The 115,343-nt window shown below is 65.4% G+C and carries 98 protein-coding genes and 5 pseudogenes (1 of these 103 running past the window's edge); 46 read left to right on the top strand and 57 right to left on the bottom strand.

Annotated elements, in window-relative coordinates:
- The 6 genes and pseudogenes from typA to ACW2Q0_RS08455 form a co-directional block, all read left to right on the top strand.
- Positions 1-691: the final stretch of a translational GTPase TypA gene (gene typA / locus ACW2Q0_RS08480; protein WP_457187932.1), read on the top strand. Its footprint begins 1,208 nt before the window's first position; 691 of the gene's 1,899 nt are visible here — the last part of the coding sequence; the start codon falls outside the window, past its left edge; the stop codon is at positions 689-691.
- Positions 692-810: 119 nt separating this feature from the next.
- On the top strand, positions 811-2,556 hold the full coding sequence (locus tag ACW2Q0_RS08475; RefSeq protein ID WP_457188303.1) for an ABC transporter family substrate-binding protein: 1,746 nt from the start codon (positions 811-813) through the stop codon (positions 2,554-2,556).
- The gene (mshB, locus tag ACW2Q0_RS08470) at positions 2,553-3,425 is read left to right on the top strand and encodes an N-acetyl-1-D-myo-inositol-2-amino-2-deoxy-alpha-D-glucopyranoside deacetylase (protein WP_457188302.1); all 873 of its coding nucleotides are present in this window, start codon (positions 2,553-2,555) and stop codon (positions 3,423-3,425) included. Before ACW2Q0_RS08475 ends, mshB begins: the two co-directional genes overlap by 4 nt.
- A 98-nt stretch (positions 3,426-3,523) precedes the next feature.
- Positions 3,524-3,820: pseudogene (locus ACW2Q0_RS08465) on the top strand (amino acid permease); the annotation flags it as partial.
- Between the two features lie 269 nt (positions 3,821-4,089).
- Positions 4,090-4,248 (top strand): hypothetical protein, encoded by a 159-nt coding sequence (locus ACW2Q0_RS08460; protein ID WP_457187930.1) that lies wholly within the window; start codon positions 4,090-4,092, stop codon positions 4,246-4,248.
- 76 nt (positions 4,249-4,324) lie between these two features.
- Complete coding sequence (locus tag ACW2Q0_RS08455; protein WP_457187928.1) at positions 4,325-4,744, top strand: hypothetical protein; 420 nt, start codon at positions 4,325-4,327, stop codon at positions 4,742-4,744.
- Between the two features lie 119 nt (positions 4,745-4,863).
- Here ACW2Q0_RS08455 and ACW2Q0_RS08450 read toward each other — a convergent pair whose 3' ends face one another.
- Positions 4,864-6,702, bottom strand: a complete 1,839-nt coding sequence (locus ACW2Q0_RS08450) for an APC family permease (protein ID WP_457188300.1) — start codon at positions 6,700-6,702, stop codon at positions 4,864-4,866.
- Positions 6,703-6,828: 126 nt separating this feature from the next.
- Between ACW2Q0_RS08450 and ACW2Q0_RS08445 the strand changes: the two genes are divergently transcribed.
- Complete coding sequence (locus tag ACW2Q0_RS08445) at positions 6,829-7,092, top strand: hypothetical protein (protein ID WP_457187926.1); 264 nt, start codon at positions 6,829-6,831, stop codon at positions 7,090-7,092.
- Between the two features lie 60 nt (positions 7,093-7,152).
- Here ACW2Q0_RS08445 and ACW2Q0_RS08440 read toward each other — a convergent pair whose 3' ends face one another.
- Both ACW2Q0_RS08440 and ACW2Q0_RS08435 read right to left on the bottom strand, forming a co-directional pair.
- The gene (locus ACW2Q0_RS08440; protein ID WP_457188298.1) at positions 7,153-8,769 is read right to left on the bottom strand and encodes a PH domain-containing protein; all 1,617 of its coding nucleotides are present in this window, start codon (positions 8,767-8,769) and stop codon (positions 7,153-7,155) included.
- Positions 8,770-8,837: 68 nt separating this feature from the next.
- Complete coding sequence (locus ACW2Q0_RS08435) at positions 8,838-9,335, bottom strand: PH domain-containing protein (protein WP_457187924.1); 498 nt, start codon at positions 9,333-9,335, stop codon at positions 8,838-8,840.
- A 150-nt stretch (positions 9,336-9,485) separates the two neighbouring features.
- On the opposite strand from ACW2Q0_RS08435, the gene ACW2Q0_RS08430 reads away from it, so the two are divergent.
- From ACW2Q0_RS08430 to dapC, 3 genes are all read left to right on the top strand, one after another.
- Positions 9,486-12,089, top strand: coding sequence for a bifunctional FO biosynthesis protein CofGH (locus ACW2Q0_RS08430; RefSeq protein WP_457187922.1), 2,604 nt, complete (start codon positions 9,486-9,488; stop codon positions 12,087-12,089).
- 200 nt (positions 12,090-12,289) lie between these two features.
- Complete coding sequence (gene fdxA / locus ACW2Q0_RS08425) at positions 12,290-12,613, top strand: ferredoxin (RefSeq protein ID WP_040695137.1); 324 nt, start codon at positions 12,290-12,292, stop codon at positions 12,611-12,613.
- 14 nt (positions 12,614-12,627) lie between these two features.
- A complete protein-coding gene (dapC, locus tag ACW2Q0_RS08420; RefSeq protein WP_457187920.1) occupies positions 12,628-13,755 on the top strand; it encodes a succinyldiaminopimelate transaminase in 1,128 nt (375 codons plus the stop codon).
- Between the two features lie 208 nt (positions 13,756-13,963).
- Here the strand turns inward: dapC and ACW2Q0_RS08415 are convergent, their stop codons facing one another.
- Positions 13,964-14,371 (bottom strand): PIN domain-containing protein, encoded by a 408-nt coding sequence (locus ACW2Q0_RS08415; RefSeq protein ID WP_457187918.1) that lies wholly within the window; start codon positions 14,369-14,371, stop codon positions 13,964-13,966.
- Positions 14,368-14,670: a FitA-like ribbon-helix-helix domain-containing protein gene (locus ACW2Q0_RS08410; protein ID WP_457187916.1), complete on the bottom strand. Its 303-nt coding sequence runs from the start codon at positions 14,668-14,670 to the stop codon at positions 14,368-14,370. The genes ACW2Q0_RS08415 and ACW2Q0_RS08410 overlap by 4 nt, the downstream gene beginning before the upstream one ends.
- A gap of 292 nt (positions 14,671-14,962) precedes the next feature.
- Here ACW2Q0_RS08410 and ACW2Q0_RS08405 point away from each other — a divergent pair, with 292 nt between their 5' ends.
- The 4 genes from ACW2Q0_RS08405 to ACW2Q0_RS08390 are packed head-to-tail and all read left to right on the top strand — an operon-like array spanning position 14,963 to position 17,759.
- Positions 14,963-15,295 carry a type VII secretion target gene (locus ACW2Q0_RS08405; protein ID WP_457187914.1) on the top strand — a complete coding sequence of 111 codons (333 nt, stop codon included), beginning with the start codon at positions 14,963-14,965 and terminating at the stop codon, positions 15,293-15,295.
- Positions 15,292-15,588: a WXG100 family type VII secretion target gene (locus ACW2Q0_RS08400; protein WP_457187912.1), complete on the top strand. Its 297-nt coding sequence runs from the start codon at positions 15,292-15,294 to the stop codon at positions 15,586-15,588. The genes ACW2Q0_RS08405 and ACW2Q0_RS08400 overlap by 4 nt, the downstream gene beginning before the upstream one ends.
- A 3-nt stretch (positions 15,589-15,591) precedes the next feature.
- Positions 15,592-17,103 carry a hypothetical protein gene (locus ACW2Q0_RS08395; protein WP_457187910.1) on the top strand — a complete coding sequence of 504 codons (1,512 nt, stop codon included), beginning with the start codon at positions 15,592-15,594 and terminating at the stop codon, positions 17,101-17,103.
- Positions 17,100-17,759: a pentapeptide repeat-containing protein gene (locus ACW2Q0_RS08390; RefSeq protein ID WP_457187908.1), complete on the top strand. Its 660-nt coding sequence runs from the start codon at positions 17,100-17,102 to the stop codon at positions 17,757-17,759. Before ACW2Q0_RS08395 ends, ACW2Q0_RS08390 begins: the two co-directional genes overlap by 4 nt.
- A 244-nt stretch (positions 17,760-18,003) precedes the next feature.
- Here ACW2Q0_RS08390 and ACW2Q0_RS08385 read toward each other — a convergent pair whose 3' ends face one another.
- From ACW2Q0_RS08385 to ACW2Q0_RS08370, 4 genes are all read right to left on the bottom strand, one after another.
- Positions 18,004-21,363, bottom strand: coding sequence for a Swt1 family HEPN domain-containing protein (locus ACW2Q0_RS08385; RefSeq protein ID WP_457187906.1), 3,360 nt, complete (start codon positions 21,361-21,363; stop codon positions 18,004-18,006).
- A gap of 1 nt (position 21,364) precedes the next feature.
- The gene (locus ACW2Q0_RS08380; RefSeq protein ID WP_457187904.1) at positions 21,365-23,035 is read right to left on the bottom strand and encodes a DUF262 domain-containing protein; all 1,671 of its coding nucleotides are present in this window, start codon (positions 23,033-23,035) and stop codon (positions 21,365-21,367) included.
- A complete protein-coding gene (locus ACW2Q0_RS08375) occupies positions 23,035-25,818 on the bottom strand; it encodes a DUF1156 domain-containing protein (RefSeq protein ID WP_457187902.1) in 2,784 nt (927 codons plus the stop codon). Before ACW2Q0_RS08375 ends, ACW2Q0_RS08380 begins: the two co-directional genes overlap by 1 nt.
- Positions 25,819-25,925: 107 nt before the next feature.
- A complete protein-coding gene (locus tag ACW2Q0_RS08370) occupies positions 25,926-29,336 on the bottom strand; it encodes a helicase-related protein (RefSeq protein WP_457187900.1) in 3,411 nt (1,136 codons plus the stop codon).
- A 117-nt stretch (positions 29,337-29,453) separates the two neighbouring features.
- Between ACW2Q0_RS08370 and ACW2Q0_RS08365 the strand changes: the two are divergent.
- Positions 29,454-29,595: pseudogene (locus ACW2Q0_RS08365) on the top strand (succinyldiaminopimelate transaminase); the annotation flags it as partial.
- A gap of 48 nt (positions 29,596-29,643) precedes the next feature.
- Here the strand turns inward: ACW2Q0_RS08365 and ACW2Q0_RS08360 are convergent.
- From ACW2Q0_RS08360 to ACW2Q0_RS08330, 7 genes are all read right to left on the bottom strand, one after another.
- On the bottom strand, positions 29,644-30,492 hold the full coding sequence (locus ACW2Q0_RS08360; RefSeq protein WP_457187898.1) for an ESX secretion-associated protein EspG: 849 nt from the start codon (positions 30,490-30,492) through the stop codon (positions 29,644-29,646).
- 12 nt (positions 30,493-30,504) lie between these two features.
- The gene (locus tag ACW2Q0_RS08355) at positions 30,505-31,860 is read right to left on the bottom strand and encodes a hypothetical protein (protein ID WP_457187896.1); all 1,356 of its coding nucleotides are present in this window, start codon (positions 31,858-31,860) and stop codon (positions 30,505-30,507) included.
- Between the two features lie 17 nt (positions 31,861-31,877).
- Positions 31,878-32,252, bottom strand: coding sequence for a hypothetical protein (locus tag ACW2Q0_RS08350; protein WP_457187894.1), 375 nt, complete (start codon positions 32,250-32,252; stop codon positions 31,878-31,880).
- A gap of 18 nt (positions 32,253-32,270) precedes the next feature.
- Positions 32,271-32,798: a DUF3558 domain-containing protein gene (locus tag ACW2Q0_RS08345; protein WP_457188295.1), complete on the bottom strand. Its 528-nt coding sequence runs from the start codon at positions 32,796-32,798 to the stop codon at positions 32,271-32,273.
- Positions 32,799-33,146: 348 nt separating this feature from the next.
- Positions 33,147-34,367: an IS110 family RNA-guided transposase gene (locus ACW2Q0_RS08340; protein ID WP_457187892.1), complete on the bottom strand. Its 1,221-nt coding sequence runs from the start codon at positions 34,365-34,367 to the stop codon at positions 33,147-33,149.
- A 606-nt stretch (positions 34,368-34,973) separates the two neighbouring features.
- The gene (locus ACW2Q0_RS08335) at positions 34,974-35,177 is read right to left on the bottom strand and encodes a DUF397 domain-containing protein (RefSeq protein ID WP_457187890.1); all 204 of its coding nucleotides are present in this window, start codon (positions 35,175-35,177) and stop codon (positions 34,974-34,976) included.
- Positions 35,174-36,061: a helix-turn-helix domain-containing protein gene (locus tag ACW2Q0_RS08330; RefSeq protein WP_457187888.1), complete on the bottom strand. Its 888-nt coding sequence runs from the start codon at positions 36,059-36,061 to the stop codon at positions 35,174-35,176. The genes ACW2Q0_RS08335 and ACW2Q0_RS08330 overlap by 4 nt, the downstream gene beginning before the upstream one ends.
- A 337-nt stretch (positions 36,062-36,398) precedes the next feature.
- On the opposite strand from ACW2Q0_RS08330, the gene ACW2Q0_RS08325 reads away from it, so the two are divergent.
- The 3 genes from ACW2Q0_RS08325 to ACW2Q0_RS08315 all read left to right on the top strand — a co-directional run bounded on the left by ACW2Q0_RS08325 (position 36,399) and on the right by ACW2Q0_RS08315 (position 38,414).
- On the top strand, positions 36,399-36,776 hold the full coding sequence (locus ACW2Q0_RS08325) for a hypothetical protein (RefSeq protein WP_457187886.1): 378 nt from the start codon (positions 36,399-36,401) through the stop codon (positions 36,774-36,776).
- Positions 36,773-37,129 carry a hypothetical protein gene (locus ACW2Q0_RS08320; RefSeq protein ID WP_457187885.1) on the top strand — a complete coding sequence of 119 codons (357 nt, stop codon included), beginning with the start codon at positions 36,773-36,775 and terminating at the stop codon, positions 37,127-37,129. The genes ACW2Q0_RS08325 and ACW2Q0_RS08320 overlap by 4 nt, the downstream gene beginning before the upstream one ends.
- Positions 37,130-37,466: 337 nt before the next feature.
- Positions 37,467-38,414 carry an NAD-dependent epimerase/dehydratase family protein gene (locus ACW2Q0_RS08315; RefSeq protein ID WP_457187883.1) on the top strand — a complete coding sequence of 316 codons (948 nt, stop codon included), beginning with the start codon at positions 37,467-37,469 and terminating at the stop codon, positions 38,412-38,414.
- An 8-nt stretch (positions 38,415-38,422) separates the two neighbouring features.
- Here the strand turns inward: ACW2Q0_RS08315 and ACW2Q0_RS08310 are convergent.
- Positions 38,423-38,635: pseudogene (locus ACW2Q0_RS08310) on the bottom strand (acyl-CoA synthetase); the annotation flags it as partial.
- Positions 38,636-38,842: 207 nt separating this feature from the next.
- Between ACW2Q0_RS08310 and pruA the strand changes: the two are divergent.
- On the top strand, positions 38,843-40,480 hold the full coding sequence (gene pruA, locus ACW2Q0_RS08305; protein ID WP_457187881.1) for an L-glutamate gamma-semialdehyde dehydrogenase: 1,638 nt from the start codon (positions 38,843-38,845) through the stop codon (positions 40,478-40,480).
- The gene (locus ACW2Q0_RS08300) at positions 40,477-41,424 is read left to right on the top strand and encodes a proline dehydrogenase family protein (protein WP_457187879.1); all 948 of its coding nucleotides are present in this window, start codon (positions 40,477-40,479) and stop codon (positions 41,422-41,424) included. The genes pruA and ACW2Q0_RS08300 overlap by 4 nt, the downstream gene beginning before the upstream one ends.
- 90 nt (positions 41,425-41,514) lie before the next feature.
- Here ACW2Q0_RS08300 and ACW2Q0_RS08295 read toward each other — a convergent pair whose 3' ends face one another.
- A complete protein-coding gene (locus ACW2Q0_RS08295; RefSeq protein WP_457187877.1) occupies positions 41,515-42,366 on the bottom strand; it encodes an oxygenase MpaB family protein in 852 nt (283 codons plus the stop codon).
- 141 nt (positions 42,367-42,507) lie between these two features.
- On the opposite strand from ACW2Q0_RS08295, the gene ACW2Q0_RS08290 reads away from it, so the two are divergent.
- Positions 42,508-43,935, top strand: coding sequence for an acyl-CoA synthetase (locus ACW2Q0_RS08290; RefSeq protein ID WP_457187875.1), 1,428 nt, complete (start codon positions 42,508-42,510; stop codon positions 43,933-43,935).
- Between the two features lie 303 nt (positions 43,936-44,238).
- Here ACW2Q0_RS08290 and dapD read toward each other — a convergent pair whose 3' ends face one another.
- Positions 44,239-45,186: a 2,3,4,5-tetrahydropyridine-2,6-dicarboxylate N-succinyltransferase gene (gene dapD, locus ACW2Q0_RS08285; protein WP_457187874.1), complete on the bottom strand. Its 948-nt coding sequence runs from the start codon at positions 45,184-45,186 to the stop codon at positions 44,239-44,241.
- A gap of 79 nt (positions 45,187-45,265) precedes the next feature.
- On the opposite strand from dapD, the gene dapE reads away from it, so the two are divergent.
- The 6 genes and pseudogenes from dapE (at position 45,266) to ACW2Q0_RS08255 (ending at position 50,795) form a co-directional block, all read left to right on the top strand.
- A complete protein-coding gene (gene dapE / locus ACW2Q0_RS08280) occupies positions 45,266-46,357 on the top strand; it encodes a succinyl-diaminopimelate desuccinylase (RefSeq protein WP_457187872.1) in 1,092 nt (363 codons plus the stop codon).
- A gap of 10 nt (positions 46,358-46,367) precedes the next feature.
- A complete protein-coding gene (locus ACW2Q0_RS08275; protein WP_457187870.1) occupies positions 46,368-47,174 on the top strand; it encodes an LOG family protein in 807 nt (268 codons plus the stop codon).
- Entirely contained in the window at positions 47,168-47,770 is a 603-nt protein-coding gene (locus ACW2Q0_RS08270) for an LOG family protein (protein ID WP_457187868.1), read from the top strand. The genes ACW2Q0_RS08275 and ACW2Q0_RS08270 overlap by 7 nt, the downstream gene beginning before the upstream one ends.
- A gap of 64 nt (positions 47,771-47,834) precedes the next feature.
- Positions 47,835-48,871: pseudogene (locus ACW2Q0_RS08265) on the top strand (AMP-binding protein).
- Positions 48,872-48,972: 101 nt separating this feature from the next.
- Positions 48,973-49,857 (top strand): dihydropteroate synthase, encoded by an 885-nt coding sequence (folP, locus tag ACW2Q0_RS08260; RefSeq protein ID WP_457187866.1) that lies wholly within the window; start codon positions 48,973-48,975, stop codon positions 49,855-49,857.
- The gene (locus tag ACW2Q0_RS08255) at positions 49,854-50,795 is read left to right on the top strand and encodes a glucosyl-3-phosphoglycerate synthase (RefSeq protein WP_457187864.1); all 942 of its coding nucleotides are present in this window, start codon (positions 49,854-49,856) and stop codon (positions 50,793-50,795) included. The genes folP and ACW2Q0_RS08255 overlap by 4 nt, the downstream gene beginning before the upstream one ends.
- A 208-nt stretch (positions 50,796-51,003) precedes the next feature.
- On the opposite strand, the gene ACW2Q0_RS08250 is transcribed toward ACW2Q0_RS08255, so the two are convergent.
- The 5 genes from ACW2Q0_RS08250 to sigE form a co-directional block, all read right to left on the bottom strand.
- Positions 51,004-51,858: a hypothetical protein gene (locus tag ACW2Q0_RS08250; RefSeq protein ID WP_457187862.1), complete on the bottom strand. Its 855-nt coding sequence runs from the start codon at positions 51,856-51,858 to the stop codon at positions 51,004-51,006.
- A gap of 152 nt (positions 51,859-52,010) precedes the next feature.
- Positions 52,011-52,427 carry a Sec-independent protein translocase protein TatB gene (gene tatB, locus ACW2Q0_RS08245; RefSeq protein ID WP_457187861.1) on the bottom strand — a complete coding sequence of 139 codons (417 nt, stop codon included), beginning with the start codon at positions 52,425-52,427 and terminating at the stop codon, positions 52,011-52,013.
- Positions 52,428-52,482: 55 nt separating this feature from the next.
- Positions 52,483-54,036: a trypsin-like peptidase domain-containing protein gene (locus tag ACW2Q0_RS08240; RefSeq protein ID WP_457187859.1), complete on the bottom strand. Its 1,554-nt coding sequence runs from the start codon at positions 54,034-54,036 to the stop codon at positions 52,483-52,485.
- Positions 54,037-54,046: 10 nt separating this feature from the next.
- Positions 54,047-54,433, bottom strand: a complete 387-nt coding sequence (locus ACW2Q0_RS08235; RefSeq protein ID WP_457187857.1) for a hypothetical protein — start codon at positions 54,431-54,433, stop codon at positions 54,047-54,049.
- Between the two features lie 89 nt (positions 54,434-54,522).
- Complete coding sequence (sigE, locus tag ACW2Q0_RS08230) at positions 54,523-55,140, bottom strand: RNA polymerase sigma factor SigE (RefSeq protein WP_457187855.1); 618 nt, start codon at positions 55,138-55,140, stop codon at positions 54,523-54,525.
- A gap of 443 nt (positions 55,141-55,583) precedes the next feature.
- On the opposite strand from sigE, the gene ACW2Q0_RS08225 reads away from it, so the two are divergent.
- From ACW2Q0_RS08225 to ACW2Q0_RS08215, 3 genes are all read left to right on the top strand, one after another.
- On the top strand, positions 55,584-56,216 hold the full coding sequence (locus ACW2Q0_RS08225; protein WP_457187853.1) for an O-methyltransferase: 633 nt from the start codon (positions 55,584-55,586) through the stop codon (positions 56,214-56,216).
- Between the two features lie 113 nt (positions 56,217-56,329).
- A complete protein-coding gene (locus ACW2Q0_RS08220; RefSeq protein ID WP_457187851.1) occupies positions 56,330-56,587 on the top strand; it encodes a hypothetical protein in 258 nt (85 codons plus the stop codon).
- 55 nt (positions 56,588-56,642) lie between these two features.
- Positions 56,643-56,870: a hypothetical protein gene (locus ACW2Q0_RS08215; RefSeq protein ID WP_457187849.1), complete on the top strand. Its 228-nt coding sequence runs from the start codon at positions 56,643-56,645 to the stop codon at positions 56,868-56,870.
- 9 nt (positions 56,871-56,879) lie between these two features.
- Here ACW2Q0_RS08215 and glgC read toward each other — a convergent pair whose 3' ends face one another.
- Positions 56,880-58,094 (bottom strand): glucose-1-phosphate adenylyltransferase, encoded by a 1,215-nt coding sequence (gene glgC, locus ACW2Q0_RS08210; protein ID WP_457187847.1) that lies wholly within the window; start codon positions 58,092-58,094, stop codon positions 56,880-56,882.
- Positions 58,095-58,231: 137 nt separating this feature from the next.
- On the opposite strand from glgC, the gene glgA reads away from it, so the two are divergent.
- A complete protein-coding gene (glgA, locus tag ACW2Q0_RS08205) occupies positions 58,232-59,389 on the top strand; it encodes a glycogen synthase (protein WP_457188293.1) in 1,158 nt (385 codons plus the stop codon).
- A 17-nt stretch (positions 59,390-59,406) separates the two neighbouring features.
- Here glgA and ACW2Q0_RS08200 read toward each other — a convergent pair whose 3' ends face one another.
- The 9 genes and pseudogenes from ACW2Q0_RS08200 to ACW2Q0_RS08160 form a co-directional block, all read right to left on the bottom strand.
- Positions 59,407-60,246, bottom strand: coding sequence for a putative RNA methyltransferase (locus ACW2Q0_RS08200; RefSeq protein WP_457187845.1), 840 nt, complete (start codon positions 60,244-60,246; stop codon positions 59,407-59,409).
- Positions 60,233-60,400, bottom strand: a complete 168-nt coding sequence (locus ACW2Q0_RS08195; protein ID WP_011211259.1) for a DUF3117 domain-containing protein — start codon at positions 60,398-60,400, stop codon at positions 60,233-60,235. The genes ACW2Q0_RS08200 and ACW2Q0_RS08195 overlap by 14 nt, the downstream gene beginning before the upstream one ends.
- A 212-nt stretch (positions 60,401-60,612) precedes the next feature.
- Positions 60,613-61,197 carry a DNA-3-methyladenine glycosylase I gene (locus ACW2Q0_RS08190; RefSeq protein ID WP_457187843.1) on the bottom strand — a complete coding sequence of 195 codons (585 nt, stop codon included), beginning with the start codon at positions 61,195-61,197 and terminating at the stop codon, positions 60,613-60,615.
- A gap of 440 nt (positions 61,198-61,637) precedes the next feature.
- A pseudogene (locus tag ACW2Q0_RS08185) lies at positions 61,638-61,937 on the bottom strand (DivIVA domain-containing protein); the annotation flags it as partial.
- A gap of 179 nt (positions 61,938-62,116) precedes the next feature.
- Positions 62,117-63,253 carry an Mrp/NBP35 family ATP-binding protein gene (locus ACW2Q0_RS08180; protein WP_457187839.1) on the bottom strand — a complete coding sequence of 379 codons (1,137 nt, stop codon included), beginning with the start codon at positions 63,251-63,253 and terminating at the stop codon, positions 62,117-62,119.
- Between the two features lie 20 nt (positions 63,254-63,273).
- Positions 63,274-64,137: a lytic transglycosylase domain-containing protein gene (locus ACW2Q0_RS08175; RefSeq protein ID WP_457187837.1), complete on the bottom strand. Its 864-nt coding sequence runs from the start codon at positions 64,135-64,137 to the stop codon at positions 63,274-63,276.
- A 140-nt stretch (positions 64,138-64,277) separates the two neighbouring features.
- Positions 64,278-65,537: a lytic murein transglycosylase gene (locus ACW2Q0_RS08170; protein WP_457187835.1), complete on the bottom strand. Its 1,260-nt coding sequence runs from the start codon at positions 65,535-65,537 to the stop codon at positions 64,278-64,280.
- 358 nt (positions 65,538-65,895) lie between these two features.
- On the bottom strand, positions 65,896-66,489 hold the full coding sequence (locus ACW2Q0_RS08165) for a DUF1003 domain-containing protein (protein WP_457187833.1): 594 nt from the start codon (positions 66,487-66,489) through the stop codon (positions 65,896-65,898).
- Complete coding sequence (locus ACW2Q0_RS08160; protein WP_457187831.1) at positions 66,479-67,786, bottom strand: magnesium transporter MgtE N-terminal domain-containing protein; 1,308 nt, start codon at positions 67,784-67,786, stop codon at positions 66,479-66,481. Before ACW2Q0_RS08160 ends, ACW2Q0_RS08165 begins: the two co-directional genes overlap by 11 nt.
- 64 nt (positions 67,787-67,850) lie before the next feature.
- On the opposite strand from ACW2Q0_RS08160, the gene ACW2Q0_RS08155 reads away from it, so the two are divergent.
- Genes ACW2Q0_RS08155 through ACW2Q0_RS08145 form a run of 3 tightly spaced genes read left to right on the top strand, consistent with a single transcriptional unit; the run spans position 67,851 to position 69,897 of the window.
- Complete coding sequence (locus ACW2Q0_RS08155; RefSeq protein ID WP_457187829.1) at positions 67,851-68,807, top strand: HpcH/HpaI aldolase/citrate lyase family protein; 957 nt, start codon at positions 67,851-67,853, stop codon at positions 68,805-68,807.
- A gap of 12 nt (positions 68,808-68,819) precedes the next feature.
- Positions 68,820-69,311 carry a general stress protein gene (locus ACW2Q0_RS08150; RefSeq protein ID WP_062993263.1) on the top strand — a complete coding sequence of 164 codons (492 nt, stop codon included), beginning with the start codon at positions 68,820-68,822 and terminating at the stop codon, positions 69,309-69,311.
- 4 nt (positions 69,312-69,315) lie between these two features.
- A complete protein-coding gene (locus tag ACW2Q0_RS08145; protein WP_457187826.1) occupies positions 69,316-69,897 on the top strand; it encodes a suppressor of fused domain protein in 582 nt (193 codons plus the stop codon).
- Between the two features lie 2 nt (positions 69,898-69,899).
- Here the strand turns inward: ACW2Q0_RS08145 and ACW2Q0_RS08140 are convergent, their stop codons facing one another.
- The gene (locus ACW2Q0_RS08140; protein ID WP_457187824.1) at positions 69,900-70,976 is read right to left on the bottom strand and encodes a magnesium and cobalt transport protein CorA; all 1,077 of its coding nucleotides are present in this window, start codon (positions 70,974-70,976) and stop codon (positions 69,900-69,902) included.
- Positions 70,977-71,037: 61 nt separating this feature from the next.
- On the opposite strand from ACW2Q0_RS08140, the gene ACW2Q0_RS08135 reads away from it, so the two are divergent.
- The 4 genes from ACW2Q0_RS08135 (at position 71,038) to ACW2Q0_RS08120 (ending at position 75,425) form a co-directional block, all read left to right on the top strand.
- Positions 71,038-71,892 (top strand): PHP domain-containing protein, encoded by an 855-nt coding sequence (locus ACW2Q0_RS08135; RefSeq protein WP_457187822.1) that lies wholly within the window; start codon positions 71,038-71,040, stop codon positions 71,890-71,892.
- Positions 71,889-72,155, top strand: coding sequence for a hypothetical protein (locus ACW2Q0_RS08130; RefSeq protein ID WP_457187820.1), 267 nt, complete (start codon positions 71,889-71,891; stop codon positions 72,153-72,155). Before ACW2Q0_RS08135 ends, ACW2Q0_RS08130 begins: the two co-directional genes overlap by 4 nt.
- Before the next feature lie 51 nt (positions 72,156-72,206).
- The gene (locus tag ACW2Q0_RS08125) at positions 72,207-73,790 is read left to right on the top strand and encodes an FAD-dependent oxidoreductase (protein WP_457187818.1); all 1,584 of its coding nucleotides are present in this window, start codon (positions 72,207-72,209) and stop codon (positions 73,788-73,790) included.
- Positions 73,791-74,228: 438 nt separating this feature from the next.
- Positions 74,229-75,425, top strand: a complete 1,197-nt coding sequence (locus tag ACW2Q0_RS08120; RefSeq protein WP_457187816.1) for an NAD(P)-dependent malic enzyme — start codon at positions 74,229-74,231, stop codon at positions 75,423-75,425.
- 63 nt (positions 75,426-75,488) lie between these two features.
- Here ACW2Q0_RS08120 and ACW2Q0_RS08115 read toward each other — a convergent pair whose 3' ends face one another.
- The 5 genes from ACW2Q0_RS08115 to ACW2Q0_RS08095 form a co-directional block, all read right to left on the bottom strand.
- Positions 75,489-75,905: a CBS domain-containing protein gene (locus tag ACW2Q0_RS08115; protein ID WP_457187814.1), complete on the bottom strand. Its 417-nt coding sequence runs from the start codon at positions 75,903-75,905 to the stop codon at positions 75,489-75,491.
- 153 nt (positions 75,906-76,058) lie between these two features.
- Positions 76,059-76,775, bottom strand: coding sequence for an ABC transporter permease (locus ACW2Q0_RS08110; protein ID WP_457187812.1), 717 nt, complete (start codon positions 76,773-76,775; stop codon positions 76,059-76,061).
- Complete coding sequence (locus tag ACW2Q0_RS08105) at positions 76,772-77,434, bottom strand: ABC transporter permease (protein ID WP_457187810.1); 663 nt, start codon at positions 77,432-77,434, stop codon at positions 76,772-76,774. Before ACW2Q0_RS08105 ends, ACW2Q0_RS08110 begins: the two co-directional genes overlap by 4 nt.
- A complete protein-coding gene (locus ACW2Q0_RS08100) occupies positions 77,431-78,579 on the bottom strand; it encodes an ABC transporter ATP-binding protein (protein WP_457187808.1) in 1,149 nt (382 codons plus the stop codon). The genes ACW2Q0_RS08105 and ACW2Q0_RS08100 overlap by 4 nt, the downstream gene beginning before the upstream one ends.
- Before the next feature lie 8 nt (positions 78,580-78,587).
- On the bottom strand, positions 78,588-79,535 hold the full coding sequence (locus ACW2Q0_RS08095; RefSeq protein WP_457188291.1) for an ABC transporter substrate-binding protein: 948 nt from the start codon (positions 79,533-79,535) through the stop codon (positions 78,588-78,590).
- A gap of 75 nt (positions 79,536-79,610) precedes the next feature.
- Here ACW2Q0_RS08095 and ACW2Q0_RS08090 point away from each other — a divergent pair, with 75 nt between their 5' ends.
- From ACW2Q0_RS08090 to ACW2Q0_RS08080, 3 genes are all read left to right on the top strand, one after another.
- Positions 79,611-80,645: a glycine betaine ABC transporter substrate-binding protein gene (locus ACW2Q0_RS08090; RefSeq protein ID WP_457187806.1), complete on the top strand. Its 1,035-nt coding sequence runs from the start codon at positions 79,611-79,613 to the stop codon at positions 80,643-80,645.
- A 219-nt stretch (positions 80,646-80,864) separates the two neighbouring features.
- Positions 80,865-81,557, top strand: coding sequence for a PadR family transcriptional regulator (locus ACW2Q0_RS08085; protein ID WP_457187804.1), 693 nt, complete (start codon positions 80,865-80,867; stop codon positions 81,555-81,557).
- Positions 81,558-81,641: 84 nt separating this feature from the next.
- A complete protein-coding gene (locus ACW2Q0_RS08080) occupies positions 81,642-83,123 on the top strand; it encodes a DHA2 family efflux MFS transporter permease subunit (RefSeq protein WP_457187802.1) in 1,482 nt (493 codons plus the stop codon).
- Between the two features lie 91 nt (positions 83,124-83,214).
- On the opposite strand, the gene ACW2Q0_RS08075 is transcribed toward ACW2Q0_RS08080, so the two are convergent.
- From ACW2Q0_RS08075 to ACW2Q0_RS08025, 11 genes are all read right to left on the bottom strand, one after another.
- Entirely contained in the window at positions 83,215-85,065 is a 1,851-nt protein-coding gene (locus tag ACW2Q0_RS08075; RefSeq protein WP_457187800.1) for a molybdopterin-dependent oxidoreductase, read from the bottom strand.
- A 286-nt stretch (positions 85,066-85,351) separates the two neighbouring features.
- A complete protein-coding gene (locus ACW2Q0_RS08070; protein ID WP_457187798.1) occupies positions 85,352-87,142 on the bottom strand; it encodes an AMP-dependent synthetase/ligase in 1,791 nt (596 codons plus the stop codon).
- A 79-nt stretch (positions 87,143-87,221) separates the two neighbouring features.
- The gene (locus ACW2Q0_RS08065; RefSeq protein WP_457187796.1) at positions 87,222-88,148 is read right to left on the bottom strand and encodes an alpha/beta hydrolase; all 927 of its coding nucleotides are present in this window, start codon (positions 88,146-88,148) and stop codon (positions 87,222-87,224) included.
- Between the two features lie 30 nt (positions 88,149-88,178).
- Complete coding sequence (locus tag ACW2Q0_RS08060) at positions 88,179-89,033, bottom strand: SDR family NAD(P)-dependent oxidoreductase (RefSeq protein WP_457187793.1); 855 nt, start codon at positions 89,031-89,033, stop codon at positions 88,179-88,181.
- Positions 89,030-89,386: a hypothetical protein gene (locus ACW2Q0_RS08055; protein ID WP_457187791.1), complete on the bottom strand. Its 357-nt coding sequence runs from the start codon at positions 89,384-89,386 to the stop codon at positions 89,030-89,032. Before ACW2Q0_RS08055 ends, ACW2Q0_RS08060 begins: the two co-directional genes overlap by 4 nt.
- A 156-nt stretch (positions 89,387-89,542) precedes the next feature.
- On the bottom strand, positions 89,543-93,235 hold the full coding sequence (locus ACW2Q0_RS08050; RefSeq protein ID WP_457187789.1) for a multifunctional oxoglutarate decarboxylase/oxoglutarate dehydrogenase thiamine pyrophosphate-binding subunit/dihydrolipoyllysine-residue succinyltransferase subunit: 3,693 nt from the start codon (positions 93,233-93,235) through the stop codon (positions 89,543-89,545).
- A gap of 165 nt (positions 93,236-93,400) precedes the next feature.
- Positions 93,401-97,147 (bottom strand): ABC transporter ATP-binding protein, encoded by a 3,747-nt coding sequence (locus tag ACW2Q0_RS08045; RefSeq protein ID WP_457187787.1) that lies wholly within the window; start codon positions 97,145-97,147, stop codon positions 93,401-93,403.
- Positions 97,148-97,236: 89 nt separating this feature from the next.
- Entirely contained in the window at positions 97,237-98,019 is a 783-nt protein-coding gene (locus tag ACW2Q0_RS08040) for an ABC transporter permease (protein WP_457187785.1), read from the bottom strand.
- A complete protein-coding gene (locus tag ACW2Q0_RS08035) occupies positions 98,016-98,990 on the bottom strand; it encodes an ABC transporter ATP-binding protein (protein WP_457187783.1) in 975 nt (324 codons plus the stop codon). The genes ACW2Q0_RS08040 and ACW2Q0_RS08035 overlap by 4 nt, the downstream gene beginning before the upstream one ends.
- A complete protein-coding gene (locus ACW2Q0_RS08030) occupies positions 98,987-99,718 on the bottom strand; it encodes a hypothetical protein (protein ID WP_457187781.1) in 732 nt (243 codons plus the stop codon). Before ACW2Q0_RS08030 ends, ACW2Q0_RS08035 begins: the two co-directional genes overlap by 4 nt.
- A gap of 112 nt (positions 99,719-99,830) precedes the next feature.
- Positions 99,831-100,856, bottom strand: a complete 1,026-nt coding sequence (locus tag ACW2Q0_RS08025; RefSeq protein ID WP_457187779.1) for a glutathione S-transferase family protein — start codon at positions 100,854-100,856, stop codon at positions 99,831-99,833.
- A gap of 78 nt (positions 100,857-100,934) precedes the next feature.
- Between ACW2Q0_RS08025 and ACW2Q0_RS08020 the strand changes: the two genes are divergently transcribed.
- Both ACW2Q0_RS08020 and ACW2Q0_RS08015 read left to right on the top strand, forming a co-directional pair.
- On the top strand, positions 100,935-101,729 hold the full coding sequence (locus tag ACW2Q0_RS08020; protein WP_457187777.1) for an enoyl-CoA hydratase/isomerase family protein: 795 nt from the start codon (positions 100,935-100,937) through the stop codon (positions 101,727-101,729).
- 95 nt (positions 101,730-101,824) lie between these two features.
- Positions 101,825-103,084, top strand: a complete 1,260-nt coding sequence (locus tag ACW2Q0_RS08015; protein ID WP_457187775.1) for a class I adenylate-forming enzyme family protein — start codon at positions 101,825-101,827, stop codon at positions 103,082-103,084.
- Between the two features lies 1 nt (position 103,085).
- Here the strand turns inward: ACW2Q0_RS08015 and ACW2Q0_RS08010 are convergent, their stop codons facing one another.
- Positions 103,086-103,832: a tyrosine-protein phosphatase gene (locus tag ACW2Q0_RS08010; RefSeq protein ID WP_457187773.1), complete on the bottom strand. Its 747-nt coding sequence runs from the start codon at positions 103,830-103,832 to the stop codon at positions 103,086-103,088.
- Between the two features lie 432 nt (positions 103,833-104,264).
- Here ACW2Q0_RS08010 and ACW2Q0_RS08005 point away from each other — a divergent pair, with 432 nt between their 5' ends.
- Together ACW2Q0_RS08005 and ACW2Q0_RS08000 are read left to right on the top strand one after the other, a co-directional pair.
- Complete coding sequence (locus ACW2Q0_RS08005) at positions 104,265-104,744, top strand: TetR family transcriptional regulator (RefSeq protein WP_457187771.1); 480 nt, start codon at positions 104,265-104,267, stop codon at positions 104,742-104,744.
- A gap of 47 nt (positions 104,745-104,791) precedes the next feature.
- Complete coding sequence (locus ACW2Q0_RS08000; protein WP_457187769.1) at positions 104,792-105,970, top strand: amino acid deaminase/aldolase; 1,179 nt, start codon at positions 104,792-104,794, stop codon at positions 105,968-105,970.
- Between the two features lie 126 nt (positions 105,971-106,096).
- Here ACW2Q0_RS08000 and ACW2Q0_RS07995 read toward each other — a convergent pair whose 3' ends face one another.
- The 3 genes from ACW2Q0_RS07995 to ACW2Q0_RS07985 all read right to left on the bottom strand — a co-directional run bounded on the left by ACW2Q0_RS07995 (position 106,097) and on the right by ACW2Q0_RS07985 (position 111,161).
- Positions 106,097-109,489, bottom strand: coding sequence for an AAA domain-containing protein (locus ACW2Q0_RS07995; RefSeq protein ID WP_457188289.1), 3,393 nt, complete (start codon positions 109,487-109,489; stop codon positions 106,097-106,099).
- A gap of 182 nt (positions 109,490-109,671) precedes the next feature.
- Entirely contained in the window at positions 109,672-110,295 is a 624-nt protein-coding gene (locus tag ACW2Q0_RS07990; protein WP_457187767.1) for a phosphoribosyltransferase, read from the bottom strand.
- A gap of 11 nt (positions 110,296-110,306) precedes the next feature.
- On the bottom strand, positions 110,307-111,161 hold the full coding sequence (locus tag ACW2Q0_RS07985) for a carbon-nitrogen hydrolase family protein (RefSeq protein WP_457187765.1): 855 nt from the start codon (positions 111,159-111,161) through the stop codon (positions 110,307-110,309).
- A 62-nt stretch (positions 111,162-111,223) separates the two neighbouring features.
- Between ACW2Q0_RS07985 and ACW2Q0_RS07980 the strand changes: the two genes are divergently transcribed.
- The gene (locus ACW2Q0_RS07980; RefSeq protein WP_457187763.1) at positions 111,224-113,017 is read left to right on the top strand and encodes a DEAD/DEAH box helicase; all 1,794 of its coding nucleotides are present in this window, start codon (positions 111,224-111,226) and stop codon (positions 113,015-113,017) included.
- 142 nt (positions 113,018-113,159) lie between these two features.
- On the opposite strand, the gene ACW2Q0_RS07975 is transcribed toward ACW2Q0_RS07980, so the two are convergent.
- Positions 113,160-113,762: a cadmium resistance transporter gene (locus ACW2Q0_RS07975; RefSeq protein WP_457187761.1), complete on the bottom strand. Its 603-nt coding sequence runs from the start codon at positions 113,760-113,762 to the stop codon at positions 113,160-113,162.
- A 399-nt stretch (positions 113,763-114,161) separates the two neighbouring features.
- Positions 114,162-115,337 carry an NAD-dependent formate dehydrogenase gene (locus tag ACW2Q0_RS07970; RefSeq protein ID WP_457188287.1) on the bottom strand — a complete coding sequence of 392 codons (1,176 nt, stop codon included), beginning with the start codon at positions 115,335-115,337 and terminating at the stop codon, positions 114,162-114,164.
- Positions 115,338-115,343: the final 6 nt, after the last annotated feature.

Raw genomic sequence — 115,343 nt, 5'->3', positions numbered from 1 at the left:
CGGCAAGCCGCAGGTGGTCACCAAACAGGTCGACGGCAAGGTGCACGAGCCCTACGAAGAGCTGACCATCGACTGCCCCGACGAGTACCTCGGCGCGATCACTCAGCTACTGGCCGCCCGCAAGGGCAAGATGGTCCAGATGAACAACCATGCCGCGGGTTGGGTGCGGATGGAGTTCATTGTGCCCTCGCGCGGTCTGATCGGCTTCCGCACCGACTTCCTCACCGAAACCCGCGGCACCGGTATCGCCAACGCGGTCTCGCACGGCTACGCCCCCTGGGCCGGTGAGATCCGGGCCCGCCACACCGGTTCGCTGGTCTCCGACCGCGCGGGCTCGGTGACCCCGTTCGCCATGATCCAGCTGGCCGATCGCGGTCAGTTCTTCGTCGAGCCCGGTGCGGACACCTACGAGGGGCATGTCGTCGGCATCAACCCGCGCGCCGAGGATCTCGATATCAATGTCACCCGCGAGAAGAAGCTGACCAATATGCGCAGCTCGACCGCCGATGTGATGGAAACGCTCGCCAAGCCGCTGCAGCTCGACTTGGAGGCGGCGATGGAGTTCTGTGCCGCTGATGAATGCGTCGAGGTCACCCCGGAGATCGTGCGGGTGCGCAAGGTCGTCCTCGGTGCCACCGAACGCGGGCGCGAACTGTCGCGACGGAAGGCACGAGACCGGGCCGCGCTCTAAAAGGCATGGGCCTCTCCGGCAACCTTGTGCGAGTGAACCACGAGCCCAGCGTCACCGGCACTCTACTTGGCCGAGCCATAGCTCGGCCAAGTAGAGTGCGGCACGTGAGCACGGGGGCTATGCGACGCGCGATGCTGATCATGATGGCGGCCTCCACCACGGTGCTCGCCAGCTGCACCGCGAATCCGCCACCGCCGATCGAGAGCACCGACAGCCCGAAGACGACACCGGCCAAACCCGGTAAGAACACCGTCGTGGTGGCTATCGATGACATCGGCATCGGATTCAATCCGCATCTGCGTTCCGATCAGTCACCGGCCACCGCCGCGGTGAGTTCGATGGTGTTGCCGAGCCCGTTCCGGCCGGTGCCGAATCCGGCGGTGCCCGGCGCCACCGAATGGGTGCCGGATTCCGCGCTGATGGTCTCGGCCGAGGTGACCGCGCAGGAACCGTTCACCGTCACCTATACGCTGCGCAACCAGGCGAACTGGTCCGACGGTGCGCCGATCGCGGCGGAGGACTTCCGGTTCCTGTGGCAGCAGATGATCACTCAGCCGGGTGTCGTCGATCCGGCGGGCTATCGGCACATTGCCGATATCAGCTCCTCCGGTGGCGGTAAGACGGTCACCGTCACGATGACCGGGCCGTATCCGGCCTGGCGCGAGCTGTTCACGAATCTGCTGCCATCACATCTGATCAAGGATCAGCCCGGCGGTTTCGCTACCGGACTGGTCGAGGGCGTTCAGGTCTCGGGTGGCAACTTCCGCATCAAATCGACCGACCGCGGCCGCGACGAGATCCTGCTCGAGCGCAACGATCGGTACTGGGGCACTCCGTCCGCGCCGGATCAGATTCTGTTGCGCCGCGGCGGAACTCCCGCGCAGCTAGCCGATTCGCTGCGCACCGGCGACGCGCAGATGGCATTGGTGCACGGCGGGGTCGCGACCCAGGCGCAGCTGGCGGCGATCCCGTCGGTGCGCACCGCGATCATGCCGCAGTCGCGTGAGCTGCAATTCGTAATCAATGGGCGCGGTAGCGATCTCAGCGATCCGCGGGTGCGGCGCGGAGTGACCGCGTTGATCGATCCGACACTGCTGGCAACGGTCGCCGGGCAGACCGGTGGCTGGGTTGAGCCGGTGCGTGCGCAGATCCTGACACCGTCGGATCCCGGATATACACCGACCGCGCCGCCGCGGCCCTCCGCCGAGGACGCGTTCGCGCTGCTCGCCGAGGCGGGTTATGCCCGGTCGCCGGAGACGCCGCCGGTGCAGTCACCGACCTCACCCGCACCGCGCCCCCGCTCGGTCGCGAAAAACGGTAAGGCGCTGGCAATTCGAATCGGCGCGGTGGCCGGTGACGCCACCTCGCTGGCCGTCGCCAATACCGCGGCGGACCAATTGCGCAGTGCCGGAATCGATGCCAGTGTGCGTAGTCTCGCGGCGGACGCTCTCTACGGTAAGGAACTCACCGACGGCGGCATCGACGCCATTGTCGGCTGGGAGGTGGCCGGATCGGATCCGGCCACCGTGCTCGCATCACGTTACGGTTGCCCGCCGGTGGATACCGCTGCGAGCAACGGGGATTCGCAGACCGCCACCGAGGCGGCCAAGAAGGCGCCGAGCAATCTGTCCGGCATCTGTGATCCCGGACTGCAGCCCTCGATCGATGAGGCGTTGCGCGGTGTCGAGGTCGGCCGAGCGCTGGCCGATGCCGAGCCGCGGCTGTGGGCATTGGCGACGGTGCTGCCGATCGTGCAGGACAATGTGGTCGCCGCATCCGGTCCGCGCGTCGACGGTGCGTCGTTGAGCGGTGCCATTCAGGTCGGCATCTTCGGTGATGCGGCGATGTGGCGCAGGATCCCATGACGGGTGGACTGCTGCTGGTGCACGCGCATCCGGACGACGAGTCCATCACCACCGGGGGCACCATCGCGCACTACCGTCGCCGCGGCATACCTGTGACGGTGGTGACCTGCACTCTCGGTGAAGAGGGTGAGGTGATCGGCGACGAATGGGCGCTGCTGACCGCCGAGCACGCCGATCAGTTGGGTGGTTATCGGATCGCGGAGCTGACCAAGGCGCTGGCCGCGCTGAAGGCCGGACCGCCGCATTTCCTGGGCGGCGCGGGCCGCTGGCGTGACTCAGGTATGGCGGGCACCGCGGCGGCGGAGCATCCGCGAGCCTTCGTGCATTCCGGTGCCGCGGCGGTGGAGGCGCTGACCGCGATCGTGCTGGAACTGCGGCCCGAGGTGGTGATCGGTTACGATCCGCGCGGCGGTTATGGGCATCCGGACCATATTCGGGCGCACTGGGTCACCTCGGCGGCCGTGACAGCCGCGGCCGAGCAGGGGTGGGACACCCCGAAGTTCTATTGGACGGTCACCGACGAGGACATGTTGCGCCTGCACACCGAGGCACTGGCCCGGCGGACCGTGGCGGGGTTGCCCGGCGCATTGCCGCGCGGTTGGCGGTTACCCGCGGCAGGAGAACTCGCGAGCGTGCCGAGTCATACGGTGACGGCCACCATCGACGTATCCGATTCGCTGGCCGCCAAGCGCGCGGCGCTGCGTGCGCATGCCACGCAGGTAACGGTCGCGCCGTCGGGCCGCGAGTTCGTGCTGTCCAATAATGTTGCGCAGCCGGTGCTTCCGGAGGAGCACTTCGTCTTGGTTCGCGGTATGCGCGGTCCGGTCGGGGCGGACGGGCGCGAACACGATTTATTGGCGGGGCTGTAGGTTTTCCGACATTGCCTGAGGGTTGCTGTCGCGGCGATTTTCGGTGGCGAGTACCGTCTCTGTGATTTCTGACATCAATGTGGAGGGCATAGCGGTTTATGACAGCGGTTGGCGACATAGCTCACCTCAGCATCGAGGATCACGGGTACCACAAGAGTCTCAAACCGCGTCAGCTCCAGATGATCGCCATGGGCGGCGCGATCGGCACCGGTCTGTTCCTCGGTGCGGGTGGTCGACTCGCGAGCGCTGGACCCGGGTTGTTCCTGGTCTACGCGGTCTGTGGCGTCTTCGTATTCCTCATTCTGCGTGCGCTCGGTGAGCTGGTGCTGCACCGGCCGTCATCCGGTTCGTTCGTTTCCTATGCCCGCGAATTCTTCGGAGAGAAGGTCGCATTCAAGTTCCGTATGTGGGGTGCGCCGTGGACCGGCTTGATCACGCTGGTATTCCTGTTCTTCGTGGTGGTGCTCACCGGCGTCGACTATCCGGTCGGCACCTGGACCGTCGCCGCACTCGTGGTGCTCATCCCGGCGCTGATCATCGGTTGGTTCGCTGCCCGCAAACGAGTGCTCGCGATCGCCCGGATGCGCGAGGGCTACACCGGTGAGTTCCCCGTCGTCGCGAACATCCCCGTTGAAGGTGACTGATTTCGGAATAGACTCCGAGGATGTACAACTGGGATCTGCAGAACGCTATCGCTGCCTTCGTGGACAGCCTGCGCCCCGGCGCGCAGCAACAGCACGACCTCTACATGTCGGTGCTGTACGCGTTCGTCGATATGCAGAGCCATCTGCTCACTCTCGTCGGTTTCCCACCGGTCGCGTGAGTGAGCGTCAGCGAGTGAACCATCGGCACAGCGCGCCGTCGCGCACGGCGGAGCCGAGCGTCAGTGAGGCGAAGCCGTGAATGTCACCTTCGACAAGGCGGCGAAGCGCGCCTACGGCGCCCGCGAAACCCTGCCTCTCGGCCCGGTGATCATCAGCGTCCTGGTCCTGGATGCCCTGATCACTCTGGCGTTGGAGGTCCTCTACCTCCCCACCTACATCAACACCGTCGCTTTTCCGGTATCCGCGGTGCTGGCCGGAGTAGTGAATGTCCTGCTGGTCATGGGAGTGCGTTCCATAACCCACCGCGTCAGCGTCATGATCCTCCCCTTGGTCGCCTGGACCTTCGGCTTCCTGCTCTGCTCTGTCACCGGCCCCGGCGGCGACATCCTGCTGGGCAGCGACTGGCGGACTCTGCTCCTGCTGTTCTGCGGTTTGGTCCCACCTCTGCTCTACATCTATTTCCGAACAAACGCCGGTTTGTTCACCAACCACTGAGCCGGGGAAAGGTGCCGCTGGGTTAATGCCAGCGGGTTGTCCGGCCGGTATTCAGGTCTCCGGATTCGGTGCGCGGAGTCATGGCGTTTGTTGCGCCGGGTTGTCAGGAAGCAACGGTCTCAGTCGAGGCGGACGGCCAAGCTGGCGATTACGGCGTCGGTGCGGGCACGGAGGGTGGCGGCCAGGACAGGTCCGCGCGGGTTGTGGAGCGGGCGGTGATACCAGTGCGCCGCTTCTACCTGGGCCAGCAGCACGGCGACTTGGCGGCCGGTCCGGGTTCGGCCACGGATGTAGCCGACGAGGGTGGTGATGAGACTGCGATGTGGACTCGGCAGGACGGTGAGAGGGACGCCCGGATCCCACTGCTTCCACTGGGCGCTGAGTCGGCGGGTGGCGGCGGGGTCGATTTCGGCTGCGACGGCGACGATTTCGCCGCCGAAGGCTTGTGCGGTGCGCAGGGCACGCGCGGTCACCTCGCTGACCGCGACCACCGGAACCACTACGAGCATCGGTTCGTGATCCGGGGATTGCGATGGGCGGACAGGGATTCGGCCGAGGCCGAGTTGATCGGCGACTCGGCGGTAGTAGTTTTCGGTGCGGGCGAACAGCGTTATCAACGCGGGCACGATGATGAGCAGTAGCCACGCGCCTTCGTTGAACTTCTCGATGAGCAGAACTACGGCGGCCACGGCGGTGAGCAGTGCGCCGAAGCCGTTGAGGGCGGCGCGTGGAATCCATCCCGAGCCACGCTGTTCGCGCCAGTGCCGTACCAGCCCGGTTTGGCTGATGGTGAATCCGATGAACACGCCAACCGCATAAACCGGTAGCAGGCGGTGAGTTTCGGCATGCACGACCAACAGCACCGAGGCGGCCAGAATGGCAAGGGCCGCAACGCCATAGCGAAATACCGGACGCTCGGAGCGCAACGCGAACAAATGAGCCACCCGGTGGTCCTTCGCCAACAGTGACAGCAACACCGGCAGTCCGCCGAAACTGGTATTCGCGGCCAAGCACAGCGCCAGCGTGACGGCCAGACTCGTCACATAGAACGGCCACCCTGTCCCGAATGCCGCCGCGGTCAATTGCGCGAGCAGGGTCACATTGCCACGCGGCACCGCGTGATGGCGACAGATGAGCAGCGCCAAACCGAGCAGCATCGTGCACAGCAGCACGCCGAGCGCGACCTCGGTGTGCTGGGCCCGTCGCACTGCGGGCGCCCGGAACGACGGCACCGCATTGGCGATCGCCTCGACTCCGGTCAGCGCCGAACATCCGGCGGAAAATGCCTTGAGCAACAACAGGATTCCGACGGTATCGACCGGCACGATCGGCCCGAGATCGGTGCCGATCACCGCGGCCGGTGACGCGCGGAACAGTCCGACCATGATGACCGCGAGGATTGCGACGATGAACAGCAGTGTTGGCCCCATCAGCACTTTCGCCGATTCGGCCACCCCGATCAGATTGATCACGGTGAGCACCGCGAGTCCGCTCAGGGTCAGCAGCAGCAGATGATCGGCCAGCACCGGAAAAGCGCTGGCCAAACTGGCCGCACCGGCCGCCAGACTCACCGCGACGGTCAGCACATAGTCCACCACCAGACTCGCCGCCGCGAGCAAACTGGCACTGCGCCCGAGATCCTTCTTCGCCACCGCATATGATCCACCGCCATCCGGATGTACGGCGATAACCTGCCGATACGACAGCACCAGTACCAGCAACAGTGCCGCGATCGCCAGCGATACCGGCAGGGTCCACGACACCGCCGCCGCACCCGCCGCGACCAGAACCAGCACGATCGCCTCGGGCCCATACGCCACACTCGACAGCGCATCCAGCGATAACGCCGCCAAACCGCCGATGGCGGTCAGTCGATATTTGTCGCCCCGTTGCATCCGCCGCACTCGACGATCGGCAATGGGTAACTCCCGTGTCGGCGATGTCGGGGTCTCGACCACGTTGACCATTGAACTCGGCGCGGTGCTGGCAATCGGTCAGCGACACCATGCGATTCGGGGCGTGTGGCCGGATCCGGCCCAGTCGCGCTCTATTCTCGGAACCGACGGCACTCGGATCACCGCGCCATGTCCTGGCGCGCCACTCGCGCCGTCCTGGTGCGCCGCCCACAGGCCCTGGCCGCACGGCCGCTGGATGCGCAGATCGACGGCAGACACGACAACCTCTACGGTTGGCGCAAAAGCACCGGCCGATACACCGCCGCGGGCGCGCGCATCGAGCTGATCAGCACCGCGGGCCACTCACCCGATGTCGAAACCCCGGCCCAGGTGGCCGCCGCACCCCGCGACTTACTCGCCAACCCGGGCCGATCCCACTCGGCCGCAAGCTAATTCGTTCCACCGAGGTGGCGTTGGATGTGTGTGCGGCCCGGTGCGGCGGAGCCGCATCGGTCAGCGGGTGCCGAGACGGCCGGGGGTTGCCGATTCGATGAGGTCCCAGGCCTGTTCGAGTGTGATGTCGACGACGAGGTAACGCTTCTTACCGGCTGCGGTGGCGGCCACGACGGTGGCGATGCCGGAGCGTCGCTGCCAAAAGGATTGGCGGACCGTCCAACCGATGATGCCGGGTGCCTCCAAGCAGTCGCGGTCGCGGTCGAGCGAGCCGGAACGGGTGATGAGCCAGGGCGGACTGCCATCGCCGGCTGGTAGTACGGCGTGCCCGAGGCCGCGGTAGCGATCGGCGGCCAGCGCGGCGGCCAGCGGTGCGGTCAGTGCGGGAAGCAGCCACCACCATGGCGAAAAGTCAACTCCGGCAAGGGCGCTGGTCAACATTGCGGCGGCGAGGATCAGGATCGGGCTCAGCGCGCGGGTGTACCGGCGGCGGCGCGCGGCCGGGCCATGCGCGATCAGCGGTGCGGTGCTCACCAGTGCATCACCGGCATGGCGGGCGCCTCGGGTCGCGGTGCGCGCTGCTGTGTTACCGGTCTGGCGGGCGCCCTGGGATGGGGTGCCGGCCGATGCGTCGCCGGTCTGCCCGGTGCCCCGGGGTGGGATGTGCACCGTCGCATCACCGGCATGCCTGACACCCCGGGGTGCCAGCAATTCCGCGAGGGTGCGTTCGATCGCGGAACGCGGTGCCTGGGGCAGGATTTTCTGGCGCGGGCTCTGGCCGGTCATGATAGCTTCGAGTTCGGCGGCACCGGCCAGGCGCAGCAGCAGCGGCTCGTTGACGGTCGCGCCCCGGAAACGAGCCAGATCCAGGGTGATCTGTCTGGTCGTGAACAGTCCGTGGCGCAGGTGCAACGTGCGGTCGTCGTCGAGCACCCGCAGCCCGAAATACGTTGTCAGATAACGTGTGCAGGCCGCGAGACTGACGATCACCACGATGGCGACGACCAGCAGTGCGATGGCGACGGCGATCAGCACCACGCTACTGTCCTCGATACTGTGCACCGCGTCCGAACTGAACACGATCTCGCCGAACCCGTACTGAAATGCCACACCGACAATGGGCGCGATGATCGCGAAGCCGGTCAGCGACAGCGGCGCGTAACGCACCCAGCTCGCCTGCCAGTGACCGATCTCCCGGGACGTCGGCAGTGCTGTCCGATGCGGGTCCTCGAGTGGAATCTGTTGGCCAGCAGCGGATTCCGGTGCAGCGTCGAGCGCGGTGTGCGCGAGCAGCGCAGCCCGTAATCCCGGCACCGCATCCGCGTCCAATGCGTCGAGCTTGAATTTCTCACCCGAATTCGCATGCTGCCCCGTCCCGATCGCCAATACCGCGAGCCCGAGCACGCGATGCAACAGGTCGGCCTCGATATCGACCGACCGGATTCGTGACCGCGGTACCGATAGCTTCTTGCGCTGTATCAACCCGGTCCGCAACTCGACATGGGTCGGCCCGACTCGATAGGTGGTGGTGAACCAGCGCGTCAGCGCGAAGCCGACGATCGCGGCCAATGCGATGAGCCCCCACAGATGGTTACCGGTATTGGTGCCGAGGATCACCGACCCGATCAGCACCGGGATGAACTTCACGACCTCGTTGACGGGGTGTACCAACAACATTCGTTTATCCAGCCGCAACCACGGCCGTTCCGGCTCCGGTGCGACGGCGGTCTCCGGTAGATACCTGCTCACGTCGCATCCCCGCGGTGCAGTGCGGCGATTTCGGTCAACCGCGTGACGGTCTGTTCGGCGACCGGCAGATCGAGTGCGGAGATTCGTACCGCGCCGGCCGAGGACGCGGTCGTCACGGTCACCGTCGCCAACCCCAGGAATCGCTCCAGCGGCCCGCGCTCGGTATCGACGGTCTGCACCCGGGAGATGGGCGCCACCCGGCTCTCCACCGTCAACCAGCCGACCCGGGTGTACACCGCCTCATCGGTCACCTCCCACCGATGCACCGCGTACCGCCACAGCGGCACCACCCCGATACTCACCGCCGCGAGCGCGAGCCCCACCGCGGACACCATCAGTTGCGCACCGCGATGCCTGGAGTCCACGACAACCCAGACGATCAGTGCCACGATGGGAAGCGCCCACCCCAGCACGGCCTGAATCGTCCACAACAGCTTGGCCTTGGGGCTTGGACGCCAGGCCGGATCGGACATGATCGTGCGCGGCTGCGACATGCTAGCCATGGTTCCACGTCCTGGCTGCACCCCCAACCCACCGACCTGCACGAGAACGATTCCGCCCCGGCGTCCCGGAATACTGGGCGAAACCCGATAGTTATCACCGCTCACAAGCACTGAAGGGAGACAGCCCAGGATGTGTAGCGCATGATCGAGGGCGTGACCGAGCTAGCGACCCCGAGCATCCCGCCCGTACCGCCAACGCCGTCGGCAATGCGCCGCGCGCTGCGCCGGGCCCGCGACGGTGTGACACTGAATGTGGACGAGGCGGCCGTATTGCTGCACGCACGCGGTGACGATCTCGTCGACCTGTGTAGCAGCGCCGCCCGGGTGCGCGATGCCGGACTGGAATCGGCGGGTCGGCCCCAGACCATCAGTTATTCGCGCAATGTCTTCATCCCGCTGACCAAGCTCTGCCGCGACAAATGCCACTACTGCACCTTCGTCACGGTGCCGGGCAAGTTGCGCGCCGAGGGCAAGGGCATGTTCCTGGAGCCCGACGAGGTGCTGGAGATCGCGCGTCACGGTGCCGAGCTCGGCTGCAAGGAGGCCCTGTTCACTCTCGGTGACCGGCCCGAGGACCGGTGGCCGGAGGCCGCGCAGTGGCTCGACGAACGCGGCTACGACTCCACACTGGACTACTTGCGCGCCGTCTCGATCATGGTGCTCGAGGAGACCGGTCTCCTGCCGCATCTGAATCCGGGCGTCATGAGCTGGGCGGAGATCTCGCGGCTCAAGCCGGTTGCGCAGTCCATGGGCATGATGCTCGAGACCACCGCCACCCGGCTGTTCACCGAAAAGGGCAGCTGCCACTACGGAAGTCCGGATAAGGATCCGACGGTGCGGCTGCGCGCCATTACCGACGCCGGTCGGCTTTCGGTGCCCTACACCACCGGCATTCTGGTCGGCATCGGCGAAACGCTGACCGAGCGCGCCGAGTCGATCATGGCGATTCGTAAGCAGCACAAGGCATTCGGGCATATCCAGGAAGTGATCATCCAGAACTTCCGCGCCAAGCACGACACCGCCATGCGCGATGTTCCGGACGCGGGCATGGAGGAGTTCCGGGCCACCATCGCGGTCACTCGGCTGCTGCTCGGCCCCGACGTTCCGGTGCAGGCGCCGCCGAATCTGGTGTCGCACGAGCAATGCCAGGCCCTCATCGATGCGGGCATCGATGACTGGGGCGGTGTTTCGCCGGTCACCCCTGACCACGTTAATCCGGAGCGGCCCTGGCCGAACCTCGATACGTTGCGCGAAATCACCGAGGCCGCAGGCTACCAACTCGTCGAACGCACTTCGGCGCATCCGAAATATGTGCGCGCTGGCAACCCGTGGGTCGATCCGCGCATCGGCGCCCACGTCGCCGCGCTCACCGACCCGAAGACCGGTCTGGCGAATCCGGATGTGATTCCGGTCGGCCTGCCGTGGCAGGAACCCGACGAGTCGTGGGAATCCGAGGGCCGCATCGACCTCAACACCTCGATCGATACCGAGGGCCGAAACACCGAGAGCCGCAGCGATTCCGCGCTCGGCCAGGATGTCGTCGGAGCTTTCGGTGACTGGGACACTATTCGCGAACAGGCCCGTGACCTCGCCGTCGCGGCACCCGAGCGGCTCGATTCCGATGTGCTCGCCGCCCTGCGCGCCGCCGAAAACGATCCGGCTGGGCTCACCGACGCCGAATACCTCGCGCTGGCAACGGCGGAGGGCCCGGCAATGGATGCGGTGGCCGCACTCGCCGACCAACTGCGCCGCGATGTCAACGGCGACGATGTCACCTACGTGGTGAACCGGAATATCAACTTCACCAATATCTGCTACACCGGCTGCCGCTTCTGCGCATTCGCCCAGCGCAAGGGCGATGCCGACGCGTTCACCCTGAGCACGGACGAGGTCGCCGACCGCGCCTGGGAGGCGCATGTCGATGGCGCGACCGAAATCTGCATGCAGGGCGGCATCGATCCGGACCTCCCGGTCACCGGCTATGCCGATCTGATCCGCGCGATCAAACAGCGGGTGCCATCGATGCATGTGCACGCGTTCAGCCCGATGGAGATTGTGAACGGCGCCTCCCGTGGCGGGCAGAGCGTCCGCGACTGGCTGGTCGCACTGAAGGAAGCCGGGCTGGACACGATTCCCGGGACGGCCGCGGAGATCCTCGACGATGAGGTGCGCTGGGTACTCACCAAGGGCAAACTGCCGACCTCGGCATGGGTCGAGGTGATCACCACCGCACATCAGGTCGGCGTGCGTTCGAGTTCCACGATGATGTACGGCCACGTGGACAATCCGAAGCACTGGGTCGGACATCTGCGGGTGCTGCGCGGAATCCAGGACGAGACAGGCGGTTTCACCGAATTCGTGCTGTTGCCGTTCGTGCATCAGAGCGCACCGCTGTACCTGGCCGGTGCGGCGCGACCGGGCCCGACTATTCGGGACAACCGCGCGGCGCACGCGCTCGCGCGGATCATGTTGCACGGCCGCATCGATAACATTCAGACCAGCTGGGTGAAACTCGGCACGGCGGGCACCCGCACAATGCTCAACGGCGGTGCCAACGACCTCGGCGGTACCTTGATGGAGGAGACCATCTCCCGCATGGCCGGATCCCAACACGGCTCCGCCAAGACCGTCGCCGAACTCGCCGAAGTCGCCGAGGGCATCGGCCGACCGGTGCGCGAACGCACCACCACCTATGGGGTACCACCACGGAAGATCGCCGCGGCGCTGCCACTGACGGTGGGCTAGCGGCATCGGGTCGGGATCGGATTCCCGGTCGCCGCGCTCGGCGGATTCGTAAAGGCCCGGATGCCATGGGTGTTTCGAATCCAGCGAGCGGCACGCGGGACCAAGTTGGTTAGGGCAGGCTGACCCGGAGTAACCTGGGCTGTCGGGATAGTGTGACGCAGGGCGGACTATCCCCGTGAGGACAGACTAGGAGAGCGGCAGTGCCGTACATCATCGCTGAACCGTGCGTTGACGTGAAGGACAAGGCATGCATCGAAGAATGCCCCGTGGACTGCATCTACGAGGGCGGTCGCATGCTGTACATCCATCCCGACGAGTGCGTGGACTGTGGTGCATGTGAGCCGGTGTGCCCGGTGGAGGCGATCTTCTACGAAGACGACACCCCGGACCAGTGGAGCGGATACGTGAACGCCAATGTCGACTTCTTCGACGAGCTGGGTTCGCCCGGCGGTGCGACGAAGGTCGGCAAGGTGGACTACGACCCGCCATTCATCAAAGAGCTTCCGCCGATGGCGACCGAATGAGTAATGGGTACTGAGTGAGTTCTGTGTCATCGCGTCGCCGAGCCAGCGCTGTGCTGCCGGATTTCCCCTGGGACACCATCGCGGCGGTGAAGGCGAAGGCCGCGGCGCATCCGGACGGGATCGTCGACCTGTCGGTCGGCACTCCGGTCGATCCGGTGGACCCGCTGATCCGCGCGGCACTGAGTTCGGTCGCCGAGGTGCCCGGCTATCCGACCACGCACGGCACGCCCGAACTGCGGGTCGCGGCGGTCGACGCACTGAAGCGGCGCTACGGGATCATCGGCCTCGACCCGACCGCGGTGCTGCCGGTGATCGGCACCAAGGAACTGATCGCCGGGCTGCCGCGGCTGCTCGGCCTCGGCGCGGACGATCTGGTCGTTATCCCGGAGGTCGCGTATCCGACGTATGAGGTGGGTGCGCTGCTCGCCGGTGCCCAGGTGGTGCGGGCGGACGGCCTCACCCAGCTGGGTCCGCAGTCGCCTGCCCTTACCTATGTGAACTCCCCGTCGAACCCGACGGGGAAGGTGCTCGGTGTCGAGCATCTGCGCAAGGTGGTGCAGTTCGCGCGTGAGCGTGGGGCGATCGTGGCCTCCGATGAGTGCTACCTCGGCCTGGCCTGGGAAGTGTCGACTGGTCGGGCCGCCTCCATCCTCGACCCCGAGGTATGCGACGGCGACCACACCGGCCTGCTCGCGGTGCATTCACTGTCGAAGACCTCCAACCTGGCCAGCTACCGTGCCGGATTTGTGGCCGGCGATGCGGAACTCGTCGCCGAATTGCTGGAGGTGCGCAAACATTCCGGCATGATGGTGCCGTTCCCGATCCAGGCGGCCATGACCGCCGCACTCGGCGACGACGCCCACGAGGCACGGCAGCGTGAGCGCTACCGTGCCCGTCGCGAGGTGCTGCGAAAGGCCTTGCAGGATGCAGGTTTCCGCATCGATCACTCCGAGGCGGGCCTCTACCTGTGGTCCACCAGGGGCGAGCCGTGCCGCACCACTCTGGACTGGTTGGCCGAGCGCGGCATCCTCGCCGCACCGGGTGACTTCTACGGACCGGGCGCCGGGGAGTACGTGCGCATCGCGCTGACCGCCTCCGATGAACGCATCGAGGCGGCGTCGCGTCGCCTGACGGCGAACTGATCTGGGGCGAGATCGGCGGGATCTGCTGACCTGAAGTGTCCTCGGGGAGGCTCTGAGAAGGACCGCTGAAGCAGATCTCGCGGCCCTACAGATTCGCAGAACTCGATCGGCCCAGCGTTCATTTCATGCATTCGTGCGTCCAGCTGAACAAGAGGTCGCCTCTGGTAAGTGATTGGTCGCATTCGTTCGTATCGGGGCTGTAATACGTTCACTCCCAAGGATTTACGATCGTCAATCCAATGTCGGCGAAATCTTTCACGTTCCGCGTGGCGAGGTCGCAGCCGTTCGCGAGGCAGATTCCCGCGATCATGGCATCGGCTTGCCCGGTGGGGCGGCCAATGGCACGCCGGTCGGCAACGATCCGGCTGTACTCGACCGCAGCCCGATCGTCGTAGGGGAGGATCTCGCCCGCGTGGGCGTCGAACAGGCGCTGCGCCACTTCGGCGAACCCATTGCGCCGCCGCCCCTCCGGCATCACCTGGATACCGGCCCAGGTCTCACCAACTGTCACCGCGGTGATCGTGATGTCCTCACGCGCCGACATCCATGCGACGACGCGGCGGTCGGGGTTCGCCCGCATGATCTCCGACAAGACGTTGGTGTCGGCGACGATCACAGCTCGATCACCCGCGCGGGCTCCTGCTCGGGGATGTCGAGATCGGGGCCGTCGGGGAGTTCCCGCGTGGCGTCATAGATGTCGCGGAGAATGTTCGTCGGTCGTACGGAGTCGGACAGGATCGCGCGTGCTTCAGCCTCCATGCTGCGACCGTGTGCTGCGGCGCGGCGGCGCAGACGCTCCTTCACCGTATCGTCCAAGTCTCGAATCGTGATGCTTGCCATGCAATCAATGATATCATTGATATCGGCATCCGAGCTGTGGTAACCGATGACCATCGGTCGCGGTCGCAGATCCACTGCCGCAGTTCTGCGCGAGCATGGATTTGAGGGTGTTGAGACGGCAGACGGTCCATCGCGACATTGGGCTTGTCAGGATGGGGCCGGGACGATAGGGATCATGGCTGGACGAATGCGGTGCTCCGCGGAGGTGATCGCGCGCAAACCGCAGCACGCCGACGAGCCTGCCTCCGAGGGTTTTCTGAGCGGCGTGTTGCGCGGAGAGTCGATGTGCGACGGCGTCGAAGGTGTGCGCGAGCCGGTGGACCTTCGGGTTCGACACTGTCATACGAGGTCGGTAGCATTCGGCAGCGTGAGCGATGGGGGGACGTCAGCCTCGGGCCAGTGGCTCTCGGTGGTGCCCGAGCAGGTTCGTGAGGTCGGCACATACGTCTACGAGTTGGCCGAAACACTGCGCACGGCATTGGATTCCGCGGCCACGGACGTGGATGCGGTCGCCAACGGCAGTTGGACCGGTGGTTTGGCGTCGGAGTTCGCCGACGGCTGGAGTGATGTCCGCGACGGTGGCGGTCAGATCATTACCGCGCTCGCTGCGATGGCTGAGAAGCTCGGTGTCACCGCCGATACGTATCAAGCCAGCGATGAGAGCAACGCGTCCAGCACCTCGAGTTTGGATTTGCCATGAGCGAGTTCTCGGTCAATCTCGATGACCTCGATCGGATCGTGGCCCGGTTGTCCGGGCTTTCCGGTTTCATCAGCGATCATCTCGACGACATCGATGACAAGGTCGCGACACTGACCGGTACTGGTTGGGAAAGCGTTGCCGCCCAAGCGTATTCCGATGCGCATCAGCAATGGATGACCGGAGCGCGCGAGTTCACCGAGGGGGTCCGCGAGATCAGCGACGCTGCCCGCAGGGCGCATACGCGCTACAGCACGGCCGCCGATGTGAACAAGCAGATGTTGCAGGGCGGGTGAGCCGTGGGTGACACGTGGGTCATCGACTCCGGTATGTACTTCGATGCCGCGAAGAAATGCCAGTCGTTGGCCAGCGACATCTCGCTTGCGTTGGGGGCGCTGCAGCGTGCGCTGGTGCACGACTGCGCTGGTATGGCAGGGGATCACGAGAAGTCCGAGCAGTGGACGACCGCGTACGACCAGAATGCTCGCGACATCGTCACTTTCGCCGCGACCCTGTGCAATGCGTTGCAACGTTTCGGAGATGTGCTGGCCGCCAACGGCTACAACTGGTGGCAGTCCAACCGATCCACCAGCAGTGGCGCCGAGCCGCCCCGACCCACCCCGTCCGAACCGCTGTACGACTCCGGCATGGCACTGCCGACCACCGCCAAGGGCGCCAACGGTGCCGGAATCGACACCTCGATCACCGGATTGCTCGAACAAGTCGGAAAGATCCCCAACGGTGACGTCACCAAGCTCGGCATCGCGGCGGGTGCCTGGCGAACATTTGCCGACAACACCAACATCACCACAGCCGCGGACCGCATCAAGGGCATCGACGCGAAGTTCAGCGGCAGCAGTGACCCGAATATCCGCGACATCGAAGAGAAACTGACCACCCTGCAGCGGGCTGCGGAACTGCTGTGGCAGGCGGCGACCGCGTTGGCCGGACCGGTGAAAGACCATCACGATGCCCTGGACACGATGCGCAGTGATGTCCAATCCGCCGTCACCAGCGCCGCGAAGGAACTCGCAGGCGCCGTCGTCATCACTGTCGCCATCGTGGGAATCCTCGCGGTCGCCTCTGCGGGCACTGCTGCCGCCCCCGCTGCTGCGGGCGGTGTCGCTGTCACCGCCGAAATCGTCACCACCACAGCCGGAATCATCCGCAACACCGTCTCCATTAGCCGCATCCTGATCATCTTCGGCGCAGTCGTGGCCACCGGAACCGCAGCGGGCGTCTTCACCGCCATCCCCGACCTCACCCAGAACGGCATCAACGCGGCCCTGGCCTCCATCGCGGGCATGATGGTCAAAATCGCGACTGACGACGATGGCCAATCCGCCAGCCCATCGAACTCAGCGAATACCCCGGGGACTAGCGAGTACCAACGGCGAGTCGAGGAGTTGGCGAAGGATCCCGCGAAGAACGGGGCTACGAGCCCACAGTCCAAGCGCGAAGCTGAGGTTGGACTGCAGGCAGAACACGACGGTTCAATCCCCGGCCCAATCACCAGAGCGCAACCTGGACCAAACGGAGAGGATCAAGGCGAGTTTGTGGATTCCACCAATCAACGATGGGATGTCAAGAGTTCACCTGACTCCCAACCGAGTTACCGTCCGGAGGCAGGTAAACCGATCACTAACCCACAGTCGGACGAAGCATTTACTAGAATGATTGACAAAGATATCGCGACCGGCGAGAAAGTTCTCCTGGATTCCGACGGGATGTCGCCTGCTCGACGAGCGCATCTAGAGCAGTTGGTTGCCAACAACTCGAATTGGCAAGGAAAGGTGGTCTGGGGACGATGACCAAGGTATATGGCCGGTCTCGTGGAAGTGTAATTTCTTGGCCGCTGGAAGTAACAGCACGCGAGAGGCTTGAGCGATACCTGGACCGGCTTTCCGCGGAGCCTGCAACCGAACTTTCGGCAGATTCATTACTTGCAGCTGATGGGATGAATTTCTCTGGAGCGGACCTTTCCGGTTTAGAACTTCAAGAGGCGGCTTTCAATGAGGCCAATTTACGCAATATTCGTGCTGCTGACGCTGACATGTATCGAGCGTGGCTGATGGGGGCCAATATCAGCTCGGCTGACTTGACACGCTCTGATCTTCGGAAAGTAGAGGGCCGAGGATGCAATGCCGTCAATTCGGTGTTCCATGCGGCAGATATGCAAGGGGCCGTTTTCGAGGATGCGTCTTTTCAGGGAGCTGACTTCCACGAAGCTAATCTTCGCGATGCTAGCTTCGTTGGGGCCGACCTGCGGGACGCCGATCTCCGCGCATGTCAGTTCGGATGGACGGATTTCTCGGACTGCCGATTCGGTGGCAGCGTAGTGGCAGGCTCCAAGGGAATAGTTCTCGGACCGATAGATGTGGGTGTCGAAGCATCGTACATTCTCAACGGGACAGAACTTGAATCGTGGTTCGCGGCCAATGGCGCCCCCGAAGTCGAAGTGCGCTAGATCAGGAACTGCCGGGACCTGGTTCGATCAGGCCGGAGCCGACACGGCATGGCCGAAGATATGTCGCAGCTTGGTGACGCGCATCTGGATCGAGAGGCCAGACAGTGACCGGATACGTGTATATCGCCGGACTTTCATCACATCTCACCCCATTCCGCAATGCCCTTCGCTGGCCAGCACTACTGGCGAACCTCAGCACCAGCCGCAATCGGGATCGAGTACTCGATCTGCACCGGTCAGTCGCTCATACTTCTTCGAAGCCTGACTGATCGAACTTGAGGGTGTCGGCATTCTCGGAGACCGTACGGATTTTGCCTTCCTCGAAGCCGGTAGTGTCGGTGATGGCTTCGATCTCGATGCGGACGATGAGTTGGGTGGTGTCAGAGCGGAGATGGCCGATGACTTCTTCAGCGATGTTCTTGAAATCCATGGCGATCTTGTCGGTGTTGAGCGTTTTGACCCCGTAGAAGCGGGTCTTGGGGTTGGGGAGCGGACCATCGGATTTGGGCTCAGGGGACTTGGAGCTGGTGTTCGTCAGAGATCCCGCAGCGGGCTTGTCATTGGGTGGCGTTGCCGTTGTCGTCTCGGCGAAGCGTTGCTCCTCCGCACGGTCGGGGCGTACGAGTAAGAGGGAGTCAGTGGGAGCGGGCGCGGAGTTGGCGTCGCCAGGAATCCAGAGGCCGACGTAGCGGCCCGCTTTCTCGTCGTATTCGGTTGCGAGGGCAAATGCGTCGGTCTGCCAGATCAGTGGGATGTCTAGGATGCCAGCGTCCAGGATGCTCCGGTCTCGGAGACGGGGCATATACGGGTATTCGGTATACAAGCCCCATAGCGTTCCGAGGGTGACGTGGCCGTCCTTCCAGATGGCCGGCACCTTGTTTATGGCAAGTCGGATGGTTGTTGCTGCTTGTTGAGTGGAGAGGTCGCCGTCGTTGCCGAGTCGTCTGGAGACTCGTTCGGCTAAGGAGTCGGACTGGCCTTCTACCTTGGTTTCACGGATTGTGAAGGGCGCGTTCGGTTCGGGCTGGGTTGGCACGAGTGCCCAGGTGAATGTCTGCAACAGCCGCGAAGAGACCGTCTTATCGGCCTGCGCCTGGCGTTGGGCCGCCTGGATCCTCTGGTTGTTGGTCAGGTCAAGGTCGGCCTCGTTGTCGAGGACGTGCTTCCAGCCGAGGTAATCGCGGGTGGCGCTATCCAGTTCTTCCAGCCGGGCTTCATCGGCGGCCAAGTAGACGAGAGTATTTCGGTGGGTGCGGTTTGCGGTGCCACGTTGTTCAGTCGTCTTGTGCGCGAAGCTCTTTGCGAGAGAGCCGGTGGCGCGTTTGTGGCAGACCTTTGGATGCAGGATGACGAGCCGAGCTTCTTCGGTATCCGGTATATCGGCGGTGCTTTCGGGGCAGATGTGCACTCTGGAGAAGTCGCCGCGTGTTCTGGCTTGACCTTGCAGGCGCCGAACGATTTCTGCCCAGACTTCCTCCTTATGGAGACGCTCGGCCTGGTCCTTGGCGGTGCGGGTGATATTCGGCTGTACGTCGTACCAGTATTTCCCTGACCCGGAGTAGAAGTATGTGGCCCGATCGGCGAGCTGAGTGAGTGCGGCATGGAAGTTGCCGGGGACATCACCGGGGATAGCGGTGCCGAGGAAGACGCGCTGGGTGCCAATACCTTTGTGGATAGATCCGGGGGCAATGGTGGGCGCGGCGCCGAAGAACACGGTGCGGGCGAGGCGTTTGGTGAGATGTCGCTGGCCGAACAGCGGTTTCTCCTTGTCGATCCGGTGCGGTTCGGAGTTCGCGCCATCGACATCGGCGTCGATGATGGTCTTCCAGGAGTCTTGAAGGTATTGCGTCAGTTCGGCATTCACGTTCGCCGCGGCCAGAGGCAGCGATCCGGGCATGATGAGCGGAGCGGAGTCTTCTCCGATCCAGAGAGCATGAATAATGGTGCTCATCAGCCGGAGCACACCGCGGGTCCGCTGGAAGCGATCGAGTGAGGACCACTCTTCGTAGAGGGTGTCGAACATCTCCGGATGGATCGGATAGGTCTGTTTGATGCGGGTCTCGTACGCTGGGTCGCGGACCTCGCGGGGAAAGTCGTCGGTGTACTTGCGGTACATCTCGACGTAGGTGCGAGCGGTCTCGCCGATGGCTGCCAGCGCATCGGCATCGGGCTGGTTGAACAGCCGCTGCTTCACGATATGGTACGCCTCGTCGGACGACGCCGGCCGCCACTGATCGGCTATGCGCCGCACCGCGTTCTGCAAACGCTTCAACGCCTCGAGGCCGTGGGCGCCGCCTACTTCTTCGGCGCTTCCCGCGACTATCTCCGCCGGGTCGTCGCCGCGCTCCGATGCCGGAATGGAGATGGCGAGGAAAATACCGGGAGTGCCTTTCGTCGCTTCGGTGAGGGACTGGGCGAAGGTGAACTGGTCGTCGAATTTGCCCCCGGCCAGCTGGTCGTTGCCGACGAGGGCACGAGCGTAGGCCACCCATTCATCGATCAGAATCACCGCGGGTGAGTATGCGGCCAAGAGTTTATGTAGCGCATCGCCGGGAAGGGTCCGCTCGCGATCCGCTTCGGCAACCACTGCGTAGCCCTCGGCGCCGCCGAGCTGCCATGCCAGCTCACCCCAGATGGTGTTGACCCGGGTGTCGTCGTCCTTCACTTCACCCGCTGGGCTGAAGTGATTGCCCACGATCGCCACGCGATTGACTGCGGTGTCCTGGTACCCGTTGGCGTGCAGTAGTTCTTGCGTCTCCTGGGGAAATGCCGTGATCGGAAGTCCTGCGGCGATATGCCACAGGGACAGCATCGAGTGCGTCTTCCCGCCACCGAAGTTCGTTTGCAGATTGACGACAGGGGACGCGTTGTCATCGCCGGACAGTCGCCGCACCGCGCGTCCGATGAGATCACGCAGTCCCTCAGTCAGGTAAGTGCGCTTGAAGAATTCGACGGGGTCGGCATAGTCGGAATCTGTTTCTCCGCCGGTCGAGACCTTGTAGAGGTCCGCGGCGAATTCTGAAGCGTGGAAGTTACCGGTGGCGACATCATCATGCGGCCGCAGCACTTCGCGCCAGGGCTTCAACCCAGCCGCTTCCGGGTTATCGACCACACCCTTCAGCACCTTCTTGTCTGCCTTGTCCGCTGTGACACGTCGCAGTGCCAGCCGGATACCACGGACCTCATCGGCCTCAGCGTGGGCACCGATCAGTTTGAGGAGCCGTTCACCGGTGTCCAGCGCTCGATACGCATCGTCATCACTGAAAGCGCCGTTGTGCGCCCAGGTGTTCCGCACCTCGCGCAGCTCGTTCGCGTAGGTCGCTGCCGCGCGACCCAGTGCCTTACTGAATGGATACCACTTAGCCTTGTAACCGGTGGTGATGCTATTTTCGGTGAGCATCCGGAACTGTACTTGCGGATCTAAGGGATCATAGGCTTTGCCCGGAGGAGCGTCGTTCTTCCGGTCCTTGCTCTCGACCAGATCTGTCCAGCGGGCGCCCAGTTCCTTGTCTTCCTGTCCGATCACCTCGGAGATGTAATCGTCCAGTGCCGGCGCCATTATTTGGAACATCCGGTCGACCCGGTCGCGGTTGCTCAGTCCCATATCAATCCAGCTCCCATTCGCGGACCAGCAGATCCGTAAGTTCCTGCTGGCGCATTTTCACGACGGCAGGAGTCCATTCGTTATAGCCGAGTACCTGGGTCGTCAACGCGAAAACCGCCGACCCTGTGGAGGTGGTGAAGTACTTCGCCTTCTTTGCCGCGAAGTCGTAGTTTCTGGCCTGGCTGTTCTTCCGGCGGTTGAGCAGCAGCAGGTTCCCCAATCGGTGAGTCCAGTATTCACGCTGCTCCGGCGTGAAGTCTTTCACCCAGTGGCTGTCCTGCTTCGGGTTCTGGGGCAGGACATGTTCGATGCTGATGATGCTGTGCGAATAGGTCGCGCCGGGATCGTTGGCGAGGATTTCGTCGAGCCGCAGCAGGACGTAGCGAGCCCGGTCCGTCTTCCGGTAGATTTCGCCGTCCAGTGTCTCGCGCGCGATGCGCTTCTCCTCGTCGCCGAGTTGGAACGAGGGGGCATCGAGGCCAGCACCGCCGCGCAGTTCGCCGAGGAGCCGGAGATACCGGAGGACACGGGGAGTGGTGTACTCGCCGCGCAGCAGTGAGTCGGCTGCCAGCCGCTCCAGCTTGCGGAAGAACGCCGTGAGGAACGCTGCGTCGTCGCCATGGTCCTTGATCGCCCAGAGCGCCGGCGGACGCCAGTCCTTGTTGTCCAGCATGCTGAGCCGCTTCAGCCAGTTGTTGATAGGTTGCCATTCCGCGCCGGGGCCGAAGTCGCGGGCCAGGGTGCGTTCGAAGGCTTTGCTGTAGGGCAGCAGTAGCTCATCGACGAAAGCAGCGGCACGGCCGGATTGCAGATACGGACCGAGCACCTGATCGGGAAACTCTTTGAGCAGTTCCCGTTGCGCGCGCTTCCCGTTGACGATGGTCCGGATGTCCTGGAACAGCTCGGTGAAACCATCGCTGCCGAGGGATTCTTCGACATACTCCCATTGCTCGGCATAGCCAGAGTTTTCATCTAAGACACCGATGACATCGGATTTGAATATATCGGTGGGGGCGAGATCGAGGCCGCGTGCGTTCATCACGCTGAAGATTCGATGCGCGCTGCCCAGGTCGGGAGTGCTCACGATCACCAGGAAGGTGCGGTTGCTCATGAGTGTGGCGAGGGATTTGCGCCGCCTATCGCTCCATGACTCGAGACGGGCGTGCAGCGCGGCGGCATTATCCCGCATGGCCCGCTGGGGTTCGCTTTCGACCGTCTGATCCGAGAGCCTGATGAGTGTGGAGATGTTGTCCGGTTCCTGCACGTACTTTTCGAAGAATCGGCGATCCTGCCGGCGCATCGTGAGGCGCGGTTTGGAGGCGATTCCCCGAAGTTCGTTCCCTGGCTCCATAACCAGGTCGCTCAGATCCTCGGAGAAGCGTCCTGAGGACAGGTCCCGCAGTACCGCGAACAGGATGCTCAAGGTGGTTAGGCGCTGCTGGCCATCGATGACATCGAACTGGGCCTCCGACTGTTGCACCAGGACTACGGAGCCGAGGAAGTAGGGCTCATCGATGTCGCGTCTGAGGGCTTCCTCGAGATCGTCGAGGAGCTGCAAGGCCTGGTCTGTACCCCACCTGTAGGGACGCTGGTAGGAAGGGATAGTGAACTCGTAGTCGCTGGAGAACACCTTGCACAGCGGATGTTCATGGGCGGTGAGGGTTTTCGGCATCAGTCGACATCCCCGTCGAAATTGAAGGCCCCCTGGGGTTCTTCGGTACTCCGCTGCTTCGGCGTCCGCGCTACCTCCAGGATCTCCGGCCAGCTCGTGACCAGGGTGTTGAAGCTGAGCGCATCTTTGGTCCAGCCGTTGCCCTCGGCGATGCGGAACAGCAGGTGGGCCAGTTCCTTCACCAGGTCCGCGTCGATTTCGCTTCCGGGGCGGCTCAGGGCAGTGGAGAGGAAGTCTCCCGCGGAGGCGACGCCGTCGCGTTCGAGGACCTTGATCAGGTGGTGCAGGGCTTCCCAGTTGCTGGTGTGGGTGTCGGCGAGTACGTCATAGTGCCATGGGAAGTCGGTGGGTTTGATGAGCTGGACGTTGCCCGCGCGACTGGTCAGGATGCCGCTGCGGTCCATGACCTCGACGCTGGTATTGCGGGCTCGGGCGAGGTTGTCGGCGTCACCGAACTTACCGACGCCGTAGCCGCGCTGGCGGTACCAGGCGAGAGCAAATCGGCTGCCGGTGTCGAAGTCGCCTTCTTGCTCGTTCAGTACTTGATCGAGGCTCTCGTTGATCCGCGCCAAAGCCGACCGCACTGTCATCTTCTTGCCATCCGGCTCAAGGACCGCACTATATCGGCTGAACACCGCCATTCCCGGTCCAATTGCTGCCTGCGGCAAATCGACCGGTGCGATCTGGCCTTGCTGCAGTTTGCGCAAGGCCTCCGGCAGCTCGGTTTCAAGTGCGGCGATGAATCCTCGACGATCGGTTGCAGGTGAGTCTGTTGCACGCGGGCGAAGCGATAGGACGATAGCTGATGCCAGGGCGTTTGTTCCGCTGGCGATCATTCGATTGCCGAGCTCCGATCGGTTCGGCCATGTAGACGTGATCTCCCACCCGGCACGAATCATACCTTCAAGAAGGGTCTCCCACCCTGTCGAAGCTGCGCCCTCAGCATCACTTTCGCTCTGCTTGAAGGCGTACCAGATAGTTATGGGGAAGTCTGGCTGCGCTGATTCTCGGGCGCGTGCGAATACCGCCCGGAATCCATTTTCGAAAAACTCATGTGCGCCTTTCTTGCCGCCATGCCTGTATGAGTTGGCGACCAATTCTTCAGATTTTGGAACCAGAATCGTCGATAGTAGATTTGGATGGATTGAGCGTAGTGAACGGCGGAGCCATACGTAAAAGAAGTCGGATAGGTCTGAGTACCCAATGTTGTCGTAGTATGGAGGATCCGTCGCAATCAGTAGCCCGTCGTAACTTCGGCTGGCCGCGTCGCTCTGTATGACGTTTCCTGGTGCCCGTGGAGCCAGATGATCCAGTGCTTTGGCAATCCATGTCCACTGGTCCCGCATATTTCCCGACGACTGGGAAAACGGGTTTGCCTCGCAGAAGTCCCAGACCATTGGGATCGCCTGCCGAGCAAATAGATGGCCAATACCTTCGTTCTTGACATCCGACCTCCAAGAACAGAGAGCGTTATGATAGTCGGCGGCCTTCGATATGCCAAATCCAAGAAGGGTGGCTACAGCATCGGCATACTCATAAGAACTGCCATCCGAGATCATTCTGTTGTGAGCCTCTGAGATCAGGTCACTAAAAGTGGTAAGCGCAACCAGTTGGCGGTCAGTGAAAGCATCTGACCAGCGTGGCATTCCATACATTGGGAGTCTGTCGACATCATGATTCGGTGTTGGCACGAACTGATCCGGCACATCGTTCGGCCGTTCGATAGTCGCTGACTCTATATGGCGGGAATCGGGTGCAAGGTAGTGTCGCTGACGTACTCCTTCCGCCACGACAGCCATCAACTGTTGGCTGAGACCTGCACTCGTCGCCTGAGAACGGATGTACTGGTTGTCAGCTATTGAACTACAAGCTACACAGGTCGCGTTACCGCGGTTCATAGTTCCATCGCTGATTTTGGTCGGTGCGCCAGCTGGGCTATTTCTGATTTCGAAATTTACGCGCCGTCCGGATCGCTGGGTCGGATCGGCGGCGACACCAGGAACGACATAGGCTTCCTTCCCCTTTTTCTTTCCCAGCCACCACGAGCGGACCAGCGGCATTTCGATTCCACATGCGGGGTTCGGGCAAGTGACCGTGCGTGCCCAGATCCACGCGATGACGGTGGCCTTCGTTCCGTCGGAAAGAGTCGCTTCCGGGTACAAGTGCCCGATGCGCTCCGCTGCGCGGTCACGCATCCACTGCCCGTACGCGCGCACATCGGCAGCAAGCCCTTCCGCACCTTTCCAAGAAGTTCGGAGGCCACCGGACTCGATCAACCCCGGGAAAACCGGAGGCTGGTCGCGGAACTTTGGCGGAATCTCGATCAGAGCCTTGTTGATGAGCACCGCGACCGGGTTGAGGTCCGAGGCATGCGCCTCCAGCCCGAGCCTCTGCGCCTCGAGCGGGATGGTCCCGCCCCCAGCAAACGGATCGAGTATTGGCGGCGGGTTTCCATCGGTCGACTTGAGAATTTCGGCGTGCGCTTCGGCGAGCAGCTTCTCGTCGCGCACGTTCTCCCAGACAACGAGTCGTTCGATCAGCTTGTGTAGCCGCTCGCGTTCCTTCCGCTGAAGCTCCTCGGTCGGGAACTCCTCGGGGCGTGCGGACGGATCATCCACCAGTTGGGCGAAGAGCACAGCGCGGGCCGCAGCGAGCGGTCGGCGTGCCCACCACAGGTGCAGAGTCGACGGGTGACCGTGGCGGATCGACTTCTCCCGGGCCGATTCCCGGTTGATCGCCTCCAGTGGCAGAGCCACTTCGATCAGCTTCCGCTTCTGCACCAATTCCTCAATCCTCTGGTAGTCGTGCTGACGTTGTCCTGCGGCCGGTACATCGCATGGGAATGCCCGAGTGGTACAGCCTGCCTGCCGGGTATCCAGTGCAGCCGTAGTCAGAACGGTGGTCTTCCCTTCCCCCACATCTTGTCCCAGTCGCCGCGGAGACCGGTCGCTTCGAATCCCCCGAGATCGGTTGTGGCGAAGGGATTGTCGAGGTAGCGGACCTCGTCATGCTGCGGACCCCGCGGGTCAACCTTGACGAGGGCGAGCCGATAACGCGGGAAGGCGTTTTTCCCGGTCATCACCTCGTTGTGGGTGACGAAGAAATCCGTAGCCCCGGCGATCCTGGCTTTCACTTCGATCCGGTAGGTGTCGCCGTCCAGCGCGGTGGACAGGATATCGAAACCCTTGTTGTTGAATGCCTGCTCCACCGGATCACGGCCGAGCTCTCGCTCCAGGGCCAGCACCAGGTCCACACCACGACGCTCGACCTCCTTGGTTTCCTTCGCGTGAATCGGTGCGCGCGAAGGGATCTCGTCCTCCACCATGCTGATAGGCAGCACGATCGCGGCGGTCTTGATGCTGGGCGGTTTGGTGGACATTAGTGTCTGTTGCTCGAGCAGTGCCAGCCGGCGGCGCAACCGTTCGTCGAGCTCGACTGCCTTGCGGTACAGGCTTTCCGACGATTCCTTGGCCTTCTCGCCCTTGAGCTCGGCCTCCGCAGCTACGGCGGCGTCCAGGGTGAGGCGATCGCGTTCACCAGCCAGACGTTCGGTGATGAGCTCGCGGGTCTTGTGGAGTTCATCGGTTCGGCGCGGCTGAACTTCGGCGAGGTACTCGGGGAGCCTACTGGTGATGATCCAGCTCATGGCCTTGTCCTCGGCATCGGCCAGCCAATGTTCGGCGCGAGCCTGGACAACCGCGGGAACATCGGGTGCGGCGACGCAGTCCAGATAGGGCGCCGGTCCGGCCGGGGTGACGGTGCCGGTGCGATCGACATAGGCGTAGCCGAAGCGGCGGGCAACGGAAGCGCCCGTGGCGTCGGCGACTTCTTCGACTACTCCGACGAGGAGTTGCGGCTCCTCGATCGTTGCGGACACCAGGACGGTCCCGGCGTTGAGCGTGGCGCCGAACTGCCGGATCACTTCGTCCATCACCGCATCGTGGAGCGGGTGGCCTGGCGCAAGGAGATCGGCGCGGGCGAGATCGTCAGGCTGAACATAAGGCAAATCGAACGTCACCCGTCCGTAACGTGTCGCGATCGGGCCGTGCTTACTCGCCCGGACCTGTGCCGGAACGTTTGTGATTTCGTATCGGCCGCGTTCGCGGCGAGCGATTCGGCCGCCGAGCCTGGTGAATGCCTCTTTGAATGCCATTTCGATGTAATGCGGCTGGAGGCGGCGTGCGCGGGCATCATCCATCGCCGCGCGGAGTTCATCCAGTTGCGCTTTGCTGAGGTGTTCAGCGGCTAGAGCGCGCTCTTTGAGAAGTTCCTGCAACCCTTCCCCGACTGTCCGGTCGATGACCTCGTGCATCTTGGCCTTGACGTCGGGCCGTTCGCCGTACTGGATGGCATTCATCAGCAGCTCACGCAGCGGTGTCTCGGTGAATGCTTCGCCGAGAACATCGAACACCTTGCCGCCGTATGCTTTTCGCTGCTCATCGATCTTCTGGAGCAATCTGGCGAACACCTCGCCCTCGCGGGTGTTGACCGCGACGAGATTCCACAGGCGGCAGACCTCTTCCTGACCGATGCGGTGAATTCGGCCGAATCGCTGCTCGATGCGGTTCGGGTTCCACGGCAGGTCGTAGTTCACCATCAGGTGCGCGGCCTGCAGGTTCAGGCCCTCACCGGCGGCGTCGGTGGCGAGCAGGATCTGACAGCCGCGGTTTTTGGTGAACTCCTCGGTGATCTGACGGCGCTCACCGCGCCGCACGCCACCGTGGATCGCCTTCACCGAGTCCGGCCGCCCTATCAGCGAGCCGATCCGATTCCGCAGGTACTCGAGGGTGTCGCGGTGCTCGGTGAAAATGATGAATTTGCGCGGCTGGCCGTTGGAATCGGTGGTCAGGCCGTGATCCTGCAGAATGCTGGACAACTCGGTCCACTTGCGATCGGTACCTCGGTCACGGACCTGCTGTGCGAGCTGGATCAGCTTGGTGAGCTCGCGTAGCTCGGTTTCGAGCTCGGCCACGGTCTGGGCTGCGGTGGCCTCGTCGAGCAGCTCCTCTTCGATGTGCTCGAGTTCTTCCGCGTTGTAGACGTCGGAATCGATATCGTCGAGGTCATACGTCGGATCGTCGTCTCGGTATGTGCCGTTGAGGATTTCCTGCTTCTTGCGTTCCAACCGCTGTGAGCGGCGCACGAGGCTGCGGTAGATGGCCTCGGGGCTTGATGCGAGGCGGCGCTGCAGGACGGTGAGGGCGAAGCCGACGGTGTTCTTGCGTTTGCCGCCGACCCTGTCCGCTCGATTCATTCCCTCCCGGACGTAAGCCGTAACCTGCTCGTAGAGCACGTATTCCAATGCGGTCAGGTCGTAGGGGACGGATTCGGCGATCCGCTCGGGGAACAGCTTCTTCCCCTCGAAGGTGAGCAGATCCTCCTTGACCATCCGGCGCATGATGCCGCTGGTATCGGCGGTCACCTTGTTCTTACCCTCGAACCGGTCGCGGTCCAGCAAAGTGAGGAAAAGCTGGAAGTCCTCCTCCTTGCCCGAATGCGGGGTGGCGGTCATGAGCAGCAGGTGGCGGGTGAGGTTGCCGAGGGCTTCGCCGAGCTGGAAGCGCTTGGTCTTCTCGAGCTTCCCGCCGAAGTAATGGGCACCCATCCGGTGCGCCTCGTCGACGATCACCAAGTCCCATTCGGTCTCCCCGAGCAGAGCGCGCAGCGGATCGTTACGTGCGAGCTGATCCATACGGGCGATCAGAAGCTCATGCTTCTCGAAGACGTTCTGATTGACGTTCGCGTCGATCAGCTGGTTGGTGAGCAAGTCGAAGGTGAGTCCGAACTTGAAAGCCAGCTCGTCCTGCCACTGCTCCACCAGGCCGCCCGGGGCGACAATCAGGCACCGCTGCACATCTCCGCGCAGGATCAGTTCCTTGAGGTAGAGGCCAGCCATAATCGTCTTGCCAGCGCCCGGGTCGTCGGCAAGGAGGAAGCGCAGCGGGGTCCGGGGCAGGAGCTCACCGTAGACGGCGCGGATCTGATGAGGGAGCGGTTGCACATCGCTGGTGGCCACGGCGAGCATTGGGTCATACAAGCCTGCGAGCTTGATCCGTTGGGCTTCCGCGACGAGCTTGAAATCGCCGGCCCTGGCGTTGAAGGTGCGGCTGCCAGCGCTGGCGACAGACAGGCTGTCCTGATCCTTGCGGAACACAACCTGTTGGCCGAGCGCACCAGCGGTGGTCTTGTAGGTGAGCTCGAGAGTATCGGTCCCGTGCCACTGCGCGTAGATCACCGTTACCACCTCCGAGGGTATGACACCCTCGATGCGCAGTCCCGGTTTCAATTCCTCGAGCAGCACGTTCACCTCCAGATCGACAGCCTATTAAACGTAGTTGATAGCTCCGACAAACTCGTTTCGCCCAGGCGCGACGAGGGCAGGCCATCGTCGCAGCAACAACGACACGTATCGACGTGCGAGCCGTGCCGCAGCACCCTGGACTGGCTGGCCGAGCGTGGCATCCTCGCCGCACCCGGGCAGTGGCGAGCATGTCCGGATCGCATTGACGGCGACCGACGAGCGGATCGCCGCTGCTGCCCAGCGCGTGACGGCGAACTGATCTGGGTGAACTCGGCGGTCATCTGCTCACCTGAATGTCGGTGGCGGCTCAGGTGTATTCGTATGTGGGGTCATTGTCTTCGCGGTATTCGCGCAGGGTTCGGTCGAGCAGGTTTTGCAGGTGTGTGGATAGTTCGGCGTTGTCGGTTGGGGTTACGTGGATGGCCGCGGTGGCTTGTACTCGGTAGCGGCCGTCGGGGTAGTCCATGATGTGGAAGTCGCGTTTGGGTGTGGGGCGGTTGTCGAATGCGCCGCCGGGGTATACGGCGATGTGTGCGACTGTGGTGCGGTGGCGTTCGAAGAATCGTTGCGCCTCGGTGTGGCGGGAGATAGGCGCGTCGTCGGAGAATGCGGTGAATGGTCGATCGTCATCGCTGTCGAGGTCGGCGCGGTTGATCGCGAAGCTCGAGGCGGTGCCGCGCGGTGCGTCGGGTAGGGCGGCGATGATGCGGCGGGCCAGGGTGTGTGTCCCGACCAGGGTCATGCGCACGGCGCCGCCGCGGTCGGGATCGGATGTCGGTTGCTGCGTGAGGATTACCGCGCTGCGGGCGGAGACGGCGGCATGGATGCGTGCCAGTGCCGTCGGGGCCGCGTTCTCGCGTGGCAGCACACCCTTTGCCGCACCGGCGAATCCCGCGACCTCGATCCTGGCCTCTGGTTCGACGAGGACCCGTAGCGGGCCGTAGACGTCCTCGTCGAGAATCGCTCGTACCCCGGAGGCGGCGGTTTTGTAGGCGTGTTCGTAGGCCGCGGCGGTGTCCTCGGTCGGTCGGTACCGCAGTGGGTAGGGCAGCACGTCGCGGCCCATGGCGTGCCACAGTACGGTCAACTCGAGTGCCGACATCGACCACATCCGCTGTGTCGCGCGCCAGGCACCGCTATCCGTCTCGTATGTCATTGGCCCGGTACGCTATTCGCCCAGCACCGGTGGAACCGTTTTGGGGCGATGGTCTGGATCGAGGCCGGTCAATTCCTCGCCGCGCTCGCGGGTCACCATCGCCTCGGCCACCGCCGATTTGCCCTTCTCTTTGTCCTCGTCGCCCTTACCTCGGGCCGCGCCGGGCATCATAGAGCCGGTACCGGACATGCCGTTGCGGCCCACGCTACCGCCGCCGTTGCCGCCACCTGAGCCCACGCCGGTCACTGCGCCCGTGCCCGGAATCGAGCGACCCGGACCAGGAACCGCGCTCCCGGGACCCGGGGAAACCGTGGTTCCAGGGCCGCTGAGTCCGGTGCTGCCGAGGCCGGAGCCCGGGGTGGATCCAGGACCGAGGCCAGCAGGCGTGGTAGTGGTCGATGGTGTCGTACCGAGCCCGGTCGGGGTGGTCGACCCGGAGCTGAGGCTCGGCTGATCTGCCTGCGCCGCAAGCGAATCCACGCCCGCCGGGGCCGTGTCGCCAGATTCTCCGGTCCCGCCTGTCGGACCACCGCCTTCTGGCTTCGGGCGGTCAGACAGCTCCCCTCCGCCGGGACCGGGTTCCCGTTCTATTTGCGGCGGCATCGGCGCGACGGTGCCAGGATCATGAACAGGGTTGTAGGCCAACGGAATACGCGGCTGCGCGGTGTCTCCCTCCCGAATACCTGGCTGGTAGACCTTTTCGAGGACGGTATAGGTGGCCAACTCGGCGGCGTCGGTGCGGTTGCGGTCCATCTTCCAAGTCGGACCGGGTATCCAACCGGCGACGGTGCTGGCCCACCCGGTTTCCGGCTGCGGCTGCACATTCGCCTTGGTCACCTCGACCGCTGACTTCACGATCTCCACTTTGTCGGCGACGATCTTCGTGGCCGACACCATATTCCGCGCTTTCGCCACATAATCGACGATCCCGCTGGCAGCGGCCTGGCTGGCCGCCCCTGTCCACGACTCCGCTATCGCCGACAAGATTTCCGGGCCGAACTGGGTGAGGCCGGAGTCGAGTTTCTCGGCGCGGGACTTCCACATCTGTTGCAGCGTCGTCATGACGCCGACGTCGATCGTCTGCGCCTTCCGATACAGCTCGTTCAGATCCTCGCTCCGAACATTTCCGTACAGGGATTCCGGAATGCGCGAATTGTGGAATTTGCCCTCGAAATGGTGATCGGTCAGATCCTTGATGCGGTTGCGTGCGGCGATCGACTCCGGGCTTTGATCGCCCAGGGCGGTCGCCAATGCTGTCGCCGATTTATCAATGTCATTGGAACCGGAAATTATCGCGCCGAGCGGGCCACTATTTATTGCTTTGCCGATATTGATGACAATCGACTCGAAAGACGGAAGACCGAACACCGTGCACCCCCTTGGATTCAGATCCGGCCGAAGTCTTGCGCGTTGCTGGTATCCTGCTCTTGCAGGCGGTCCAGTGAGGCTTGGATGGTGTCACCCATGAGGCCGAGGACTCGGATGTGGTCTTTGAGTGAAGTGTCCAAGTCTCCGTCGCCTGTCGGGTCGATCGCTTTCAATCCAAGCAAGCGCCCTAATTCTTTGCCGCACTCGAACTCGCCTAGACCAGTCACACGGGCCATCCGCTCGACCTCGCGCCGGGCTTCGTCATACACCGCGATCTGGTTATCGATTGCCGTACGACACCGCTTCGCCACTGAATCGTCAAGGTACAATCTGCCAGCTTTTGCCTCGTCTGCGAGATACTGCCAGAGCGTAATGTTTTCTTGCATGCTCATCGACGTACCTTGAATCCTTCACTTCGGAAAATTCGGCACTAATGTATCCGCTGCGGCAGTTGCGATGACACACGGATTTCGTTTGTCCTTCGTCAGTGTTGTCTTGTAGATGGAGATTTCTATGGTATGGCCGTTTGACGGAAAGCTGAAATAGCAGACCTCATTGTCTGAGTCGTATGCTCGGCGAAACTGGACGCCTTCTCGACCGGCAATCGAGATAGCGGTGAAGTCGACGTTGTTGCCATCCTTCTTCGACTCATCAATCGTGTGGGTCGTGGACCACACCCCGAGGTTGTAGTTCGCCCGGCCAGGCTGGTCGTTCCACGAGCACAGTTTCCACCCCTCAACATTCTCGACCCCGGAGATCGTGTTGTTCCGTGTCGACGGGTCTACCCCAACCTGGCGCAGAATCGAGTCGCTGATCTGGGTGCATGGATCCCACAGTGCCGCAGTCGCTGCTGCCTTATCCGTGGTGGTGGCGGGTGTCGCCGTCCTCCCGTTCGTAGCCCCACACCCGGTGGCGGCGATCAACACCCCGGCCAGCATCGCCACCGCTGCTGTCGTCCGTCGTCTCACCACTACTCCCGTCCGGCCGCCATTACTCCGCTCACAGTGTAGGACGCGCTTGACACCCATTCGGTTCCACCGGTTTTCAACATGTACAACTCGGTCGGGGGAGGACTACTCCCTCGTACCTTTGGCCACGTCGCGCACGGAATCGCGGGGCGAGAACGCACTTGGCGCGCGAATCTGTGCGGCATCCCGAGGAAAGATGCGCTGACGGCAGTGCGCACTCGGTGAACTGTGCGCACTGCCGAAATGCCGGTGGGTAGTCGAGGACAGACCGTGGTGCCCGGGTGGAACGAGGGGTCAGACATCCCTGGAGCTTGGATGTCAAGCGGCGAGGTCGTGGTTGTGGTGTGACCAGGCGGTTGTTTGGTCGTAGGGGGTGTGGGTTTTGAGGCAGCCGTGGAGGATGCCGACGAGGCGGTTGCCGACCTGGCGGAGAGCGGCGTTGTGTCCGACGTCGCGGGCGCGTAGTTGGTCGTAGTAGGCGCGGACCTGTGGGTCGTGCAGGATCGCGCAGGAGGCCTGCATATGCAGGGCATCGACGAGCCGGTCGTTGTGGACGAACCGGGCGTGGACGGTCCGCATCTTGCCGGATTGGCGGGTGATCGGGCTGGTTCCTGCGTAGTTCTTGCGTGCTTTCGCGGTGGCGTAGCGGCCGGGGGCGTCCCCGAATTCGGCGAGCACCCGGGCGCCGAGGACGACGCCGATGCCGGGCTGGCTGAGGATGACCTCAGCGTCCGGGTGCCGGCCAAAATGGGCCTCGACCTCGCCTTCGAGGGTCTTGATCTCGGTATTCAACGTAGTGATGACCGCGGCCAGCGCCCGAACGGTCGAGGCGTAGGCGGCCGTGACCAAGTCCGCTTGACCGAGTTGCTCGGACCGAAGCACGTCCTTGATCGCCTGCGCTTTGGCCGCGATGTCGCGGCGGCCCTTGAGCGTGACGCCGATCTGGCTGGTCGTGAGCTTCGCGGCCGACGCGGGAGTGGGAGCCTTGGCCAGCAACTGGAGTACCGCATCAGAGGTGAGACCGAGGGGCTTGTATGCCTGCAGAGCGGCGGGGAAGTAATCCCGCAACGCCACCCGTAACCGGAGCATGTGGCGGGTTCGTTCCCAGATCAGCGTCTGATGCGCGCGGGTGACAACCTTGACCGCTTCGGCGATCTCGGAGTCGCCGGCGACCTCGAGGAGCTGGTGACGGCGGGTGCGGATCATGTCGGCGAGCGCGTGGGCGTCGCCCTTGTCGCTCTTGGCCCCCGAGCTGCCGAGGATCTCTCGATGCCGGGCGGCTTGCTTGGGGTCCACCCCGAACACTCGATAGCCCGCCGCCCGCAACGCCCGCACCCACGGTCCCCGGTCGGTCTCGATACACACCAGCACCTCACAGGGCTGCCCGTCCTCGGGCACGAACCGGCCGAGGAGTTCATGGAACCGGGACATCCCGGCCATCCCCTCGGGTAGCCGCACCCGTTTCAATGTTCGGCCGTGCTCGTCCTGGACCTCCACATCGTGGTGATCCTCAGCCCAGTCATCTCCAACGAAAAGCACCGAACCTCCTGATCGACAACAGTTTTCAGCAGCCCGCAGGAGTCGGTCGGCGACCTAATGGACAAGTGCTCACGCCAATACCCCAGGCGGGCACGACATCCCATCAGCGATCAAGACTCCTGACCACTGGTGAGGGCACGATCTGACCCTAGGACTCGGAGGTCCAGGCAGCGAGAGTGCTCACCCACCAGCGGCTACCAGGCACCAAGTCTGCCCGAACAGCTGACCCGGTAGCTCCCATTAGGCTGGGCGGCCGAACTCTCCGTCGCCCACGCCCGCGGCGGCCGGGTGTGAAAAACCAGTGCCGGGCCGGTTGAGTTCTTCGAGTCGCAAATACCGACGCCGCCCCCCGAGCTACGCCATCTCAACGCGCTTCCTGCTCGGCTGAGTCGCTGGTTCCGCTCGCAACCAAGATCAGGTGGAATCTGTGGCGGCATCGGTCGAGAAGCCCCCGCCCTCAGCGCCACCTGATCTTGATCCCTTCGGTCCCGGTGTGGCGCTGCGGCGCGGCTTCGAGGACACGGCCGACGGCGGCGATCACCCGGTCTGGCCGCTGCTGTGGTTGCTCTTGAACTAGTTCGCCTGGAGCAGGTCGGGTTTCATGATTCATGCTCCCTTGAATTCGCCCGCTCGCACGCCTGCGGCGAAGGCGTCCCACACCTCTGGTGCGAAGACCAACGCCGGGTCGGTCGGGTTCTTCGAGTCACGGACACCGACCGCACCGTCGAGCCAAGCTACCTCAACGCAGTCGGTCTGGCTGCCGCTGTGGCTGCTCTTGAACCAGTTCGCTCCGGATAGGTCGGTTCTCACGCTTCATACTCCCTTGCGACTCGCCTCAGCAGGTCTCGCGATTTCACTTCATCGTGCGATGTACTCCGAATGACCGAAGCAATCTCATCGTAGCGTCGTACACCATCGGTACTCTCCAGATACAGATCCGCCTTGCCCATGCCTTCGAAGTAGACCAGCGGCGGTTCCACCGGGTTGCCCTTGGTATCGAGGTCGAAGTTCAGAATCATGAAGGGGCCATGCAGCAGTCCCCATGTGCACCCGGCACTGAACGGATGAATCCGGATACTGACGTTCGGCAACTTACCGATCTCTGCCAAGTGCCGCAGCTGCGCCGCCATCACGCGGGGGCCGCCTATGACGCGGTGCAGCGCCGACTCGTGAAGAAGTAGCTCGAGCTGCACCGGGTCTGTCTTGCGGGTGATGATCATCTGGCGCTTCATACGCAGCTCCATTTTGCGATCGATATCTTCCTGACCTGGCAGGGCGCTGATCACTGCCCGCGCGTAATCGGGAGTTTGCACCAAACCGAGAACGATCTCCTGGTACGAGATCAGTTGGCGCGCAGCGGGCGTCAACTCGACGATCATGTTGAACGCCTCATCGCTGTGGAGACCGGCGAACGCCGAATACCACGAGGTGACCCTGGCTTGCTTGGCAAGCTCGACGGCCCGTGTGGTGTCCGCGCGTGAGACTTCATACAGATCACACAGTGCCTGTACATCTATCGCGCGGACCTTCTTCGTCTTGGCCGCCTCGATGCGCTGCAAAGCTGCCTGGCTCAGCTCCACCAGGGCGGCAGCCTTGGCGATGGTCAAGCCGGTCGCTTCTCGGCGCTCGCGCAGGAATCGGCCCAGCTGTCGCCTGGGCAAGGTCGAGGGCTCGGATACGTCGTCGCTGGTCATGGTCTATGCCTCCCCTACGGAAAAGTGAGTGGTTCGGTACTGTGAAATCGAATCAATCGTGATCCAGGAGCGAATCGCATTCTGGGCCTTCGTATCAGCTTATTTCGAAGATTCGATTCGTCTCGAATCAGACTAGTGCCCGTGATGTGCTGTGTCAGGCGTTCGGGTGACACAGCAGCCCCTTGAAACCCCAATCTGGCGGAACCGCAACAACATCAGCGACCGATTCACGGCTCGTGGGCACTCTCGCGAGCCGACCCGGCACCGCTGTTGCTGCTCGCTGATCCGGACGCCTGACGGATCTCCAATACCGACCAGGTTCCGGGGAGGGACCCACATGACCCACACGCAATCCACCGCACCGTCGCCGTACACCGGTAAGCCCAAGGCGATCGGGTTCGTTCGCGCGGATGTCTCCGGACCGCACGTGCCTCGGCATGTCAGCGAAATACACAGGCATGCAGGCACATTGGGATATCAGTATGTGTATACCGTCCGTCCACCGGGGGACGAGCCCGATCCGATCGGTTACCTGCTCGCCATGGCGGCCGGGCTCGATGTCGAGGTCGTCGTGGTTTTCGAGTTGGCGCATGTGAACGATCAACCCGCACTGGTCTGCGATCAGGGGTACGACCTGGAAACTGTTTGCCCGCAGAGCACTTGGACACGCACCGCCCAGCCCGTGCCCGGTATCGAAACGGGGGCGGCGAGTTGAGTGAGGAGACGATCGTCACGCCACTGGCGCTGTGCGGCAGCGCCGAAATCGAGCTGGCGCACCAGCAGATGCGGCGACATCGGGCGTGCCGGATACAGGTGTGCGCGTGGAAGTGGGTCGCGTACCACACCCTCGTCGCCTACGGTCGGATCGCGCCGCAGACGTTGAGTCCGCGCGAGCGCGCGCACCGGCGCGGCATCGAATTTCTCGCCGCCGCACCGCAATCGCCTGCTACCAGATCGCTTTCCGCTTGCGGCACAGCAGAATTCACGCTCTTGCATCGGGTGCTGAACGGCCTTGAAGAAGACATGCGCGCCCATCTGCGCGACGGCCGCGAGGGGGAGCGACGGTGAGTCCGTGGCATGTGTTGTCCAGTGTGGCGGCCGTACTCGGCGGGGGTATGGTCGCGGTGATCGCTCTCGGATGCGTATGGCCGGTCGACCGGCCATACCGCTCTGTCGCACATCGGCGCGCCCGCGCGCAGTGCCCTTTGCGTCCCATCGAGTGGCCGAAGGCGTGGACATGCGACCTGCCGTCCCCGCCGTTGACGCTCGCCGACGCCCATCGCGCGATGCAACTGCACCGTGAACACGACTGCGCCAGAAAGCGGGCCGCCTTCGCGACACTGGTCGCGGCAGGGCACGCCACACCTGATTCGGCACGTCGATACCGTTGGTGGGAGATGCCCTTGTGAACGATCGTCTATCCACGAAGGAAGAATCCCCGCGTACCGGTAACCACGTCGTCGTCACCGGCGGCGCTGGATTCCTCGGCTCGCATCTGTGTCGTGCACTGCTCGCGCGCGGAGACCGGGTCACCGCGATCGATAACCTCAGCACCGGCTGTCGGGCGGCCGTCGAAAACCTCACGGCGCACCCGCATTTCACCCTCCGCGTCGCGGATGTGACCACACCCGGCGCATTCGCCGACCTCGCCACGATCACCCATATCGCGCATCTCGCCTGCCCCGGCAGCCCGAAAGCCACTGTCCGGCGGCCGACCGACACTCTCCGAGCGGCCTCGACCGGCACCCTGGCCGCTCTCGACCTGGCCGCGAGTCGCGGCGCGCGCATCGTCGTCGCATCCGGTCCCGACAGCAACGGCGACCCGCGAAACGCCGGCCTGGCAGGCGATTGTCACGTGCAGGCGTTGTGCATCCTCCTCGCTGAGGTCATCGCCCGTCATTACGGTGGCGCGGACGTGGGCATCGTGCGGCCCTTCGAGGTTTATGGTCCACACCACTGGCCGGGCGACGGCCGCATCGCGGCCACGATCTGCGCTGCCGCACTACGTGATCAGACACTGCAGGTCATCGACGGTGATCTGCGATCATTCGTCTACATCACCGATACCGTCGACGCATTGGTCGCGATGCTCGACAGCACCACGACCGGCCCGGTCGACATCGGCGGCTCTGCCGCGGTGACGACCGCCGAATTCGCCTACACCGCCATAGCCCGCGCCGGTAGCGGCTGGGTGGAGATCGCCCCCGCCGATCTCATCGCGCCAACCGCGCACAGCCCGAACCTCGACCGCACCCACGCCTTGCTGGGCTGGCGACCGAGCACATCCCTGGACCATGGCTTGCGTCATACCCTCGACTGGATGCGTACCGTCCTGCCCGCGTATTCACCGTGAGGGCCGGAGCCAACCACCGCGACCTCGGCCACTTCCGGATGTCCGAGCAGTACGGTCTCGACGCCGCCCGTGCCGATGCGATTACCCACCGGACTTGATGAGGTCGACCGATTCCCGGCGACGATGCGGTGCCAACCATCGGCGTCGATCGCCGCGACGCCGCCGGTCTCGAGCCAGCCGTCCTCGGTCCAGCATGCGGCGGTCGCCTCGACCCGGCCGACACCGAAGTGGTGCGGGCCGGATGGCCTCACCCAGTTGGGTCCGCAATCGCCTGCCTTTACTCGCCGCGCCCGGCGACTTCTGCGGGCCGGGCACTGGGAGTACGTGTGTATCGCGCTGACGAATGCATCGAGGCCGCGGCGCAACGCCTGGCCTGACACGACCCGCACTCGTGCCCGATGACCCGGGAACGGCGATAGCCTTGGGGTATGGACGCTGTCACGGTAGTCCCTATCCCCAGCAACGAGCCGGTGCATTCCTACGCGCCGGGCAGCCCCGAGCGGGAGCTGCTGATCACCAAGCTGAATGAGATCGCCGCCGAATCCATCGATATTCCGCTGGTCATCGGTGGCAAACACCGGCCGGGCATCGGGGCACGGCACGATATCGTCGCCCCGCACCGATATCGGCAGGTGCTCGGCACCTACACCGACACCACACATTCGGAAGCTCACGGCGCCATCGAGGCCGCGATCGCGGCGGCACCCGGCTGGCGCACCACGACCTTCGACGACCGTGCCGCCATCTTCCTGCGCGCCGCGGATCTGCTGGCCGGGCCGTGGCGGGAGACGGTCGCCGCCGCCACCATGCTCGGTCAATCCAAGACGGTCCAGCAGGCCGAAATCGATGCGCCGTGCGAATTGGTCGACTTCTGGCGCTTCAATGTGGCGTTCGCGCGCCAGATTCTGCAACAACAGCCGCAGTCGAGCGCCGGGGTGTGGAACCAGATGGACTACCGTCCGCTGGAGGGGTTCGTCTACGCGATCACGCCGTTCAACTTCACCGCCATCGCGGGCAATCTGCCGACCGCACCGGCGTTGATGGGCAATACCGTGGTGTGGAAGCCCTCGCCGACGCAGACGCTCGCGGCTTTCTACACTATGCGGCTGCTGGAAGCGGCCGGACTGCCGCCGGGTGTCATCAACATGGTGACCGGCGACGGTGTCGAATTGTCGGCGGTCGCGCTCGTCGATCCGCGACTCGCGGGTATCCATTTCACCGGCTCCACCAAGACATTTCAGCACCTGTGGTCTCAGGTCGGCGCGAATATCGGCCGCTACCATTGCTATCCACGTTTGGTGGGGGAGACCGGCGGTAAGGACTTCATTGTCGCGCACCCGTCGGCCGATCCGGATGCCTTGCGTACCGCGCTGATTCGCGGTGCCTTCGAATATCAGGGCCAGAAATGCTCGGCGGCTTCCCGCGCCTATATCGCTCGTTCGGTGTGGCGCACGATCGGTGAAGACTTCCTGCAGCTGACCCGCGAACTCGCCTACGGCGATATCGCGAATCTGACGAATTTCGGTGGGGCACTGATCGATCGGCGCGCCTACGACAAGAATGTGGCTGCCATCGAACGCGCTAGGTCGGCGGGTATCGCCATTGCGGCGGGCGGTGAATACGACGACAGCGAGGGCTGGTTCGTCCGGCCGACCGTGTTGCTGGTGGACGATCCGCACGACGACGCCTTCGCCACCGAATATTTCGGTCCCATCCTCGCGGTGCACGTCTACGACGATGCCGAACCCGGCTCCTACGCGGGCGTATTGGCCGAGGTGGAGTCTGCGGCACCCTACGCATTGACCGGTGCGGTCTTCGCACAGGACCGCACAGCCATCGACCAGGCCTCGGCCGCATTGCGATTCGCCGCGGGCAACTTCTACATCAATGATAAGCCGACCGGCGCGGTCGTCGGTCAGCAGCCGTTCGGCGGCGCGCGTGCGTCGGGCACCGACGATAAGGCGGGTTCGCCACTGAACCTGCTGCGCTGGGTCGCGCCACGCACGATCAAGGAGACCTTCGTGCCGCCGGGTGATTACCGGTATCCGCACATGGGGTCGGAATGAACCCATTGCGGCCGGTCATACTCGCGGCCTCCGCTTCGCCGCGGATGAAGCGCATGCTGACCGGGACGCCGGTGACCGCGGAGATCGTCCGGCGGTTCGTGGCCGGTGAGGGCCGTGACGAATTGATTCCGGTGGTGTGTGAACTGCTCACGAGCGGTCGGCTGATCAGCGTCGACTTTCTCGGGGAGAACACCACCGACCGTGCGCAGGCCGCTGCCACGGTGGCCGAATACCTGTCGCTGATCAACGACTTGGCGGCATTGAACGGTTTCCGAGATGCCGCGGTGCGTACCGAGGTTTCGGTGAAACTCTCCGCGCTCGGGCAGGCACTGCCCGCGGACGGCCCGGCCATCGCCACCGAGAACCTGCGCATACTATGCACCAAGGCGGCTCAGGCCGAAGTGTGGGTCACCGTCGACGCCGAAGACCACACGAGCACCGAGGCCACACTTGCCGCGGTTCGTGAGCTGCGCACCGAATTCCCTTGGCTCGGTACGGTATTGCAGGCCTATCTGCATCGCACCGAGGCGGACTGTCGTGAGCTGTCCGGTACCGGATCGCGAATTCGCCTGTGCAAGGGCGCTTATCGGGAACCTCATACCGTCGCGTATCAGCGTGCCACCGAGGTGACCGATTCCTATCTGCGCTGCCTGGAGATCTTGATGAGCGGTGACGGCTACCCGATGGTGGCCACCCACGATGCGGCGCTCATCCTCGCCGCCCAACAGCTGGCGGCCGACACCGGCCGTGGTCCGGACGGGTTCGAGCACCAGATGCTTTACGGCATCCGCGATTCCGAACAGTTGCGGTTGGCCGCCGCGGGCAATGCCATGCGGGTGTATGTGCCCTATGGCAGTCAGTGGTACGGCTACCTGACCCGCCGCCTCGCCGAACGTCCGGCCAACCTCACATTCTTTCTGCGTGCGTTGGTCAGCAAGTCCTAGGGAGATGGGAGCCGGCGGGGTGGGTGAGCTCAGACGAGCGGCTTGCCGAGTCGGTGCCGCCTGCGCAGTGGTCGTCTCGTTCGGTTGTAGTCACACCAGGCGCAGGCCGAGCCTCCTGCGGATGCGCATGTCCCACAGGTAGGCGTTGATCGGAAACAGCCTGACTTGCTTCGGCATTCGGACACTGATCCAGCCGAGGGTGCGCAGGATGCCGGCGAGTTTCCGATCGTCGTCCGCGGCCCAGGTCATACCCATCCGGTCACGCAGATGTTCGGGCAGCAGGCCGGTGACCACGAAGCGGTGGAACCGGGCGAAAGGTAAGCGGGCGGGGCGCGGGAGCATCTTCAGATCGATCAGCTCGTTGAAGTAGTCACGGATCGGGGGATCGATGGTGGTCCTCGCGAGGTGTTCGGTCCAGTACTCGTCGAAGGCGGCGCGGTCGGCAGGCCACGATTCCGGACGCATTTGCAGCGTGGTGCCGAGTCGAGACCCATAGCGGTAGAAGGCTTCCGCATCGACGTTGTTCATCGGACCGTGCATGCGCTCGTAGAGATCGCGGGCACCCCAATAAAGGCACGCGGCTACCCATAGCTGCAGTGCGGGATCGAACGCGTTGTACTGCACCGGACTCGCGGCGGTCGATGTGACCGAGCGATGCGACAGATTCACGGCGTCGCGATAGGAGTCGCGTTCGTCGTCGGTGCCGAGCAGGGCGACCGAAAGATAGGTGAGGGTCGTGCGCAGCCGCTTGATCGGATGCAACATGACCTTGCCGCTGTCGACGGTGCTCTCCAGCACACCGTAGCCGACCGGTGGCGTGCTGAGCTGCATGATGACATTCGCCGTGCCGCCGAAGAATGCGGCGACACCGTCGAGATGTCGCTCGATATCGAAGGTGTCCCCGGCGGGTGTGGACGCGGGTTTACGAAACGGGCTGGGCATCGTCGACCCTGTTCTCATCCTTGAGAGGGAATTGTTCAAACATTCTCACCGTCTCATGGATGTGTCAACCGTCATCTGTTGTCGAGGCGGCTCGCCGGGGGAGCGTGATGGTGCGGTGCGGTGCCGAAGTAGCGTGAGCGAATGTCATTCGGTCCGTCGCTGCTCCTTCGTTCGCTCAATCCGCTTGCCGTCGCGGGGGGAGCGGATATACCGGACGCTGTCACCATCGACGGCGTGACGTTGTCGCGCAGCGATCTGCTGGGTGCGGCAACGTCGGTGGCCGAGCGCATCGCGCGAGCCGATCGGGTGGCGGTGCTGGCACGACCGACCGTGACGACGGTACTCGCGGTGGTCGGCTGTCTCATCGCCGGGGTGACGGTGGTACCGGTGCCGCCGGATTCGGGGACCGCCGAACTGGCGCATATGCTCACCGATTCCGGTGCCCAGGCGTGGTTGGGCGAGGCGCCGCAGGGGTCGGATCTGCCCGTCGTTCCGGTGCGGGTGCACGCACGCTCCTGGCATACCTATCCCGAACCCGACACCGCCACACCGGCATTCGTGCTGTACACCTCTGGCACCACCGGTCTGCCCAAGGGAGTCGTGCTGAGTCGCGGCGCCATTGCCGCCGGGCTCGACGCGCTCGCCGACGCGTGGGCTTGGACGCCGAACGACGTTCTGGTACACGGTCTTCCGCTGTTCCACGTGCACGGGTTGATCCTCGGGTTGCTCGGGCCGCTGCGGGTGGGTAGCCCGCTCATCCACACCGGTAAGCCGACACCGCAGGCCTATGCGGACGCGGGTGGCACGCTGTATTTCGGGGTGCCCACAGTGTGGTCACGCATTGTCGAAGATCCTGATGCGGCACGGAAATTGGCCGATGCGCGCCTGCTCGTCTCGGGTAGTGCGCCGCTGCCGGTGCCGGTATTCGAGCGGCTGCGCGAACTCACCGGGCACGCGCCGATCGAACGGTACGGGATGAGCGAAACCATGATCACGCTGTCTACTCGGTTCGATGGAGAACGGCGTCCCGGATGGGTCGGCACACCTGTCGCGGGTGTCCAGACCCGGTTGCGGGACGAGGCCGGTGCGGATGTCCCGCACGACGGTGAGAGCATCGGTGCCTTGCAGGTTCGCGGTCCGATGCTGTTCGATGGCTACTACAACCGAGCCGAGGCGACCGCTGAATGCTGGACCGCGGACGGCTGGTTCAAGACCGGTGATGTCGCGGCGATCGATGCCGACGGTTTCCACCGCATCGTCGGCCGGGAATCGGTCGACCTGATCAAGTCCGGTGGTTATCGTATCGGCGCGGGCGAAGTCGAGACAGTGCTGCTCGGACATCCGGAGGTGGCCGAGGTCGCGGTGGTAGGTGTTCCGGACGCCGATCTCGGGCAGCGGATCGTCGCGTATGTCGTACTGCGTTCTGCCGCACCGGATTCCATCGAGAAAGCCCTCGTCGAGTATGTGGCCGAACAGCTTTCGGCGCACAAACGCCCGCGTGAGGTACGCGTGGTGGATTCGCTGCCGCGCAATGCGATGGGAAAGGTGCAGAAGAAGCTGCTCGGCTGAAGAACTCGACCTATCCGAGAAATGATCCGCATCCACCCCACCCGCGTCATCGCCTTCGGCTTGCCGGCCGGCGTCACCCACGCACAGCGACCCGCCTCGCAGCAACATTCGGCGTCATCGTTGTCGCCGACGCAGTGAATCCGGATTCATCATCGAGGCAACTGATTTCGCACGCACATGGGCAACTCGTCGGGCACGGGCCAACTCGGCCGCCGCCCTACCGCCGCCCGTCAACGTCACTGTCGAGGCGCTCGAGTCCGGCGCCTGAAGATTCGGGGAGGCGGAGGAGCGAGGCGGACGAGCCTAGTCGTTGGCGTGCAGGTCGGCGTTGAGTTCGATGCCGGTGCCCTTGCGCGCAACGACCTCGACGGCGCCGGTGGTGGAGTTGCGGCGGAACAGCAGGTTGTTCTGGCCGCTGAGCTCGGCGGCCTTGACCACCGTGCCGTCGGGGGTGCTGACCTTGGTGCCCGCGGTGAGGTAGAGACCGGCCTCCAGGACGCAGTCGTCGCCGAACGGGATCCCGAGGCCGGAGTTGGCGCCGAGTAGGGAGCGCTCGCCGATGGAGATGATGGTGGTGCCGCCGCCGGACAGGGTGCCCATGGTGGAGGCGCCGCCGCCGATATCGGAGCCGTCGCCGACCACGACGCCCGCGGAAATGCGGCCCTCGACCATCGACGCGCCGAGGGTGCCCGCGTTGAAGTTCACGAAGCCCTCGTGCATGACTGTGGTGCCGGAGGCCAGATGCGCACCCAGGCGGACCCGGTCGGCGTCACCGATGCGCACCCCCGACGGCACGACGTAGTCGACCATCCGTGGGAACTTGTCGATGCTGTACACGGTGACCGGACCACGCGCCCGCAGCTTGGCGCGCGTCGCCTCGAAACCCTCTACTGCGGCCGGGCCGTGGTTGGTCCACACCACATTGCTGAGCAGCCCGAACTGCCCGTCCAGGCTCACCTCGTGCGGTTTGACCAGCCGGTGCGAGAGCAGATGCAGCCGCAGGTACACATCGTGCGCGTCCACCGGGGCGGCCGACAGGTCGGCGATCGTGGTCCGCACCGCGATCACGTCTACCCCGCGAGCCTCGTCGAAGCCGAGCAGGGCGGCGTATTCCGCGGGCGCCTGATCCAGACGCTTGGTCCCGGTGTCACCGAACGCGCCCAACTCCGGATTCGGGTACCACGTATCCAATACGGTCCCGTCCGCGGTCACATTGGCGATACCGACTGCTGCTGCTCCTTGAATGCTCACGTCATCAGAGGTTACCCACCCATGCGCAGGCGTGGTGAGCCACGTCGGCCGGTACGCACCACGTCGTAGGCTGGCAGCCGTGACCATCGACTTGCGCGCCGACCCCATCGCATTGACCGCGGCTCTCGTCGACATCCCCAGCGTCTCGCGGGACGAGGCTGCGATTGCCGACATCGTCGAGCGGGCGCTGCGCGAGCAGACTACGGGGTTCGAGGTGCTGCGGCACGGAAACGTGGTGCTCGCCCGCACCGACCTGGGGCGGCCGACCCGCGTCATCCTGGCCGGTCACTTGGATACCGTGCCGATCGCCGACAATGTGCCGAGCACCTTCGTGGACGAGGCGGGGCAGCGCCGGCTCTATGGCTGCGGCACCGTGGATATGAAGTCCGGTGACGCGGTCTTCTTGCATCTGGCCGCGACCGTCGCCGAACCGGTGCACGATCTGACGCTGATCTTCTACGACTGCGAGGAAATCGCCGCGAAGCACAACGGCCTCAACCATATCGAGCGGGACCTTCCGGATTGGCTCGTCGGCGATCTGGCCATCCTCGGCGAACCATCCGGCGGTGTCATCGAGGCGGGCTGCCAGGGCACTGTCCGCGTCCGGCTCACGACCAAGGGCGTGCGCGCCCACTCGGCGCGATCCTGGAAGGGCGACAACGCGATTCACCGCATGGCCGCGGTGCTCCAGCGCCTCGCCGACTACAAGGCCCGCGAGGTCGATATCGACGGCTGCGGCTATCGTGAGGGCCTGTCCGCGGTCCGCATCGGAGGTGGGGTGGCGGGCAATGTGATTCCGGACGAGGCGCAGGTCGATGTGAACTTCCGCTTCGCCCCCGACCGCACCGTCGCACAGGCCATCGAACATGTACGCGAGGTATTCGACGGACTCGAGCTCGATGTCGAGGTCGCCGACGCCGCCGCGGGCGCGCTGCCCGGTCTGTCCGCCCCCGCCGCCAAGGATCTGATCAGCGTAGTGGGCGCCGACAGCGTGCGCGCCAAATATGGCTGGACCGATGTCGCGCGCTTCGCCGCCCGCGGCATTCCGGCGGTGAACTTCGGTCCCGGCGACCCCAACCTCGCCCATAAGCGCGACGAGCACGTCCCGGTCGCCCAGATCAGCTCGGTCGCCGAGGTACTTCGCGGCTACCTCACCGGCGTGGCCGGGTAGCGTGGGCGCCATGTCCGCCGAAGCCGCCGATGACGAGATCGCAAGCCCACCGAAGTCGACACCCAAATTCCGCGGACCGATCATGTTCCGCCGCGATCGCAAACCGGGCGGCACCGCCGACCAGAACCTATTGGATCGGCACGGCCCCAGCGATTGGGTGCATACCGACCCGTGGCGCGTCCTGCGCATCCAGGCAGAATTCGTCGAGGGCTTCGGTGCGCTCGCCGAACTGCCGCGCGCGGTCACCGTTTTCGGTTCGGCCCGCACGCCGCCGGGGCATCCGGAGTATCACGCCGCCATGGCCATCGGTGGCGCGCTGGCGCGCGCCGGATTCGCGGTGATCACCGGCGGCGGCCCCGGCGTGATGGAGGCCGCGAACCGTGGTGCTTCGGAAGCGGGCGGATATTCGATCGGACTCGGCATCGAGTTGCCGTTCGAGCAAAGCCTCAACGAATGGGTGGACCTCGGCATCAACTTCCGCTACTTTTTCGCGCGCAAGACCATGTTCGTAAAGTACTCGCAGGCATTCATCTGCCTGCCAGGCGGATTCGGCACCCTGGACGAGCTGTTCGAGGCGCTCACCCTGGTGCAGACCCATAAGATCACCCGCTTCCCGATCATCCTGTTCGGCGGCAAATACTGGGCCGGACTCGTTGACTGGCTGCGCGATTCGCTCGCCGGCTCCGGCAAGATCTCACCCGGCGACCTCGGCCTGCTGCAGGTGACCGATAGCGTCGAGGAGGTCGTGCAGATCATCCTGGCCACCGCTGACGGGGCCACCGATACCGACGCCCTCGGGACGGAGGACCAATGGTGAGTACGGACGGTTACGCGGTCTGCGTCTACTGTTCGGCCAGCACCGCCGATCCGGCGATGCTCGCCCTCGCTGCCCGGGTCGGCACCGAGATCGCAAGGCGCGGTTGGCGATTGGTATCCGGCGGCGGTCACGTCTCGATGATGGGCGCGGTCGCCACCGGTGCCCGCGCGGGCGGCGCGCACACCGTCGGGGTGATCCCGAAACACCTGGTGCACCAGGAAGTGGCCGATGTCGATGCCGATGAGCTGATCGTCACCGACACCATGCGCCAGCGCAAACAGGTCATGGAGGATCGCGCCGATGCCTTCCTCGCCCTGCCCGGTGGCATCGGCACACTGGAGGAATTCTTCGAAACCTGGACCGGCGGATATCTGGGCCAACACGATAAGCCGGTGGTTGTGCTCGACCACAACGGTTTCTATCGAGGTCTGTTCGACTGGCTGGACCAACTCTACGATCGCAAGTTCGTGTCCCAGCGGGCCATGGCCAGGATCACCGTGGTCGAGGATCTGCCCGCGGCCTTCGCAGCGCTGAAACCGATACAGGTATCCGAGGTGACGCACGAGCCGGGCAGCACTGTCCACGGGGAGATCTGACGCATTGATCACCGCAGCGCGACCGAAGGTCAGCCTATTCGATATCGCGAAGCGGTTGCCGCTCATGGCATTGGATACGCCGTCCATGCTGCGCGGCGCGCTCGGCATGCGGGTGGGGCCGGATGACAAATCCTCGGTCGGGCTGTACTTCCAACGCAACGCGCATCGGCATCCGGACCGACCGTTCCTGAAATACGAGGGCGAAACCTTCAGTTATGGCGCGACCAACGCGCAGGTGAACCGGTACGCGCGGGTGCTGGCCGACCACGGCGTGCGCCGCGGTGACGTGGTCGGCGTGCTGATGACCAACCGTCCGGAAACCCTGTTCGTGGTGCTGGCAACCGTGAAACTCGGTGCGACAGTGGGCCTGCTGAACCATCACCAGCGCGACCGGGTGCTTGCCCACAGTCTCGGACTGCTCGACAGCGTGCTCAATGTGGTCGGCGAGGAATGTCAGGCGGCGCTGGACTCACTCGCCGAACCGCTTGGCGATGTGGTCTTTTCGCGGGATCTGCACAAGATCGCCGAGGACGCCGACCCGGCCGATCCGCCGAGCTGCGCGCAGGTCCGCGCGAAGGAGCGGGCATTCCTGATCTTCACCTCCGGTACCACTGGCCTGCCCAAGGCGGCGATCTGGTCCGCGATCAGGGCTGGCACCACGTCGCCTTCGTCGATCGGCTCGGCGATACCTTCCGCTGGAAGGGGGAGAACGTCGCCACGACCGAGGTCGAGAGGGTGCTCGCCGAATCCGACGCGCTCTCGCAGGCGGTTGTTTTCGGTGTGGATATCCCTGGTACCGATGGCAAAGCGGGCATGGCGGCGGTGATGCTGTACCCGGACGCCGAATTCGACGGTCGCGCGCTCGCCGAACTGGCCTACTCCGGGTTGCCCGGATATGCGGTTCCGCTGTACATCCGGGTCGTCGCCGAACTCGAGCACACCTCGACCTTCAAGAGCCGCAAGGTCGAACTCCGCAAGCAGGGCTACGCGCCCGACGCCGACAGCCAGCTGTATGTGCTCGCCGGCCGGGCCGACGGCTATATCCCGGCCTATGACGAATACGCCGCCGACGTGGCCGCGTCCCGCGCGCCCAAGAATTGACAACGAGATCGCGTCGGTCCGCCCGGATCGAAGTCGAGCCGAGTGGCAATTACTTGTATGGCCTAAGTAACCGGGGAAGCGGGGCAGCTACAGTCGGTTGCATGTTCAGCCCCACCGCAGCGCCGCTGCCCACCTTATGCGGCAGGCCGGTGGCGACGGATCGGGCGCTGGTCATGGCCATCGTGAACCGCACCCCCGACTCCTTCTACGACCGGGGCGCCACCTTCACCGACGCGGCGGCGATGGACGCGGTCGCGCGCGCCGTCGACGAGGGCACCGATCTGGTCGATGTCGGCGGGGTGAAGGCCGGTCCGGGCACTGTGGTCGACGCGGCGGAAGAGACCCGCCGGGTGATCCCGTTCGTCGCGGCGATCCGGGAGAAGTATCCGGAGCTATTGATCAGCATCGATACCTGGCGGGCCGAGGTGGCCGCAGCCGCCGTCACGGCCGGCGCGGACCTGATCAATGACACCTGGGCGGGCGCCGATCCGGATCTGGTGCATGTGGCCGTCGACCGCGGCGTCGGCATCGTATGCAGCCATACCGGTGGGGCCGTCCCGCGCACCCGTCCGCATCGGGTGCGTTATACCGACGTGGTGGCCGAAGTCACGCAAACCGTGCGACAGGCCGCAGAAAATGCGCTCGCGGCCGGGGTTCGGCAGGATTCGATTCTGATCGATCCGACCCATGATTTCGGCAAAAACACTTACCACGGGCTCGAGTTGTTGCGGGGAATCGACGTTCTTGTAAATACCGGATGGCCAGTCTTGATGGCGCTGAGCAACAAGGATTTTATCGGGGAGACTTTAGGTGTCGGTCTATCCGAACGGTTGGAGGGCACATTGGCAGCAACAGCATGGTCGGCGGCCGCCGGCGCCCGAGTCTTCCGAGTACACGAGGTTGCCGAAACCCGGCGCGTCGTGGACATGATCGCCGCGATACAGGGCATCCGGCCCCCCGCACGAACCCTGCGAGGTCTGGTATGAATTTCCACCACCACAACAGCCCCGTCTGGACGACGACGAATAGCTGGGACACCCCGGACTGGACGGTCGACGAACTGATCGCCGCCAAGCGCGGACGCACCGTTTCGGTGGTGCTGCCGGCACTGAACGAGGAGAACACCGTCGCCGATGTGGTTGCCAGCATTCGACCGCTGCTCGGCACCCTGGTCGACGAGCTGATTGTGCTCGATTCCGGATCCACGGACGCCACCGCCGAACGCGCGCTAGCCGCCGGCGCCGAGGTGATCAGTCGGGAGCAGGCCGTCCCCGAACTCGATCCAGTGCCCGGCAAGGGCGAGGTGCTGTGGCGGTCGTTGGCGGTGACCAGCGGCGATGTCATCGCCTTCGTCGACTCCGATTTGATCGACCCGGATCCGGCCTTCGTACCGAAGCTGCTCGGCCCACTGCTGCTCGTCGACGATATGCATCTGGTCAAGGCCTACTACCGCAGGCCGCTGCGGCAGGCTGGTGCCATAGACGCGCACGGCGGCGGTCGCGTCACCGAACTCGTCGCCCGGCCGTTGCTCGCCGCACTGCGCCCGGAACTGTCGCAGGTGCTGCAGCCACTCGGCGGCGAATACGCGGGCACCCGCGAGCTGCTGACCTCGGTCCCGTTCGCCCCCGGCTACGGCGTGGAGATCGGGCTCCTGCTCGACACCTACGACCGCCTCGGCCTGTCCGCGATCGGCCAGGTGAACCTCGGCGTCCGCACCCACCGCAACCGCCCCCTCGCCGACCTCGGCGTAATGAGCCGCCAAATCCTCGGCACCGTACTGGGCCGCAGCGGCGTCCAGGATTCCGGCGCCGCCCTGACCCAATTCCCCCTTATCGGAGACGCCTTCACCGCGCACCGCACGGAGGTCTCCCTCGCCGACCGCCCCCCGATGAACACCTTGCGCCCAGCCTGCGCCGCCGCCTGAACCGGCCACCACGAACCCCGGGTGCCCGAGCGCCCGGGGTTCGCCCGTCCTGATCGGCCGGGTAATGCTGTCCGCCGCGCACCCTCCTGTCCTGCCGCATTCGAATTCGGCCACCGGGCACCCTGTTTCACGACACTCGCGATCTCGCGGTGCCGCGCTAAGGTCGCATCTCGCCTTGGTTGCCAAAGGTTTTCCGGCAGTCGAAAAATCAGCGTCTGAGGCTGGAGATCGATCTGGGCTCGGCGTCGTGCCGGTATACCGGTGTGAGCAGATCGGCATCGACCGGTTCGCCGGTGGCCCGGTCGTAGCGGACGGCGACCAGCACCGAAAACAGATGGGTGGCAGCGCGTTCGTGCAGCGTGGCCAATCTGGTTGCGAGCAAACGGATTGCACCGAGCGAGCCCGGCGGATGCAGGCCGTCGATCATCAGGGCGGTGCCGCGGCCGTCGGGACGCGGGAGGCGGGCGACATAGGCGATATCGTGCGGTTCCGGACCACCCGGCCGGTATACCCGCCTGGCCGCCCGATCCTCGATGCCACGCCGGGCATCCCCGGCCCGGGCCACCGTGCGCCGCAGTCGCGGATCGGCCGCGATGAGCTGGCGAATGCTCGGGGAGAGTTCGGGTCCGCCGAGCACGATCAGTCCGTCGCGGTTCAGGTCCACGGGTCGGCCCGGCAGGAAGTGTTCGATCGTTGCCGTGAAGCCGAGTTCGCGCAGTAGCTCCACCAGTCGTTGCGCCGCACTCGGATCCGGTGCGCCGAGCACTCGGCCACCGCGAACCTCCGGAGCGACTACGGTGAGCGAACCGTGCCCGAAAAACAGACCTTCAGGTGCGGGACCCTGCGTACTCACCTGGTGGATGCGCGCGCGGGAAAGTCCCGCCGCCGCACCGATTCTGGCGAAAGTCCAGCCCTCGGCATGTAATTCCCTGATCACCGCCCTACGGATGCGGGTCAGTTCGTTGATGGTCTGTTGGGCCGCAGCCACCCCATCGGTGGCCGCCTTGAGTCGCTCGACTTTATCTTCGATCGCGAAAACGCGCGCCACGTCATCGGCCGACATGTGCGAAGTCTAGACACCTCGACACCGTGATGCGTCTAGTCTTCTTGACGCACAAGAACATTTCCTGTTTTGGTGACTACCCGCGCGGCAGTCCTCGACGGCTCGAAAAGCGAGGCCGACCCCCATCGCGCCACCGAAGGCGCGGGGCGATGCTATGTCGCGTCGGTATCGATCGGCGGACGTTCGTTGTGCTCCAACGGCTTTTCGAGCTTGGGCATCGGGTAGTCCGGCATGCCGCTACTGGTGCCGAGCAGGTCCTGCTTATCCGGGATCGCCTTCTCGAATTCGCGGAAAACCGAATCGTCGCCATTCAGAAGATGTTTGGTGACCATCTGGCGCGGCGACATCTGGCGCAGTTCGTTCAGATCGGCCAGCGGCTTACGCAGGTCCTCGAATTCGGGCCCGAGTTCCTGCTGCAGCTGCTGGGTCGCACCGCTGGCGTAGTCGCGTACCTTGCGCAGGCTCTGCGTGGTCCAGCGAATCGCCCCGGGCAGTCGCTCCGGGCCGAGGATCACGAGGGCGGCGACGAGGAGGATGACCATCTCGCCCCAGCTGATGTTGCTGAACACGAATCCAGGCTACCTGGGCGGACCTGGCCGAGCCGCTCGGGATTGCATCCGCGGCTCAGTCCGATTCCAGCGTGACCGGTACCTCCACCTGCCTGCCATCTCGGATCAACCGCACGTTCACCGTCTCGCCGATCCGGCGCTGCTGTACGGCGACCACCAGTTCATCCGGGCCGGTAACCTCGCGATCGCCGATCTTCACGATGACGTCGTTCTCGACGATGCCGGCTTTGGCCGCCGGTCCGCCGGGTTCCACGTCGGCGACGGCAGCGCCGCTCATCACATCATTGGCGACCTGCTTGCTGCGCGCGCTGAGCCCGATCTTCGGGTGATGCACCTGACCGTCGTGAATCAGGGTCTGCGCGATATCGGTCACCATATCCACCGGAATCGCGAAGCCGAGGCCGACCGAACCGCCGGTCTCGCTACGGATCGCGGAATTGATGCCGATGACCCGGCCCTCCATGTCGACCAGTGCGCCACCGGAGTTACCCGGGTTGATCGAGGCGTCGGTCTGCACCGCGTCGATGACGGCCTTGGTATCGCTGCCCTCGCCGGAGAGTGCGACGGGCCGGTGCAGCGCGCTGACAATGCCAGAGGTGACGGTCTTGCTCAGGCCGAGCGGCGAACCGATCGCCAGCACGTCATCACCGACCTGGACGTCCTTGGACTTGCCCAGATTTGCGACAGTGAGATTCTTCACATCGACCTTCAGTACCGCCAGATCGGTCTTCGGATCGCGCCCGACGATATTCGCGGGCACCCGGCTGCCGTCGGAGAAAGTCACCTGAATAGCGGCCCGGTTCGACTTGTCCTGTGCCGCCATCGAAATCACGTGATTATTGGTCGCGATGTAGCCCGCACCGTCGATCACGACGCCGGAACCGGTCGCGCCGTTGTCACCGACCGTGACGCGGATGGAGACCACCGCCGGCAGCACCGCATTGGCCACTTTGGCGATCAGGCCGTGCGGGCGCTCGATCTCGCCGGACTGTGCGAGGGTTACCTTGTGCGAGGTCAACGGCGACGTCGCTTCCGCGGTCAACCGGCCGACGAGTCCACCGAGCACACCGATGGCCAGCGCGACAGCGGCGAGTAGGGCCAGCGCCTTGGGTGCCACCCGGGACCCGAAGAGCACCTCCCTGGCCGAGAGCTTGCGCGCGTGCGGCAGCGGTGCGGGTCGCGGGGTCGCGACGGCGGGTGCGCCGAGGCGGGCGGCGGCGTCGGGATCGCGCCACGGATCGGCCGGACCGGCCACCGGTGCGCCGGTGTCAGCGGCGTCGGGATCCCGCTGCAGAAGTTCGGTGGAGCCTTCAGGGCGTCCGAATGCCTCGGCGAGTACCGCGTCGGGCGGGCTGTTGTGCAGTTCCGGGCCGACCTGCGGGACGCCGGAACCGGTCGACTTCGGCTGCTCGCCGAATGAACCGGGCTGGCCGACGGGGCGACGGAACGCGCGTGCTGTGTGACTGTCCACATGGGGGCGATAGACCGGGCGCGGTCCGAGTACGGGCGCATCCGAAGGTCTCAGCGTCCCTCCGGTCGACGAATCGGAGGTTTCGCCTGCGGATGTCCGTGATTCCGACGGCCCGGAATTCGTCGATTCGGTGGTCACTCGGCAAACTCTACTTGCGCCACCAGGTTGTCCACCGGGTCGCGGTGAACGAATCGGTCAGAAATCCGAAAACCGCCTCGTTGCGGGGGCTTCCAGCGGGCGACCGGCTCGCCGCGCTCGTCGCGCCGCCCGGGAGTTCGGCCAGCGGAATCCGGGTGAGGCTGTCGTGCAGATCGGTCGGAATCGACACCTGACCAGCCCGGCGCAGCGCGATCCGCGCCTGCTGCTGTGCATCGACCTCCGCCGCGCATTCTGGGCAGACGGAAAGATGTTGGGCGGCACGCAAATAGGCGTTCATCCGCAGTTCACCGTCCACATAGGCCGCGATCGCCTCGCTGGCCAGATGCTCGGTGGGACGGAAACGGGGACGACCTGACGTGCTGGCGTCGCCACTCATTCGGTGCTCACCCTTCCAACCGACATCATCCACTCCTGCGCTCGACCGAACGGATATCGGCCGACGGGTGCGGTTCGGCTCCCGCCGGATCACCCCAGGTTCGCGTCAGCGGCGAACCGCTGCTCACTTCCATTATGCGCAAGGTAGTCGCGCAGTGCCTGACGGCCGCGGTGGATGCGGCTGCGCACGGTGCCGAGCTTGACACCGAGGGTCGCACCGATCTCTTCGTAGGACAGTCCCTCGATATCACAGAGCACGACCGCCGCGCGGAACTCCGGGGCCAGCGAATCCAAGGCGGATTGCAGGTCGGGATCCAGGCGGGCGTCGTGATAGGCCTGCTCCGGGCTCGGGCCATCGGCGGGCACCCGGTCGTAGTCCTCGGGCAGCGCCTCCATCCGGATCCGATTGCGCCTGCGCACCATGTCCAGGAACAGATTCGTGGTGATGCGGTGCAGCCAGCCCTCGAAGGTGCCCGGCTGGTAATTCGACAGCGAACGGAATACCCGGATGAAGGTTTCCTGAGTCAGATCATCGGCGTCTTGAGCATCGCCGGAAAGTCGATAGGCCAGCCGGTACACCCGGTCGGCGTGTTCGCGGACCAATTCGTCCCAGGACGGCATCGCGGAACGGTCACCCGTCGCATCGAAGGCCGCAGTGCCGGTCAGCTCGACTTCGGCGACGTCGTCGTCCTGCATTTCGGCCTCCATCGAAAGAACTTGCGCCGCTTCGGTCGGCAGAGCGTGTGCCGGCAGGTTCGCGAACTCGCGCGCCGTACCTGCGTGAGAGTCGGTAGCGTCCGAAACAACGGAGGGCACCGGGAGCGCCGAAAAAGACCCTCTGTCCATGTGGATGGTGATACCTCCTACTCGGGACCGTGGCCATGAGTCCGCTGACGATCCGGGTCTCGGATCGTCACTTACGGTTACAACAGACGAACGGTATGTCGTTGTTCCCGCATCCCCGGGCCGTGTTGGTCGGCTGGTCTTGCTTGCCCATACTCTTTCTTGCCTCGATATGTCGGGGGTATGGAGATCCTGAGGGACACCTGAGAATCCGCCCCCGGCCCCCGACAAACAATTAATCGCTCGACCACGGGATAACGCTTCACCGATGAGCCAAACTTGCTACTTCGTGGCCTAGATTCATAGGCGTGGCATCGAATCTGGAGCGAAATCTCTCCTACGTGGAGGAATCCGTCGTGGAAGACGAGGTCCTCGTCAGCGCGCGCGAGCGGGCCGCTGAACTCGGTGCGTTACCCGTACCACCCTCGGTCGGTGCCCTACTCGGCATGTATGCCCAGCTGCTTGGCGCACGTGCGGTGGTAGAGGTCGGGACGGGTGCGGGGATCAGCGGGCTGTGGCTACTGGATGGCATGCGCGAGGACGGGACCCTGACCACCATTGATTCCGAACCCGAGCATCAGCGCGCGGCCAAAGAGGCATTCCGCACCGCGGAGATCCCGTCCGCGCGTACCCGATTGATCAACGGCCGAGCCCTCGATGTGCTGCCCCGGCTCGCCGACGGTGCCTATGACCTGGTCTTCATTGATGCGGCCCCGCTCGAGCATCCGCAATATGTCGCCCAGGCGGTACGGCTGCTGCGGGCCGGCGGCGCGATCCTGTTGCACAACGCGCTGCTCGGCGGCCGGGTCCCGGACCAGACCCAGCGCGATCCGGCGACCCAGGCGGTGCGCGCCGCGACCAGGGCGATCGCCGAGGATCCCGAACTCACCAGTGTGCTGATTCCGGTCGGCGACGGTCTGCTCTGCGCATCGCGCGGCTAGTAACCGTCCATAAACGTCGGGAGCGGGTGGATTTCGTCGGCCATGTGCTGATTTCGCCGCCGCCGGACGGGTATTCGAGCTGATGCCAGGTTCGAAGACGGCAAGGTACGCCCATGGTGTGGGAGCGCGGATCGCAGATTCTGGAAATCGGCCATATCGGCCACACGATCAAACAGGGACGGGCACGCGCTGGTTGTCTGCTGCTCGCACTCGGCTTTCTGATTTTCATCATGATGCTGGCCGTGGTGGTGCTGCTGTGGGTCAGTAATACCGATTTCGGCACCGAGCGGACAAAAGTCCCGCCGACTCCCGGTCCCTGCGCACCGTTCTGCACAGTCACCGTCGCGCCACCGGAACCCGGCCCCCGATAACCGTCGGAAATATTTCGCGCGAAACCGCCGCCGACTGGGTATCAAGGAGTAGAGGGTGTCCGGGGCGACCATCGGGGAGAGGTTCAGCGTGTTTCGCGACGACGATCGAGATCGCCCGATCAACTGGGGCCGATCCGCGATTCTGTTCGTACTGGTACTCGGTCTGGCCGTTGTCCTGATGCTATTGGTCGTCACGGCGGATTTCGGCGACGAGTCGCCGACCTCGACGGTGCCGAAAACACCCAGCGCGTGCGCGCCGTTCTGTCCGACGAATGCGCCGTAGCGATTTCGGCTAGACCCACACGCCCTTGCCGACCGTCACCACGCCGCCGTTGCTGACCGCGAAGCGATCCCGATCCCGATCCAGATCCACACCGATGATCTCGCCCTCGCCGACGACCACGTTCTTGTCCAGAATCGCGCGCCGCACCACCGCGCCGCGTCCGATCCGGACGCCGGGCATGAGCACACTGCCTTCGACGGTCGCGCCGTCGTCGACCATGACGTTGGAGCTGAGTACCGAATTGCGCACCGTCGCGGCCGAGAGGATGCAACCGGCTCCGACCACGCACTCCTGCGCGAGCCCGCCCTGCGCGAATTTGGCGGGCGGAAGGTTCTCCGCCGCGCCGCGAATGGGCCAGTGCTTGTTGTAGAGATTGAAGACCGGATGTACCGAAACGAGATCCATATGGGCTGTGTAGAAGGCATCGATGGTGCCGACATCACGCCAGTAGCCGCGGTCGCGTTCGGTGGCGCCGGGCACCTCGTTGTCGGCGAAGTCGTAGACCGAGGCTTCGCCCGCGGCGACCAGCGCCGGGATGATGTCGCCGCCCATATCGTGATCGGAATCGGAGTTGTCGGAATCTGCGCGGATCGAATCGACCAGCACCTTGGTGGTGAAAACGTAATTGCCCATCGATGCGAAGGTGACGTTCGGATCGTCGGGTGTGCCCGGCGGATGCGCGGGCTTCTCCAGGAATTGGGTGATCCGCCCGGACTCGTCGGAATCGATGCAGCCGAAGGCATTCGCCTCGCTGCGCGGCACCCGGATACCCGCGACCGTGACGCCCGCGCCGGAGTCGATGTGATGCTGGACCATCTGCTCCGGATCCATCCGGTACACATGGTCGGCACCGAAGACCACGATGTAGTCCGGATCCTCGTCGTAGATCAGGTTGAGCGACTGCATGATCGCATCGGCGCTGCCGGTGTACCAGCGCGGACCGAGCCGCTGCTGCGCGGGCACCGGTGTGATGTATTCACCGGCGAAACCGGATAGCCGCCAGGTCTGCGAGATGTGCCGGTCCAGTGAATGCGATTTGTACTGGGTGAGCACACACAGGCGCAGATAGCCCGCGTTGACGAGATTGCTGAGTACGAAGTCGATCAGACGATAGGCACCCCCGAAGGGGACAGCTGGTTTGGCCCGATCCGCGGTGAGGGGGAACAGGCGCTTACCCTCGCCACCGGCGAGCACGATCCCGAGTACGTGCGGCTGGCTCCTCACACCTGCCAAACTACCGCGCGACGCGCGTACAGGTGGCCCATGTCAAAGTGAACGTCTAGTTTGAAGCCGTGAGTTTCGGCACGGGCGGCAGGGGTGCGGGGGCGGGGGCCGGCGATCACGACCGGCTTCGCGTTGCGATGTTGACGCGCGAATATCCCCCCGAGGTGTACGGCGGGGCAGGTGTCCATGTCACGCAGTTGACTGCGCAGTTGCGCCGGCTGTGCGAAGTGACAGTGCATTGCATGGGCGCGCCGCGTACGGATGCCGTAGTGCACCAACCGGATCCGATGCTCTACGCCGCCAATGCCGCGATGCAGATGCTGTCGGCCCAGCTGCGGATGGCCGATGCGGCGGGTGAGGTGGATGTGGTGCATTCGCATACCTGGTATACCGGGTTCGCCGGACATCTGGCCGCAACGCTCTATGGGATACCGCACGTGTTGACCGCGCATTCGCTGGAGCCGCGGCGGCCGTGGAAGGCCGAACAGCTCGGCGGCGGCTACCGCCTGTCGTCCTGGTCGGAGCGCAATGCCGTCGAACACGCCGACGCGATCATCGCGGTGAGCGAGGGCATGCGCCACGATGTGCTCGACGCTTATCCGACGATCGATCCGGACCGGGTGCACGTGGTGCACAACGGTATCGACGCGGCCGTCTGGCGTCCGGGACCGCCGGACGGGGGATCCCGCACCATCCTGGACGAATTGGGTGTGCGCACCGACCGGCCGATAGTGGCCTTCGTCGGTCGCATCACCCGGCAGAAGGGTGTCGGGCATCTGCTCGCCGCCGCACGTGAATTCGATCCGGAGATCCAGTTGGTGCTGTGCGCGGGCGCGCCGGACACCCGCGAGCTGGAAACCGAGGTGGCCGCGGCCGTGACCGAACTCACCAGGGCACGCGGCAATGTGTTCTGGGTGCGCGAAATGTTGCCGACCGAGCAGATCCGTCAGATCCTGGCCGCGGCCACCATGTTCGTCTGCCCGTCGGTCTACGAACCGCTCGGGATCGTGAATCTCGAGGCCATGGCGTGTGCGACCGCGGTGGTCGCCTCCGATGTCGGCGGCATTCCCGAGGTGGTCGTGGACGGACAGACCGGCCGCTTGGTGCACTATGACGCGAATTCGCCACAGCAGTACGAGCACGATCTGGCCGCGGCCGTCAACGAGGTCGCCGGTAATCCGGTGCTCACCGCCGAATTCGGCACCGCCGGACGCCAACGCGCCATCGCCGAATTCGACTGGCTCCAGATCGCCGCCCAAACCGTCGCGATCTACGATCAGGTCCGCAAATCCTGACCCCGCCCGCCGCTGGGTCAGGGGTGCGGGCGGTAGGTCGAGATCTGGACCGAGGCGGTTACCTCGAGCGTGCCCGGTAGGGCATCCAGGTGCTCGGTCGCGTGGTGGGCCGACGGGCCCATCGCAACGACATTGCGGATATCGGTGTCGGTCAGTTTCATCGGGTATTCGACGACGGTCCGGTCCGTGGCGTCGAAATGGCCGGACATGGCGTCGGTGAGTCGGCGGTCCTTATCCGGGTCGACCGTCACCATGCCCAGTGGGCCGACCAGTTCGGCGAGGTGGCGTGGAGTGGGGGTGGCCACCACGAAGCGGCCCTCGGCGGTGAGGACCCTGGCGACCTCGCTCGGATTGCGTGGCGCGAATACCGAAAGTACTCGGTGCAGCGCACCGTCGCGAATGGGCAGTCCGCGCCACGCGTCGGCGAGTACCGAGGCGGCGCGCGGGTGGGCGCGGGCGCAGCGGCGGGCCGCGGGTTTGGCCACATCCAATGCGATCCCGACGGCCGCGACGGCATCGAGTACCGCGGCCAGGTAATAACCGGTTCCGGCACCGACCTCGAGTACCGCGGCACCGTCGAACGCGTCGGCGGCTACGGTCGTCGCCACCGCATCGGCGATCGGCGCGAAAAATCCTCCGACCTGAAACGCGGCACGCGCGTCCAGCATCGCCGAGGTATCGCCGGTCATTTTCGTCGACGCACCGGTCAACAGACTGACGTAACCCTGTTTGGCGATGTCGAAACTGTGCCCGCGTCCGCATCGCAACGCCCGATCCCGCGACTGCATTCCGGAGCCGCATTCCGGACAGGCCAGCAGACCGGCCACATCGACGAGTGTGGGATTAGCTGGTGACACTCTTCAGTTCGTCACCGAGCGCTGCCGCTTCATCCGGCGTGAGCTCAACGACCAAACGCCCGCCACCCTCGAGTGGAACCCGCATCACGATCCCACGCCCTTCCTTGGTTGCCTCGAGGGGACCGTCCCCGGTGCGGGGCTTCATGGCCGCCATCCTCTGCTCCCTCCAGATCTGCGCGATATCCTGCGCACTTTCTTGGAACTCCAGTTGTCACCAACCAGTGAGCTCGCCGGCATTTGGCGAGCTACACCCGTCCCATTCTTCCCTATCGCCGGAGTGGACGAACACCTGAGTTCGAAATGTGACCGCTCGGCCTGTGCTGAGCAGCCCTCCGCCGATCCTTTCGAGCGACCTGTAAGCAGTCGCTACGGTACCCAACAATCGGCCAGGTGATCGTCAACCATCCCGGTCGCCTGCATCAGCGCGTAGGCCGTCGTCGGACCGACGAAGCGGAAGCCGCGCCGCTTTAGCTCTTTTGCCAGAGCTATGGATTCGGGGGTGGTCGCGGGCACCTCGGCAATCGTGCGCGGGCGCGGCCGGGCGGCCGGTGCGAAGGACCAGATCAACGCGTCGAGTCCGATATCCAGGTCGGCGGCCACCCGGGCGTTGGCGATCGACGCTTTGATTTTGGCCCGGTTGCGGACGATGCTCGGATCGGCCAACAGCCGCGCCGTGTCGTCATCGCCGAAGGCGGCCACCCGTTCGATAGCGAACCCGGCGAATGCGGTACGGAAGGCCGGGCGCTTGCGCAGAATGGTGATCCACGCCAGACCCGATTGGAATGCCTCGAGGCACATACGTTCGAACATGGCATCATCGCCGTGCAGCGGCCTGCCCCATTCGTTGTCGTGATAATCCCGATAAAGCTGGGAGCCCTCCGACCATGGACAGCGGATCTTGCCGTCGGATTCGATCGTATCTGGCGCGGACTCGGAGATTTCGGCGGTCATTTCCGGTCCAGCCCGTATGGAGCGTGCTGCCGCATGCCCGGCATCGGCTGTGCGATGGGAGCATGCTGCGCGGTTGGCGGTTGCGCGATCGGTGGCTGTGCTGCCATGCCATTCGATGGCGGCGGCGAAGCCGGCGATGGTTGGGCGCTCGGTGCCGGCATGGCGATCGACCCGTTCGGCAGGGCGGTGGGTGGTGGTTGCGAAGGGGTCGACGGCGGCTGGGCGGTCGGCGTTTGAGGGGCGATCGTGCCGTTCGACGGCTGTGCCGTTGGCGGCTCGGCGGTCGGCGTCTGCGTGCCGATCGAGCCGTTCTGGGGGACAGTCGGGCCGGTTGGGGCCGGTGGTTGGGCGAGCGTGCCGTTCGGTTGTCCGGTTGCTTCCCGAGGCCGCTGGTGCGCCGCGTTCGGCTCCTGCTTCGGAAGCTGGACGCTCGGAGTCTGGTCGTTCGGGGCCTGGGTGCCGCGTGCTTCGGCCAATTGGAGCTGCAGCTCATCGATTCTGGCCGCGAGCCGGGTCAGCGCCCAGTCCACTTCACCGGCCTTGTAGCCACGCACCACCTGTTGGAAGCGCAGGGCGCGCACGTCCGCCCCGCTGATGCCCTCGGCGGGCAGCACGGTCGCCGTCGTCCCCTCGGGCAGCGGTCCGAGTTCCTCGGCCCGCCCGAAGACTGCACTGGCCAGCAGGAACAGCACCGCAGCGACCAAGCCGACGATCAGCACGTACAACAGCAGCGTGAGCATGGCCCCGAGCTTATTGGCTAGCTCCGACACCGGGCTCGTCCGCCTCCCCGGATATTCAGGCGCCGGATTCAGTTCACGACGACTGTGGCGTGGGCGGGCGGCGGTCGAATTGCGGCCTAGTCGGCCCGGCTCGACGAGTTACGCATGTGCGTGCGAACTCAGTCGTCGCCTCGAGCCTCTTACAGATGCCGCGTCGTATCGATACCGAGCGACATACCGACGAGTCCGCGGCGTCGCACCGCGAGTTTGTCGGCGACCTCCAGCAATGCTTTGGCGGCCGGATTCTCCGGATCGCGCAATACGATCGGAGTGCCCTCGTCGCCCGCCTCACGCAACTCCTGCTCGATCGGAATCTGGCCCAGCAGTGGCACATTCGCGCCAACGGCCCGGGTGAGACGTTCGGCAACGGACTGGCCGCCACCGGAACCGTAGAGGTCCATCCGGGTCCCGTCGGGCAGATCGAGCCAGGACATATTCTCGATGACGCCCGCGATCCGCTGCCGGGTCTGCAACGCGATCGCACCGGCGCGTTCGGCGACCTCGGCGGCGGCGGGCTGCGGGGTGGTGACGACCAAAATCTCCGCATTAGGGATCAGTTGGGCGATGGAGATCGCGACATCGCCGGTGCCGGGCGGCAGATCCAGCAGCAGCACATCGAGATCGCCCCAGAACACGTCGGCGAGGAACTGCTGCAGTGCCCGGTGCAGCATCGGACCGCGCCACACTACCGGCGTATTGCCCTGGGTGAACTGCGCGATGGAAATGAGCTTCACATTGTGCGACTGCGGCGGCATGATCATCCGCTCGACCTGAGTCGGGCGCGCATCGGTACCGAGCATCCGTGGAATCGAGTGGCCGTAGATATCCGCGTCGAGCACACCGACGGACAGTCCGCGCGCGGCCATCGCGGCGGCGAGATTGACCGTGACACTGGACTTTCCGACGCCCCCCTTACCGGAGGCCACCGCGTACACGCGGGTGAGCGAACCGGGCTGCGCGAATGGGATGACCGGATCGGCGGAGTCGCCGCGCAACTGCTTGCGCAGATTGGTGCGCTGTTCATCGCTCATCACATCGAGATCGACCGTGACCGCGCCGACACCGGCGACGTCGGCCACCGCCTTGGTGACCCGCTGGGTGATCTCGGTGCGCAGCGGGCAGCCCGCCGTCGTCAGATAGACCTCGATATGGACATTGCTGTCGGCACCGATCGCGATGCTCTTCACCATGCCCAGTTCGGTGATCGGTTTGCGGATCTCCGGGTCGTCGACCTTTGCGAGGGCTCCCCGCACATCCGCTTCCGTTATCACTGGCATGGCACGAATTTTACGTTGTCTCAGATTCGCGGCAGATCCCCGGGCTTCGGTGCGATACCGGAGGCATAGGATCCGGCCCACGCCATCACATTGGCGACGTAGGCCATGGAGTTGTTGTAGCGCAGGATCGCCTTGGTCTGCTGGGTGAGATCGCGCATGTTCAACCCGCCGTCGCACAGGTACCTGCCCGCGGTCAGTGCCGCGTCGAAAAGGTTCTGCGGATCGGCGATGCCGTCGCCGTTACCGTCGGCGCCGTAGCGCTTCCAGGTCTCCGGCAGGAACTGCATCGGGCCGATGGCGCGGTCGTATCCGCTGAGACCGTCCAGCGCGCCGCCGTCGGTGTCGCGAACGACGTGGTTGCCCGCGAGGCTGCCATCGAGCACCGGACCGTAGACCGGTGTCAGCGGATTGCCGTCCGCATCGACCTTGCCGCCGAAGGCATGCGTCGATTCGACTCGGCCGATCCCGGCGAGCAGATACCACGGCATCCCGCAGGCCGGATTCTCCGCGCCGAGTATGCGTTCGGCGTTCTGATAGGCGGCGACGGCGACGCCGGGAATGCCGAGCGGGCCGGGTGGCAGCGCGGCCGGTTGCCTATTGTCGGGCAGCGCAACGGTTTTGACGATCGGTGGCGCACTCGGCGCCTGCTTCGCCATTGCGTGCGCGACGAATTCGGTGGCCGCCGGTTCCGCTGCGAGTGCGGAACTCAGCGCTTGGTCGTCTTGATCGTCCCCCGGAATGTTTTGCAGGACAGACGGTGCGGTCGGATCCGCGGTACCCGCGGAGGCGGCGACGGCCACGAGTCCAGCGGGAACCAATCCGGTCAATGCGATAACGGAGCTGCGCTTGATCGTCGCAGGTGACTGCTTTCGGTGACGCCCCACTGTGTGGTGACCCTCCCATTGGCTCGGTAACGAGCCCTTCGTGATGGACGAAGTTGAGGGTACCGTATTCGAGACCTTTTTGTTACTGCTTCGTTATCGCCTCTCGGTGTGGCGTCATCTGTTCGATATCGGCCCTGGTCTCAGCCCTGTGGGGCCGGTGCGGGCGCGGGCAGGGGGATCACGATGCCGAACGGCAGGGTGATGCCCGGTGCGGGCGGTGGCGTGGCCATCTCGGTCTGCGCGGGCTCGGGCGCATCGCCGACGCCGGGCTCCGGTGTCTTCTCTGGGGTGTACTGCGGCGCTTCACCCGGCGTTTGGGCGGGGATCTGCGCATCGGGTGCCGGCGCGGGCCGGGCCGCACCGGGCTGCGCCGCATCCGGTTGGTTCGCATCCGGTTGGGCCGGTGTGCAATTGGCGGGTAGGTGCGGTGGCCGCTGCTGGTCCGGGTGCTGCGGATCGTGCTGCTGCGGATCTTTCGGCTCGCCGTTGTCCGCGGCACCGTAGGTCTGCGCCGGTGCGATGGGCGACTGTGCCGGATCGCCCGGTGCGGGCAGTTGTGCCGGTGCCACCTGCTGCGGATCGCACGGCGGCTTGGGTACCGGCCGCGGGCAGAAGATGCCGCACGGGATCGGCGGCAGACCGGGAATATTGATCATCACCTCGGTCGGCGTCTGGATGGTCACCATATTCGACGGCACTTCGGTCGTGGTCCTGGTTGTGCTCGTCGGTGTCGACGCGGATGTGGCCAACATCTCCGGGCCCGGCGTGATCGGCGCGGTGCCCGGCGGGATGAGGTCGGGGGAGATGCTCACCTGGCTCGGGGTGCCGCCGGTGCGGTAGGCCGCCGACCAGCTCAGCACATTGGCCGCGTAGCCGAGCGAGTTGTTGTAGCGCAGCACCGCGCGCAGTTCCTGCTGCGGATCGCGCAGGTTCAATCCGCCCGAGCACAGGTACTTGCCCGCGGCGAGCGAGGCATCGAAGACGTTCTGCGGATCAGCAACACCGTCCCCGTTACCGTCGGAGGCGTACAGACGCCAGGTGCCGGGCAGGAACTGCATCGGCCCGATGGCGCGCACCGCAGTGCCGTCGGCGGCCTTGATCACCTCGTTGCCCGGTAGCGAGCCGTCCAGTGCGGGACCGAAGATCGGTGTCACGGCGGTTCCTGCGGCATCGGTGCGGCCGTTGCCCGCGTGCTGCGATTCGATCCGCCCGATTCCGGCCAGCAGGCTCCACGACAGACCGCAGCCCGGCATCGAGGATGCCAACGCGAGTTCGGCATTGCGGTATGCCGCGAGCACGATTTCCGGAATACCGAGCGCGCCGCCGGTGGCGGGCAACGCGATGTCGTGCAAGGGCACCGAACCCGCGAAGGGCGGGGTGCCGTCAGGAAGCGGAGTCATTGCTCGAAGTTTGCGGGGCGACTCTGGCGTTACCGAAAGGAGACCAACTGTCCGGGACAATGTGGCCTCGCTGGTGCTGCCGGACGTTCCGTCGACGGCGGCCGTACCGCTCGACGCCGCGAGCAGCGCCTCGGGTGCGGTATCGGGAGTGCTGTGCCGGGTGGCATCAGTACCCGAACCAGTGACCACAAGACCAGCGACGACCAGGGCCGAGGCCGTTATCGGAGCAGAGATTCGCATTCGGCCACACCAATCCTCTACGTCGTTGGAGCGCCTGTCCGGGACATTCCCTGCCCGTCCGCTCGGGACAACGTCGTCCAGGTTACCCGCGGGTCACAATGCTGTTGAGCATTTCCTGTCAATCGTCAGCAACTGGCGGTGAAACCTGAACTGTGCCCGGCTTTCTACCGGAGCTTTTCTTGCGAAGAGCCTTCGCGGGTTTACCCGAGCTCGACCCGAGATCCGCTGACCCCGCGGCCTCGATCCGGTCCAGCACCTCCCGCATTTCCTCCAATTCCCTGCGCAAGTAATCGCGTGTAGCAACCTCACCGATCGCGATCCGCAGCGATGCGAGCTCTCGGGCGAGGAATTCGGTATCGGCCTTGGTCTGGGCGGCCCTGGTGCGATCCTCCTCCAGCGACACGCGGTCGCGGTTGTCTTGTCGGTTCTGCGCCAACAGGATCAGCGGCGCGGCATATGCGGCCTGGGTGGAGAACGCGAGGTTGAGCAGGATGAACGGATACGGGTCCCAGCGCAAGGCGATCACGAAGACGTTCAGCACGATCCAGACGACCACCACGATGGTCTGCAGCGCCAAATAGCGTCCGGTGCCGAGGAATCGGGCGACCCGCTCACTGGAGCGGGCCAGCGCCTCGGCGTCGTAATCGAAGCGGAACCGTGATTCCATCGGCGTTTCCAGGCGCTGGCGCGCCGGAGTCTTCTCACTCGGCATCGACTACCCCCTCGTGGGCGACGATCGCTTCGTGGGCCGGATCTTCCTGCTCGCGCCAATCCTCCGGTAGTAGATGATCGAGCACGTCATCCACACTGACCGCGCCGAGCAGATGGTTCTCCTCATCCACGACCGGACCGCAGACCAGGTTGTAGGTGGCGAAATAGCGGGTCACCGCACCGAGCGGGGCATCGGGACGCAATGGGGCCAAATTGGTATCGAGAATGCCACCGACCAGGTGTGCCGGGGGTTCGCGCAGGAGTCGCTGCAAATGCACCGAACCGAGGAAACGTCCGGTCGGTGTCGCGGTCGGCGGCCGCACCACGAACACCATGCTCGCCAGTGCCGGGGTCAGATCCGGATTGCGTACGCGGGCAAGCGCTTCGGCGACGGTGGTGGCCGGGGTCAGGACCACCGGTTTCGGAGTCATCAGACCACCTGCGGTATCGGGGGAGTGCTGCAAAAGCCTGCGGACCGGTTCGGACTCCTCCGGATCCATCAGTGCCAGCAGCGATTCTCGCTCACCGGTCGACAGTTCGCCGAGTAGGTCGGCGGCGTCGTCGGGATCCATCGCCTCGAGTAGGTCGGCGGCTCGGCGCACCTCGAGATGGCTGAGCAGATCCACCTGGTCGTCGTCGGGGAGTTCCTGCACGACATCGGCGAGCCGCTCGTCGTCGAGCGCGACCGCCACCTCGATGCGCCGCTTCTCCGGCAGTTCGCGCAACAGATGGGCGACATCGGCGGGCCGCAGACCCTCGAATTGCGCGAGCAGCTGGGTGACGTCCTGGCCGGGCCTGCCGATCTCGTACGGCGTCAGCCCGCTGACCTGGGGCCAGTCCACGACGTGCACGGTCCGGCGGCGGCCGAGCCTGCGATGCCCGCGCACCGCGACCCTGGTGACCCGCCAGTCTCTGGTCCGGGTCTGTTCGATACCGAGATCGACCACGAGCACATCGACATCCGCGAGATCCGGCCGATCCGGATCGGCGACGCGCACCGAAGAATCGACGATCTGCGCGAGTGCGAGCATCTCCCCCGGACGCTGGGTGAACCGCCGCAGGCTCACCGTGCCGGTATTGAGCGCGACGACACCCGGTTCGATCGTGGTCACCCGCAGCATTGGCACGAAAATCCTCCGTCGGGAGGGCAATTCGATGACCAGGCCGTGTACCCGTGGCTGCTGTCGGTCGTAGCGGATGGCCACGACGACGTCGCGGATGCGGCCGATAGACTCGCCGTCCGGGCCGAGTACCACCAGCCCGGCGAGCCTGGCGACGTACACCCTGTTTGCTGCCATGGCTGTCAGGTTAGAGGGTGCGCGGACCGGTAGTCGCACCATGCCACGATCGACGGGAGTGATCATGAAGCCGCGCCGCTCGGTGCTCGCCTGCCCCGGTAGCAGCAAGAAGATGATCGATAAGGCCAAGGGAATGCCGGTCGACGAGGTATTTCTCGATCTGGAGGATGCGGTCGCACCGGCCGCGAAGGCCGAGGCCCGGGCGAATATCGTGGCGGCGCTGAACGACACCGGCTGGGGCGATCAACTGCGGGTGGTGCGGGTCAACGATTGGACCACGCAGTGGACCTACGCCGATGTGATCACGGTGGTCGAGGGCGCGGGCGCGGTGTTGGACGCGATCCTGCTGCCGAAGGTGACCGATGCCGGTCACGTGCATGCGCTGGATCTGCTGCTCACCCAGCTGGAGAAGGCCAACGGGCTGGAGGTCGGGCGGATCGGTATCGAACCGCAGATCGAGAACGCCATGGGTCTGCGCAATATAGATGAGATCGCCACCGCCAGCCCACGAGTGCAGACCCTGGTCTTCGGCCCGGCCGACTTCATGGCCAGTATCAATATGCGCACGCTGGTGGTCGGTGAACAGCCGGAGGGCTATGACACCGGCGATGCCTATCACCACATTCTGATGACCATCCTGCTCGCCGCCCGCGCGCACGGCCTGCAGGCAATCGACGGCCCCTACCTGCAAATTCGGGATATCGATGGATTCCGCAGGGCGGCCGGGCGCACCGCCGCACTCGGTTTCGACGGTAAATGGGTGCTGCATCCCGGACAGATCGAGGCCGCGAACGAGATCTTCAGTCCGCGCCAGGCCGATTACGATCGCGCCGAGCTGATTCTGGATGCCTACGCCTTCCATACCTCGGAAAAAGGTGGTGCGCGCGGCGCGGTAATGCTCGGCGACGAGATGATCGATGAGGCCAGCGCGAAGATGGCTCAGGTAATCGCCGATAAGGGGCGAGCCGCGGGCATGACGCGGACCATGCGTTTCACACCCCCGCACTCCGGTTCGGAATAGCAGAATAGAGATATGACGAATCCCTTGGGGAACTCTAATCGCGCGCGCCAGGGCCTGCCGACGCCGCCATCGGGCTGGCCGGTCGGCTCGTATCCGACCTATGCCGAGGCCCAGAAGGCCGTCGACTTCCTGGCCGACAACCAGTTCCCCGTGCAAGACGTGACCATCGTCGGCGTGGACCTGATGCAGGTCGAACGCGTGTTGTACCGACTGACCTGGGGCAAGGTAATCGGCGGCGGAGTGGTTTCGGGCGCGTGGCTCGGCCTGTTCCTCGGCCTGCTGCTGAGCCTGTTCACCACCAGCGGTGGCTTCGCGCCGGTGCTGGTCGGTCTGGTCGGCGGCATCATCTTCGGCGTCATCTCCACCTCGATTCCGTACGCGGCGACCAGGGGCCAGCGCGATTTCGCATCCACCATGCAGTTGGTGGCGGGCCGCTATGACGTGCTGTGCGACCCGAAGTCGGCCGAGCAGGCGCGGGACATGCTGGCGCGGCTGGCGATCTGAGCGCATGGAAGTCGTGGACCGGGTCCGTACCGAGGTGCTGGATCACTTCGGCGCGGCATCGACGGGTGTCGACTCCGCCTCGGTGACCTTCCTCGGTCTCGAGCCCATCGAGATTCTCCGCATTCCGGGCGACGGTCTGGTGCACTACCTGACCCTCGGCGGCTCACGTCATCCCATGGGCGATCCCGGTGACCTGCATGCCGATCCGGTGCGCGGGCCGCGCGCCGAATTGGTGCTGACGCTGCGTGCCGGGCTCGGCCCGAGTTCCGGACTCGCCCGCACCCTCGGCGTGCTTGTCGCGGCACCCGCCGTGGAAGGTGTTGTGCTGCAAGCCGATGCGCTGCTGGACCTCGGCGAGCCGATGTGGCATGATGCGCCGTTCACCGCGGTGTTGTTGGGGGACAGCGATATTCCCGAGGTGGCGCTGCCTGAACCTGCCGCACCGGTGCGATATTTCGCGGTGGTTCCGGTGACCGCGACCGAGGCGGCCTGGGTGCGGGTGCGTGGTGCGCGGGCATTGCGTGAGGCGTGGGCGGAGGCCGGAATCGATGTGCACGATCCGGCGAGAGGCGCTGCGTCGCTGTAGATTCAGAGCCAGTCATTGCGGTGGAAGTTGATGTACAGCCCGGTGCAGATCACCGTGATGAGCAGCAGCACAGCCGGATAGCCCCAGACCTGTTTCAGCTCCGGCATATGCTCGAAGTTCATGCCATAGATCCCCGCGATCATCGTCGGCACCGCGGCGATCGCGACCCATGCGGAGATCTTGCGCATATCGGTGTTCTGCTGGACACCGACCTTGGCGAGTGCGGCACCGATCAATGCGCTGAGTGCCTCGTCGAAATCGTTGATTCGCTCGGCCACCGACGTGTGGTGATCGGCGACATCGCGTAGATAACGCCGAATCTCCTTGGGCAATGGCATTCCGGTATTGCGGCCGAGTGTGTCGAGCGCGGTTCCGAGCGGATTCACCGCGCGCCGTAGCTCCACGACCTCACGCTTGAGCTGATAAATAGATTCGACGGCCACCTTGCTACGCGGCGTGAAGATCTCTTCTTCCATCTCGTCGATGTCGTTCTCGACCGACTGGGCGACCTCGACATAGGAGTCCACCACATGGTCGGCGACCGCGTGCAGCACCGCACCGGGGCCGAACATGAGCTGGTCGGGATGGTCCTCCAATTCCTTTCGGACACCGGCCAATCCGGTGTGCTCGCCGTGTCGCACGGTCACCGCGAAGTTGGGTCCGGTGAAGACCATGATGTCGCCGGTCTCGACAATCTCACTGACGCTGTGGATTTCGTGCGGCACATAGCTGACGGTGCGCAGTACGAGAAATAGCGTGTCGTCGTAACGCTCCAGTTTCGGCCGCTGATGGGAGTGCACCGCATCCTCGACGGCGAGTGGGTGCAGATCGAAGGTCTCGGCGACATCGGCCATTTGGTACGCGTCGGGCTCATGCAGCCCGACCCAGACGAATCCGGCGCCGCGATTGTCGACCTCGGCCATCGCATCGGCATGGGTGAAACGGCCGGGCAGCCGCCTACCGTCGACGTAGACCGCGCAATCGACCACGGCACGCGCGGTCGGTACGGGTATGCGCGGCAGTTGTGCGGCCCTTCTGGCCTGGCTGCGGAACGACGGTAGTGGCGGAATCGATGGCACCGACAGATGCTACGTGCGTGCGCGTGCGTGTGCGGGGTGAGCGCACGGTATGAAAGAAGGCGTGCGCATCGATCTGCATACCCATTCCACCGCGTCCGACGGCACCGATACTCCGGCCGAGCTCGTCCGGAACGCGGCAGCGGCCGGCCTGGATGTCGTCGCGATCACCGACCACGACACCACCGCCGGGTGGGCTGCGGCGGTCGACGCGCTACCGAAGGGATTGACGCTGGTGCGCGGCATGGAGATGTCGTGTATCGGGCTGGGTGAGGACGGGTGGCCGGTCCCGGTGCATTTGCTCGCGTATCTTTTCGATCCGACCGATCGGGGCTTCGCCGACGAGCGGGAACGCTTGCGCGCCGAACGGGTCGAGCGGTTGCGCGCGATGGCCGAGCGCATGCGCGAGGACGGACTACCCATCGATCCGGACGCGGTCCTGGCCTCGGCCGGCCCCTCAGCGGGGCGTCCGCATCTGGCGCGCGCGCTGGTCGCGGCCGGTGTGGTGCCGACCGTGGACGCGGCCTTCACCGAATTGCTGGCACCGCACGGCCGCTACTACGCGGAGAAGGCGGATACGCCGCTGCGCCGGGCCGTGGAAATGATCGCGTCCGCAGGAGGGGTGAGTGTGCTCGCGCATACCCGGGCGCGTAAGCGTGGGCGGTTGCTGGCGATCGACGATATTCGAGAACTTGCCACGCTCGGACTCGGCGGGCTGGAGATCGATCATCCCGACCATTCCGCGGCCGATCGCGCCCTGCTGACGGAGTTGTCCACCGAACTCGGTCTCATCACCACCGGATCGTCGGACTATCACGGCTCCAACAAAACCATCCGGCTCGGTGAATTCACCACCGATCCCGCGCAATTCGAGGAACTCGTCGGCAAATCGACAGGGGTGCCGGTGATCGCCCCATGAGAGTGCTACGCGGACTGAGTGGAATCGTCGCCGGTGGGATGTTCGTGCTGGCTCTCGTCGTTGTCGGCGCCGCGGTCATCGCTGCTCGGCGCGGTTTTCCCGGACCCGGCGGTGAATCGGTGACCTGGCATGTCGCGACCTCCGCGATCGGCATCGGCGCACAGATTTTTTCGGACCGGCATCGGGGTTCGGCCGCTTTTTACGGATCGATGGTCGTTTTTATTGTCGCCGGAATATTGCTCTGGTCGCAGTGGTGGAGCTGATATTTCAGTAACGGTTGCGAGCGCGTGAATTTTAGTCGAACATTTTTCTTTGTGGCGAAATTCGAGACGGATGTTCTGGTGCTCGGCGGCGGTCCCGCCGGGGCCTGGGCCGCGCTCTCCGCTGCCGGCGCAGGCGCTCGGGTGGCGCTCGTCGACAAGAGTCGCTGCGGTGCGAGCGGACCGACCGCCGCCGGGATGACCTCGCTGTGGAATATCCCGCCGGGGTCGACGCGGGATGAGGCGGTCCGGCGTGCGTACGCACACGGCGGCGGGCTCGCCGAACCGGAGTGGATGCTGCGGGTGCTCGACGAAACGCACCGGCGGGTCGAGCAGCTGGTGACATGGGGCTATCGGTTTCCGGGTGAGGACAATGGGGGCACGGCATTGCGCGTGTGCCTGGACGGGGCGAGCTATCTGCGCCGAATGCGCCGCAGCCTGCTCGAAGCCGGGGTGCGCGTTCTCGATCATCATCCCGCTCTGCAACTGCTCGTCGATCGCGACGGCGTGGTCGCCGGTGCGGTCGGGGTGCAGCTGCACAACGGCTATCGGGCCTGGACCATCCAAGCCGGGGGCGTCGTCGTGGCCACCGGCGGCTGCGCGTTCCTCTCCGGCGGCGCGGGCACCGATGTGGACACCGGCGACGGATTGCTGCTGGCCGCGGAGGTGGGCGCGCAACTGTCGGGCATGGAATTCTCCAGTGCTTATGGTCTCGTGCCCGCTACACCCGCACCCCGCGGCACACTGTTCGCCCCCGGGCTGGCACTGCATTTCGCGACGCTCTACGACGAGTCCGGTGCGGAGATCGCCGGTGATCGGTCGGCGGCGTTCACCGCGATCGCCGATGGCCGCCGGATCTACGCGGCCTTGGATGATGTGCCGTACCCGGTCCGGCGCTGGCTCGCCAGACGGGGACTGGTAGATCACACCCACCGGGTGCCACTGCGCGCGGTGCTCGAGGGCACGGTCCGCGGCACCGGTGGGTTGTGCATGGCCGGGACGGACTGCGCGACCACGGTGGCCGGACTCTACGGCGCGGGCGATGTGATGACGCGCGAGCCGATCACCGGCGCGGTCAGCGGCTTCGGCGGTCAGGGCGGAGCATGGGCCATCGCCTCGGGCGTGTGGGCCGGTCAGGGTGCCGCGCGGTTCGCGCGCGGGCGTGGCCCGACCGCTCCGGTGCGCGAGGCGGCCGGTGCGGGGCTGAATCCGGTGGCCCGCATCGATCCGCGCGCGGTGGTGGGGCTGGTACAGGAGCACACGCTGCCATTGCGGCGCAGCTACTGGCGCAGCGCCGGAAGTTTGCGCGACAGTATCGGCGAACTCGACGCCATGTGGCCGGGCGCCGAATTCGACCTCGGCGGATTCGGGGTCGACCGGTTGCGGGCCAGGCAGGCGGCTGCGCTGCTGGCGGTGGCGCGCTGGACCAAATACAGCGCGCTCGCGCGCGCGGAGAGCCGCGGTATGCACCGGCGCACCGATCATCCTGGCGCCGCGTCGGATTGGCGGGTGCGGTTGACCTCCGGCGGACTCGACACGGTCTGGGTACGCTCGGATACCCGCCGAACGCTGGCCGACACGGTGCCCGTGCCCGCGGCGCGACCGGAGCTCACCGCGGCCGATCCACTGCCGTTCTGACAGCTCACCGGATACCGCTGCCGAACTGCGAGATTCTGCTTACCCCCGGGTAATTCCAGCGAACTACCCTTCGAAAGATGACGCTCGACCGGGACCCGACACGCCGGCTTGGCAATGCGGCCTCCGGCTGGCAGAATGTTGCGGATTCCCGCCTACGCCACCGCCGGGTTCGGGAACAATGGCGATCACCGCCTCGTGACGCACCGTCGCGACCCGAGGATCCCCCCCGCATGTTTTGTACGGACACACCCGTCCGCCCCGCGCTCTGCGGATCAGTGCCGCGCCACGTTTCGGTAGTAGACCGTCGCATTTCCGATGCATTCGGCTCGACCCGGAATGTCCCGATCAGCGCACTCGATGAGCGTGTGAATCAGCTAACACCACGTACCCGGCGGTAACCGTCTCCCCGGCTTGTCCGACCCGACCAGGAGTGAAATCGTGTCACCTGTGACAGACGCAGCGAATGCCACCGCAAGCCTTTCCGAGATCACCCAGGAAGAAATTTTCGCGGGCCACCTAGGCGGCAAGCTTTCGGTCGAACTCACCGCACCGCTGGATACCCAGCGCGACCTTTCCATTGCCTATACCCCCGGTGTCGCGAAGGTCAGCACGGCCATCGCGGAGGACGCGGCGTTGTCCAAGCGCTACACCTGGACCGGCCGCCTGGTGGCCGTGGTGAGTGACGGCACCGCGGTGCTCGGCCTCGGCGACATCGGCCCGCGTGGCTCGCTGCCCGTGATGGAGGGCAAGGCGGCGCTGTTCAAGAAGTTCGCCGGGCTGAACTCGATCCCGATCGTCCTGGACACCAAGGATGTCGACGAGATCGTGGAGACGATCGTCCGGCTGCGCCCGAGCTTCGGCGCGGTGAACCTGGAGGACATTTCGGCACCGCGCTGCTTCGAGATCGAGGAGCGGCTCATCGAGGCCCTCGACTGCCCGGTCATGCACGACGACCAACACGGCACCGCCATCGTGGTGCTCGCCGCCCTCAATGGCGCGGCCAAGGTGCAGGGTCGTGCCATCGATCATCTCAAGGTTGTGGTGTCCGGTGCCGGTGCCGCCGGTGTCGCGTGCACGAACATCCTGCTCGCCGCGGGCGTCAAGGACGTGACCGTGCTCGACTCGAAGGGCATCGTCAACGCCGAGCGCGACGACCTCAACGACATAAAGGCCGAACTGGCGCAGCGCACCAACCCGCGCGGGCTCGCCGGTGGTGCCGCCGAGGCGCTGAATGGCGCCGATGTCTTCCTCGGACTCTCCGCGGGCATCATCGCCGAGGAACTGATCGCCTCGATGGCGCCGGAGTCGATCGTGTTCGCCATGTCGAACCCGGATCCGGAGATCCATCCCGATGTCGCGCACAAGTACGCGGCGATCGTGGCCACCGGGCGCAGCGACTTCCCGAACCAGATCAATAACGTCCTGGCCTTCCCCGGCGTCTTCAAGGGCGCACTGGATGCGGGCGCGCGCCGCATCACCGAGGGGATGAAGATCGCCGCCGCCGATGCCATCCTCGGTGTGGTCGCCGATGAGCTCGGCCCGGACAAGATCGTGCCGAGCCCGCTCGACCCGCGCGTCGCGCCGGCCGTGGCCGAGGCTGTGGCTGCCGCCGCTCGCGCGGAGGGTGTCGCGTAATTCGACCCGCGAATACGGGGCTGCTCATCGCGTGAGCAGCCCCGTATTGCGTTGTGCGGTTGATCAGTGGGGAACGAAAACGGCCGAGACGAACTCTGCGATTTCGGCGTCGCTGAGGTTCTTGGCGATATCGGATTCGCAGATCATGCCGACGAGTCGCTTCTTGCCGTCGATCACCGGCAGCCGTTTGATCCGATCGTGCTCCATCATGTCCAGAACCTCGCGGACATCGGCATCGGCCGATACCCAGCGGGGGGTGCCCTCGGCCAGATCGCCGGCTCGCACCTTGCTCGGATCATGGCCCATCGCAATGCATTTCACGACGATGTCGCGATCGGTCAGCATGCCGACGAGCCGGTCGTCGTTGCCGATCGGCAGTGCGCCGATATCCAGCCTGCGCATCATCTGCGCGGCCCGGTCCAGCGTTTCATCGGCGGGGATCCATTCCGCGTTTTCGTGCATGATGTCGCGCGCTTTCATAGAGCGGCTTTTCACGGTACGCCTCCTGGTCTCGGATGAGTGATCCCGCAGGTGCACACTCCGCGATCGTGCGTCGAACATCCGCGAAGCAAACTCCTGCGGCTACGTCACATCGTGACCCATGTCACAGCATTGGTCAATGCGTCCGTGGCCTCAGCTGGCGGTCTGCTGGATTCCAGCCGGGGTGAGAGACAGTTGCGGGGTGCGGCGCAGGCGGCCGGTACCGGGCGCGCTGGCCCAGACCGCGAACGCCAGCAGGCCGTCCAGGAGCATGGCGAGGACCGCGACCAGCAGGGCGCCGACGAGAACGCGATCGTAGCGGTAGACGGCGATGCCGTCGAAGATGTAGCGACCGAGGCCGCCCAGGTCGACGAAGGCGGCGATGGTGGCGGTGGCGATGACCTGCAAGGTGGCCGCGCGCAGGCCGGTGAGCAGAATCGGCAGTGCGTTGGGGACCTCGACGCGGAACAGAATCTGGCGTTCGGTCATGCCCATGGCGCGCGAGGCATCCACGATATCGGCCGCGACATTGGCGATACCGGCATAGGCACCGGCCAGCAACGGCGGAATCCCGACCGTGACGAGCGCGAGCAGCGGCGGTATCAGGCCGAGCCCGAGGCCGAGCACCAGAAAGGTGAGCAAGCCGAGGGTGGGCAGAGCGCGCATGGCATTGGCGAATCCGACCAGCAGTGCGGAACCGCGACGGGTGTGCCCGATCACCAGCCCGAGCGGGACCGCGACGGCCGCGGAGACGACGACTGCCAGGAAGCTGTACCAGAGGTGCTCGGCTATGCGGTGTTGGATACCGGCCGGGCCGCTCCAGTTCGCGCCGTCGGTGAAGTAGTGCCAGGCATCGATGAAAAGGTTCATACCGCAGCGCCTTTCGCGGTTCTGGCATCCGCGCGCGTCCACGGGGTCGCCCAGCGTCCGATGCCGTACGCCAGGCGGTCGAAGATCAGGGCCAGTGCCAGCGTCACGATGATGCCCGCGATGATCTCGTCCGGATAGTCGCGCTGATAGCCCTGGGTGAAGAGTCTGCCGAGCCCGCCGACACCGATCAGCGCGCCGACCGAAACCATGGCGATATTCGTGACCACCACCACGCGCAGGCTGGAAACGAAAACCGGGATGGCCAAAGGCATATCGACGGTCAGGGTGCGCCGCAGTGAACTGAAGCCGACGGCGTCGGCGGCGTCGATCACAATGGGTGACACCGAATCCAGCGCCGTCGGCACCGCGATCACCAGCAGTGCCGTCGAATACACGGTGAGCGCGATGATCACATTCAGCGGATCGATGGTCGAGATTCCGGCCAGCGGCGGAATGATCACGAACAGGGCCAGCGACGGAATTGTGTACGACAGGCTGGCCACCGTCACCGTGACGCGCCGCAGCCAGGAGATCCGGCGCACCAGCGCGCCCACCGGGATCGCGATGATCAGCCCGAGCAGCAGCGGCACCAATGCCAGATACAGATGGGTGCTGGTGAAACCCATGATCTCGGAGAAGTTGTCGATCAGATACTTCATGCGTTTTCGGTTTCGAAGAAATGCCGATTGCGCGCGTCGTCCTCCACCGTGCGCTGCCCGGCGAGCTGCGCGAGGACCTCGGGCGCCCGGATACCGCCGCGAGCGGCACCGGAATCATCAACGGCGACACCGATTCCCGACGGCGAGGAGATTGCCGCGTCCAGCGCCTGCCGGAGGTCGCCGTTCGGCGGGAACAGCGATCCACCGGCGGCGATGCTGTCGGGCAAGGCCCGCCCGGCTCGAATGCTCTGCACGCCGGTGACATCGATCCATCCGCGCGGCACACCGAAAGCGGTGACCACTAATACCCATTCGCCACGGTCCAGCCGCAATTCAGCGAGTTCGGGTTCGGTCGCGGTGCGAATTTCGTGCAGGGTCAGCCCATCCGCGCTGCGGAACGACAGTGCACGATAGCCGCGATCGCGTCCGACGAAACCCGCCACGAAATCGGTTGCGGGTGCCGCGAGTACGCGCCGCGGTTCGTCGTACTGCTGGAGCACGCCGCTTGGGCCGAATACCGCGATCCGGTCCCCGAGCTTCACCGCCTCATCGATGTCATGGGTGACGAACACGATGGTCTTGTGCAATTCCGCTTGTAGCCGCAGCATTTCGGCCTGCAACTCCTCGCGCACCACCGGATCGACCGCACTGAACGGTTCGTCCATCAACAGCACCGGCGGATCGGCGGCCAGTGCCCTGGCCACCCCGACCCGCTGCTGCTGTCCGCCGGAGAGTTGGGCGGGATACCGGTTGGCCAGCGACCGGTCCAGCCCGACCCGGTCCAGCACCTCCAGTGCGGCCGCGCGGGCCGCGCGTCGCCGAACTCCTCGCAGCACAGGCACGGTCGCGACATTGTCGACGACCGTGCGGTGTGGCAGGAGTCCGGCGCTCTGGATGACGTATCCGATACCGAGCCGTAGCTCGACCGGATTCACCGTCGAAATATCCGCGCCGCCAACGGTGATGCTGCCTGAACTGGGCGTGATCATCCGGTTGATCATGCGCATCGAAGTGGTTTTGCCACAGCCCGATGGTCCGACGAAGACGGTGAACGAGCCGGATTCGATGCGCAGATCGAGTTCGGAGACGGCGTGGGTGCCGTCCGGATAGGTCTTGCTGATACGGCTGAATTCGATATCGGACACGCTGGCTCCTACCCGGTGGGCGTATTCAGCCCTTGGGCGGTTACCCATTGCTGTGCTGCGGCCTTGGGTTCGGTCTTGGTGCTGCCCGAGACCGCTTCGTTGAGCTTCAACAGTTCGTCGGTGGTCAGTTTCGCGGAGACCGCGTTGAGTGCGGCGAGTGCCTTATCGGTCTTTTTGGCGGAGTTGAACAGCGGCACCACATTCTGGGCGGGGAAGTTGTGTTTCGGATCCGCCAGCACCACGAGATTGTTCTGCGCGATAGCCGGGGAGGTGGTGAAGATATTGGCGGCGGTCACCGTGCCCTCGACCAGCGCGCGCACCGTCGCGGGCCCGCCGCCGTCGGCGATCGGCACGAAATTGTTCGCGGCGATATTCAGGTCGTAGTTCCGCTTCAGACCGGGTAGACCACCAGCGCGCTCCTGGAATTCCGCGGGCGCACCGAATTTCACCTCGGCCGAATGTGCGGCCAGATCGGCGATACTGTGTAGGTTCCAGCGCTCCGCGGTGGCCTTGGTGACCACGACCGCGTCCGAGTCCTGGCCCGGAGCCGGGGTGCCGGTGGCGAGATCGGTGCCCGAACCCGTGGAACCCAGTGCCTTGGTCAGCGCGGCGTCGATATCGGTGGAACTGGTCGCCGTGGCGTTCTTGTCCAGGTACTGCAGCAAGTTGCCGTTGTACTCCGGGATCACCGAGATCGCGCACTGCCGCAATGCCGGGATGTAGGCCTCGCGGCTACCGATATTGAGTTTGGTGTCGACAGTGAATCCGTTGACGCGCAACACTTCCGCGTAGATATTCGCGACCGTCTCGGACTCCGGGAAGTTCGCCGAGCCGACGGTCAGCCCGTCGCCCTCGCAATTGCCCTTGGCCGCAAGCGGATCGGAGTTACCACAGGCGGACAGGATCATGGCGGCGGCCAGCGCTGCGGCGGCGACGAGAATACGGGCGGCGCGCAGCGTCAGCTGCAGCGCGAACCGCCCGCGCCGCGCGGCATCGGGGTTGATCGTGGTTTTCACTGGAGTCCTTCCGGCATGACGAGCGATGCGAGCAGCCGTCGACGCACGGCCACCCGGTACATTCTGGTTGTTCATATTGCCCGCTGCATGCAGTTCCTGTTCACTACCGAAGGTTGGTGTCGCCGGATGGGGTTGGCCGCGTCGAGGCGGATGCTGGCACGGATCGCGATCGTCGTGGCCGTCGGGCTGGCGATTTCCTGTGGAAGTGACGATTCGGGCCCGACGATAGCGGTCGGTGCGGGCGATTCGATGGAATCGAATCTGCTTGCGCAAATTTATGCGGGCGCGCTGGCGCGGACCGGTGCGCGCACCTCGGTCACCGCCGATCTCGGCAATCGCGCGGACTATCTGGCGGCGCTGGACGCGGGCACCGTGACGGTGGTCGGTGAACACAGTGGTGAACTGCTCGCCTTTCTGAACAGCGGGGCACAGGCCCGCACGCCGGAGGTGACCACCGATGTCGCGGACAAGTCCGCACCGGTCCGGCTGTCGGTGACCGAGGAATTGAACCGGTCGCTGCCCGAGGGACTCGCCGTCTCCGATCCGGCCGACGGCACGGATATGCGAGCCCGGGTCTTGCTGACCGAAGCCGCAGGCAAGGACGTGCGGTCGATCGGCACGCTGGTACCGCGGTGTAGCGAAATCCAGGCCGGGGTGGCACCGGTGCCCGCAGTGCTGCAGACAGCGGCGCCCGTGCGCATTGCCGGGTGCGACTTCGCCGGTACCAGGCGCTATTCCGATGCGGCGGCGCTGCGAAAGGCATTGCTGGACGGCGAAATCCAGGCCGGAGTCCTGACCGGGCCGCCCGCGCTGGTCGCCGGTGCGACCGACGGGCTGACTGTCCTCTCCGACAACGACTACGCGGTTCGGGCCGAGAATGTGCTCGCGGTGTACCGCAAGGGTCTGCTCGACGATCGGCAGATCCGGAAGCTGAACTACGTCGCGGGTGAGCTCACGACCGATGAGCTGGCGCAGATGATCCGCAAGGTCCGCGAAGGTGCCGTCGCCGCCGAGGTGGCACGCACTTGGTTGGACCATCATGCGCTCTAGAAAGTCCCTCGTCACGACGGCCCGAGCGATGCGCTCGGGCCGTTTGGCTATGCCGCCGATCACAATTCCGGTCGATACCGCGGTCTTGTCGCCGATTGCTCCGCGCCGTATATTCCATCCGGAGTATTTGATGCGGAGCATGTACGGTGGTCGCGACTACCGTACGTGCTCCGGGATTCGATCTCGCGTCCGCGAGCGTTATGCAGGAGGTGACCGAAATTGGGGCAGCACGCGCGCCCACCGGTGACGCCATTGGCGATCGCTGTGCTCGCGCTGCTCGAAGAGCGGCCCATGCATCCCTACGAGGCGTATCAGCTGCTTATCACCCGCCGGCAGGACATGCTGGTGAAGGTGCGGCCGGGCTCGCTCTATCACACGGTGACGCGGTTGGCCGACCAGGGATTGGTGCGAGCCGACAGGGTCGACCGAGACGGGAATCGGCCGGAGCGCACGACCTACCGGATCACCGAAAGCGGCCGGGAGACATTGCGTTCCCGAATCGCCGAGATACTGCGGAATCCCGGGCGGGATTACCCGGTGTTCCCGGTTGCGCTCGCCGAGGCACACAACCTGCCCGCGCCGCAAGTGCTCGCGCTACTGCGCGAGCGGGTCGAGCGGCTGGCGCAAGACCTCGCCGATGTCGACATGATGAGCCAGTGGGCGGGTGCGCGCGCCGTGCCGCGTCGCTACTGGATCGTGCTCCAGTATCTGCATGCCACGATCGCGGCCGAGATCGCCTGGGTCGAAAACCTGATCTGCGAAGTGGACAGCGGCGCGATGGAGTGGGACGAATTCGACCCCGCTACCAGCGTCCGCGTCACCGATCATCAGCACCCGTGGTCCGACCGAGAAAGTTCCGAACAACCCCCGGTACCGCGCCGCTGGAGCCAGACCAGCGCGTCGCCGCCGTGATGTGTATCGGTGCGCGCAGCATCCGATTCGAGTCTTTGCCGTCCTTGTCACCCGGGACAGACATCCGAGATAGGAACCACCTTCATGACCACTCAACGCAATCCGTGGCTGGCGCTGTTCGCGCTGGTCGTCGGCTTCTTCATGATCCTGCTGGATATGACCGTCGTCGCGGTCGCCAATCCGGCGATCATGAAGGATCTGCAGGCCGACATTTCCCAGGTCATCTGGGTGACCAGCGCGTATTTGCTGACCTATGCGGTGCCGCTGTTGGTCACCGGCCGGCTCGGTGATCGTTACGGGCCCAAGAACCTCTACCTGATCGGTCTGGCCGTCTTCACCGCCACGTCGCTGTGGTGCGGTCTATCCGGATCGATCGCCATGCTGATCGCCGCGCGGGCCGCCCAGGGTCTCGGCGCGGCGCTGATGACACCGCAGACCATGGCGGTGATCACCAGGACCTTCCCGCCGGACAAGCGCGGTGCGGCCATGGGTGTGTGGGGTGGTGTCGCCGGTCTCGCCACGCTGGTCGGCCCGATCCTCGGTGGTGTGCTGGTCGATGGGCTCGGCTGGGAGTGGATCTTCATCGTCAATATTCCGGTCGGTATCGTCGCCTTCGCGCTCGCGCTCTGGCTGGTTCCGGCACTGCCGACGAATGCGCACAAGTTCGACATTCCGGGTGTGGTGCTCAGCGGTATCGGCCTGTCCCTGCTGGTTTTCGGTATCCAGGAAGGCAATACCTACGACTGGTCGGCGCGTATCTGGCTGATGATCGGCGCGGGCGTCGTCGTGCTCGCGGTATTCCTGGTGAACCAGTCGCGCAATACCGGTGAGCCGCTGCTGCCGTTGGGGCTGTTCCGTGATCGCAACTTCGCGCTGTCGAATGTGGCCATCGCGGCCATGGGTGCCGCGATCACCTCGATGATGGTGCCGGGGTACTTCTACCTGCAAGCGGTGCGGGAGATGTCACCGACCAGGTCCGCCCTGGTATTCGCGCCGATGGCGATCGTTACCGGCATCTTCGCGCCGATCATCGGCAAGATCTCCGACAGGCTGCACCCGCGCATCGTGCCGACCATCGGATTCATCGGATTCTCGGCCTCGGTCTTCTGGTTCGCGGCCGTGATGACGCCGCATTCCTCGCTGGTGTGGTTCATGCTCGCGGGCGCGCTGGCCGGTATCGCCAATGCCTGCATCTGGGCGCCATTGTCTTCCACCGCCACACACAATCTGCCGATCCAGCAGGCCGGTGCCGGCGCGGGTGTCTACAACACCACCCGCCAGGTGGGGTCGGTACTCGGCAGCGCCGCGATCAGCGCTTTGGTCGCGGGCCGCATAAGCGCGAACGGCCTCGGCGGCGGAAAGGTCACCGAAGCCGGTGCAGGCCGAGGTCCCCTCCCCGAATTCGTCAAGGACGCCTTCAGCACCGCCCTCAGCCAGGCCATCCTGCTCCCCGCGGGCATCCTCCTGATCGGCGTAATCGCCTCGGCACTCTTCATCCGCCACGGCCGACCCGCCGCCGCCGGCACGAAGACCGACCTGGCCAAGGCCGACACCGTCGGCGTCTGAGTCGTCGAGTGATTTGCGCCCCGCGGGCCGGTCGGTCCGCGGGGCGCACGCGCAGGTCTATCTCATTGGCGCGCGGTCGAAGTGATATGGCTCAGCCGACGGTGACCGTGGTGCTGGGGTAGCCGGTGGCGCCGTCGGGAACTACCGGGGCGCTGGCTTCGGTTTGGGTTTCGCCGGTGCCGTCGGTGGCGCGGGCGCGGATGGTGTGCGGGCCGGGGGTGGCGTTCCAGTCGTAGACCCATTGGCGCCAGGTATCGATGGATTGTTCGGTGGACAGTCGGGCGGGTCGCCATGGGCCGTCGTCGATTTGGACTTCGACGGCTCGGATACCGCGGTGCTGGGCCCAGGCGACACCGGCGATGGCGATGCTGCCCGCTCGCAGTTTGGCGCGGGCGCGCGGGGTGTCGATGCGGGCACCGGTTTTGACGGGACCGTAGGCGGACCAGCCGCGTCGGGTCCAGTAGGCGGTGGCACGGTCGAAGCGGGTGATCTCCAGTTCGGTCACCCATTTGGTGGCGGAGACGTATCCGTAGAGGCCGGGGACGACCAGTCGGGCCGGATAGCCGTGTGCGACCGGAAGCGGTTCGCCATTCATGCCGACGGCGAGCAGCGCGTCGCGGCCGTCGGTGAGTACGGCCAGCGGGCTGCCCGCGGTGAAACCGTCGATGCTGTGCGACAGCACCATATCGGCATCCGGATGCGGGCCGGCCTCGGCGAGCAGTTCGTCGAGGCGGTAGCCGCGCCAGCGAGCATTGCCGATCAGATCGCCGCCGACCGGATTCGATACACACGCCAGTGTCACCAGGGTTTCAACCGGTGTTCGCTTGGCGAGATCGCCCCAGCTGAGCTGGATTTCGTGATCCACCATCCCGTGGATCCGCAAGGACCAATCGTCAACCGATACCTGCGGCACGATCAGCGCGGTATCGATGCGATAGAAGTCGCTATTGGACGTCAGATACGGCGTCAGCCCGGGCAATTTCAAATCCGCATCCGGTGCGAGCGAAACCGCCGGTCCACTCGGCTCCGGCAACTGGATCGCCGCGCGCTCACCGGAAACATCCCGCCGCCGCATCCCGATCAGCCGCCCACCCACGCCACCGAGCAATGCCAGCCCACCCGTAATCGCGATGCCCCGCAGCACCTGTCGCCGCTGCGGCCGGGCAACAGGGTCTACCGCCGCATGTGCGGGTTCCTTCTCGGCTGCCGGTGCGGTCGCGGCCGGCCGATTCGCTGAGTCGGCTTCGGCGGCAACGGCTTTCGATATGGCGGACTGTCCTGAGGCGGGGTCCGGGCGCTGCGGCCGCCCCGTTGCTTCGTCGCCGGATGCGGTGCTCGCGGAGCCGGGAGTGGGCACGGCCGGTGCCGACGTATCCGCGTCGCCCTCGGTGGCAACGGGTTTCGGCGTTTTTGACCTGCCTGAGCTCGGTTCCGGGGCTTGCGGCCGACTCGTTGTGTCGCCGCTGGCTGCGGCTTGCGGTCCAGCACTCGCTCGAGCGGGAGTATGCGCGGCGGCCGCTGCGTTGTCGATGCGGTCGGTCAAAGCGCGCAGGGCGTAGCTGCCTGCGGCGACGCCGATTATGGTGGGCCAGGCGGCGGCGAATCCGATGCGGCCGATGGCGATGGCCGCGGTGAGCAGGCCCAGGGCGGCCAGGAGCCAGGATCCGCGCGGGCGGTCTGTTCGTTCGATGGCGCCGATGAATCCGGCGACCAGCACGGCCACGAGTGCCATGCAGGCGAACAACAGGGTCTTGTCATTGGTGCCGACGGTTTGGATGACCCATTCACGCAGGCCGTCCGGGGTGTGATCGATGACGGTCGAGCCGAGGGCATTCGGGGGTGTGGTGCCGGGGCCGGTGAAGGCGGCGACGAGTTCGGCGACGCCGAGTGCCAGGCCGGCGGCGGCGATGCCCGCCGCCACCCGAAAGCGCAGTTCAGCCATGGTCCGAGCGTACTGCGGGGTGCGGTCGGGGAGTATGACCATTCGGTGACGTGAGCGTCGGTCCGCGGGGTGGCCGCAGCGTTCGGATGAGCAGCAGCGACGGCGCGGATGTGCGGTGATCGAGGGCTTCGTCGAACGGCTCGAACCGCGCGAGTTCGCCAGGTACGTCCGCAGTGAGTGTGACCTCCGGTCTCAGCGGCACTCGATTCCGCGCAATCCCGCTCGAACCAGATGAAATGCGAAGGCGCCGCCCGCAATTCGCGGACGGCGCCGCGCACAACCAGTGTCAGTTGTAGATCTTCTCCACTTCGGACGCGTACTGCTTCATCACCACGGCCCGCTTCAGCGACATCTTCGGCGTCAGCTCACCGGTCTCCTGCGTCCAGTCGACGGGCAGGATGCGGATCTTCTTGATCGCCTCGGCATGCGAGACCTTTTTATTGGTGTCGGCGACCGCGGCATTGATCTCCGCGACCAGCGCGGGATTCTCGATCACCTGCTCGATGGGGGTGTCGGCACGCAGGTTGTTGCGTTCCTTCCAACCCGGCAGCGCTTCGGGATCGAGGGTGATCAGCGCGCCGATGAATGGCTGTCCGTCGCCGACCACCATGACCTGGCTGATCAGCGGGTGGGCCCGCAGCGAATCCTCCATCAGCCCCGGGGAGACGTTCTTGCCGCCCGCGGTGACGATGATTTCCTTCTTGCGGCCGGTAATGGTGACGTACCCGTCGCCATCTATGGCGCCCAAGTCGCCGGTCTTGAACCAGCCGTCGGTGAACGCGTCCTCGGTGGCCTCGGCATTGCCCCAGTAACCGTTGAAGACCACCGATCCGCGCACCAGCAGTTCGCCGTCTTCGGCGATCTTCGCCGCATGCCCCTCGATCGGCTTGCCGACGGTGCCGATACGAATATTGCCGGGGGTGTTCACGGTGATGGCCGCGGCGGTCTCGGTGAGGCCGTAGCCCTCGTAGACGGTGACGCCGACGCCGCGGAAGAAGTGGCCCAGGCGCGCACCGAGCGGTCCGCCGCCGGAGACCGCGGCCTCACACTGACCGCCGAGCGCGACCCGCAGCTTGCTGTAGACGAGCTTGTCGAACACCGTGTGCTTGACTTTTAGCATCAGGCCGAGCCGACCGCTGTCGAGCGCCTGACTGTAGGCGATGGCGGTTTCGGCGGCCACGTCGAAGATCTTGCCTTTACCGCCGTCGTGCGCCTTCTGCTTGGCGCTGTTGAACACCTTCTCGAATACGCGCGGCACCGCGAGGATGAAGTGCGGGCGGTAGCTGCCGAACTGTTCGACCAGAGTGGACCAGTCGGCGGTGAACGCGATGATCACCTTGGCGTCGAACGCGGCCAGCGTGACAGCACGTGCGAAGACGTGCGCCAGCGGCAGGAACATCAGTGTCTTCTTGCCCTCGACGACGTACCGCTGCAGTGCGATCCGGCCGGACTTCGACTCCGCGTACAGATTCGAATGCGAGAGCATGACGCCCTTGGGGCGGCCGGTGGTGCCCGAGGTGTAGATCAGGGTGGCGGGGGACTTGGCATTGACCTCGGCGCGGCGCGCGTGCACGACCGCGTCGTCGAGTTCGGCACCGCGCTCGATCAGAGCGTCGACGGCGCCCTTATCGATCTGCAGCGTCTCCTCGAGATCCGCGAGCGCGCCCGCCTCGATCTCGTCGATGACCTTGCGGTGCTTATCGCTGTCGAGCACCAGCAGCTTGGTGGCGGAGTCCTGCAGGATCCACTTGGCCTGTTCGGCGGCCGAGCTGTCGTAGATGGCGACCGTGCAACCACCGGCGGCCCAGACGGCGAAATCGAGCAACACCCACTCGTAGCGCGTGGGGGCCATGATGGCGACGCGATCGCCGAGCTCGAGACCGGAAGCGATGAGGCCCTTGGCCACATCGGTGACCGCTCTGGCGAATTCCGCGGCCCTGATATCCCGCCAACCACCACCGTCGGTGACGTTGAACAGCACCGCGCCGGGCGATTGCTCGGCGTACCGGAAGACGTTATCGGAATTGTTCGCGTCCTCCGGGATGGTGTAGGAAGCCGGGACTTCGAACTCTCGCATCAGTGCCCTTCCACGTGGTTTACTCGCCAGTAATTTACGACACTTGTGACCCGTACGTCAGCTGGGCCTGTTCACAGATCTATCCTAGGTCGCGCAGCGAGACCGGCTGGAACGCTTCTCGCAGGAAATCGGCCAGTTCGGTCAGTGCCGCGGCGGCGGGGCCGACGAGCGCGGCCTGCAGTTGCGCGACGTGCCATAGCCCCTTGCTCTCGGTAAGCCGCGCGCGCACGCCCGCGGCCCGCAGAGCCGTCACGAATTCGACGCACTGCGTATGCAGCAGTTCGCTGACATCGACCTGTACATATGTCGGGGGCAAACCCCGCAGTTCACCGTGCAGCGGTGTGTAGCCGGTGTCCTCGGCGTCCCCGTCGCCGAGATAGGCCGCGGCGCACGCGCGCGACCACGGTCGGTTGAGCACCAGATCGCGGAACTTGTCCGGGACCTGATTCGGATCCACCCACGGCGCGATCAGGCCGAGCGCGGCCGGGGTGTAGCCGTGTTCGGCGATGAGCCGCTGCGCGGTGGCCAGCGATAGTCCGCCCCCTGCCGAATCACCCGACAGCGCAATCTGTTCGGGGCGGTAGCCGATATTTCCGACCAGCTCCAGGAAGGCCGATTCGGCGTCTGCCAGCGCGGCCGGGAACGGGTGTTCCGGTGCCAGTCGGTAGTCGAGAACATAGACAGCGCAACCGATTTCGTGAGCCAGCCGGGCGGCCAGCGAACGGTGCGTCGCAACTGATCCGACCGCATAACCGCCGCCGTGCAGGTAGAGCACGGCGCCGGCATTCGGGTTCGGCCTGTCCGGGCCCGCGGTGATCCGCTCGGCGGGGCGGCTGCCGAGCCGGAGTTGGTGCACGGTCGTGCCCGACGGCAGGAACTGTGCGCGCGAACCGATATCGAGCAGCAGCCGCTGCAGCCGCCAAGGCAGCCGTGCGTTCAGCGTGACCCGGAAGATCGGACTCAGCAGCGTCCGCGCGACGGGTACCGGAATATTGATGTCACGCATGGGTTTTCCTCGACTTCGCGCGTCGGTGGCTCAGGATAGGAAAGGACGGTTGACCGTGGCGGCGATGCGCTGATATCCGGAGGCGGTGACCCGCACGAACAGGTCGAGCAGCTTGGCCTCCCAGCCGATCAGCACGCGGCCGTGTCCCTTGCGGACGCCCTCGGTAATGGTCTGCGCGGCCATTTCCGGTGTGTGAATGGCCAGTTTCTTGTCGAACAGCGATGCGGCACGCGCGCTGTCGATGCCCGCGGCATAGGTGGCGTTGCGGGCGACGGCGGTCTTGATACCGCCGGGATGTACACACGTCACCTTGACTGGATGTTTACCGGCGAACATCTCCTGACGCAGTGCTTCGGTGAAGCCGCGCACCGCGAATTTAGCTGCGTTATAAGCACTCTGGCCGGGTACCGCGATGAGGCCGAACAGGCTGGAGACATTGACGACGTGGCCATCGCCGGATTCGATCAGCAGCGGCAGGAAGGCCTTGGTGCCGTTGACGACGCCCCAGAAGTCGACGTCCATGATGCGCTCGATATCTTTGAACTCCGAGCGGATCACCTCGCCGTGGTAGGCGATGCCCGCGTTGTTGTAGATCTGGTGCACCTTGCCGAAGTGCGCCTTGACGGCGTCGGCGTACAGCAGCACCGCCTCGCGTTCGGTCACATTCAGCCGATCGGATTTGATCTCGGCCCCGTACGCTTCACAGCGGCGCACGGTTTCGGCCAAGCCGTCGGTATCGATATCGGAGAGTGCGAGTTTGGCGCCGCGCCTGGCCAGGTTCTCCGCGAGCGCGCGGCCGATCCCGGAACCGGCCCCGGTGATCACGCAGACCTTATCTTTGAAGTAAGCATCATTGCGCCCACCCCTTCGCGGCGATGTATTCACTGTGCCACCACTTTCGGATCGTTTCGGGAGGATTCGACGGTCGTCGTTTCATACACGGCGATATCGAAATTCTCGGTGAGTCCGCGGAATGCGAAGGTGGAGTCCGGCCACAACGTGGTGTTGTTACCGTGCTTGTCCGGACGCCGGCTGGCGCAGCCGCCGGCATTCCGCACGCTCTTCACCATTTTGCCGATGATGATCGTCTCGACCTGGCGGGCCGGCCGGTTGCCGACAGCTTTGTCTGTAACCTTGTGACGCATGTAATCCAGACTACGACGCTGTTGAGCATGAGTCACCTCGGACCGCGCTTGATCATCCCGATTCTGACGCACACCAGGTACCTTCTCGGGCACGACTGAAAGATCCTGGCCGGAAACCGGCGAGCCCCCACTTTCGCTCAAACTCGCAGATTGTACCGGGCATTCGCGGGCGATGTCGACCAACAACAACGCCGGGCCGAATCACTCTCTCGGAGAGCGGATTCGGCCCGGCGTTGGGTCAGGGGAAAACTACGCGGTCGGTTCGAAGGCCTCGGCCACGATTTCGGCTTGCTCCACGGCGTGCACCTTCGACGAACCCGAAGAAGGAGCCGACATGGCGCGGCGGGAGATGCGGCGCAGCTTCGTGAACCGCTCCGGGAGGAGTTCCGGCAGGTTCAGGCCGAAGAAGGGCCAGGCGCCCTGGTTGGCCGGTTCCTCCTGGACCCAGGCGATATCGGTCGCATTCGGGTAGCCGGCCAGTGCCTCGTTGAGGCGGAACTTCGGCAGCGGGTAGAGCTGCTCGATGCGGACGATGGCGACGTCTTCGCGCTTCTGCTTGGCCTTTTCGGCGACCAGCTCGTAGTAGAGCTTACCGCTGGTGAGCAGGACGCGCTTGACCTTGTTGCGGTCGCCGATGCCCTGTTCGTAAGTGGGCTCGTCGAAGACCGAGCGGAACTTCGATTCGGTGAAGTCCTTCAGGTCCGAGACCACGGCCTTATTGCGCAGCATCGACTTCGGCGTGAAGACGATCAGCGGGCGGCGGATGCCGTCGAGCGCATGGCGGCGCAGCAGGTGGAAGTAATTCGCCGGGGTGGACGGCACCGCGACCGTCATCGAGCCCTCGGCGCACAGCTGCAGAAAGCGCTCGATGCGACCGGAGGTGTGGTCCGGGCCCTGACCCTCGTGACCGTGCGGCAGCAGCAGCACGACCTCCGAGAGCTGACCCCACTTGGCCTCACCGGAGGAGATGAACTCATCGATGATGGACTGCGCGCCGTTGACGAAGTCACCGAACTGCGCCTCCCACAACACAAGTGCGTCCGGGTTGCCCAGCGAGTAGCCGTATTCGAAGCCGACGGCGGCGTATTCGCTCAGCGCCGAGTCGTGCACCGCGAACCAACCCGGAGTGCTGCTGCCGATGTTGTGCAGCGGGGTGTATTCGTCGGCGGTTTTGCGATCGATGATCACCGCGTGCCGCTGGGTGAAGGTACCGCGACGCGAGTCTTGACCGGTCAGACGCACCGCGCGACCCTCATCGATCAGCGTGCCGAAGGCGAGCAACTCGGCGAAGGCCCAGTCGACCTTGCCCTCGTAGGCCATTTCGCGGCGCTTCTCCAGCACCGGCTTTACGCGCGGGTGCACGCTGAAGCCGTCCGGCACATTGAGGAATGCGTCGCCGATGCGCTGCAGCACCGTCTTGTCGACGGCGGTGAGAATCGTGGTCGGCACCTGCTGGTCGTCCTCGACCGATTCGCTGGGCTCCGGGACGTACTTCTCCAGCTCGCGAACCTCGTTGAACACCCGCTCCAGCTGACCCTGGTAGTCACGCAGCGCGTCCTCGGCCTCTTTGAGCGAGATATCGCCGCGGCCGATCAGGCTCTCGGTGTAGGCCTTGCGCACCGAGCGCTTGGTGTCGATGACGTCGTACATGTACGGCTGGGTCATCGACGGGTCGTCGCCCTCGTTATGGCCGCGACGCCGGTAGCAGATCATGTCGATCACGACGTCCTTGCGGAACTTCTGGCGGAAGTCCACCGCCAGCCGCGCCACCCAGTCGCAGGCCTCCGGATCGTCACCGTTCACGTGGAAGATCGGCGCGCCGATGAACTTCGCGATATCGGTGGAGTATTCGGTGGAGCGGCTGTTCTCCGGTGCGGTGGTGAAGCCGATCTGGTTGTTCACCACGATGTGGATGGTGCCGCCGACGCGGTAACCGCGCAGCCCCGACAGGTTCAACGTCTCCGCGACGACACCCTGACCCGCGAACGCGGCGTCACCGTGCAGCATCAGCGGCATGACGGAGAACCCCTCCGGCCCGTCGCCCTTGTCCAAAAGGTCTTGCTTCGCGCGCACCAGACCCTCGAGCACCGGGTCTACCGCCTCGAGGTGGGAGGGGTTGGCGGTCAGCGAAACCTCGATCTCGTTGTCGCCGAACATCTGCAGATAGGTGCCGCGCGCGCCGAGGTGGTACTTCACATCGCCGGAGCCGTGGGTGGCCGCCGGGTTCATATTGCCCTCGAACTCGGTGAAGATCTTCGAGTACGGCTTGCCGACGATATTGGCGAGCACATTGAGGCGACCGCGGTGCGGCATACCGATGACGACCTCGTCGAGCGAATGCTCGGCGCACTGGTCGATGGTGGCGTCCATCATCGGGATGACGGCCTCGGCGCCCTCGAGCGAGAAGCGCTTCTGACCAACGTATTTGGTCTGCAGGAAGGTTTCGAAGGCCTCCGCCGCATTCAACCGGTTCAGGATGTATTTCTGTTGCGCGACAGTCGGTTTGACGTGCTTCTGCTCGACCCGCTCCTGAATCCACTGCAGCTGTTCGGTTTCCAGGATGTGGGTGTACTCCACACCGACGTGGCGGCAGTAGGCATCGCGCAGCACCGAGAGCACATCGCGCAGCTTCATCCGCTCCTGGCCGTGGAAACCCGCGACATCGAAGGTGCGGTCCAGGTCCCAGAGGGTGAGGCCGTGCTGGGTGACATCCAGGTCCGGGTGGCTGCGGAACTTGTCCTTGACCAGGCGCAGCGGATCGGTGTCGGCCATCAGGTGGCCGCGGTTGCGGTAGGCCGCGATCATCTCGAGCACGCGAGTGCTCTTGTCGACGCCGCGTTCCTTGACGTCCTTGCGCCAGCGCACCGGCTCGTACGGCACGCCGAGGCCGTGGAAGATCTCGTCGTAGAACTCGTCGCTGATCAGCAGGGTGTGGATGGTCCGCAGGAAGTCGCCGGATTCCGCGCCCTGGATGATGCGGTGGTCGTAGGTCGAGGTCAGGGTCATCAGCTTGCCGATGCCGAGTTCGTTGATGCGCTCGTCGCTCATGCCCTGGAATTCGGCCGGGTACTCCATCGCGCCCGCGCCGATGATGGCGCCCTGGCCCGGCATCAGCCGCGGCACCGAGTGCACGGTGCCGATGGTGCCCGGGTTGGTGAGCGAGATGGTGACACCGGTGAAGTCGTCGATGCCGAGCTTGCCGTCGCGGGCGCGGCGCACGATGTCCTCATAGGCGGTGTGGAACTGCCCGAAGGTCATGGTCTCGCAGCCCTTGATGGCCGCGACGACCAGCGAGCGGCTGCCGTCCTTACCCTGCAGGTCGATGGCGAGGCCGAGGTTGGTGTGCGCGGGAGTGACGGCGTTCGGCTTGCCGTCGATTTCGGCGAAGTGCCGGTTCAGATTCGGGAACGACTTGACCGCCTGCACGATCGCGTAGCCGAGTAGGTGGGTGAAGGAGATCTTGCCGCCGCGGGTGCGGGCCAGGTGGTTGTTGATCACCAGGCGGTTGTCGATCATCAGCTTCGCCGGAATGGCGCGCACGCTGGTCGCGGTCGGGATCGCCAGCGAAGCGGACATGTTCTTGACCACGGCGGCGGCCGGGCCGCGCAGGATCTTCGCCTCGTCGGTCGCGGTATCGGCCGGCTTCGGCGCGCCGGAGGTGGGCGCGGCATTCGAGGTCGGCGCGGGCGTCGTCTGCGGTGCGCGGGAGGTAGGCTTCGCGGGCGCGGGAGGCTTGGGTGCGGCGGGCGCGGGCGCCGCCGGGGCGGGCGCCGCTGCGGCCGGGGCGGCGTTCACCGGCGCGGGGGCGGGCGCCGGGTTGGCCACCTGCGCGGGCGCGGCGCTGTTACCAGTATCACCCGCGACTTCGGGCGTGTAATCGGCGAGGAACTCATGCCAACTTTCATCGACGGAGGATGGATCCTGTTTGTATTTTTGATACATCTCATCGACTAACCACTGGTTCTGTCCGAACTGGGAAGTTGAGCTTCTCACAGCAGGTGTTCGCCTCATTTCGTTCTTCGCGCTGCGACGTTTGTGACGTGCTCGGCACCGGTATCAGTGGATGCGCGCCGATGCGCCCTCTCTGAGGATAGGCCCAGCAGCAAATCAGTGGACCGACCGACCACCGGACAACCCCGATCCCAATGATGACGACCCGTCCTCACTCGAGAATATTCCCCCCGTTTCGCTGGCCGCCGCCCAGAGTTGGGCATAGCGGCCTCCGGCCGCCAGCAGCTCGTCGTGCGGCCCTATTTCGGCGATTCGTCCACTCTCGACGACCGCGATTCGATCGGCTCGCGCGGCGGTGCCCAGCCGGTGCGCCACCACGACGGTGGTCCGGCCGCGAGTCAGCGATCGGCTTGCCACCAGGACCGACGCCTCGGTCTCCGGATCGAGGGTGGCGGTGGCCTCGTCGAGTAGCAATAGATCCGGGTGGACGAGTTGGGCTCTGGCGAGTGCGATCAGTTGGCGTTGTCCGGCCGAGAGTCCGCGGCCGCGCTCACCGATCGGATGACGCATGCCCTGCGGTAGCGCGGCGATCATGTCGGCGGCACCGACGGCGGTGGCGGCCGCCGCGATCTCCGCTTCGGTCGCGCAAGGTTTCCCGAATGCGATGTTGCTGGCGACGTCGCCGGTAAAGAGGTGAGCTTCCTGGGGGACGATGCCGAGCCGGGCGCGATAGTCGGTGAGGCGGTAATCGCGGATGTCGACGCCGTCGACCGCGATCGCACCCGGGTCGTCGCCGCGGGGCAGGTCGTAGAGACGGGCCAGCAACTTGACGATGGTCGACTTGCCCGCGCCCGTCGGTCCGACCAAGGCCAGTGTGGATCCGGCGGGGATCCGCAGCGACACTCCGTCGAGCGCGGGCTTATCGGTGCTCGGATAGCGGAATCGGATGTCGTCGAGGACGACTTCGCCGCGCAATCCGTTGTCGATCGCGATCGCGTCCGGTGGATCGGCGGCGATCGAGGACGGGGTGCCCAGCAGGTCGCCGATGCGGCGCAGGCCGACGCGAGCCTGCTGGTAGCCGTCGAAAACCTGGGACAACTGCAGGATCGGGCCGAAGAGCAGCTGCAGGTAGAGCACGAAGGCGATGAGTGTGCCCGCGGTCGTCGCATCATCGGCGACCTCACGTGCGCCGAAGTACACGACCGCGGCCAACGCCAGATCCGCCCACGCGATGACGCTTGCGAAGTACATGGCGATCGCCCGCTGGGCGCGCATCCGGCTGACCCGGTAGCGATCGGAGTATTCGGCGAAACGGCGGGCGGCGACCGGCTCGTGCCGGTTGGCCTGGACGGCGCGCAGTCCGGCGACATTCTCTTGGAAATCGGCGTTGACGGTCGAGACGTGTTCGCGCGAGACGGTGTACGCGGTGGACGAGACGCGGCGGAACAACGCCGTGGCCACCAGCAGCGGCGGCAATGCGATCAGCACCACGGCGGCCAGCGAGACATCGATGACCAGCAAGGCGACCGCGATACCGACCAGGGTGAGTACGCCGATCAGGGTGCCCGCGACGCCGGTTTGCAGGAAGGTCGACAGGGCGTCAACGTCGGTGGTCATGCGGGTCATGATGCGACCGGACAGCTCGCGCTCGTAGTAGTCCAAGCCCAGCCGCTGCAGATGGGCGTAGCTGCGCACGCGCAGGCCGTAGAGGACGCGTTCGCCGGTGCGGGCAGTGAGTACGGTGCTCGACGCGCCGACCGCGAATCCGAGTACCACCAGGACCGCGCCGAGCCCGCCCGCCCGGGCCAGTGCGGTCGAGTCGTGGTCGCTGACACCGGAATCGATGGCATAGCGCACGATCGGTGGGAAGGCGACGCCGATGAGGGTGTCCAGCGCGAGCAGGGCGATGACGGTCAGAAGCAACCAGCGCACCGGGCGTAGCAGGCGAGGGAGTCGGAATTCGGGATCCGGTTGACGCAGTTGTTCGTCGTCCACGCCAGGTTGTTCGGTTGCCGGTGGCAGACGTTCGATGGTGCGGCGCAATTCGGGGGTTTCGCTGAGATCGGCCGCCGCGCTGGAGAATCCGCCCGGCCGGCTGGTGGGTGCTGTGGCGCGGCGGAAACCGGTAGTGGTGGCCCCGGGGCCACGTGCGGTGGTGTGCCCGAGACCGGCTGTCTCGGGGGCAGCGACGACCAGGGCGGATTCCTCGGCCGCGAAGGATACCGGGCCGGGGAGCCGGATCACCCGATCCGCGTGGGCCAGTGTGGATTCCCGATGCGCCAGGATCAGTGTGGTACGTCCGCCCGCATCGGGCAGTTTGTCGAAGATGGCCGCCTCGGTCACCGCATCGACCGCGGAGGTCGCGTCGTCGAGCACGAGAATCCGTGGCCGCGCCAATAGTGTTCGGGCCAAGGCTATTCGCTGCCGCTGCCCGCCGGACAGCGTCAATCCGCGTTCGCCGACCACGGTGTCGTAGCCGTCGGGAAGTTCGGTGATGAACTCGTCGGCGGCGGCAAGCTTTGCGGCATAGCGGATTTCGGCATCGGTTGCCGCCGGACGGCCGAGCGCGATATTCGCGGCGATGGTGGCGCTGAACAGGAACGGGTCGTCGAACACCACCCCGACGGCGCTGCGGAGATCGGACGCGCGCAGGTCGGCGATATCGACAGCGCCGTTGTCGGCGAATTCCGAAGTGGTGGTCGGGGCTCCGAACAGACCGATGGTGCCGGAATCCGGGGCGTAGAAGCGGGGAAGAAGCAGTGCCAGCGTCGACTTGCCCGAGCCCGCGGGCCCGATGATGGCGACGGTTTCGCCCGGCTGCACGGTCAGGTCGAGATCGCGCAGGATGGGCTGGTCGGGGTCGAATCCAAAAGTCAGGGAATCGATGTCGATGCCCAGCGGCCCATCGGGGAGTTCCGCCGGAGCGGGCGGGTCGGCGATTTCCGGTGCGGCATCGATGACCTGGTAGACGCGCTCGGCGGCGGCCCTGGTCAGCTGGGCCATGATCACCACCGACGACATGGTTCGGGTGGTGATTGTCATCGTGGTGACATAGGCGGAGAAAGCGAGGAAGGTGCCGATACCGATCGCGCCGTGCAAGGCGAGCAGTCCGCCGACAACGATCACCGCGACCAGCCCGGCCTGCGGAATCGTGGTCACCACGGGTGCGAAGCGGGCATTGATCACGGCGGCGCGCATGCGCTCGGCATAGAGGACGCGTCCGTGCTGCTCCAGCACGCGCACCATCCGAGCCTCCTGGCCGAAGCCCTTGACCACCCGCACGCCGGTGACGGTCTCTTCGACATGCTGTGCCACCTCGGCGGCGCGCTGCTGTGCCGACCACGTCGCCGCGTACAGGCGCGGCCGCATCCGGTACACCAGCGCCGCGATTGCCGGGACAACCAGCAGTGCGACGGCGGCCAGCGGCGGCGACAGCCACATCATGACCGCGGCGGCCAACAGGAACTCCAGCAATGCCAACCCGGACAGCGGGGTCATCGCCAACAGGCCCTGCACCAACTGCAGATCCGTGATCGAACGTGACACCACCTGTCCGGTGCGCAGCGCGTCCTGCCCGACACCGTCCAGTCGTTGCAGCGAGGCGAGCAGGCGGATACGCAGCGCGTGCTGCACATCGAGGGATAGCCGTCCGGCCAATATGCGGCGCCCGAACGCCGCCCAGAAACGGCCGAATGCCACCAGGACGAGCAGGGCCGCGATGGTGCCGATGACGGAGGTGTCACCGACTCCGGCCGCATCGACCGCCCGCTTGGTGAGCAGCGGCGCCGAGATCTCGACCAGTGCTCCGGCGGCCAACGCGATCGCGATGCCCGTGACCGTTCCCGGGTGGTTGCGGCACTCGGTCCACAGCCTGCGCATCCAACCCATATCGCGCTCGGTCATTTCCGCTGCTCACCCCGTATTGTCGTCCTGATATCGAACGGTAATGACACGCGCCGCACCGGTATTTGTTCCCTGCGGCCGGGGTCGGATCAGATATCGCGGGTGCGCAGCAACCACCAGGCCGCGCCCCCGGCGGCGATCGTCCAGAGGATGAGGACCACCAGGGCGGCGGGGGTGGGGGCGAGGAAGTCACTGTCCTTGAAGGAACCGACGGCGACGGTGCTGATGGTGGCGGAGCCGGGCAGGACGGTGACCACCCCGGCGAAGCCGATGGCCTTGGCGACGACCCAGATCAACGGTTCGATGATCACCAGCCAGCCGAGCATCGCCACGACCGCGGTGGTGGAGCCGCGTAGCAGCAATCCTAGACCGGCGCCGATCACGGACCAGCAGACCGCGGCGAGCAGGCCGCCGCCGAGGACAGCGAGTAAGTGCAGCCCGAAGGCGAATTTGCCGCGGCCGAAACCGAGCAGGCAGGCGAAGGCGATGAGTTCGACGACGAAGGTCGCCACCAGCGCGAAGCCCGCGGTGGCGAGGAACTTCGCGGCGGCGAGACGGTCTCGGTCGGCGGTGAACAGGGCGGTGGATGACATTGTCGCGTAACGGTATTCGGCACCGGCACCGGTCGCGCCGAAAGCGCCGGCCAGCACGATCGCGGCCGCTAGACCGATATATAGCCCGATGGTCGCGGTGCCCGTTGCCGGATTGGATTTCGGATCGGCGGGTCCGGCGAGCAGTGCGCTCAGCATGCTCGCGACGACGGCTATCGCGGGGATGAGGGCGGCGAGGATTCGGCTGGCGCGCAGCGTGGTGACCTTGCGGACCTCGGAGTTGACGGCCGGAACAAGCTCCGGTGGCAGAACGGTGATCATCGTGGAATCCCGTTGGGGTTCGGTTGGTACGGTGCGATCCCGGCGTAGGGGGCGGGCTGGGGCGGGCGGGCCGGTTTGAGCAATGAAGCGAGTACGCGGTCCGGATGGATCTGGTCGGCGGTGATGTGGTCCACGCGCACACCGGCTGCTGCCGCCGCCGCGCGGATCTGCGTTTCGGTCGCCTCGGCAACGGCTAGGCGACCGTCGGGACGGATCACCGCATCGGTGAAGCCCTGTGCGGCCAACATGGTCGCGAGCGCGATCGGTGTCGAGGCGGCGACGACCAGACGATCGGGGTGGCCGCGCCGAAGTCGGGCAGGCGTGCCCTGATACACCACCGAACCCTCGCTCACGACAATGACGTTGTCCGCCATCGGAATCACGTTCGCCAGGCTCTGGCTGGACAGCAGGGCCGAACCGCCGCGGCGGGCGTGCCGCCGTAGGAAGTCCGCCAGCCAGGCGCGTTCGGCCGCATCGAGACCGGCCAAGGGCTCGTCCAGAATCAGTAGCTGCGGATCGCCGAGCAACGCGGTCGCCAGGGCCAGCCGGGTCTGTGATCCGTCCGACAGTTCGCCCGCCCGTGTCGTCGCGAATTCGCCGAGGCCGACCAGCTGGATCACCTCGGCGACTCGTGCGTCCTCGACTCCTGCGGCCGCCGCATAGACCAGCAGATGATCCCGGGCGCTGCGTGCCGGATGCAGCCCACGCGGCTGCGACATGCCGCCGACGACCACCGCGGATCCGTCGCGCCGCCGGGAGCCCGGCCCGCCGACCGCGGCGGTTCCGGAGGTCGGCTGGAGCAGACCGAGCAGGATCCGCAGAATCGTGGTCTTACCCGCGCCCGCCGGACCCACCAGGGCGGCGGTGGTCCCGGACGGCACGGTGAAGCTCACGTTTTCGACCGCGGTGACCAGGTCGTAGCGCTTGGTCAGGCCGCGGACAGCGAAGGCGAGCGGTCGGCCCGCGCTCATCGTGGCGTGGTCGGGGGTTGCGGCTTGGCCGGATCCAGGGCGGGCAGCGGATCGGAGTCGATGACCAGCTGCCGATCGGCGGGCCAGGTCACCGGCGCGGGGCCGAATGCCTTGTGCGCGTTGTTGATCGTGGTCTTACCGAGCGCCCGGTTGCCGACGCCGCCGATCACCGCGCCGATACCGGCGGGCACCACCTTGCCCGCCATCAATGCGGCCCGCTTGGTGATGAAGCGGATGATGAACCGCTTGAGCAGCGAATCGTTCATGCTCGCCAGGCCCGGAATCCTATTGGCGAACAGCGTGCCCCAGTTCTTCGCCGAATGACCGACCGTCTTCTCGACGATCTCCATCCCGCTCTCACCGAGCACGACCGCCAGCACCAGCGCCCGACGCGTCTCTTTGTCCTCGGGGGCGATGTCGTGCACGGCCGCGACAGCCAGTGTGAATACCGCGGACGCCTCCATGAAGAAGGTGGTCTCGGCACCGACCGCCGCGAGCGCCGCGATGGTACCGACCCCCGGCACCGCGGCCGTCGCGCCGACCGCACCGCCGCTGCTGGTGACCGCGAGCAGGTACTGATTCGCCAGCCGCTCGATGATCTGCGCGGGACTCTCCGACGGATGCGAACGGCGCACCCGGTCCACGTACTTGGCGACCGCGGGCGCCTGCAGGCGGGACCCGGTATCGAGTAGCTGGACCACCGTCTTCTCGAACGTGCCCTTGAACACGGCGATATCCTCCTGTTCCGCCCGTACGCAACGACCTTATTGCAACGACTACCGTCAACTCGTCATGACAACGATGTGGCCGGCCGGCCGGGTTCCCGGTGTGGCGGTTCGATCACGCCGGTTCGCCCAGCACAGGCACCGTTTCCGTGGGCGGCGGTGGCGGCGGCGGGGTGCCGTCGCCGAATGGTCTGCCGCCCAGCGCTTCTCGGCCGTGCGGGGTCAGCCAGTCGGCCAGCTCCGGCCCCTTGGGCACGATCTGGGTCGGGTTGATATCGGCGTGCACCACGTAGTAGTGCGCCTTGATCTGGTCGAAATCGACGGTGTCACCGAATCCGGGTGTCTGGTAGAGATCGCGGGCATAGGCCCAGAGCACCGGCATTTCGGTCAGCTTGGAGCGGTTGGTCTTGAAATGGCCGTGATAGACCGGATCGAAGCGGACCAGTGTGGTGAACAGCCGTACATCGGCCTCGGTAATGGTGTCGCCCACCAGGTAGCGCTGGGTGGTGAGGCGTTCTGAGAGCTGATCCAACCGGGCGAAGAGTCGATCGTAGGCCGCCTCGTACGCGTCCTGCGTGCCGGCGAATCCGCACCGGTAGACGCCGTTGTTGACATCCCGGAAGACGGCCAGGTTCAGCTCGTCGATCTCGGCGCGCAGCTCCTGCGGATACAGCCGCGGCGCGCCGGGGCGATGGAATGCGGTCCATTCGGTGGCGAAGTCGAGGGTGATCTGCGCGTAGTCGTTGGTCACCACCTGTCCGGTCGGGACGTCCACGACCGCGGGCACCGTGATGCCGCGCGGATAGTCCGGGAATCGCGCGAGGTAGGCATCACGTAACCGGGGAATGCCGAGCACCGGATCCACCCCGCCGGGATCCAGATCGAAGGTCCAGCTCAGCCTGTCGTGCGTCGGCCCGCACAACCCGAGCGATATGACATCTTCGAGCCCCAGCAACCTGCGCACGATCAGCGTGCGGTTGGCCCACGGACAGGCCCGCGCCGCGACCAGCCGATACCGGCCCGCTTCGACGGGATACCCGTCGCGGCCATCGGCAGTAACGCGTGTGGTGATGTAATTCGTATCCCGCTTGAACTCACCGGCTTCGACGTAGGAGCCGTTTTCCGATACCGCCTTGGTCACTCGCCTAGTCTGGCAGATCTACGCCCCGGAGATGGCAACCGGCGGAGCCGACGGAGTGGGTGAGCCTAGTCTTGCCGAATGAGCGATACGAAGGCCACCAGGCTGATCCGGGAAACCACCGACGGCGGCGCCGAGGTCGCGACCCTCACCCTGGCCAATCCGCCGCTGAATCTGTTCGACCAGTCGATGTTCGACGCGCTCATCGAGGATCTCGCCGAGCTATCGGTCGACCCGCCGCGCGCGGTGCTGCTGCGGGCCGAGGGCAAGCTGGTCTCGGGCGGCGTCGACGTGCACGTCTTCGATGGCTTGACGGTCGAGCAGGGCGCCCAGCTGTGGCGCACCCAGTTCGCGCAGATCATCCATCCGCTGGAGGCGCTGCCGTGTCCCGTGGTCTTCGCCGCGCACGGCCTCACCCTGACCGCCGCCTTCGAAATGGCCCTGGCCTGCGACATCATCTTGGCCGCACCGAGGGCGAAATTCGGTCTCGTGGAGACGGTCGTCGGCCTGACGCCGTCGATGGGTGGTCCACAGCGACTGGCCGAGCGTGCCGGCTCGGGCCGCGCCCGCGAATTCGTGATGACCGGTGACCTTTACGATGCCGCGACCATGGCCGAATGGGGCGTGGTCAACGCCATCCACGACGATGTCGACGCCGCCGCAAGGGAATTGACCAATCGGCTGGCCCAGGGCCCGACCCTGGCGCATGCCGCGACCAAACAGATCATCGAGGCGTGGCGCTCCGGCGGTGTCGCGCACGCGGACTCGGTGACCCCGCAGGTGTCCGGTGCGCTGTTCGACACCGCGGATCTGCGCGGCGCGGTGCGCAGCTTCCTGGAGGTCGGACCGGGAAAGGCGACCTACACCGGTCGATGACGGCCCTGACGCGTTCCACGCCTATCCCAGCGAAAGTGTGACTCGCGTCATATAGTCGCAGTAGCCTGCAGGCTCGAGGCGCGTGCGGAGGACCCATGTCGCAGTTTTTGGTCGAGTATCCACTCAACCGTCCGCGTGCTTGCGATGCGCCGCTGGCCCGCGGCGCCGATGGCGTGCTGCGCTACGGCAACCTCACCCCCGCGCTGACCGAGCTACTGGATCTGCAGGTGCACGCCTTCTCGACCAGGGAAGCAGTGGTGGAGATAGGCGGCCCTCGGCTGAGTTACCGGGAACTGTGGCACTGCGCATCCCGCATCGCGGGGGGCCTGCAGGAGCACGGCATCGGCTATGGCGACCGGGTCGCCATCCACCTGCCGACGGGCGTGCGCTGGGTACAGGCCTTCCTCGGGGCGCTGCTCAGCGGCGCGGTTCCGGTTCTGGTGTACGACGGTCTGCCCGCTGCGGTGGCCGAGCGGGTGATCGCCGACAGCAGTACCGATTTCGTGCTCGGCGGCGCCAGCGACGAACTGCCCGACGGCGCCGCCTTCATCGATGATGGTGCGGCCCTGAATGATCTGGCACTGCTCTGCTACACCAGTGGCACCGGACCCTGTCCGGCCAATCCCACCGTCGCGCCCAAGGGTGTCGAACTGACCAACGAAAATCTGCTCTCGGCAATCCGTTCCGTCGTCGCGGCGCTGGATCTACCGACCGATGGGCTGCGCAATCTGGTGCTGTTACCGCTGGCGCATGCGAGTGGCTGCGTGGACCAACTGCTGCCGACCTTCGCGGTCGGCGGCACCGTCGTCCTCGCGTCGGATAGTCGCAGTCTCGCGGAAACCATTGTCTCCGAACGGATCGATATGGTTTCCGCGACACCGCGCATCTTCGCTCGCCTGCTGCCCGAACTCGCGGCGCTGCGAACCGACGGACTGCGTACCGAGGGCATCGTCCGGGTCAGCAATGCGGGCCATCGGGCCGAACGTGCCGCCGACCCCGCGGATCTGACCGCCACCCTGCGCAACATATTCCCGGCCGCGCGACAGTGGTCGGTCTGGGGAGCGACCGAAACCAGTGGCATCGGCCTGGTCGTCGACGACGACACCGATACCGCGTCCGGCGCGGATCCGGTGCTCGGATTTCCCTTCGGCGGTACCGAATTGGCGCTGTGGGGGCCGCGGGCGCAGATAGGATACGGCGAATTGCTGTGTCGTGGACCGAATGTCACCCAGCGCTACTGGAACGATCCGGAGACCACCGCGGATCGCTTCACCGGAAGTTGGTTTCACACCGGCGATCAGGTCAGTATCGCTGCCGATGGTCTGGTGCGACGGGAGCGGGCGCAGGCGGGGTGACTCACTCGAGCAGGCGATCGCGCAGCCGCGCGCGTAGGTCCGCGGTGAATCCGATGACGGTCAAGTAGGTCTCGAAATCGCCGTGGATTTCGTGTACGGCATCCGTCGCGATGCGCATGTAATCCTCGCGGACACCGAGGACATCGATGGAAAATTCCACGCCCGCACTGAGTTTCGACGCCATCATGGTGCGCAGGGCGGGCACGGCGTCGTTGCTGGCCAGGAAGTCGGCGAGCACATCGGCCTCGCCGACCGCGACCGCGCGCAGCAGGGTCGCGATCGCCCAGCCGGTGCGGTCCTTACCGGCCGCACAGTGCACCAGCACCGCGCCCTCGCCATCGGCGATCGTCTCGGCGATGGTGATGATCGCGGCATTGGCCTCGGGCCGGGCCGGGAAGTAGCGGTAGACCTCGAGCATGTGCGTGAACGCGTTGTCGGTCTGCGCTTCGTGCGGCGGCGCCGCGGCCATTCCAGAGTCGAACGGTGTGACATTCAGTCGCACGCCGTCGGGCAGATTGTCGTGGCCGATGTGCTCGATCTCGCGCGGTCCGCGCAGGTCGAAAACATCGGTGACGCCGAGTTCGCGCAGGATCGCGTGTCCGGGCAGATCGAGGCCGCTCAGCTGGGCTGAGCGCAGCAGCACACCAGGGCGGATCCGCGCGCCGTCGACGGTCCGCAGCCCTGCGAGATCGCGGAAGTTGAAGGTGCCGGTCAGATAGAACTGGTCAGCGGGGGGTGAGAGAGTCACCGGTCCAGGCTAGCCAAGGCCACGATGTCGGCACGGTACGGATCGCGGATCGAATACGGAACCGCCGGCTGTCCGGTTTGCGAGGGTGTTTGTGTGTGATGCGCCACAGGAGACGGAGGCGGCAGGGGCTCGGGCCGTAGTCTGGTCAATGGTCTTCTCGCGTGGGGCGCACACGAGAGTGGCGCCGGGGGAGGCGATTCCGGTTGGACGCCGGTCGATTGCGGCGGTATTCCGTTTGGGTAACAAAACATTCTTCCAGTCTGGAAACACCGGCTGAACCCGTTCTTAAACCCCGAAAACCCTCTACCATTGGTGAATGTTGGACTGGGCATCCAGGAAATTCCCTAGCGGGGGATTCGTGAGAGCCGCCTGTCGTGTTCAGCGAGCCGCGCCAACGAAGGTGCGCGAGTTCTTTCCTCGAGGGAGTCGTCGTTGAGCGTACGTGGAGAAATAGCGACGGTTCGGCTGCGGCCGACCATTTGCGAGGCCGTCGAGAAGGCCGCCGCCTCGCTCGATTTCACCGGAGTGCGAGCACTTCGGGTGCTGCTGCATGCCGGGGTGAGCGCGTACTGGCCGCTGGTCAAGGCGGCTCCGGCTCGGCAGGCTCGCAGGTACGAGGCGACCGCGCATCTGCTGGCCGAACGGTGGGAAGCGCAGACCGAATGTGTCGGCGACCCGACAGCAGCGGCCTTGTTCCGCGAGATGGACTCCGAGGTCGCGAGCTTCCTGGACCTCTGCGCCGCCCGGTCGGGGGCGCAGTGGCTGGAGCCGGTGGACGCCATCGCGGCCTACGCGGTCTCGGTACTGCAGGGCGCGGTCCTGCGCTGGCTCGCCGATTGCAATGACGAAACGATGCTGGTAGTGCTCGACGACCTGGTCAGCAGCCTGGCCACCCGGGCCGTCGAAGTCTGATCCGCGCAGTACTGGACGTTTGACCAGCTTGATGGTTGAGTGGGCGGGTGACCCTCACGTCGCCGATCGTCGCACTGCATGCGGCCACCGCCGAGCTGGCCCCGCCGCTGGCCGCCCTCGATCTGACCGCGCTGCGTGCCAATGCCGCTGACCTGGTCCGACGCGCGGGTGGGGTGCCCATTCGGGTGGCGAGTAAGTCGGTGCGCTGCCGCACGGTGCTCGAGGAGTTGCTCGGTATCGGGCTCACCGCGTCCGGTGGGTTCGCGGGCATCATGTCCTATTCGTTGGCGGAGGCCATCTGGCTGGTCCGCCTCGGCGCCCGCGATGTGCTGCTCGGCTATCCGACCGTCGATCGCGCGGCACTCGCCGAACTCGCCACCGATGACACTCTGCGCCAATCCATTACGTTGATGGTCGACGATGTCGCGCAGCTGGATCTGATCCGCGCCGCGGTCGGTACCGATCTGGTGCGGCCGCGGATCTGCCTGGATGTGGATGCCTCGCTACGAATCGGACCGCTGCACTTGGGTGTTCGGCGCTCGCCGGTGCGCACCCCCGAACAGGCCGCCGTGCTCGCGCGCGAGGCGGTGCGACGTGGATTCGACGTCGTCGGCGTGATGACCTATGAGGCGCAGATCGCCGGGCTGCCCGACGCCGATATCGCGGTGCGCCTGGTGAAACGGGCCTCGGCGGCCGATATCGGCAAGCGGCGCGGGCGAGTTCTGGATGCGGTGCGTTCGGTGGTCGGCAAGGTGGAGATCGTCAATAGCGGTGGCTCCGGATCCATCGAGGTCAGCATCGCCGATCCGGATGTCACCGAGGTGACCGCGGGCTCCGGGCTGTATGTGCCGACACTGTTCGATCACTACCGCGCTTTCACCCCGCGCCCCGCGCTGTTCTTCGCCACATCGGTGCTGCGCAAGCCGACACCGTCCATCGCAACGGTTTTCGCGGGCGGCTACATCGCCTCCGGTCCGGCCGGGGCCTCGCGGATGCCGAAGCCGGTGTGGCCCACCGGATTGAAGCTGCTCGGCACCGAGGGGGCGGGTGAAGTGCAGACGCCCTTGTCCGGGGCCGCCGAACTGCGGATCGGGGATCGGGTGTGGTTCCGGCATGCCAAGGCCGGGGAGTTGTGCGAGCGGTTCGGCCACATCCACCTGGTCGATGGCGACGGCACGCGGACGATGGTGCCCACTTATCGCGGTGAAGGTAACTGCTTCGGCTGAGCACTGCCCATTGCGAATTGCGGGGCATCGCAATGGCGATTTGCAAGAGCGAATTCCATAAAAAAGAACCAACCGGTTCGAACTGAATATTTCGGTCATCAGCTGAACAAACGCTGAAAGCGATATTCACCCGAGTCGTAGGAATGTCGCCAGATCCGACAGATCGTCCGGTGTACTCGGCAGATATTCAGTGAGCAGTGGGGATCGAATGATGACGGCCTTCCACATGGCCCGGCACAGCGTCGCCTGAACCAGACTGCGCGACAGCAGGAATCGCATCCCGTAGGGCGCGTCGGCGGGGCTGGAAGTGGTCATCGACGTGAGCACCACCGCCGCCTCCCGGCCGCGGAAGCGCTCGGCGGTGCCGACCAGCACATCCTCGATCTTGGCCCGGGCCAGCAACGTTCGGATCAGGCCGACCTGGGCGCTGTAGGGCGCGACCACGAGAATATCGTGCGGATGGAGCCGTCGCGTCATCGCACCGGTCGTCCACGAAACCCCGAGCAGCGCGCGCACCCGGCGCACCACCTCGCGGGCCTCGGCCACCGATTCGGTCGAATTGCCGGTGTGCGCCACCAGCACCGTCTCCACCCCCGGTTCGACACCCTCCAACTTCCGTGCGAGCGTAACGGTTTCGTTGGAGCGCAGGCGGTTGTCGTAGTACAGCCGGGAGATCGGATCGCAGACGCGAGGATGCATCCGCCAAGTGCGGTCCAGGAAGTAGCCGCGGTCGGCGGGCAGCGTCCGGCGGCCCTCGGTGAGCCAGCCGAGCACCGATTCGTCGACCGGCTCCGGATGCGCGCCGCGCGCCGCGGACGGTGCCGAATCGCCGAGCAACAGCAGATTGCGCGCACTCACCGCGACCGCGACGGTATCGGCCAGCGGGAAGCAGCCCGCATCGGCGATCACCAGCAGGTCCAGACTGTCGCCGGGGACCACCTCGTCATCGGCGAAATCGGCCGGTACGCCACCGACTACGCAGCCGTTGACCGCATTGTCCAGGAACCGCGGATAGCGTGTGCCGTCGATCACCGACCACTCCGGCGCCACCGCCACGGCATCCTTCTTGGCCACCAGTTCCGGTAGCACCCCCATCGCGACGATTATGTCGAGCAGGCTCTCCACCGTCGAATGCGTCCGCGCGACAACGCCGACGCGCCACTTGTGCCGCGTGACCAGACGTTCGATCGACCTGGCGATGGTGGAGGTCTTACCGGTGCCCGACGGCCCCTGCACCGCGAGATAGGAATCGTCGAGGTCGCGCAGTGCGGCCGTGACGGCCGCCGCGTGGTCACCGTGCACATCCGGTAGCCGTTCGGCCCGTCGTAGGCGCGGAGGGCGGCGGGCGAGGATGTCGAAGACCGCGCCCGCGGGTATCCCCGGTAGTGCCATCAGGAGTTGCTGGGCGGCGAATTCGACCGCGGTCTCGATATTCTCGTCCCAAGCGGGCAGACCGGGGGCGATCGCGATCGGCAGCTCGTCGTAGGGTTCGCAGCCGTGCGGCAGTAATTCCTCCAGCCGCACGATGTCATCGAAGTTCGCGTCCACCGCGCAGCCGAGCACGGTCGCGGTCGCGGTCGCGCGCCGGCCGACGGCGGTGATCATCCCGGCGGCGACCGGCTGATCGTAGAAGGTGTACACGGCGGTGCCCGGCGTCAGCGTCGTGCCGGTCGCGGCGCCGCCCGCGGTATCGCTACCGCCCCAGCCGATGCCGATTCGCCCGGTCAGCGTCAGGTATCGGCGCATGGTCGGCTGATGCGGGCTGCGATGCCATTTGGTGTCGACCGTGCCCCAATCGGCCACCAATACGCCTGGCGCGTCGGCCCATTCGTCGACCGGATGACTGAGCCGGTCGGCATGTGCCAACCACAGCGGCTGGCGTTCGCGCCGGTGATAACCGAGTGCCGCCGCCATCAATGCCGCAGGATGGCATGGCTCATCCTGTGCCGCCGCGAATTCCGCGAGTGCGGCCTCGAGCGACGACGGCCGCGTCGGTGGCAGCGGATCCGGCTCCTCCGGGCTCGGCACCAGACACCACGAACTGGCCTGATCCAGCAGCACCGCATCCGCGCCCACGCGTCGTTCGGCCACCCGGTCCAGCAGCCAGTCGCGTAGCCGCAGCACGGTGACGCAATCGCGTTCCTGGCCCGCGGTATTCGGTAGCAGCCGCCGCAGCCGGCCCAGCCGATAGGAGCGTTCCCCGATCAGCAGGGCATTGCGCACGATCGGATACAGGTCGACGAGCACACCGGCCTGCAGCAGATCCTCGACCGTCTCCGCGCCGACCCCGTACCGGCCGCTCCACCGCAGCAGCGCCGAGCGCACGCCGGAGGTGTAGTGGTACACGCGCATATCCGGATACATCCGGAGCTGTTGAGCCACGAAGTCGAGCACCTCGGCCAAGGCGCGCCGCTGTCCGGTCGCCTCGTCGGCGATATCGGTCATTGCCCGATACGGTGCGGGAGCCGCGCCGAAGGGGGCACGGAAGGCCAGCTGGACCGTGCCGTTACCGCCCACCTCTATACCGAGCAGCCGACCCGATGGCCCCTCCTCGATGGTGAGTGCGAGATCGCCCGGTGACGGTGGCGGCAGCGCGCCCAATGCGATCGCGTCGACCAGCGTATGGGTCGGTTGTCCGGAAGCCTCACGGCGCAGCTGGATTTCGGCTTGGCGACGCAGTGCGGCGAAGGTGCGCGGCGGCAGGCCGGGCACGGTGGCGGTGCGGCTCGCCAGCCGGTCGATGGTGCTCACCTCGGCCTCGCGCAATCTGGCCCGCGCCGAGCGCGGCATACCGGCCACCAGCAGCAGATCGCGGGCCCCAGCGATCGCGCAGGTGCATGTCGGGCAGTGGCCGCAGGCCAGATAACGCGGATCGCCCCACTGCACGGGTAGCAATTCGCTCAGTTTGTCTTCCAGGATCCGCTCCACCCGGTCGCGCCGAGCCAGATACACCGGCAGCAGATCAGTGAGCGCGAAGGTCTCGCTGTCCTCGTCCAGGTACAACCGGACCAGGGGAGCGGTGAGCGCGCCGCTGCTGTCCACAGCGTGGGCGCACGCGGCGAGTTCGAGTGCCGCATCGATCCGATCCGGTGGACCCGCCGCGGTGCCGTGCACGGTGTAGCGCACCCGATGTCCGGCCCGCACCAGGAAATCGCCGGTACAGGCGAATTTTCCGTCGAAGAAGGTGGCACCGTGGATGACATGCGCACCGGCCCGCAGCGCCGCTACGGTCTCGGCGTTGGCGGCCCGCAGCGCGGCGATGTATTCGTGGGGGTCGGCGGCCGGATCGTATTCGGCGCAATGGATTTCCACCATCCGACTGCCATACCGATCACGGAAGTCCGCGAGCCTGCGTGCGCGCGCACCGTCGAATGCGCTGCGCGACGCATGATCCGGTACCACATCCGCCGTGCCCGCGATAGTGCCCAGTTCGGTATCGAGGGCACGCAGCAACTCGAATTCACAGTGCGCCGCGCACACGAGGTCGACGGCGGAGCAGACGACACGATCACCGAACACGATCAAACGCGGCCTCCTGTGTCTTCGCCGGACACGGACGGCAACACCTTAGCTAAAGCATGTCGAGCGACTGTTATCCGAGTCGCAGACACCGCCCTTCTCAGGCGTCCTCACCTCGAGCCGTCGGTGCGGGTATGAACGATCGCTGCGCTGTAGCCGCAACCGCTGCGGTGCCATTGCTCTCAATCGAGTAGCGCGGTGACTTCGTCGTCCTCCAACTGATGGAAGTCGCGGTAGGCCATGCCGACGCCGCCGAGCGAGCGCGGAACCCATGGGCAGACCACCTCGTCCGACTCGACGGCCACCCGGCGCAACGCCTCTGTCGACGACACCGGCACCGCGACGACGATCCGCGTCGGTTGGTGCAGCTGGGCGACCCGGCAGGCGACGGTCACCGTCGCCCCGGTCGCCATGCCATCGTCCACGATCACGGTCGTGCGGCCGGAGATCGGGATCGGTTTGGCATCACCGCGCCACATCTCACGTCGGCGCTCGAGTTCAGCGCGTTCCACAGCCTCGATCTCGGCCAGCTGCTGCTGCGTTATCCCGGTGTGCGACAACACGTCCTGATTGAGGACCCGGATACCTTCCTCCCCGATCGCCCCCATCGCCAACTCGGGCTGCCACGGTACACCGAGCTTGCGGACCAGTAGGATGTCGAGATCGCCCCCGATGACCTCACGGACCGCGGCCGCCACCGGAACCCCGCCGCGGGGCAGTCCGAGCACCAGCGGTTGCATCGCACGCAGGTGGCCGAGTTCCAAACCCAGCGCGCGACCGGCCGCTGTCCGATCGGAGTAGATCATCCGAATTAACGCTACTCCGGTGTGTGCTCGGTGATCGAGAATCGCCGCAATGCCAGGCTGGGGTTTGCGCGGCGAACCGCGGCCAGCTGTTCGAGGTCAATATCCGCGGCGATAACACCGGGTTCGTCACCGAGTTCGGCAAGGATCACACCGGTCGGATCGACGATCATCGAGGCGCCCGCACCGCGCGGCGCGCATTGATCGGCGGCGGCCACGTACACGGTGTTCTCGATGGCACGCGCGCGCAGCAGCGTCGTCCACTGATCCACCTTCGCCGGGCCGGGAATCCACTGCGCGGGCAGGATCAGTACCTGCGCTCCGGCGGCCGCGACGCGACGGCAGCCTTCCGGGAAGCGCAGATCGAAACAGGTCTGTAAGCCGAAGGTCACAGCGCCGACCGTGAAGGTGGCCGGGTTCTCGATCGCACCCGCCTCCACGACATCGGATTCGAGATATCCGAACGCGTCGTAGAGATGCACCTTGCGGTACTTCGTCACCAGGTTCGCGTCGGGTCCGAGCACCACGAGGGTATTGCGGATCCGCCCCGCCTCCGGCGCCACCTGCTCGACGATGCCGGCGACCAGATACACCCCGAACTCGCGTGCGATATCGCCGAGGCGGGTGACGAACGGCCCGGTCAGCGGTTCGGCGACGGCCACGACCCGCTCGTCGAGCCGGGAGACGGCAAACATCGAGTATTCGGGTGCGACCACCACCTTCGCACCCCACTCGGCGGCGGCGCGAACGTCCGCGCGCAGGGCTTCGAGATTGGCCGAAGGCTCGGTCCCCGCCGCGAATTGGACCACCGCCACAGCCACTGCTGACGACCCCGGGTCGTGATGCGTGGGCACGCTTTCGGGTTGCATATGTCTCACCGTATTGGCCCGGTGGCCGAGACGACCACCGGGAGGCAGTAAACTCCTGGTCAATGAGTACCAATCAGGTCGACAGCGTTCCTGGCGACAACGACAGGGACAACGACGGCCCGACCTTCGCCGATCTCGGCATCGATGACCGCGTCCTCGCGGCGATCGCCGATGTGGGCTACGAGTCGCCGTCGCCCATCCAGGCGGCGACCATTCCGCCGCTGCTCGACGGCGCCGATGTGGTCGGGCTGGCCCAGACCGGCACCGGCAAAACCGCGGCATTCGCCATCCCGATCCTCATGGGTATCGAGGCGACCGGCAAACTTCCGCGCGCCCTGGTGCTGGCACCGACGCGTGAGCTCGCGATCCAGGTCGCCGAGGCATTCGGCCGCTACGCCATCCACATCCCTGGTCTACATGTGCTGCCGATCTACGGCGGCCAGGCCTACGGTGTGCAGCTGTCCGGCCTGCGCCGCGGCGCGCACGTCGTGGTCGGCACGCCGGGCCGGGTCATCGACCACCTGGAGAAGGGCACGCTCGACCTGTCGCAGCTGCAGTATCTGGTGCTGGACGAGGCCGACGAGATGCTGAAGATGGGGTTCCAGGAGGATGTCGAGCGCATCCTCGCCGACACCCCGCGCGAGAAGCAGGTCGCGCTGTTCTCCGCGACCATGCCCGCGGCGATCCGGAGTATCTCCAAGAAGTACCTACGCGAACCGGTCGAGATCACCGTCGAGTCGAAGACCTCGACCAATACCAACATCACCCAGCGCTGGGTGCAGGTATCCCATCAGCGCAAGCTCGACGCACTCACCCGAATCCTCGAGGTCGAGGCGTTCGAGGCGATGATCATCTTCGTGCGCACCAAGCAGGCCACCGAGGAACTGGCCGAAAAGTTGCGCTCGCGCGGTTTCTCCGCTGCGGCCATCAACGGCGATATCGCGCAGAACCAGCGTGAGCGCACCATCGGTCAACTAAAGTCCGGTGCGCTCGACATCCTGGTCGCCACCGATGTCGCCGCCCGCGGACTCGATGTGGATCGCATCTCGCATGTGGTCAACTACGACATTCCGCACGACACCGAGTCCTATGTGCACCGCATCGGTCGCACCGGCCGCGCCGGGCGCAGCGGTCAGGCGCTGCTGTTCGTCGCGCCGCGGGAACGTCATCTGCTCAAGTCGATCGAGCGCGCCACCCGGCATCCGCTGACCGAGATGCAGCTGCCCAGCGTCGATGACGTGAACACCCAGCGCGTCGCCAAATTCGGCGATTCGATCACCGAGAACCTCAGCTCGACGAATCTGGCGCTGTTCCGCAAGCTCATCGAGGATTACGAGCGCGAGCACAATATTCCGCTGGTGGATATTGCGGCGGCGCTGGCGGTCAGCGGTTATGACGGCGACAACTTCTTCATGGAGCCCGAGCCGGAGCCGGTGGAACGCCCGCAGCGCGAACGCCTGCCGCGCGGGGACCGGCCCGCCCGCCGGTTCGAGGGCGAGGATCGTGGCCCATCGCATCACCGCGGCACCGGTGCCGAATTGGCGACCTACCGGATCAGTGTCGGCAAGCGACACCGAGTGGTGCCCGGTGCGATCGTCGGCGCCATCGCCAATGAGGGCGGACTGCGCCGCAGCGATTTCGGCCACATCAGTATCCGGCCGGACCACAGCCTGGTCGAACTGCCCGCCGACCTATCCTCGGAGACGCTGGAAGCGTTGCGGCGCACCAGGATCAGCGGCCAGCTCATCCAGCTGCAGCTCGATTCCGGCCCCCCGAGCGGGCGTCCGTTCCGCGCCGGACCGCGCCGCGATCGCGACGGCGGCAAGCGACCGGAACGGCGTAAGCCACGCTCCTGAACCGATATCGGCGCTCGACTTCGGTGCTGCTTTTGCGGTGGCGCCGGGCGAGTTCGACCCAGCCTTCTACCTGAGTCGTCGCGCCTGTGCCGATTTCCATCGGCGCCTGCGACACGTGCAGGACCGATCCGCTCATGGGCAGTTACAAGCCGAATGCGCCGCCCTCGATGAGTATGAGCAGACCGATGCCGATGAGCACCACAGGTAGCAGGACGTGACCCCAGCGGCTCAGCGCACGGGCGATGACCGGGCGCGTGGCGAAGTACTTGCCCGCGAAGCACCACAATCCAACCAGGATGAGGAACACGATCGTGTACTCGCTCATGCCACCTGGGCCGGCGGTGGTGAAAACCGGGACATAGACACCGATGTTGTCGCCACCGTTAGCGAAGGTCACCGCTGCGACCTCCAGCGCGGCGGGCCCGTGCTGTTCGGCAGGGGGGTGGTCTTTGTTGTCGTTGTCGCGGTGGTTCTGCCACGCTTGCCCGGCGGCTTTGAGACCAAGGGCCAGGGGCAGCAGACCGAGGTAGGGAATGACAGGTTCGGGCAGGAAGGTCGCCCCGAATACGGCCGCGACGGCAACGGCGAGAATGGCGGCGAAGCCGAGGTACTGGCCGAGCACGATCCGCCGCGTGGAGTGGCGATGCGCGGCGCTTCGGGCGAAGAACAGCGCCAGCACGAGGATGTCATCGATGTTGGTGACGCTGAACAGTCCGGTCGCCTGACCAATGATGCGTGGGTCCACCGATGCTCGTCCTCTCGCCGGAGTGCTCCGGCGACCGTACCCGGCGTCGGGCGAATCCCGTCGATTGCGCATCGGTCGCATACCACGCGGTTGTTCAGTCGCTGGTCTTGGCAGCGGGGACACGGCCCAGGTTGCGATCGTCGAGTCGGTAGACGGTCGCCTGTGCGGGAGATGACCTCGGCGTCATGATCAGCCCGGCCGAGCACTCCGATGACCACTCCCGCGGCGAACACCGCTATCGGCCAGCGACCCCAGCGAGCTGTCGGTATTCCTCACCACAGGGCTGATCGGGCAGCCGGGAAGGGGTGTCGCGGTGCAGGATTGCTCCCGTCGCGACGACGACCGGACACCGATCCAGCAGGCTACCGAGATCGGTGCGCCCCTTGCCCGGTGTCCGGTTTACGCGCGGCCGTTGGCTGATCCGGCGGTGTAGGACTTCGCCCCGGTGCCGGCCAGTTGGCCGCCTTCGACGATCAGGTACTCCTGACGAATTTCGCGCCCGGACAGGAAGTCCTCGAGGATTTCGCGGGTACCGGCGGCGTAGCGGGCCTGCGCGGACAGCGTTGTGCCGGACACGTGTGGAGTCATCGCCTCGTGCGGCATGGTCCGCCATGGGTGATCGGCGGCCGGAGGCTGGGGGTACCAGACGTCGCCGGCGTAGCCGGCGAGTTGGCCGGACTCCAACGCGTCGACGATTGCGTCGCGCACGACGATCTCGGCGCGGGCGGTGTTGACGATGTAGGAGCCCCGGCGCATCGAGTTGATGAGCTCGGCGTCGAACAGGTGGTAGGTCTGTGGATGCAGCGGCGCATGGATGGAGACGATATCGACTGCTCTGGCCAGCGATCGCGCGTCGGGGTGGAAGGTCAGCCCGAGTTCACGTTCCAATTCGTCTGGTAGCCGGTGGGTGTCGAAGTAGTGCAACCGCACCCCGAACGGGGCCAAGCGACGCAACACTGCCCGGCCGATACGCCCGGCGGCGATGAGGCCGATGTCCATGCCCTCCAGGTCGTAGGCGCGCGAGACCGAATCGGCGATGTTCCAGCCTCCGTTGCGCACCCATTCGTGGCCCGGGACAAAGCTGCGCACTAGCATCAGGATCTGCATGACCGTGTGCTCGGCGACACTGATGCTGTTCGAGTAGGTCACCTCGGCGACCGTGATCCCGGCTTTGATCGCGGCATCCAAATCGACGTGATCCGAACCGATTCCGGCGGTGAGCGCCAGCTTCAGCTTCGGTGCTTTCGCGATTCGGTCAGCTGTCAGATACACCGGCCAGAACGGCTGGGAGATGACCACATCGGCGTCGGGCAGCTCACGCTCCAAGACCGAGTCGATACCTTCTTTGTCGGAGGTGACGATCAGCTCGTGCCCTTGGGCTTCGAGAAACCGGCGCAGCCCCAGTTCCCCTGACACGCAGCCGAGCAGCTGCCCGGGTGTGAAGTCGATGGCCGACGGGGACGGGAGCGTCTGACCGTCTGGATAGTTCCCGACCTCGGGTATCGAGTCGCGTGCGTAGACGGGCGGGTATCCGCTCACCGGATCGGGGTACAGGACACACAGGATCTTGGCCATGGTCAT

The organism is Nocardia citri (assembly GCF_054065835.1).
The sequence above is the reverse complement of the archived record's forward strand: the minus strand, read 5'-3'. Positions and strand labels throughout refer to the sequence as shown.

Coding starts and splice junctions, on each gene's coding strand:
- ACW2Q0_RS08475 (WP_457188303.1), top strand. CDS start 811: ATGCGACGCGCGATGCTGATCATGATGGCGGCCTCCACCACGGTGCTC.
- mshB (WP_457188302.1), top strand. CDS start 2,553: ATGACGGGTGGACTGCTGCTGGTGCACGCGCATCCGGACGACGAGTCC.
- ACW2Q0_RS08460 (WP_457187930.1), top strand. CDS start 4,090: ATGTACAACTGGGATCTGCAGAACGCTATCGCTGCCTTCGTGGACAGC.
- ACW2Q0_RS08445 (WP_457187926.1), top strand. CDS start 6,829: ATGTCCTGGCGCGCCACTCGCGCCGTCCTGGTGCGCCGCCCACAGGCC.
- ACW2Q0_RS08440 (WP_457188298.1), bottom strand. CDS start 8,769: ATGTTGTTGGTACACCCCGTCAACGAGGTCGTGAAGTTCATCCCGGTG.
- ACW2Q0_RS08435 (WP_457187924.1), bottom strand. CDS start 9,335: ATGTCGCAGCCGCGCACGATCATGTCCGATCCGGCCTGGCGTCCAAGC.
- ACW2Q0_RS08430 (WP_457187922.1), top strand. CDS start 9,486: ATGATCGAGGGCGTGACCGAGCTAGCGACCCCGAGCATCCCGCCCGTA.
- ACW2Q0_RS08400 (WP_457187912.1), top strand. CDS start 15,292: ATGAGCGAGTTCTCGGTCAATCTCGATGACCTCGATCGGATCGTGGCC.
- ACW2Q0_RS08390 (WP_457187908.1), top strand. CDS start 17,100: ATGACCAAGGTATATGGCCGGTCTCGTGGAAGTGTAATTTCTTGGCCG.
- ACW2Q0_RS08385 (WP_457187906.1), bottom strand. CDS start 21,363: ATGGGACTGAGCAACCGCGACCGGGTCGACCGGATGTTCCAAATAATG.
- ACW2Q0_RS08380 (WP_457187904.1), bottom strand. CDS start 23,035: ATGCCGAAAACCCTCACCGCCCATGAACATCCGCTGTGCAAGGTGTTC.
- ACW2Q0_RS08360 (WP_457187898.1), bottom strand. CDS start 30,492: ATGACATACGAGACGGATAGCGGTGCCTGGCGCGCGACACAGCGGATG.
- ACW2Q0_RS08350 (WP_457187894.1), bottom strand. CDS start 32,252: ATGAGCATGCAAGAAAACATTACGCTCTGGCAGTATCTCGCAGACGAG.
- ACW2Q0_RS08345 (WP_457188295.1), bottom strand. CDS start 32,798: ATGCTGGCCGGGGTGTTGATCGCCGCCACCGGGTGTGGGGCTACGAAC.
- ACW2Q0_RS08330 (WP_457187888.1), bottom strand. CDS start 36,061: ATGACCAGCGACGACGTATCCGAGCCCTCGACCTTGCCCAGGCGACAG.
- ACW2Q0_RS08325 (WP_457187886.1), top strand. CDS start 36,399: ATGACCCACACGCAATCCACCGCACCGTCGCCGTACACCGGTAAGCCC.
- pruA (WP_457187881.1), top strand. CDS start 38,843: ATGGACGCTGTCACGGTAGTCCCTATCCCCAGCAACGAGCCGGTGCAT.
- ACW2Q0_RS08300 (WP_457187879.1), top strand. CDS start 40,477: ATGAACCCATTGCGGCCGGTCATACTCGCGGCCTCCGCTTCGCCGCGG.
- ACW2Q0_RS08295 (WP_457187877.1), bottom strand. CDS start 42,366: ATGCCCAGCCCGTTTCGTAAACCCGCGTCCACACCCGCCGGGGACACC.
- ACW2Q0_RS08290 (WP_457187875.1), top strand. CDS start 42,508: ATGTCATTCGGTCCGTCGCTGCTCCTTCGTTCGCTCAATCCGCTTGCC.
- ACW2Q0_RS08275 (WP_457187870.1), top strand. CDS start 46,368: ATGTCCGCCGAAGCCGCCGATGACGAGATCGCAAGCCCACCGAAGTCG.
- ACW2Q0_RS08270 (WP_457187868.1), top strand. CDS start 47,168: ATGGTGAGTACGGACGGTTACGCGGTCTGCGTCTACTGTTCGGCCAGC.
- folP (WP_457187866.1), top strand. CDS start 48,973: ATGTTCAGCCCCACCGCAGCGCCGCTGCCCACCTTATGCGGCAGGCCG.
- ACW2Q0_RS08255 (WP_457187864.1), top strand. CDS start 49,854: ATGAATTTCCACCACCACAACAGCCCCGTCTGGACGACGACGAATAGC.
- ACW2Q0_RS08250 (WP_457187862.1), bottom strand. CDS start 51,858: ATGTCGGCCGATGACGTGGCGCGCGTTTTCGCGATCGAAGATAAAGTC.
- ACW2Q0_RS08235 (WP_457187857.1), bottom strand. CDS start 54,433: ATGAGTGGCGACGCCAGCACGTCAGGTCGTCCCCGTTTCCGTCCCACC.
- sigE (WP_457187855.1), bottom strand. CDS start 55,140: ATGGAGGCCGAAATGCAGGACGACGACGTCGCCGAAGTCGAGCTGACC.
- ACW2Q0_RS08220 (WP_457187851.1), top strand. CDS start 56,330: ATGGTGTGGGAGCGCGGATCGCAGATTCTGGAAATCGGCCATATCGGC.
- glgA (WP_457188293.1), top strand. CDS start 58,232: ATGTTGACGCGCGAATATCCCCCCGAGGTGTACGGCGGGGCAGGTGTC.
- ACW2Q0_RS08195 (WP_011211259.1), bottom strand. CDS start 60,400: ATGGCGGCCATGAAGCCCCGCACCGGGGACGGTCCCCTCGAGGCAACC.
- ACW2Q0_RS08190 (WP_457187843.1), bottom strand. CDS start 61,197: ATGACCGCCGAAATCTCCGAGTCCGCGCCAGATACGATCGAATCCGAC.
- ACW2Q0_RS08180 (WP_457187839.1), bottom strand. CDS start 63,253: ATGCCAGTGATAACGGAAGCGGATGTGCGGGGAGCCCTCGCAAAGGTC.
- ACW2Q0_RS08170 (WP_457187835.1), bottom strand. CDS start 65,537: ATGACTCCGCTTCCTGACGGCACCCCGCCCTTCGCGGGTTCGGTGCCC.
- ACW2Q0_RS08165 (WP_457187833.1), bottom strand. CDS start 66,489: ATGCCGAGTGAGAAGACTCCGGCGCGCCAGCGCCTGGAAACGCCGATG.
- ACW2Q0_RS08160 (WP_457187831.1), bottom strand. CDS start 67,786: ATGGCAGCAAACAGGGTGTACGTCGCCAGGCTCGCCGGGCTGGTGGTA.
- ACW2Q0_RS08155 (WP_457187829.1), top strand. CDS start 67,851: ATGAAGCCGCGCCGCTCGGTGCTCGCCTGCCCCGGTAGCAGCAAGAAG.
- ACW2Q0_RS08150 (WP_062993263.1), top strand. CDS start 68,820: ATGACGAATCCCTTGGGGAACTCTAATCGCGCGCGCCAGGGCCTGCCG.
- ACW2Q0_RS08145 (WP_457187826.1), top strand. CDS start 69,316: ATGGAAGTCGTGGACCGGGTCCGTACCGAGGTGCTGGATCACTTCGGC.
- ACW2Q0_RS08130 (WP_457187820.1), top strand. CDS start 71,889: ATGAGAGTGCTACGCGGACTGAGTGGAATCGTCGCCGGTGGGATGTTC.
- ACW2Q0_RS08115 (WP_457187814.1), bottom strand. CDS start 75,905: ATGAAAGCGCGCGACATCATGCACGAAAACGCGGAATGGATCCCCGCC.
- ACW2Q0_RS08110 (WP_457187812.1), bottom strand. CDS start 76,775: ATGAACCTTTTCATCGATGCCTGGCACTACTTCACCGACGGCGCGAAC.
- ACW2Q0_RS08105 (WP_457187810.1), bottom strand. CDS start 77,434: ATGAAGTATCTGATCGACAACTTCTCCGAGATCATGGGTTTCACCAGC.
- ACW2Q0_RS08090 (WP_457187806.1), top strand. CDS start 79,611: ATGACGAGCGATGCGAGCAGCCGTCGACGCACGGCCACCCGGTACATT.
- ACW2Q0_RS08080 (WP_457187802.1), top strand. CDS start 81,642: ATGACCACTCAACGCAATCCGTGGCTGGCGCTGTTCGCGCTGGTCGTC.
- ACW2Q0_RS08075 (WP_457187800.1), bottom strand. CDS start 85,065: ATGGCTGAACTGCGCTTTCGGGTGGCGGCGGGCATCGCCGCCGCCGGC.
- ACW2Q0_RS08070 (WP_457187798.1), bottom strand. CDS start 87,142: ATGCGAGAGTTCGAAGTCCCGGCTTCCTACACCATCCCGGAGGACGCG.
- ACW2Q0_RS08065 (WP_457187796.1), bottom strand. CDS start 88,148: ATGCGTGACATCAATATTCCGGTACCCGTCGCGCGGACGCTGCTGAGT.
- ACW2Q0_RS08050 (WP_457187789.1), bottom strand. CDS start 93,235: ATGTATCAAAAATACAAACAGGATCCATCCTCCGTCGATGAAAGTTGG.
- ACW2Q0_RS08045 (WP_457187787.1), bottom strand. CDS start 97,147: ATGACCGAGCGCGATATGGGTTGGATGCGCAGGCTGTGGACCGAGTGC.
- ACW2Q0_RS08040 (WP_457187785.1), bottom strand. CDS start 98,019: ATGATCACCGTTCTGCCACCGGAGCTTGTTCCGGCCGTCAACTCCGAG.
- ACW2Q0_RS08035 (WP_457187783.1), bottom strand. CDS start 98,990: ATGAGCGCGGGCCGACCGCTCGCCTTCGCTGTCCGCGGCCTGACCAAG.
- ACW2Q0_RS08020 (WP_457187777.1), top strand. CDS start 100,935: ATGAGCGATACGAAGGCCACCAGGCTGATCCGGGAAACCACCGACGGC.
- ACW2Q0_RS08015 (WP_457187775.1), top strand. CDS start 101,825: ATGTCGCAGTTTTTGGTCGAGTATCCACTCAACCGTCCGCGTGCTTGC.
- ACW2Q0_RS07990 (WP_457187767.1), bottom strand. CDS start 110,295: ATGATCTACTCCGATCGGACAGCGGCCGGTCGCGCGCTGGGTTTGGAA.
- ACW2Q0_RS07985 (WP_457187765.1), bottom strand. CDS start 111,161: ATGCAACCCGAAAGCGTGCCCACGCATCACGACCCGGGGTCGTCAGCA.
- ACW2Q0_RS07980 (WP_457187763.1), top strand. CDS start 111,224: ATGAGTACCAATCAGGTCGACAGCGTTCCTGGCGACAACGACAGGGAC.
- ACW2Q0_RS07970 (WP_457188287.1), bottom strand. CDS start 115,337: ATGGCCAAGATCCTGTGTGTCCTGTACCCCGATCCGGTGAGCGGATAC.